Origin of the sequence: Cytobacillus oceanisediminis 2691, assembly GCF_007678455.1 — a bacterium.
Lineage (GTDB): Bacteria > Bacillota > Bacilli > Bacillales > Cytobacillaceae > Mesobacillus > Mesobacillus oceanisediminis_A.
On sequence record NZ_VEEP01000001.1, the window covers coordinates 516,524 to 631,866 of the forward strand.

Genomic DNA, 115,343 nt, shown 5'->3' on the forward strand with positions numbered 1-115,343 from the left:
GCACAAGCGGACATGAACTAAAATTCATCGACTCACTGAAGGATCGGGAAGTAGAAGAGTTATTCGGTAAGGTTAAAGGGATGCTGTCAGATCAATATCATCTCATCCGTGAAAAATCAAACGGAATCGATCCGGTATTATTGCCAATGCTGCAAAAGAACGAATCAATCCTGCTGAATCAAATTAAGTTCATGGAGGATAAAATTGTAGAGGCAATCTGCCAAAAAAATGACCATATCCTTCGAAAGTTCTCTAGAGTGGAGAATGCACTAAGACCAGGCGGGGCGCCACAAGAAAGAGTATGGAATCCTTTCTATTACCTGAATAAGTATGGTTTGGAACTAGTTCCGGAATTATTAAAGCTGCAGTTTAGGTTCGATGGAACCCATAAAATCATAAAACTATAAAATTGAGTTCCATCCTTTTCGGATGGGGCTTTTTTTTCGTTCGGGGGTGGTTTCAAAATACGGGTGAAAGTGCAATTTTTACAGGTGTTGGTGCAATTATTTAGGGTGAAGGTTCAATTGTCGAGGGTGACAGTGCAATTACTATTACTATTGATTTCAGTGCAATTAATGGTTCCTGTTGTTCATTGGCAGTCTTCGATTGTCCATCAACTGGCAATTAAAAATATAAAAAAGTAAGAAATAACAAAGGAATTTGGGTTGGTGGAGAGAATATTTAAAATAAGGTGGTGAAAAGTGGGGGAATGTGGTACATTGTATTTAGAAAGTGGGGGTAGTGGCATGTTCATGGGTGAATACCATCATAATGTGGATAGCAAAGGACGATTGATCATCCCTGCCAAGGTCCGTGAAAATCTTGGAGAAATGTTCATTCTTACCCGTGGACTTGACCAGTGTTTATTTGGTTACCCCGTTTCTGAATGGTCAGTGATCGAAGAAAAACTTAAAGGACTTCCGCTGACTAAAAAAGATGCACGTGCATTTACCCGTTTTTTCTTTTCGGGTGCTACCGAGAGTGAAATTGACAAACAGGGGAGAGTCAATATTCCTTCCCCGCTGATGCAATACGCCAAGCTTGAGAAAGAATGTGTGATTTTAGGTGTTTCCAATCGAATTGAAATTTGGAGCAAAGCCATCTGGGAAGAATATTTCGCAGAATCTGAGGAATCTTTTGCTGAAATTGCGGAAAATATGATTGGATTTGATATTTAAGGGTAACATTATTCTGATATAATATTACCTGCTCCTCGATTGGAAAGGTGGATCATGATGTTCAAACATACAACAGTTTTACTGGAAGAAACAGTAGACGGGCTCAATATCAAGCCTGACGGTACATACGTGGATTGCACTCTCGGTGGCGCAGGCCACAGTGAATTGATTTTGTCCAGGCTTTCGGAAAAAGGAAAGCTATATGCATTTGACCAGGACGATGTCGCGATTGCAAATGCGAAAGAAAAGCTTGCAGCTTACGGCGACAGGCTGACAATCATTAAAAGTAATTTTCTTTATCTGCAGGACGAGCTTGAAAAATTGGGTGTAAAAGAAGTTGATGGGATTCTATATGATTTGGGAGTTTCCTCACCGCAGCTAGATACTCCGGAACGCGGCTTCAGCTACCACCACGATGCTCCGCTCGATATGCGGATGGACCAGGATGCAGCATTGTCCGCTTACGATGTCATTAATGAATGGCCATATGAAAAATTGGTCAAAATCTTTTTCCAGTACGGAGAAGAGAAATTCTCAAAACAAATTGCCCGCAAAATCGAGGCCGCAAGGGAAAACAAGCCGATTGAGACCACTAGTGAACTGGTCGAGTTGATTAAAGATGCAATTCCTGCACCTGCAAGGAGAAAAGGCGGCCATCCCGCCAAAAGGGTTTTCCAGGCAGTCAGGATCGCGGTAAATGATGAACTTGGTGTTTTTGAAAAGTCACTGGAGCAGGCAATCGAACTTTTATCCGTAGGAGGAAGGATCAGTGTCATCACCTTCCACTCACTCGAAGACAGGATTTGTAAGGTAACCTTGAAAAAAGCGAGCGAAACACCGCCGCTTCCACCAGGTCTGCCAATCATTCCGGATGAGTTTCAGCCTAAATTGAAGCTGATTACTAGAAAACCAATCCTTCCGTCCGAGGAAGAGCTCGAGTTCAATAACCGGGCAAGATCGGCAAAACTGCGGATAGCTGAAAAAGTAAAAAACTAAAAATAAAAATATAAAATTTTCAGGAGGGAAAATGATGAGCAATCTGGCTACAAAATTGCAGCAGGAACAGCAGCATCGTACAGTTCAGGCACCAGCAAAAGCACCGGTAAAAGCACCTGCGAAAAGAAATTCGATTTTAACGCCCGGTGAAAAAATCCTGATGTTTGTCTTCGGAGCAATCGTATGCTTCGGCGCAACATTCATGGTATCAAAACAGGCAGCCATTTATGCAGTCAACAAAGAAATCCAGATTATTGAAGGCGATATTCAGGAGCAGCAAAAGGTTAATAGTGACCTTGAAGTCCAGATTAGCGAATTAAGTACCTATGAAAGAATCAAAAAGGTGACAGAAAAGCTCGGCCTAACATTGAATGAAAACAATGTTAAAGGTGTGGAAAACTGATGATCAAGAAACAGCCAAATATGAATGCAGGAGCAGCGGTATTATTCGTAATATTCAGCCTGCTCTTTTTTATCTTGATTTTCAGGTTTGTCTCCATCCAGGTCACAGGTGAAGTTCATGGACAAGCACTGGCAGCAAGAGCGCAGCAGAAATATTCCAATGAGAAAGTCATCGAGGCTGTCAGAGGCACGATTTTTGACCGCAAAGGCGAAGTAGTTGCGGAAGACACCACTTCCTATACGCTCGTCGCCATCCTTGATGAATCGGTGACAACGAATAAAAAGAAGCCGAAACATGTTAAAGACCCGGCAAAAACAGCCGCTGTACTGGCGAAGTATATCGATATGAGCGAGTCGGATATATACAAGAGACTTACAAAAGATGGCGCATGGCAGGTTGAATTTGGAAAGGCTGGCCGCGATATTACCCACCAGACCAAGCGGGAAATAGAAGAGGAAAAGCTGCCGGGAATTACTTTTTTACGAGATTCAAAGAGATTCTATCCAAATGGTGTATTTTCATCACATTTAGTAGGCTTTGTTGAGAATGAAGAAACAGAGGATCACAAAACAATTACTACTGGCAAGCTAGGTGTAGAAAAAACATTAAATGATGAATTGACTGGTGAAAATGGTTCCGTAAACTTCAAAAGTGATTTATGGGGATTCCTTCTTCCAGGTGCAGAAGAAAAAGTAACTCCCGCAAAAGATGGCGATGATATTTATCTGACGATTGATAAAAAAATCCAGACTTTTGTAGAGGATGCCGTCGATCGAGTTGATAAGGAGTATAAGCCTAAAAAAATCCTGGCTGTCGTTGCTGACCCTAAAACTGGCGAAATACTTGCAATGGCCCAGCGTCCTACCTTCCACCCTACTACAAGGGATGGGTTAGATAAAAGCTGGCATAACGAGATTGTTGAAACACCTCTTGAGCCCGGCTCAACCATGAAGGTTTTCACGCTCGCTGCAGCTGTTCAAGAGAAAAAATGGAATCCAGGTGAGCTCTATAAATCAGGATCCTATAAAGTTACTGAAAAATCAGGGAGTATTGGTGACCACAATGGGCGTCAGGGATGGGGAACGATTACCTATCTTGAAGGTATACAGCGTTCGTCTAACGTGGCAGTTGCCAAATTAGTAAATGAGAAAATCGGCACTGAAAAATTCCGGGAATACCTGACCAAGTTTGGATTTGATAACCCTACTGGCATAGAATTGCCAAATGAAGCTGTTGGAAAAATCCAGTATAAGTGGCCGATTGAAAAAATAACCACTTCTTATGGCCAAGGTTCGACAGTGACTCCAATCCAGCTGATTCAGGCTGCTACTGCCGTTGCCAATGACGGAACGATGATGAAGCCTAGAGTAATTGATAAAATAGTTGACCCGAACACTGGTAAGATAGTAAAACAAACTGAACCCGAGGCTGTTGGCAAGCCGATATCCGCTGAAACAGCCAAAGAGGTTCGCGATGTACTTGAAACAGTTATTACCTCAGAGCACGGTACGGGTAAATCATATGCAATTGATGGTTATAAGATTGCCGGGAAAACAGGCACTGCGAACCTTACTGAAAATGGTAAATATCTTAACGGGCCTAGCGACTATCTATTCTCATTCCTCGGCATGGCTCCAAAAGATGATCCTAAGCTGATTGTTTATGTTGCGGTTCAACAGCCTGAAATTGACCACTATTACAAAGGTTCGATTCCAACATCTATGATATTCAAATCAGTGATGCAGAGCAGTCTTCAGTATCTGAATATAAAGCCTGCTTCCATGGAAAAGGCTGATTCAAGTTCTGTACCAGATGTAACCGGGATGGAAACTGGTGAAGCAAAGAAGCTGCTTGAGTCCAAAGGGTTTGAGACCGTAGTCATTGGTGATGGGAATCAGGTGGAAGAACAATTGCCAAAAGCTGATATAGTATCTCTTGAAGGAGAAAAGATCATTATAAAAGCTTCAGGCACCATGACATACCCGGATCTGACAGACTGGTCGCTAAGGGATGTCATGAAGCTCACCCAACTAACTGGGGTTAAGCTAAATAAAGCCGGAAGCGGATATGTGACAAAACAGAGCCTGAAACCGGGCTTGCCGATCAATGAAGGAGAAAACCTTATTGTTCAGCTCGAAACACCGCTGCAGCAATTCGAGAACTCCTTAAAAAAAGAAGAAGATAGTGAGGAAACAGAGGAAGTTGGCGGCTGAGCCCTTCCTCTGTTTTTTTGTGTTTAGTATTTGAAGCAATCAGACAAAACCCATCCGGCAATCACAGAAATTATCCGAAGCAGTCATAGGTTCCGACAGCTTTTCGCCTGTAAGCACAAAAGTTGTCTGAAGTAGCCTCAGGTTCGGACAGCTTTTCGTCGGTAAGCACAAAAGTTGTCCGAAGCAGCCACAAGTTCGGACAGCTTTTCGCCTGAAAGCACAAAAACTGTCTGAAGTAGCCTCTAGTTCGGACAGCTTTTCAACGGTAAGCACGAAAGTTGTCCGAAGCAGCCACAAGTTCGGACAGCTTTTCGCCTGAACGCACAAACTGTCTGAAGTAGCCTCCAGTTCGGACAGCTTTTCAACGGTAAGCACGAAAGTTGTCCGAAGCAGCCCAGGGTTCAAACAAAACCTCACAGTCAATCACAGAATTTGTCCAAAGTAACCCTGGTTCAGCCAATCCCCGTCACTGACCTTAAAATCCACCCAAATCACCTCCAGATGACGTATCCATGCCAAGCTTGTCTCGACTTCTTGTTATATTCAAAATCGTACAAGCATATATTTGAACGAGTGTCATGGTTTTCAGCGGAACAATTTTAGGAGGAGGTTCGTTCATTATATGCGTGTATCAAATGTGACGGTCAGAAAAAGGCTGGCTCTCGTTCTTGTGATCGGGATTTTGGTGTTTTTTATCATAGATGTCCGGCTTGGCTATGTACAGTTCATGCTTGGGGATCTTTTGACAGGAAAGGCGAAGGACTCGTGGAGCAGGAATGTCCCGTTCGAACCTCAACGTGGAGAGATTACGGACAGGAATGGTGTAGCGCTGGCAACGAATATCAGTGCCCCGACTGTCTATGTGGTTCCTCGCCAGGTGAAGGATCCTGAGGCGGCTGCTGAATTATTGGCCAAGGCATTGGATATGCCGAAGGAAAAGGCCTTCCAGCATATCACTAAAAAAGCGATGATTGAGAGAATACCAGAGGGAAGGAAAATCTCACACGAAAAAGCGAAAGAAATCAGGGCGCTGGATATTAAAGGTGTTTATATTGGGGAAGATTCGAAACGTCATTATCCATATGGAAGCTATCTGTCCCATGTCCTCGGTTTTGCTGGGGTCGATAACCAGGGGTTGATGGGACTCGAGCTCTACTATGATAAGGAGTTAAAAGGGAAAAAGGGATCTGTGCAATTTTATGCTGACGCGAAACAGCAGCGGATGCATAATATGGCAGATGATTATGAGCCGCCGGTGGACGGGCTTGATCTGAAGCTGACGATCGACAGCCGGGTCCAGACAATTGTTGAGAGGGAATTGGATATTGCTCAGGCGAAATACAATCCGGATGGGATTATTGCGATCGCGATGAACCCTAAAAACGGGGAAATCCTGGCAATGTCCAGCAGACCGGATTTTGATCCTGCTAATTTCCGTAATGTAGCGCCTGAGGTCTATAACAGGAACTTGCCGATTTGGAGCACCTATGAACCCGGATCGACATTCAAGATTGTGACGCTCGCAGCTGCGCTTCAGGAAGGAAAGGTCGATCTGGAAAAGGATCACTTTCATGATTCAGGTTCCGTTGAGGTGGCGGGAGCGAGGATCCGCTGCTGGAAAAAGGGCGGCCATGGAAGCCAATCCTTCCTTGAAGTTGTCGAGAATTCATGCAACCCTGGATTTGTCGAGCTGGGGGATAGACTTGGAAAAGAAAAACTGTTCAAATATGTAAAGGATTTTGGATTTGGCGAAAAAACGGGAATTGACCTTCAGGGAGAGGGAAAGGGAATTCTTTTTAACCTGGATAGAGTGGGACCGATCGAACAGGCAACTACGGCATTCGGTCAGGGTGTATCAGTTACACCGATTCAGCAGGTTGCTGCGGTTTCAGCCGCGGTTAATGGCGGTATACTATATACACCGTATATTGCCAAAGAATTGAGTGATCCGATAACTGGGGAAATTGTGATGAGAAAGACACCTCAGGAGAAAAGAAGAGTCATTTCAGAAGAAACCTCGAAAGAAATCAGGCATGCGCTTGAAAGTGTCGTTGCGAAGGGCTCTGGTAAAAATGCATTTGTGGATTCGTACAGGGTTGGCGGCAAGACAGGTACCGCACAAAAAGCAAAAGATGGACGTTATCTAGAAAATAACCATATCGTTTCCTTCATAGGCTTTGCACCTGCGGACGATCCGCAAATTGTAATCTATGTTGCTGTTGACAACCCAAAGGGCACCGTCCAGTTCGGCGGAGTTGTAGCCGCTCCGATTGTCGGGGATATCATGGAAGATAGCTTGAGGGCGATGGAGGTCCCGCCGAGAAAGGATCAAATCGAGAAAGAGCTCACATGGCTGGATACTCCAATGGTCGAGGTTCCTGACCTGATTGGCCTATCCAAGGCAGAACTAAGACAGCAATTGATCAATTTAAAACTGGATATCGCAGGAGATGGGGAGAAAGTGGTCAAACAGCTTCCTTCACCGGGTGTGAAAATCAAGGAAGGATCCACGATAAGGGTATATATGAATGATTGACCCGGATACGGTGTTTTAGGAAACAGTCGATAGCAGGAGGCGGCGGCAGGATCAATATCCGCCGCTGCTTTTGCATGCTGACCCCAATTAAACTCTTATCTATAACTCTCTTTTGTCTCATAGTGTTGCTTTTCGATTCCGAGACGCTTTCAGAGATGTTGCTGAATGGGAAATGCTGAAAGATTGTAAAAAGCCATCGATAAAAAGGGCTTGTACTTTTCACCTCAACAATGGCTAATTTCAGCCTAATCATGTAAAATAAGAGTCGCCATGTTGTTTGAGAGGATTTGATATTTATGAAATTACACGAATTGATCGGTTATTTGCACCCATTCGTGGATTACAAGGGAGAAAATCCCGAGATTACTTCAATTGAAAATGATAACCGCCGAGTGAATCCAGGAAGTTTATTCATATGCATTAAAGGCTATACAGTTGATGGCCATGATTTTGCAGAGGCGGCCGTAAAAAATGGAGCGGCAGCTGTTCTTGCTGAGCGCGAGCTTCCTGTAAATGTACCGGTGATTGTTGTGAAGGACACCATGCGGGCGATGGCGGTCCTGGCCGATGTTTTTTACGGGCAGCCGAGCCAGAAGCTACATATGGTAGGGATTACAGGGACGAACGGAAAAACGACGACGAGCCATATTATTGAAAAGATTTTCAAAGATTCAGGACAAAAAACCGGTTTGATCGGGACGATGTACACAAAGATCGGTGAACAAACCTTTGAAGTGAAGAATACCACTCCGGAGAGTCTGACACTCCAGAAGACGTTCAGGAAAATGGTCGATGAACAGGTCGAGACGGCTGTGATGGAGGTCTCCTCACATGCACTCGTCTATGGACGTGTTCATGGTACAGACTATAATGTTGCAGTTTTTACGAATTTGACCCAGGACCATCTCGATTACCATAAAACCATGGAAGAATACAAGAAGGCAAAAGGCTTGTTGTTTTCGCAGCTTGGAAATGCCTTTAACCATGAGAACCCGAAATTTGCTGTATTGAATGCAGATGATCCTGCTAGCGAGGAATTCGCGATGCTGACAACTGCTCATTTATTGACCTATGGGATTGACAATCATGCCGACTTGCAGGCAACCAATATCTCCATGACTGCCAGCGGAACATCATTTGATTTAGTCAGCCCGTTTGGTGAAAGGAAGGTAAATATTCAGCTGATCGGCAAGTTCAGCATCTACAATGTTCTAGCGAGCATTGGAGCTGCCCTTGTATCCGGAATTTCTCTGGAGGCTATCATTGATTCTGTTGAAAGTGTTAAAGGGGTTTCAGGAAGGTTTGAAGTGGTTGATGCAGGACAGGATTTCTCTGTCATTGTAGACTATGCCCACACACCGGACAGTCTTGAGAACGTCCTTAAGACCGTGCAGCAATTTGGGCAAAAGAGAATTTTTTGTGTGGTTGGCTGCGGCGGGGATCGCGACCGCACAAAACGTCCGCTCATGGCGAAGATTGCATGCCAGTATTCTACGGATGCCATCTTTACCTCTGATAACCCGCGCAGTGAGGATCCAGCAGAAATCATCAAGGATATGGAAGAAGGAGTCTTGGGTGAAGTTTATACTTCGATCATCGACAGAAAAGAAGCGATCCAGCATGCCATCAAAAATGCCGATGCTGGCGATGTGATCCTGATTGCCGGAAAGGGACATGAAACGTATCAGCAAATCGGAGACAGAACGTTTGACTTTGATGACAGGATTGTAGCGCGCGAGGCGATAGAGGAGAGGTAATATGCTGACATACCAGGATGTTTCGAGACTGTTTTCGAAGGTGAGTGGAATAAAAGAAGAAAAGATCCGCTTTCACACTGTAAGCAGCCAGGCAGGAGCCAAACAGCCAAAGGGGCTGTTTGTTCCGATATCCGAAGAATCCGGAACTTTACAGGAAGCGATTTCGAACGGTGCCGTGGCAGCGCTATGGCCTGAGGGAGTGCAGGTTCCTTCATATGCTCCCAATCACTTCCCGATTTTTTATGCACAAGATAATTTGAAAGGCTTAGAGGAAATCATGAATTCATACTATAACTATTTGACACAACACGAAGAAACCAGGGAAAGAACGAAATTCATTTTCCCTGACAAAGGACTTCTTAATGAAGCGGATGAAACATATGATATAGCTGTGATGGCCGAAAAAATCAATGGATTTGGCGGCAATATAAGCAAGGCAGGTGAGGAATAATGCTGGAGCAAGTTATCTTTTTCACAATATTGATGGGTTTTCTAATAACAGTCTTGCTTTCGCCAGTATTTATTCCTTTCCTGAGAAGGCTTAAATTCGGCCAGAGCATCAGAGAGGAAGGACCTAAATCACACCAGAAAAAAACAGGGACTCCTACAATGGGCGGTGTCATGATTCTAATTTCAATCACAATCACGACACTTGTTATGACAGGAAAATTCTCGCAGCCTAGTGTGGAAACCTATCTTTTGCTATTTGTCACTCTAGGGTTCGGGCTCCTAGGTTTCATGGATGATTTTATCAAGGTAGTCATGAAGCGGAATCTTGGTTTGACGTCCAAGCAAAAATTGCTTGGGCAAATTATTATTTCCGTTATCTTTTTCTTTATTTTTAACCAAAGTGAATTTTCAACAGTAGTCAGTATCCCGTTAACCGATCTTTCTTTTGATCTCGGTTGGGGATATGCGCTGTTCATTATTTTTTGGATGGTCGGTTTTTCAAATGCAGTTAACCTGACGGACGGGCTTGACGGGCTGGTTTCCGGTACAGCAGCAATTGCATTTGGTGCCTTTGCTGTCCTGGCCTGGAATCAATCGCAATATGAGCTGTCGATTTTTTCTGTCGCAGTTGTAGGAGCTGTTCTAGGTTTTCTAGTATTCAATGCACACCCTGCGAAAGTGTTCATGGGTGACACTGGTTCACTTGCACTGGGTGGTGCCATTGCAACTGTGGCAATCCTGGCGAAGCTTGAGATTATCCTGATCATCATTGGCGGAATCTTCGTCATCGAAACATTGTCAGTGATCCTTCAGGTTATTTCATTCAAGACAACAGGAAAAAGGATTTTCCGGATGAGTCCGCTTCACCACCACTATGAATTGATTGGCTGGTCGGAATGGCGAGTTGTTGTGACATTCTGGACTGTCGGCCTGCTTTTCGCAATCCTTGGAATTTATATTGAGGTGTGGATTTAGATGAAACATATTAAAACCTATCAACATAAAAAAATTCTTGTACTTGGCCTTGCCAAGAGCGGAGTCAGCGCAGCTGCTCTGCTACATAAATTAGGCGCTTTCGTTACAGTTAATGACAGCAAGCCATTATCGGAAAATCCTGAAGCACAGGGGCTGCTTGAACAGGGAATCAAAGTGGTCTGCGGAAGCCACCCGATTGAATTGATGGATGAAGGATTCGAACTGGTCGTCAAGAACCCAGGGATTCCGTATTTCAATCCAATGATCCAAAAGGCAGAAGAAAACGGGATACCGATCATTACCGAGGTTGAGCTGGCCTACCAGATATCAGAGGCACCACTTGTGGGGATTACTGGAACAAACGGGAAAACCACGACAACAACCTTGATTTTTGAAATGCTCGAAGCCGGTAAAAAACAACCGCTGATTGCCGGGAATATCGGTACAGTTGCATCGGGTGTTGCCCAGGAAGCAACAGAGGAAAATACGATTGTCATTGAGCTTTCCTCTTTTCAATTAATGGGTATCGACACATTCAAGCCGAAGATTGCCGTGATTACCAATTTGTACGATGCGCATCTTGATTATCATGGTACAAGGAAAGATTATATTGCAGCGAAAGCGTTGATTACGAAAAACCAGACGGAAGAGGATTACTTCATCGTAAATGCTGACCAGGAAGAAGTGATGGCTATTGCCCGTACTTCAAAAGCAAAAATCGTTCCTTTTTCAACGAAAAAAGTACTGGACAGCGGGGCTTATGTGAAGGATGGCTGGGTTTGCTTCAATGGTGAGCAGATTATCGATACAAAGGATATTGTATTGCCGGGCAAGCATAATCTGGAGAACATCTTATCGGCTGTGGCTGCGACGCTGCTCTCAGGAGGAGACCAAGAAGCGATTATCAAAGTGCTAACATCTTTTGCAGGCGTAAAGCACAGGCTTCAATATGTCGGCAATATCGCCGGCCGGAAATTTTATAATGACTCAAAAGCAACGAATATACTGGCAACTGAAAATGCCCTGGTGGCTTTTGATGATCCAATCGTATTGCTTGCAGGCGGTCTGGACAGAGGGAATTCCTTTGATCAACTTATCCCCTCTTTAAAAAACGTCAAAGTATTGATTACTTTTGGGGAAACTGCTGAAAAAGTGGGACAGGCTGGGCAGGAGGCAGGAATAAAAACAATTCTTCGCGTCGATAATGTGGAAAAGGCCGTTCCCGTGGCGTTCGAACATTCAGTACCCGGAGATGTTATCCTGCTCTCACCGGCATGTGCCAGCTGGGATCAATATAAAACTTTTGAAGTCAGGGGAGACATGTTTATCGAGGCCGTGCATAAGCTTAAGTAAGGGCTTGTCTTGAACAACATGACTCAGGTTGCCTGGCCTCATGCAGGCTGGATGGGAAGCGGCATATGAGCCCTAAATCATACAGCCGAGGTGTATTGCTTTGCCAACGAAAAAATCGACTCCAGACATATTCCTGATGATTGTGACCTTTGCGCTTTTGACTGTGGGACTGATCATGGTATACAGCGCAAGTGCTGTCTGGGCAGACTATAAGTTCAATGACTCTTTCTTTTTTGCGAAACGGCAAATGCTGTTTGCGGGAGTGGGAATCATCGCGATGTTTTTTATCATGAATATTGACTACTGGACGTGGCGGACATGGTCTAAGGTGATCCTGATTGTCTGTTTTGTCCTGTTGATCCTTGTATTGATCCCTGGGGTCGGGAATGTACGGAATGGGTCGAGGAGCTGGATTGGTGTCGGCGCCTTTTCGGTCCAGCCTTCCGAATTCATGAAGCTTGCGATGATTGCTTTTCTTGCAAAGTTTTTGTCGGAGAACCAGAAGGCAATCACCTCTTTTAAAAAAGGTCTTGTGCCATCATTGGGACTTGTCTTTTTGGCATTTGGCCTGATTATGCTGCAGCCGGATCTGGGTACTGGAACAGTTATGGTCGGTACTTCAGTTGTCATCATTTTTATTGCCGGAGCAAGAATCAGTCATTTCGTGGGACTTGGTCTCCTGGGTGTTGCGGGTTTTGTCGGCCTGATTGCCTCTGCGCCTTACAGGATCAAACGGATTACATCCTTTCTTGACCCATGGCAGGACCCCCTTGGAAGCGGTTTTCAAATGATTCAATCACTCTATGCTATTGGGCCTGGAGGATTGTTCGGACTGGGGCTGGGACAAAGCCGGCAAAAGTTCTTTTATCTCCCGGAACCACAGACAGATTTTATCTTTGCGATTCTGGCTGAAGAACTCGGATTCATTGGAGGATCATTGATTCTACTCTTATTCTCTTTACTCCTCTGGCGGGGCATCAGGATTGCGCTCGGAGCACCCGATTTATTCGGTACATTTCTTGCGACCGGAATCATCGCGATGATTGCCATCCAGGTCATGATCAATATCGGGGTTGTTACGGGCCTTATGCCTGTAACGGGAATAACACTTCCTTTCCTCAGCTACGGAGGATCTTCCCTGACATTGATGCTGATGGCAGTTGGAGTGCTGTTGAATATCAGCCGCCACTCAAGGTATTGAGCTATACACACGATAAAGACCCTGATTCCAGGGTCTTTTATTTGTTATTATCTTCCTATAGGAATACCTGATTTTACGGTTAGTGTATCAAGACCGAAAAAGAATCCTGGAAATTCGGACATGAACGATGAATATGTTAGGAATATGCCTTTGTTCATGCTATATTACATTTAAATAACAATATCTTTAAAATCAGTTCTGCAGTTTAGAATATAGTAGAATAGGGTAAAACCGGGGAGTGCCTTTTTTATGGGCACTTTTGACGATTATTTCTGTCATTTCGCTCGGAACTGCTGCTGGAAGCGGTGGTAAAATGCGTGATTGACAGCAATTAAAAAAAGAGATAAGTTGCTGAGGTGTGGAAAATGAAGATTGCAGTTAGCGGCGGTGGTACAGGAGGACATATTTATCCTGCGCTTGCACTAATCAGGGAGATTCAAAAAAAGGATGAGAAGGTTGAGTTTCTATACATAGGAACAGAAAAGGGCCTCGAAAGCAAGCTCGTGCCGAGGGAGAATATCCCTTTTAAGTCAATACATATCACAGGCTTTAAACGGAAACTTTCTTTTGAAAATGTAAAAACGGTGCTGCGATTCCTGAAGGGCGTAAGAGATAGTAAAAAAATGCTTAAGGAATTCAACCCTGATGTCGTCATCGGGACAGGTGGCTATGTGTGTGGCCCGGTTGTCTATGCAGCGGCCAAAATGGGCATACCAACAATTGTCCATGAACAAAATAGCGTACCAGGTTTGACCAATAAATTCCTGAGCAGGTACGTTGATAAGGTTGCCATCTGCTTCGAGGAGGCAAGGCAGTTTTTCCCGGAACAAAAAGTCGAATTGACAGGCAATCCCCGCGCGTCTGAAGTTTTGGGACAGGATGGAATCAAGGGGAGACTGTCTGCGGGCCTTAAACTTAAGGTGCCGACTGTGCTGATCTTTGGCGGGAGCAGAGGTGCCAGGCCGATTAATGAGGCGGTCGTCAAAAGTCTGACAGAATTAAGCAGTAAACCATATCAAGTATTATATGTAACTGGTGATGTTCATTTCGAAGAAGTCCAGAAAGAAGTGGAACTGGTTGGAAATCCAGAAAACGTGATTATCAAGCCATTCATACACAATATGCCTGAAGTGCTGTCCGGTGTGGATTTGACGGTAGCAAGGGCTGGAGCGACTACACTTGCTGAACTGACATCACTCGGAATACCAAGCATACTGATTCCCAGCCCATATGTAACAGACAACCACCAGGAAAAGAATGCACGGGCTTTGAGTGAGAACGGAGCAGCACGCCTGCTGCTTGAAAAAGACCTGACCGGGCCAAAGCTGGTAGAGAGTATTGACCAGATTCTCGGGCATGAACAGAAACTGGCTGATATGAAGAAAGCAGCAAAGAAACTCGGCATACCAGATGCTGCCCAAAGGCTCTATCGTTTGATGGAGGAACTGGCGGCAAAGTAGCCTATAGGGCTGGAGCTGCATAAACTGGTTGAATAAAGGCTGTATCGTGAAAGGAAGGTAATTTATGAAGGATCTGGCTATCAAACTTAGAGAAATGAATATCGGATCGGTAAAGGAAAACGAGCCGCTCGCGAACCATACATCAATGAAAATTGGCGGTCCCGCAGACTTACTAATTGAGCCTTCGTCAATAGAAAATCTGAAAAAGGCAGTGGAAGCCATCAAGGAATCTGGAGTCAAATTGACGGTGATCGGCAGGGGGTCAAATCTCCTTGTATCGGACAAAGGGATTGAAGGCGCAGTTATCAAACTTGGCTCTGGGCTGGATGACCTGGAGATTGAAGGAACAAGAGTCACCGCTGGGGGTGGCCTTTCACTTGTTAACTTTGCGATCACCATCAGCCGTAAAGGGCTTTCCGGACTCGAATTCGCCGGCGGCATCCCTGGCTCGATCGGAGGCGCTGTATATATGAACGCAGGCGCCCACGGTTCAGACATCTCCAAAATCCTTGAGAAAGCATATGTTCTATTCGAGGATGGCTCCCTGGAGTGGCTTTCGAATGAAGAAATGAAGTTTTCTTACCGGACTTCCGTCCTCCAAAAGGAGCGTCCTGGAATCGTCGTAGCTGCAGTATTCCAGCTGAAGGCAGGAAACAAGGAGGAAATCGTAGCAGAACTTCAGAAAAATAAGGATTATCGCAAAGAGACCCAGCCATACAATTATCCAAGCTGCGGCAGTGTTTTCAGGAATCCCCTTCCTGACCATGCTGGTAATTTAATTGAAAAATCGGGCTTGAAGGGCCATCAAATCGGCGGTGCACAAATCTCCGAGCTCCATGCAAACTTCATTGTGAATAAAGGCAGCGCCAAAGCTGAGGATGTACTCGGCCTGATTCAGCATGTTAAGGATACAGTCCTGGATTTACATGGTGTGAAAATGGAGACAGAGGTAGAAATTATCGGACGGAAATAGCAGGAAATTGATTCAGGCTGTCAAATTTTATGCTATAATATGACATTAGATTAGGATGCAGAGACGGCATGGTAATACATCGTGCCGTTGGTCTTTCTACCCATAATGATGGACAAGACACCTTCCTGATGATGTACGATAAATGATGGCTTTAACCTGCAAGACCGTATTGATAGATGTTATCTTTTAAGGAATGGGTTCAGCCGATTAAAGAGGGGATTGAAAATGGATAAGGGTAAAATCGTCTCAATTGAAGACCGGATTCCTAAGCTGAAACATCAAAGGCGGAAGAAGGCCAATCGCAGGCTGATCATGCTGCTTGCTTTATTTTTCATTTTGATTGCAGGTATTATTTATTTCCAGTCGCCACTTAGTAAGGTGAAGGAGATTACCGTTTCGGGAAACCATTCGTATACCTCTGAACAAATCGTCGAAAAAAGCGGGCTGTCACTTGAATTTAATATCTGGAAGGTCAACAGGGGCGAGATTGAAAAGAAGCTTGAAAAAATCGAGGAAATCGAAAATGCGACTGTCAATGTCAAACTACCGAATACAGTGGGAATCAAGGTCGAGGAGTACGACAGGCTTGCATACATATCAAAAGGAAAGAGTTTCTACCCGGTCCTTGAAAACGGGCATATACTCGGGAAGAAGCAAATTGAAGAAATCCCTGTCAACGCACCAATCCTGATCGGTTTTAAAGAAGGAAAAGTGTTGGACGAAATGCTGGCATCCCTGGAAGAATTGCCTGAGGTGGTCATCAATTCAATCTCTGAAATTCACTCGAAGCCGGTGAAGACAGACAAATATTTAATTAAGCTCTATATGAACGATGGCTTTGAAGTGAATGCGACACTCAGGACTTTCTCAGAAAAAATGGCTCATTATCCGTCCATAGTCAGCCAGCTTGACCCTGAAAAAAAGGGTGTAATCGATCTTGAGGTTGGCTCTTATTTTAAAGCATATGAAGCAGAGGAAGCTGAGGAAGTTGAAATTGAACAAGAAAATGAACAGTAACCGAGTAGTTCTTTCAATCGTTTTCCTGGTTCTCGGCTTCATGGTCGCTTTTTCATTCCGTGTCACCCAGAATGACAGCGACAAAGGCAAGAGATTGACGGACAGGCAGTGGGAGCAGCATATCAGCCTGAGGAATCAGTTGATCGAACAAGAAGAAAAAAACCGGGAACTGCAAAAAGAGTTGAATTCCAAGCAGGAGAAGGTAAGGGAAATTGAAACCAGCCTGTCCAAGGAAGCGCAAGTATTTTTCAACATGGCTGAAGACGCTGAAAAATATCGGATGTTTCTCGGAAAGGTAAAGGTCAGCGGTAAAGGTGTGAAAGTAACTCTTGCTGATGGTGAGTACGATCCAGATGAAGAGAATATCAATAATTATCTTGTCCATGAACATCATGTTTTCAAGGTGATTAACGAACTCTACATTTCAGGAGCAGCAGCGGTCGCTGTGAATGGGCAGAGAATAGCGCATAATTCTTATATTTTGTGTACTGGCCCGGTTATCACTGTGGATGGCTACCAGCATCCTGCCCCTTTTGAAATCACTGCGATAGGTGACCCCGATGTCCTTTCCTCCGCGTTAAATATTACCGGTGGGGTAAAAGACCAGCTAGTGAATGACCAGATTGTTTTTTCATTAGAAAAAAAGTCGGAAATAGCGATGGAGCCAATCCTTGGAAATTAAAGCAGGTCCTCTCTCTTTCCGATATATTGCATGAAGAGATGATTTCGGCAAGTTAAAATGAAAAGGCCTTATAGAAAGCAAGGTGAAAAACAATGGGCCGACCTAAAAATCTCAGCTTCAGCTTGATCGCTGCTATTATTGGATTAATGGTCGCCATTCAGTTTCAAACCGTCAGGGAACCAGAAGTCCGGGATACACGTGACACATGGCAGCTTCGGGAAGATTTAATGAAAGAGAAGGAATTGCAATCCAGGCTGCTTCTCGAGATCAGGTCGAACGAAGAAAAAATCACCAAGTATGAAACTGAACGGCAGCAAAGCAAGGAAGAAGTGCTCCGTGAAACACTCGCTGAATTGAAAGATGAAGCCGGCCTGGAAGAGGTTAAGGGTCCTGGTCTCTCCCTGTCGATTGAGCCTGCGTTCAATCTGATAGTCGAAGGAGACAATCCTCCTTCGGTGTCTCCTGACCTGCTCAAGAGGCTCTTGAATGAATTGAATATGTACGGAGCAAAACATGTTTCAGTTGATGGTGAGAGGGTCATCAATACAACCGTCATCCGGGATATTAACAGGGTGACGAAAATAAACAACCATTCCCTGAACCGGTTTCCCATTGAGGTGAAGGTCATTACAGAGAATGGGGATACAGCTGAAAAATTATACAACCGGATGAAGGTTTCTACGGTTGCCGAGGACTTCTTCATTGATAATCTGGAAGTTAAGGTAAACAGGCCCGTGGGAGACCTGATCATTCCTGCTTATCAGGATACGATCAGGATCAGATACATGGAATCTGCTAAAACAGAAAAAGGGGGAGGCAACGGATAATGTGGCTTCCAATAATGGGCTTGATAATCGGTGCCATCATAGGCTTGTTGACCGATATCCGTATCCCTGAAGAATATTCAAATTATTTATCCATCGCGATCCTTGCAGCCCTCGATACATTGTTTGGCGGGATTCGTGCCCAGCTTCAAAATATCTACGATGAAAAAGTTTTTGTTTCAGGTTTCTTTTTTAATATAATATTGGCAGCAAGTTTAGCTTTTCTAGGTGTTCATCTTGGTGTAGACTTGTATTTAGCAGCAGTTTTTGCCTTTGGGGTAAGGCTGTTCCAGAATATAGCGGTCATCAGAAGAATAATATTGACAAAATGGTCAACGACAAGTGAAAAGTAGAAAAAAAAATGATATTTTAAAAGGGAAATATTTAATTGTGACGAATAAAGTAATGTAATTAAAAAAGAAACGCAATTAGATAACAGAGTGGAAATTGTTGTTCAAACATTAGGAATTGTTGAAGGAGGTGCCACAGAATGAACAGCAATGATATATATGTCAGTCTTGACATCGGTACATCCAGTGTTAAGGTTATCATTGGGGAAATGGTTAATGACACGTTGAATATAATTGGTGTTGGCAATGTGAAGTCCGAAGGCTTAAGGAAGGGCTCCATTGTTGATATAGATGAAACCGTTCATTCTATTAAAAGGGCAATTGAACAGGCTGAAAGAATGATAGGTTTGAAGATTAACCAGGTGATTGTAGGTGTCACCGGCAATCATGTTTCACTTTTGCCATGCCATGGTGTGGTTGCGGTTTCCAGCGACAATCGCGAAATTACAAATGAGGATGTAGCTAGAGTCATTGATGCTGCACAGGTGGTATCGATCCCGCCTGAGCGAGAGATAATAGACGTGATTCCAAAGCAATTTATCGTTGACGGTCTTGATGAGATCAATGATCCAAGAGGCATGATCGGTGTCAGGCTTGAAATGGAAGGTACGATCATTACTGGATCAAAGACAATCTTACATAATACTCTTCGTTGTGTTGAGCGTGCTGGACTTGAAATTGTAGATATTGGCCTTCAGCCGCTTGCTGCAGGTGCATTCGCACTTTCAAAGGATGAAAAGAATATGGGTGTCGCGATGATTGACATCGGCGGCGGTTCATCAACAGTCGCTGTTTTTGAAAACGGGCACTTAAGGGGTACATCTGTTATACCGGTTGGAGGAGACCATATTACCAAGGACTTGTCCATCGGATTGCGCACAACGACCGAAGAAGCGGATCAATTGAAATTAAAGCATGGACATGCTTTTTACGACCATGCTTCAGAGGACGAGGTATTTGAAGTATCAATTATCGGCAGTGACCAGCAGCAGCAGTTCAACCAGCTGGAAGTAGCCGATATCATTGAAGCGAGAATGGAAGAAATCTTCTCTCTTGTCCAGGATGAGTTGAAACATATGAACATCAGGGACCTGCCTGGCGGGTTTGTCCTTACAGGGGGAACAGCCAATATGCAGGGAGTCCTGGAGCTAGCGCAGGATATCTTCCAAAGCAGGGTAAGGATAGCCATTCCGGACTATATTGGCGTCAGGGAACCTCAATATACGACTGCAGTTGGTTTGATACAATTTGCTTATAGAAACGCAAAATTAAAAGGGAAGAAAATGGAAGCAGCTTTTAGCGAATTAGAACCGAAAGAAAAGAGAGTTCAAAAACAGCCGCATCCAAAATCGAAGCCTGAGAAACAGCCTGAAGAAAAAGTCACCACAAGAATGAAAAAATTTCTTGGCTACTTTTTTGAATAATCAGAGCTAACAGGAAATCGACGAATTAGGAGGATTTGTCATGTTGGAATTTGATACGAATTTAGATTCACTTGCTACTATAAAAGTTATCGGTGTTGGCGGCGGCGGAAATAATGCGGTTAACCGAATGATCGAACACGGCGTTCAAGGTGTGGAATTCATTGCGGTTAATACGGATGCACAGGCACTGAACCTTTCCAAAGCTGAAATCAGGATGCAAATCGGCGCAAAACTAACACGCGGACTTGGTGCTGGTGCCAATCCAGAGGTAGGTAAAAAAGCTGCCGAGGAAAGCAAAGAACAAATTGAAGAAGTGCTTAAAGGCGCTGACATGGTATTCGTTACTGCCGGCATGGGTGGAGGAACAGGAACAGGTGCTGCACCGGTAATTGCACAGATCGCTAAGGATCTTGGAGCTTTAACAGTAGGGGTTGTTACACGCCCATTCACTTTTGAAGGCCGCAAGCGCGCTGGACAAGCTGGCGGTGGAATAGGTGCAATGAAGGAAGCGGTAGACACACTGATCGTCATTCCAAACGACCGCTTGCTTGAGATTGTCGACAAAAGTACACCTATGCTTGAAGCGTTTCGTGAAGCGGATAATGTTCTTCGCCAGGGTGTTCAGGGTATTTCCGACTTGATTGCTACACCGGGCTTGATCAACCTCGATTTTGCTGATGTGAAGACAATCATGTCCAACAAAGGTTCTGCATTGATGGGCATTGGTGTTGCTTCAGGTGAAAACCGTGCAACTGAAGCTGCTAAGAAAGCAATTTCATCACCATTGCTTGAAACATCCCTTGATGGAGCGCAAGGTGTCCTGATGAACATTACAGGCGGCACAAACCTTAGCCTGTATGAAGTTCAGGAGGCTGCAGATATTGTAGCTTCTGCTTCAGATCAGGACGTCAACATGATCTTCGGTTCCGTAATCAATGAAAACTTAAAAGATGAAATCATCGTTACTGTCATCGCTACAGGCTTCAATGAGGAAGTTGTCCAGCCAAAACCGACAAGACCTGGTTTTGGAGGACAGCAAAAGCCTGGAATAGGCGCAATCAAGCGTGAACAGCCAAAACGCGAAGAAATCCAGCAGGAAGCGCCACGAAGCAATCCATCTTCACAAGGGGATGATGCTCTTGATATTCCAACATTCCTGCGTAACCGTAACAGAAGACGATAATTATACATTATAAGACTAAAAGGTATAGCCATAACGGCTATGCCTTTTTTATGTTTGCTGGAAATCTACTAGGGTGATTTAACATCCAAAAAAAGAATGTGAAGAAGTAGTCATACAGACTATTAAATCAGGCTTCTTTCAACCTGCAGAATAAAAATCAGAAAACTGACAAAATCCGAAGGGATAAGTGAAAATCTCTGTTGTTTTGTTGCCAGAATGTGACACACTTCATATGCCAATGACGATATACTTTTTCGTAACGGAATGATAGAGCAAGAGGCAAACTTGTATCACTTACCATGATCTTGTTCGGTGCCAATCGTATTGCCATCAGATATTTGCTGTTTATGGGGATTTAGCCAGACATTGCGCCATTGACCTTACAAACTGGAGAATATCTGACTGAAAGGGCATAAGGCGTCTGCTATTTTGTACAGGAGGATGAGAGGTGAAGGTCTATCTGGATGTGATCTGGGCATTGAATCTGCTATTTGATACGTTTCTTCTATATTTGGCTGCGATTATCCTGAAGAGGCAGGTTAAGCTTTGGCGTTTGGCGGCAGGAGGAGCTATTGGTTCAGTGCTCATTATATTATCGATAACGCCATTTCATGCGGCAGCCGGACATCCGGCTGGGAAATTACTCTTTTCAATTTTGATGGTACTGGCAGCTTTTGGCTATAAAAGAATGCGGTTTTTCTTAAAAGCACTTATGACTTTTTATGTCACGACTTTCCTGCTTGGAGGTACCTTGACAGGTGTCCACTATTTCATCCAATTTGATATGGATTTGGCCTCAGATGTCGCCATGAATCATATAAAAGGGTTCGGCGACCCTGTCAGCTGGCTGTTTGTGTTATTGGGTTTTCCGCTGGCCTGGCATTTTTCCAGAAGGAATATTGAACAATTCGAAATGACGAAGATCCAATATGATTCCCTTGCTGATGTGGAAGTGAAATTCATGGAGATGGATTTTAACATTAGAGGATTGATTGACAGCGGGAACCAGTTATATGATCCCATTTCTAAACAGCCGGTCATGATTTTATCTATCACCCACTGTTTGGATCGTATACCGACAGAAATCAAAAAGATTGCCGAAAATCCTGATTGTGTATTGTCTGGTGACGGACAATTTTCACAGCAGCTTGAAAACAGAATGAGAATTATTCCATGTAAAGTCGTCGGACAAGAGCATCAGTTAATTATTGCCTTTAATCCGGATCAAATCATGATTACTACGGAAGATGGCATATACAGAGCAGAAAAGAGCCTGATTTCTTTCACAGCACAGGAATTATCGGCAGATGGAAGTTTTCAGTGTATCATCCATCCTAAAATGCTTGCAGGGATGGCAAAGTCAGAGCAGACGGTGAAGGTAAGCTAATATTACTATACTCAGAAATACATAATTTAGAAGGAGGACAATCAATGAAAAATTTGCGGCTTCGGTTATCCTATTACTGGTATAAATTATTAATGAAACTAGGCTTGAAAACAGATGAAATATATTATATCGGCGGTAGCGAAGCGTTGCCCCCTCCTTTAACGAAAGAAGAGGAAGAAGTGCTTTTGAACAAACTTCCTAACGGGGATAAAGCTGCGAGGTCGATTCTGATCGAAAGGAACCTTAGGCTGGTCGTTTACATCGCCCGCAAATTCGAAAACACAGGGATCAACATTGAAGACTTGATCAGCATCGGAACAATCGGATTGATCAAGGCGGTCAATACTTTCAACCCGGAGAAAAAAATCAAGCTGGCTACCTATGCATCCAGGTGTATTGAAAATGAAATCCTGATGTATTTGCGGAGGAATAATAAGCTTCGTGCGGAAGTATCATTTGACGAACCGCTGAATATCGATTGGGATGGAAATGAACTTCTTCTATCCGATGTCCTCGGTACGGATGACGATATTATCACGAAGGATCTCGAATCGAATGTGGATAAAAAATTACTGGTAAAAGCGCTGCAGCAGCTTTCTGACCGCGAAAAACAGATCATGGAATTGCGTTTTGGCCTTGGCAGCGGGGAGGAAAAGACGCAAAAGGATGTAGCGGATATGCTGGGGATTTCCCAGTCGTACATTTCCCGCCTGGAAAAGCGAATCATCAAACGTTTAAGAAAAGAATTCAATAAAATGGTATAGCAGAAAAATTTTCACAAATAAATTTTAACCTTAAAATATCAATAACAAGGGGGTTTGGCCGGCTGATTCTTCCAGAAGGCGTTCCAGCCTCCCGGTAATCAGTGCATATTTTTCCTTCCTGCGGAGATACTGAATTTTGACAGCAGCTCCTGTGAGGAGGGAAAAGATTGACACGAAACAAAGTTGAAATTTGCGGTGTTGATACATCAAAGCTTCCCGTTCTGAAAAACGAGGAAATGAGAAAACTATTTAGAGAGATGCAAAGCGGTGACATCACAGCAAGAGAAAAACTGGTGAATGGGAACCTAAGGCTTGTTTTGAGTGTAATCCAGCGTTTTAACAACCGGGGCGAGTTTGTCGACGATCTGTTTCAGGTCGGGTGTATAGGCCTTATGAAGTCCATTGATAATTTTGATCTGGGACAGAATGTTAAATTTTCAACCTATGCCGTCCCGATGATTATCGGTGAAATCAGACGGTATTTAAGAGATAATAATCCAATCAGAGTCTCTCGTTCACTCAGGGATATCGCATACAAAGCATTGCAGGTACGCGAAAAGCTTATGAGTGAGGCTTCAAGGGAGCCGACTGCAGAAGAAATTGCGAAGGTGCTTGAAGTACCGCATGAAGAGATTGTCTTCGCCCTCGATGCCATACAGGATCCAGTATCTTTGTTCGAACCGATTTATAATGACGGCGGAGATCCAATCTATGTGATGGATCAGCTAAGCGATGAACGGAACAAGGATACGAACTGGATTGAGGAAATTGCCCTGAAAGAGGGGATGAGACGCCTGAATGAAAGGGAAAAGCTGATCTTAAGGAAAAGGTTCTTCCAGGGCAAGACTCAAATGGAAGTAGCTGATGAAATCGGCATTTCCCAGGCCCAGGTCTCACGGCTTGAAAAAGCAGCCATCAAACAAATGAATAAAAATATCCAAAGCTAAGCTGCCTTAACGGGCAGCTTTTTCAATTTTTGAATGCTTTTGCGCAATCATACATCTTTTCCTGATTCATATAATGCTATAAGGGGCGGAAAACGCCACAGTGAAATCCGGAGGGATCTGAATGGTAAAGGTTACCGAGTTCCAGGTGAAAGACGTCGTGAATGTGTCGGATGGAAAAAGACTTGGGAGCATTGAGGATTTTGAAATCAATTTAAATACCGGTAAAATCGAGGCTGTCGTCATTGGGAGTTCCGGCAAGGTACTAGGATTCTTCGGGAAGGAAGAAGAGGTCGTCATACCATGGAGGAACATCCTGAAAATAGGTGAAGATGTCATTTTGGTCCGCTATAAGGACAGTGGAGAATATCTGCTGCAGGAGAATCAGGACCAGTAGCATCGTAATACTGTTATATTGCGGGTAGTATGTGATAAACTAGACAAAAACGTGTGAGGTACAAATTTATGGAGCCATTCATCTTAAAAAGCCAGGAATATTTTTCAATAAAAGAGTGGATGGAGCGCTATCCCGGACTTGAGGCTGGGTTCACGACAAAAAATGGCGGAGTGAGCCAGCTGCAGACCTTTTCGGGTTTGAACTTCGGCTTCCATGTCGGAGATGAGCAGTCATCTGTTTGCGAAAATCGTCTTCTTCTGGCTGAAAAGATCGATTTTCCGCTTTCCAGCTGGGTTGGAGCGGAACAGACCCATGACATCCAGATTGCAAAAATCGACAAAGCCCATCATGGAAAAGGCTCAAGTGATTATGAATCTTCTTTTTCGGCAACGGATGGTTTTTTGACTTCAGAGCAGGGCATTTTGCTGACACTTTGCTATGCAGATTGTGTACCGCTGTATTTTATTGAGCCAGAATCCAGGTTGATTGGCGTCGCGCATGCGGGATGGAAAGGCACCGTCCATGGCATTGCAGGCGAAATGGTCAGCAAATTTAGGCAAAATGGGGCGAAAACCGAAAATATTTCTGCCATAATTGGCCCATCAATATGCAAAAAATGTTATATTGTTGATGAGAGAGTCATCAATTTAGTGAAAAATATACTAGATGGTGTCGATATATTACCATATAATCAAGTTAGTGACGGCCAATATTCTCTCGATTTAAAAGAATTGAACCGCCATATTTTGGTGAAGGCCGGAGTGAAAGACGAGAATATAGAAGTAACCGATTATTGCACAAGCTGCCATAGTGAGCACTTTTATTCCCATAGAAGGGATAAGGGGAATGCAGGCCGTATGATGGCATATATCGGCTGGAAGGAGGATAGCCGTCCATAATGAATGTCGCAGAAAATCTGGAGGTTATCCAGAGTCAAATAGCAAATGCCTGCCAAGCTGCGGGCCGGAGTCCGGACGAGGTGAAAATCATCGCCGTGACCAAATATGTTTCCCCCGAAAGGGCACAGCAAGCGATCGATGCTGGTGTGCTCCATCTCGGTGAAAACAGGGATGAGGGTCTGCTCCATAAAATCAGCCATTTGCAGGACAAGCCTGTGTGGCATTTTATTGGTACTTTACAAACAAGAAAGGTCAAAAGTATCATAGACCACGTTACATATATCCATTCACTGGACAGGCTGTCGCTTGCAAAGGAAATTAACAAACGAGCCAGCTCAAAGGTAAAATGCCTGATTCAGGTGAATGCCTCTGGGGAAGAGAGCAAACACGGATTGAATCCTGAAGATGTCACTGGATTTGTTCAAGAATTGAATCAGTACCCCAATATAGAAGTAAGCGGATTGATGACGATGGCTCCATTTACTGAAGATGAACTGGTGATCCGGAGTTGCTTCAGAACACTGAAAAATCTTCAGGCAGAGATCCAACAGCTTAGACTGGAATATGCTCCATGCCATGAATTGTCAATGGGAATGTCAAATGATTTTAAAATAGCGGTTGAAGAGGGTTCCACTATGGTGCGAATCGGTACAGCCCTGGTAGGCAATGAATCGGAGGTGCAATAATATGAGTTTAAAATCAAAAATAAAGACATTTTTTTTCCTGGAAGATGAATATGACTATAATGATGAGGAAATGCTCGAAGAAGAAACTGAACCATACAAGCCGAGCAAACATCCTGTCCAGCAAAAGCAGAATGTGGTAAGCCTTCAAAGCGTGCAAAAAGCATCCAAGGTTATCCTGATGGAACCAAGGATGTATGCCGAAGCGCAAGAAATTGCTGACCACTTGAAAAATCGCCGGGCTGTTGTCGTGAACCTGCAGCGTATTGAACAAGACCAGGCGAGAAGGATTGTGGATTTCTTAAGCGGAACCGTTTATGCCATCAGTGGTGATATCCAGCGGATCGGCATGAATATCTTTTTATGTACCCCGGATAATGTGGAAGTGACAGGGAATATTTCTGAACTGATGCAGGAGCGGGATTACCAAGAGTCGAGGTGGTAGGGTTAATGGATATAGTGATTGGATTAATAGCCCAATTAGTTGGAATTTATCAATGGGCATTGATAATTTATATTTTCATGTCATGGTTTCCTAATGCAAGGGAAACAGCAATCGGACAATTTTTGGCTCGAATTTGCGAGCCGTTTTTGGAGCCGTTCCGCAGGATCGTGCCTTCAATTGGCATGATTGACATTTCGCCAATCGTGGCGTTTCTAGTATTGAAATTCGCGGTATCAGGCTTGTATCAGTTGGCTCATTGGTTTTAAAAATATGACTATTCTTGCAGGGTCTGATTCAGGCCCTGTTTATTTTCTATTATGCTCTGTTTAAGCTGAATTTTGTTTTTAAAAACCTGTTGATTGTAGTGGAAGGCGCGTAGACTCCTCCGAAAATGCTAACGCATTTCCATCGTGCGTGGGCTGATTCGAGGAAGCTATTCAGTGTCCTGCGGGCGCAGCTGGTCAGGTGAGACCTAGGTGAAATGATTCACGTGAGGAATCATTTGCACCCCGCAGGAGCAAAGCGACGAGGAGGCTCAGCGCCAGCCAAGAAGAATTTGGTCTTTGAAAAAGCTGGCACTTGAGCTTTTTAAATTCTTCCCCCGCGGAAAGCGAAGCGCCTGGAACGAAAATCAACAACCTTGTTTAACAGAGCCTTCTATTAAGGTACCAAAGGAGTAAAGTATGAGTATTTACCAGCATTTCCGTCCTGAGGAACGGGAATTTATCGATCAGGTGATTAACTGGAAAGAATATGTTGAGCAAAATTATGCTCCAAAGCTGACTGATTTCTTGGACCCGCGGGAGCAGCAAATCTTAGGAACTGTCATCGGAAAGCATTCAGAAGTGAAATGGGAATTGTTTGGTGGGGCTGCAGGTACAGAGAGAAAACGGGCGTTTCTGTTTCCAGAGTATTTGGAAGCGAAACAAGAGGATTTTCAAGTTAAGCTTTTCGGCATTGATTATGCCAGTAAGTTCGTGAACATCGAGCATCGACAGGTACTCGGAAGCCTGATGTCACTTGGGCTGAAGCGCGGAAAGTTTGGCGACATCCTTATTGATGGGGATACGGTCCAATTTTTTGCTGCTGCTGAAATCGCCGACTACATCAGATTGCAGCTAGAATCTGTCGGAAGGGCTACAATCAGCCTGGCCGAGCTTCCCCTTGAAGATGCTGCAGCAATTGATGATGAATGGAATGAGATGAGTACCACGGTCTCATCTTTAAGGCTGGATACAGTCATGTCTGCACTGTTCAATCTTTCCAGGCAAAAATCCCAGCTTTTGATCCAGCATGGGCATGTGAAAGTCAATTGGACAGCTATCGAAAATACAGCATTTGAATGTGGTGAAGGGGATGTCATCTCTGCTCGCGGATATGGGCGTGCGAAAATCATCACAATTGAAGGGAAAACGAAAAAAGATAAATATCGAGTTATTGCCGGAAGAAAAAAATAATTATATAGTAAAGAAGAAGGATTTTTAGTCTTTTTGTCGAATCATTGCTTTAAGTACATAAAGGATTATAACGAAATGGGAGGTGGCGTAATGCCTTTAACGCCGTTAGATATACACAACAAAGAATTCAATAAGGGATTTCGCGGGTATGATGAAGATGAAGTGAATGAGTTCCTTGATCAAGTCATCAAGGACTACGAACTAATAATCCGTGAAAAAAAAGAAATGGAAGAAAAGCTGAATGAAATGAATTCCAGGCTTGGCCATTTTACAAATATAGAAGAAACCTTGAATAAATCAATCGTTATTGCCCAGGAAGCTGGGGAAGAAGTCCGCCGCAACGCGCAAAAAGAGGCAAAGCTGATCGTTAAGGAAGCGGAAAAGAACGCTGATCGAATCATCAATGAATCCTTATCCAAAGCACGAAAAATTGCCCTGGAGATTGAAGAATTGAAGAAACAGTCCAAAGTATTCAGGACAAGATTCAAGATGCTGATTGAAGCACAGCTTGATATGCTGAATACCGATGATTGGGATCACCTGCTTGAATATGAGCTTGATTCAACAGAATTAAAGGCGACTGCAAGAGAAGAAGAAGATTCACTGGCTTGACGCAGGCACGCTGTTTCGCATATAATTTCATAACAAAGTGCAATACATGACAGAAACGATGACAGGGACAGTATGGCGTTCCAGTTGCTTGCTTTTTCAGCGAAATGGGGAAGGTGGAAGCCCATTGCAAGCGGATTGCCAGAAGATCACCCGATAGTTCCGAGCTGAACATCCAATCAGGATCAGTAAGCACAGGCGTGACATTCGCGTTAAGAATGCTAAGAGGACAGGATCACGATGATCCTTGTCTATTTAGGGTGGTACCGCGGGAAATAAACCTTCTCGTCCCTTTTCAGGGATGAGGAGGTTTTTTTATTTTTCATGATTGATTTCGAACATGTATGCAACGGTAAAAATAGGAGGATCAATAAAATGGAGTACAAAGACACTTTGCTCATGCCGAAGACTGAGTTTCCAATGCGCGGAAACCTTCCAAACAGGGAACCGGAAATCCAGGCAAAATGGGAAGAAATGAATATCTATGAAAAGGTTCAAAAACACACTGAAGGGCGTCCGCTGTTCATCTTGCATGACGGACCTCCATATGCCAATGGAGACATCCATATGGGCCACGCATTGAATAAAATCCTGAAAGATTTTATCGTCCGTTATAAGTCAATGAGCGGTTTCTGCTCACCTTATGTTCCTGGTTGGGACACACATGGCCTGCCGATTGAACAGGCGTTGACGAACAAAGGCGTTAAGCGCAAGGAAATGACAGTCGCTGAGTTCAGAAAGCTTTGTGAAGAATATGCTTACCAACAGATTGACAACCAGCGTGAACAGTTCAAGCGTCTTGGTGTTCGCGGTGACTGGGAAAATCCTTATATCACATTGAAGCCAGAATATGAGGCACAGCAAATCAAGGTATTTGGTGAAATGGCAAAGAAAGGCTATATCTACAAAGGCAAAAAGCCAGTGTACTGGTCACCATCAAGTGAATCTGCGCTGGCAGAAGCAGAAATCGAATACCAGGATAAGCGTTCAGCTTCCATCTATGTTGGATTCCCGGTAAAAGACGGGAAAGGTGTTCTTGATCAGGATGTGGAAATCGTCATCTGGACAACAACTCCTTGGACAATTCCTGCCAACCTTGGGATTTCTGTTCACCCTGACCTCACTTATGTGGTAGTGGAGGCTGACAATAAGAAATATCTAGTTGCCGAAGCTCAGCTTGAAGCTGTTGCGAAGGAAATCGGCTGGGAAGAGGTTTCTGCTGTCAAGAAAGTTTCTGGTAAAGAGCTTGAAGGTGTTCTTGCAAAACATCCAATCTACGGCCGCGATTCCCTGGTGATGCTTGGAGAGCATGTTACGACTGATGCTGGTACAGGTTGCGTACACACTGCTCCGGGACACGGTGAGGATGACTTCCATGTCGGCCAGAAATACGGTCTGGATGTTTTATGTCCTGTTGATGATAAGGGTGTCATGACTGCTGAGGCAGAAGGATTTGAAGGTTTATTCTATGATCAGGCTAATAAGCCAATCACCGAAAAACTTGAGGAAGTCGGTGCGTTATTGAAGTTAAGCTTCATTACACACTCCTATCCGCATGACTGGAGAACAAAGAAGCCGGTTATCTTCCGCGCTACTGCCCAATGGTTCGCTTCAATCAAAGACTTCCGCAGCGAGTTGCTCAAGGCAGTGGAAGAAACGAAATGGGTTCCGGCATGGGGAGAAACAAGATTGTTCAACATGGTCCGCGACCGCGGTGACTGGTGTATTTCCCGCCAGCGTGCGTGGGGTGTTCCAATCCCAGTATTCTATGCTGAGAACGGGCAAGAAATCATCACAGATGAAACGATTGAACATGTTTCAAACCTGTTCCGCGAGCACGGCTCAAACATCTGGTTCGAAAAAGAAGCGAAGGAATTGCTGCCTCAAGGCTTCAGCCATCCTGGCAGCCCGAACGGCCATTTTACGAAAGAAACTGATATCATGGATGTTTGGTTCGATTCAGGATCCTCTCACCAGGCAGTGCTTGTCGAGCGTGATGAACTGCAGCGTCCAGCAGACCTTTACCTTGAAGGGTCTGACCAGTACCGCGGCTGGTTCAACTCATCTCTATCTACTGGGGTAGCTGTCACAGGTAAGGCACCATACAAAGGTGTACTAAGCCATGGTTTTGCTCTTGATGGCGAAGGCCGAAAGATGAGTAAATCGATCGGGAACGTCGTCGTTCCTGCCAAGGTCATGAACCAGCTGGGAGCAGACATCCTTCGTCTATGGGTTGCATCTGTTGACTATCAATCAGATGTACGTGTATCTGACGCAATCCTAAAACAGGTTGCTGAGGTATATCGTAAAATCCGCAACACGTTCAGGTTCTTGCTTGGAAACCTGTCAGACTTCAATCCTGAGACTGATGCGGTTCCATTCGACCAATTGCGTGAAGTTGACCAGTTCATGCTTGTGAAGCTGAACAAGTTAATCAAATATGTTCGTAATGCTTATGACAACTATGAATTTGCAGGTGTTTACCATGCGGTGAATAACTTCTGTACATTAGATTTGAGTGCCTTCTATCTTGATTTTGCGAAAGATGTTCTTTACATCGAAGCAGCAGATAATGCAGAGCGCCGCGCAATCCAGACAGTATTGCACGAAAGCTTGCTTGCATTGGTTAAGCTTACTGCTCCGATCCTTTCACACACTGCTGATGAAGTTTGGGCTTTCATCCCTTCTGCAAAGGAAGATAGCGTCCAGCTTACAGATATGCCTGAAGCCAAAGAAGTCGCAAACGCTGAAGCACTTGAGAAGAAATGGAATGCATTCATGAAGCTTCGTGACGATGTCCTTAAGGCTCTTGAAGAGGCCAGGAATGAGAAAGTAATCGGAAAGTCACTGACTGCTAAGGTATCCTTATATGTCAATGACAGCACTAAAGAACTACTCGACTCCATCTCTGAAAACTTAAGCCAGCTGTTCATCGTTTCAGGCTTTGAAGTTGCCGGAAGCTATGACCAGGCTCCTGAAAATGCAATCAAGCTTGAGAATGCAGCGATCGTCGTCACAAAAGCAGAAGGCGAAACCTGCGAAAGATGCTGGGTTGTCACTCCGGAAGTCGGCAAGGTGGAAGAACATCCAACACTTTGCGAACGCTGTGCAACTGTTGTTAAAGAAAATTACTAATCCGTTATATTGAAACTCCGGGTTTTCGAACCCGGAGTTTTTTCATGTCAAATATCTTCCTGCTCCGGGAATTCCTGCAGTACATGTTAAAACTTTAACTGAGTCAGCAAAAGGCAACGGGAAATAATAGCTGTAAACAGGAACGGGGGCAGATATATGGAAGGTAATCTTGATTACATTTACAACGAGCTCCGCGAAACAAGAACAGAATTGTTGACGTACCTGAACTATGGTCAAAGGGATGAAAGGATCTTACGCTATATTAAAGATGAACTTCGTGATATTGAAGCAGCACTGGAGAAAATGGAAAATGGCGAGTATGGAAAATGTGAAATATCCGGAGAATACCTGCCATATGAGTTTTTGCAGACCATCCCAACAGCCAGGTCTGCAGGAGAATTGGCGCAAATAGAACAATACTGCCGGAAACCGATTTACTCGTGATGGGTTCGTGGCAATCCCTATGAAATTCACGAGTTGAAAGCTGGAAATTGGAAAAAATCAGTGAAAATTTCCAAGTCGCCAATAAAAATCGGTTTTCGCCAATAAACTGTGCATTATCGCCAATAAAATAAATTTTCCGCCAATAAAACATTGAAAATCGCCAATAAAAATATTTTTTCGCCAATAAACAAACCGTAATTTAATTTCTGGGAAAATCGAGATAAAAACCTCCAGTTTCCAACTGAATATTTCAATTTGCATATGTTAAACCAGTGTAGAATGCGAGCAACAATACTAAAACTGATAAAATCTGTAGTTTTGACCGCAGATGTGCTAAAATGCAAAGGTGATATATGAATTGCTTTTGATGTGGAGGGTACCTTTGTGTTTTATTACATAATTGCGCTGTTTGTTATTTTGCTTGATCAGATTACTAAATGGTTAATTGTTAAAAACATGGAGCTTGGAGATAGCATAAAGGTCATTGAGAATTTCTTGTACATCACTTCTCACCGCAACCGTGGGGCTGCATGGGGAATCCTGCAGGGGCAAATGTGGTTCTTTTATGTCATTACCATCGCAGTGGTGATTGGCCTTGTCATTTATATTCAAAAGGCAGCGAAAGGCAAACTGCTGCTGGGAGTTTCGCTTGGTTTCATGCTTGGCGGGGCAATAGGTAATTTTATCGACAGGGTATTCCGGAAAGAAGTAGTTGATTTCGTCAACACATATATTTTTGGTTACGATTTCCCTATTTTCAATATCGCGGATTCTGCTCTTGTCATTGGAGTGGGTCTGTTGATGATTGATATGATCAGGGAAGAGAGAGAGGCGAAAAGGAAAGCTTATGGAGAAAATGGAACACATCATCAGTGAGGAACAGGCTGGTGACAGAATAGATAAAGTCGTTTCCACATTGGATTCTGAATGGTCAAGAAGCCAGGTCCAGCAATGGATCAAGGAAGGCAATGTACTTGTAAATGGAGCTCAGGTAAAAACAAACTATAAATGCAGCCTGGATGACAAACTGGAAATCGTCATTCCTGAACCAGAAATCCTTGACGTCATTCCTGAAGAGATGGATCTTGAAATTTATTATGAGGACCATGATGTCCTTGTAGTAAACAAGCCAAAAGGAATGGTGGTTCATCCTGCACCAGGCCATATGACGGGCACGCTTGTAAATGGTCTGATGGCACATTGCAAAGATTTGTCTGGAATCAATGGTGTATTGCGCCCCGGTATCGTCCACCGGATTGACAAGGATACATCAGGCCTGCTGATGGTCGCTAAAAATGACATGGCACATGAAAGCCTAGTGAACCAGCTTGTTGCCAAATCGGTAACCCGAAAATACAAAGCGCTCGTCCATGGAAATATCCCGCATGACCATGGCACAATCGACGCGCCGCTCGGACGTGATTCAAAAGACCGCCAGAGCATGACAGTTGTCGATAATGGGAAAAATGCTGTCACACACTTTAATGTGCTCGAACGGTTCCAGGACTTCACCTTGGTTGAGTGCCAGCTTGAAACAGGAAGGACTCACCAGATTCGTGTCCACATGAAATACATCGGTTATCCGCTTGCTGGAGATCCGAAATATGGTCCGAAAAAGACGCTAGAGCTTGGCGGACAGGCATTGCATGCCGGCCTCCTTGGGTTTGACCACCCGAGAACAGGCGAATATCTTGAATTTGAAGCGCCGATTCCTGACTATTTCACGGAGCTTTTAAATCAATTAAGAGAAAATCGTTGACAAAGTTCAACAAGTATCTTAAGATGACTATAGTTTAATAAGTCCTTTAAAGACAGTCCCGTGAGGCTGAGAAGGAAACGGATCTGCAACAGGCATTATTCTATGCCTCGATGCAATTTACACTACACGTTTACCCTCTTGCCCGAACTGGCAGGAGGGTTTTTTACTTAAATCCGTTTTCAAACCATAGAAAGAGAAGGAGTGAAAACAAATGTCCGAAAAAGCGGTTGTCCTGGACAACCAGGGAATTCGCCGGGCGTTGACGAGGATCGCCCATGAAATCATTGAAAGAAACAAAGGGATCGAACATTGTGTCCTGGTTGGCATCCGCACGAGAGGAATTTATATAGCCAATCGGCTGGCAGAGAGAATCCGCGAGATTGAAGGGGCGGAAATGCCGGTAGGTGAACTTGATATCACTCTGTACCGCGATGACTTGACCACGAAAACCATTGACATGGAGCCTGAAGTAAAAGGCTCGGATATTCCGGTGGACGTATCAAATAAAAAGGTGATCCTAGTTGACGATGTACTCTATACAGGCAGGACAGTCCGTGCCGCAATGGATGCGCTGATTGACATCGGTCGTCCGGCGACCATCCAGCTTGCAGTCCTGGTTGACAGAGGTCACAGGGAGCTGCCGATCAGGGCAGACTTTGTAGGAAAAAACATCCCGACCTCAAGTTCGGAAAAAATTGTGGTTGAACTGCAGGAAGTGGATGAAGAAGACCGCGTAAGCATTTTTGAAAAATAAATAGTGCCCTTTTAATAACAGTCCAGAGAGGCTGGAAAGGGGGAGCGCAACGCCGATGGCTTTGTGCGGGCTTTTTTACCCACCCTCTTTGCATCCACTCACTGGCAAAGAGGGTTTTTCTTTTTATAAAAGAAAGGGGATATTACAGATGAATACAAAACCAATCCTGGATATAAAAGACGTACCATCACCTTTTCAATGGGTGACACTAAGCCTTCAGCACTTATTCGCCATGTTTGGCGCTACAATCCTTGTACCTTATCTTGTGGGCTTAAGCCCGGCAATCGCCTTGATCTCAAGCGGACTTGGGACGATCGCCTTCCTGATCATCACAAAATTCCAGGTTCCAGCTTACCTGGGGTCCTCCTTCGCTTTTATCGCACCCGTCATCGCAGCCAAAGCAGGCGGCGGACCGGGAGCAGCCATGGTCGGGACCTTCCTTGCCGGCCTTGTATATGGAATCGTCGCTTTAATCATCAAGAAAGCAGGCTATCGCTGGATCATGAAGTTGTTGCCGCCTGTAGTTGTAGGCCCGGTTATCATCGTAATTGGACTTTCATTAGCTGGTACTGCAGTTAGCATGGCAATGAATAACCCTGGAACGAATGAGTACAGCTTGATCCACTTCTCTGCTGCACTTGTGACGCTTGCCGCAACAATCGTCTTCTCGATTTATGGAAAAGGAATGCTGAGCATGGTTCCGATCTTAGGGGGAATCGTAGTCGGATATCTATATTCCCTCTCGATTGGGATTGTAGACTTCAGCGGTGTAAAAGCAGCAAAAGTATTTGAAATGCCAGATTTCATCTTCCCGTTTGTAGATTATGATATAAGCATCAGCTTGAAACTTGTCCTTCTGATGGTACCAGTCGCAATCGTAACTCTATCTGAACACATTGGCCATCAGCTTGTGTTAAGCAAGGTTGTCGGCAAAGACTATATAAAAGAACCAGGCCTTCACCGTTCGATCATGGGTGATGGTATGGCAACGATGATTTCCGGCTTGATCGGCGGCCCACCAAAAACGACTTACGGCGAAAACATCGGTGTGCTGGCAATCACAAGAGTATATAGTGTCTATGTCCTGCTTGGAGCGGCAATCATCGCGACAGTATTCGGCTTCATCGGTAAAATCACAGCGCTGATCAGCTCGATTCCAACACCAGTTATGGGCGGAGTATCCATCCTGTTGTTCGGGATCATTGCATCATCAGGATTAAGAATGCTGGTTGACAGCAAAATCGATTTTGGCAACACACGTAACCTTGTCGTCTCATCAGTCATCCTTGTAATCGGGATTGGCGGAGCATTCATCAAGGTAAATGAAAACTTCGAAATTCATGGCATGGCTTTAGCGGCTTTGGTAGGTGTCATCCTGAACCTTGTCCTGCCTGGACGTCCAGAGATCCAGGAAGATATGTTCGAACTTGAATCTGAAAAAAAAACTGAGTTAAAGAACGATGTAGCATAGTTCCACCTTTTAAAAAGGTCCAGAGAGGCTTAAAAGGGTGTTATGAGCGAACCGGCTTATTTCAGCGTATACTTAAACACGCATTCATGCGGTTTTATGCCGGAAAGTTCATGTAAAAGCACCCTGTTGAATTCAACAGGGTGCTTTTTTTGCAAATAGAGGGGAGGATCAAGCATGAAATGGGATCTGCTGACAACATCAAAGCTGAGAATAGATGAAATAGAGGGAATTCTAAAGAGCGCAACGGGCTTTGCCAGGGGGGAAATCTGGCAGCCAAAAGGAAGGGTTTTTATCAGTAATTTGTTTTTTGAACCGAGCACCAGGACAAAATCAAGTTTTGAAATGGCCGAACGCAAATTGGGTCTCGAGGTTATTCCATTTGAGGTGCAGACATCCAGCGTTTTAAAAGGCGAGACATTGTATGACACAGTCAGGACACTCGAGGCGATTGGAACGGATGCCGTCGTGATCAGGCATAGTGCTGATAATTATTTTGCAGAACTGGAAAAGGGCATATCCATCCCGGTCATTAATGCCGGCGATGGCAAAGGTCATCATCCAACACAATCATTGCTTGACCTGATGACCATTCAGCAGGAATTCGGAAGCTTCTCAGGGTTGAAAGTAGCAATCATCGGGGATATCCTTCACAGCCGGGTGGCACGGTCCAATGCTGATGCGCTTGTGAGGCTCGGAGCCAGGATTATTTTTTCAGGGCCTGAAAGCTGGGTGGACATTCATGAACTTCCGCAAGCCTGCGAGTATATGGAAGTGGATGATGCAGTACGTGTGGCTGATGTTGTGATGCTGCTCCGCGTCCAGCATGAACGCCATGACGGAAAGCTCCTTTTTGAGAAAAATGACTACCATAATCGCTTCGGCTTAACGCTGGAACGAGAAAAGCAGATGAAAAGAGAAAGTATCATTCTCCATCCAGCACCGGTCAATCGCGGTGTAGAAATTGCAGACGGATTAGTGGAGTGTTCTAAATCGAGGATCTTCAAGCAGATGGAAAATGGTGTCTACATAAGAATGGCAGTGTTGAAAAGGGCACTTGAAAAAAGAAATGGGGGAATGGAAGATGTCAATGCTAATCAAAAATGGCAAACTGCTTACTGAGAACGGGTTTGAAAATGTTGAGATTCTAATAGAAAACGGAAAAATCTTAAAGGTTGAACCTCAAATCTCAATAGAAGCAGAAGAAATCATTGATGCAGACGGAAAGCTGCTGGCACCAGGACTGGTGGACCTCCATATACACCTTCGCGAGCCAGGCGGTGAAAAGAAAGAAACGATTGCAACCGGGACACTTGCAGCAGCGAAAGGCGGATTTACCACCGTTGCCGCCATGCCGAACACAAGACCCGTACCGGACAGTAAAGCCCAGATGGAATGGCTGCAGGAAAGGATACAGGAAACTGCTTCAGTTAGGGTGTTGCCATATGCTTCGATCACTGTCCGAGAACTGGGCCAGGAGCTCACCCATTTCGCTGAACTGAAAGAAGCAGGTGCCTTCGCACTGACTGATGACGGAGTAGGAGTCCAATCAGCAGGAATGATGCTTGAAGCGATGAAAAGGGCTGCAAAGCTTGATATGGCTGTCGTCGCTCATTGTGAGGACAATACACTGATCAACAAAGGCTCGCTTCATGAGGGAAAAAAAGCTGCAGAGCTTGGCATCAACGGAATCCCATCAGTATGCGAGTCAGTTCATATCGCCAGGGATATCCTTCTTGCTGAAGAAGCGGGCTGCCATTACCATGTCTGCCATATCAGCACGAAGGAATCTGTCAGGGCAGTGCGCGATGCAAAACGGTACGGCATCAAGGTTACTGCAGAAGTAACTCCACACCATTTGATTTTGAGTGAAGAGGATATACCAGGGAATGATGCCAATTTTAAAATGAACCCTCCGCTAAGGAGCAAAGCCGACCAGGAAGCACTGATTGAAGGATTGCTGGATGGCACGATCGATTTTATCGCTACAGACCACGCGCCGCATACCAGCGGGGAAAAAGCAGAAGGAATTGAACTTGCGCCATTCGGGATTGTCGGCCTGGAGACAGCATTCCCGCTCTTATACACACATCTTGTTGAAAAAAAGGTCCTTACACTAAAGGAACTGATTGACTTTTTGACCATCAAGCCTGCAAAAGCATTCGGGCTGCCATATGGGGAGTTGAAGCCTGGTGCACCTGCAGATATCGTTCTGATTGATCTCGATCAGGAAAAAGAGATCAATCCAGATGAATTTTTATCAAAAGGAAAGAACACACCATTCGGCGGCTGGAACTGCAAGGGCTGGCCAGTACTGACAATTGCTGAAGGAAAAATAGTCTGGGAAAAGGGAGTTGTTAAGGCATGAAGAAGCAGCTGATATTGGAAGATGGAACGGTTTTTGTGGGAGAAGGCTTTGGAAGTGAAACTCAGACGACAGGAGAGGTTGTTTTCAATACTGGTATGACCGGCTATCAGGAAATCCTGTCTGACCCATCCTACTGCGGCCAAATCGTGACATTGACCTATCCCTTGATTGGAAATTACGGAATCAATAGGGATGATTTTGAGTCGATCAATCCTGCAGTCCAGGGATTAATCGTTAAAGAGAATGCCGAATTCCCTTCTAACTGGCGTGCTGAACTGTCATTGCACGATTACCTTAAAATGAAAAACATTCCGGGAATTGCCGGGATCGATACAAGGAAACTGACAAAAATCATTCGCCAGCACGGAACGTTGAAAGGCATGATTTGCGGTATTGAAGAGAATGCCGAAGAGATTGTTGCAAAATTGAAAATGAAAAACCTGCCAAATGACCAGGTGAAGCAGGTATCAACAAAAACACCTTATCCAAGCCCAGGCCGCGGACATAGAGTTGTCCTGGTTGATTTCGGGCTGAAGCACGGGATTTTGAGAGAATTGAATAAAAGAAACTGTGATGTGATTGTCGTTCCATACAATACGACTGCCGAAGAAATTCTCAGCCTTAGTCCTGATGGCATCATGCTTTCAAACGGACCTGGGGACCCAAAGGACGTCCCGGAAGCAATCGAAATGATCCAGGGTTTGCTCGGCAAGGTGCCGCTGTTTGGAATCTGCCTTGGCCATCAGCTGTTCGCGCTTGCTTGCGGAGCCAATACCGAGAAAATGAAATTCGGCCATCGAGGTTCGAACCATCCGGTGAAAGATTTACGGACAGGGAGGGTCGCGCTGACATCCCAAAACCATGGATATACGGTAAAAGAAGATTCAGTAACAGGAACAGAACTGGAGATCACCCATATCGCCCTTAATGATGGCACAATCGAAGGCCTTTCCCACAAAAATGTGGCGGCATTCACTGTACAGTATCACCCGGAGGCATCGCCAGGACCGGAGGATGCAAATGGATTGTTCAACCAATTCATGGAGATGGTAGAAGCAGAAAAAAAGGAGGTTGTCGCACATGCCAAAGCGTAAAGATGTACAGACAATTTTAGTTATAGGTTCAGGGCCAATCATCATCGGCCAGGCGGCGGAATTCGATTATGCAGGCACACAGGCATGCATCGCATTAAGGGAAGAAGGCTACAAGGTCATCCTTGTCAACTCCAATCCGGCGACAATCATGACGGACACGGAAATTGCCGATGTTGTATACATAGAACCCCTTACACAGGAGTTTGTATCAAGGATCATCCGCAAGGAGCGCCCGGATGCAATCCTTCCGACCCTTGGCGGGCAGACCGGCTTGAACCTGGCTGTCGAACTGGCCAATTCAGGAGTATTGGATGAATGCGGCGTACAAATCCTCGGAACCAAACTTGAAGCAATCAACCAGGCTGAGGACAGGGAGCTGTTCAGGAATCTGATGAACGAGCTTGGGCAGCCGGTTCCGGACAGCGAAATCATCCATAGCCTTGAAGAGGCATATGCATTCGTAGAAAGTATCGGCTACCCCGTGATCGTCCGTCCCGCTTTCACAATGGGAGGAACTGGCGGCGGAATCTGCAGCAATGAAAAAGAATTGATTGAAATCGTGACAAGCGGAATTAAAAACAGCCCGGTAGGACAATGCCTGCTCGAGAAAAGCATTGCCGGATTCAAGGAAATTGAGTATGAAGTGATGCGCGACAGCAATGATAATGCCATTGTAGTCTGCAATATGGAGAATTTCGATCCGGTTGGCGTCCACACAGGGGATTCAATCGTTGTCGCACCTAGCCAGACATTGAGTGACCGTGAATACCAGCTGCTCAGGAACGCAAGCCTGAAAATCATCAGGGCACTTAAAATCGAGGGCGGCTGCAATGTACAGCTGGCGCTTGACCCAGACAGCTTCAATTACTATGTAATCGAGGTGAACCCACGTGTCAGCCGGTCGTCCGCACTGGCTTCCAAGGCGACAGGATACCCGATTGCCAAGCTGGCTGCAAAGATCGCGATAGGGTTGACACTCGATGAAATGCTGAATCCGGTCACAGGCAAAACATATGCCTGCTTTGAACCGGCACTGGATTATGTCGTGACCAAAATCCCGCGCTGGCCATTCGATAAGTTCGAATCCGCAAACCGTACACTCGGAACGCAAATGAAAGCTACCGGAGAAGTCATGGCAATCGGCAGGAATTTTGAAGAATCCTTGCTAAAGGCGATTCGTTCGCTTGAAGCGGATGTCACTCACCTTTCGTTGAACAATAAAGATGAAATCGATGATGCCTTGCTTGAAAAAAGGATCCGCAAGGCCGGGGATGAGCGTCTATTTTATCTTGCGGAAGCGATCAGGAGAGGAATCACAATCGAAACCCTGCATAGCTGGAGCAAAATCGACTTATTCTTCCTATATAAATTAGAGAGATTAATAGCTTTCGAAAAGGAGCTGTCGGCACAGCCATTCGAGCTCGAAACAGCCAGGACCGCGAAACAAAAAGGCTTTGCCGATAAGGTCATCGCCAAACTGTGGAAGGTGACAGAAAAAGAAGTATACCAGTGGCGCTTAGCTAATAAGCTGATTCCAGTCTTCAAAATGGTCGACACTTGTGCAGCTGAATTCGAATCTGGCACTCCATACTTCTATGGCACATATGAAGAAGAGAATGAATCGATTGTGACGGAAAAGCCAAGCGTCATCGTACTGGGTTCCGGTCCAATCAGGATCGGCCAGGGAATCGAATTCGACTATGCAACCGTCCACTCTGTGAAAGCAATAAAAGAGGCAGGTTATGAGGCGATCATAGTCAATAACAACCCGGAAACGGTGTCTACCGATTTCAGCATCTCTGATAAATTGTACTTTGAACCACTTACAATTGAAGACGTCATGAACATCGTGAACCTGGAAAAGCCGATTGGCGCGGTTGTCCAATTCGGGGGACAGACAGCTATCAATCTAGCATCGAAGCTGGTGGACAGAGGCGTGAAAATCCTTGGCACAAGCCTTGAGGACCTCGACCGTGCCGAGGACAGAGACAAGTTTGAACATGCACTTTCAGACCTGGACATTCCACTGCCAAAAGGAAGCACGGCAAAATCAGTCGAAGAAGCAGCCGCAATCGCTGCAGAAATCGGTTATCCAGTTCTCGTCCGCCCATCCTATGTACTCGGCGGCAGAGCGATGGAAATAGTCTATAAGGAAGAAGAGCTCCTTCATTATATGAAAAATGCTGTCAAAGTGAACCCGGAGTATCCGGTTCTGATCGACCGCTACTTGACTGGTAAAGAAGTTGAAGTTGACGCGATTTCCGATGGCAATAATGTATTGATTCCCGGGATCATGGAGCACATCGAAAGAGCCGGCGTCCACTCAGGCGATTCAATCGGCGTCTATCCGCCGCAAAGTCTGAGTGAAGAAGTGAAGCAAAAGCTGGTATCCTACACGATCGACCTTGCAAGGGGACTTAACATCGTCGGCTTGCTGAACATCCAGTATGTAATCGCGAATGAAGAGGTTTTTGTCCTGGAAGTCAATCCGCGTTCAAGCAGGACGGTTCCATTCCTGAGCAAGATCACGAATGTGCCGATGGCCAAAATCGCGATGAAAGTGATCCTGGGACAGAGCATTGAAGACCAGGGCTACCAGACAGGACTAGTACCAGAGCAAGAGGGAGTGTTTGTCAAAGTACCGGTGTTCTCCTTTGAGAAACTTCGCCGAGTCGACATTACGCTTGGACCAGAAATGAAATCGACAGGGGAAGTGATGGGCAAGGATACAACACTTGAAAAAGCTCTCTATAAAGGTATGATCGCTGCCGGAATGAAATTCAAGGAGTTCGGAACTGTGCTGCTGACAGTGGCGGATAAAGATAAAGAAGAGGCACTGGTTTTAGCCAGAAGGTTCTCGAGTATCGGCTATCAGCTGATGGCTACCGAGGGCACGGCAAAATACCTTCAAGATAACGGAATCAAAGTCAAAACAGTCGGCAAGATTGGCTCTCCAGGCCAGAACCTGATTGATGTCATCCGTAAAGGCGAAGCCCAGATGGTCATCAATACGCTGACAAAAGGAAAACAGCCTGAACGCGATGGCTTCAGGATCCGCCGTGAATCAGTTGAAAATGGCGTGCCTTGCCTGACTTCATTGGATACAGCAAAAGCAATTTTAAGAGTCATTGAATCTATGACATTCTCAGCGGATGCCTTAAAGCCAATGGAGCAAGCCAAAGAAGGTGTCCTTTCATGATCAGGCAGGAAATCTGCAAAGTTGTCAGCAACAGGCAGATTGCCGACAATATCTTTGAACTTGTACTAAGCGGTGACCTTTCTGCCGAAATGGACCAGCCTGGACAGTTTGTTCATGTAAAAACTGGTGAAGGATTCGATCCGCTCTTGCGCCGGCCGATCAGCATTGCTTCAATCAATGATGGAACCTTCACAATCATATACAGGAGGCAGGGAAGAGGCACTTCCCTGCTTGCCGAAAGAACCCCCGGGATGTCAGTCGATGTCCTCGGCCCGCTGGGAAATGGATTCCCGGTAACGGAGGCAAAGCCTGGGCAAACCGCAATCCTGGTTGGGGGCGGAGTGGGGGTCCCGCCGATGTACGAGCTGGCCAAACAGCTAGCCCAAAAAGGGGTAACAGTCATCAACATTATCGGATTCCAAACAGCACATGCTGTTTTTTATGAAAAAGAACTGGGCGAATTTGGCGAAGTGTATGTCGCGACGGTTGACGGATCTCACGGCCGAGAAGGATTTGTAACAGATATTCTTCAGGGCCTGGAAGCGGATATCATTTACGCTTGCGGTCCGACACCTATGCTAAGAGCCATCGAGAATGGAAACTATGTGGCGAAAACCTACCTGTCGCTCGAGGAACGGATGGGCTGCGGCATAGGCGCGTGCTTTGCCTGTGTTTGCCATACGAAGGACGATCCAAAAGGATTCTCCTACAAAAAGGTTTGCAGCGATGGACCAGTATTTAAAGCAGGGGAGGTTGTCATATGAGTTCACTATCAATCGAGCTGCCTGGGCTTCTTCTGAAAAATCCAGTCATGCCTGCATCCGGCTGCTTCGGGTTTGGCAGGGAGTTCAGCCAATTGTACGACCTGAGTCTGCTCGGAGCAATAATGATCAAAGCAACGACTCCAGAACCGCGCTTCGGAAATCCTACACCAAGGGTCGCGGAAACACCAGGCGGGATGCTGAATGCCATCGGTCTGCAAAACCCCGGCTTGGAAAAGGTGTTCAATGAGGAACTGCCCTGGCTCAGTGAATTCGATGTACCAATTATTGCAAACATAGCTGGTTCTACGGAGGATGATTACGTCGCTGTCGCTGAACAGCTGTCAAAGGCACCAAATGTTAAAGCGCTTGAATTGAATATCTCATGTCCGAATGTCAAAACTGGCGGAATCGCTTTTGGTACGGATCCTGAAATGGCAAAGGCACTGACAAAAAAGGTAAAAGAAGTGTCAGAAGTGCCTGTATATGTGAAGCTCTCCCCTAATGTTACTGACATCGTCAGCATCGCGAAGGCGGTTGAGAATGGCGGCGCTGACGGGCTTACGATGATCAATACATTGCTTGGAATGAGAATTGACCTTTCAACTGGTCAGCCAATACTTGCGAATAAAACGGGGGGGTTATCCGGTCCTTCTGTAAAACCAGTAGCCATCAGGATGATCTATGAGGTCAGCCAGCGCGTTTCCATCCCGATCATCGGCATGGGAGGCATCCAATCAGCAGAGGATGTGGTCGAATTTTTCCTTGCCGGAGCAAGCGCAGCGGCGGTTGGAACCCAGAATTTCGTTGATCCGTTTGTATGCCCGAAAATCATAGAAGAATTGCCCGAAATCCTGGAAAATCTAGGGGCAGAGCATATCTCAGAATTAACCGGAAGGAGCTGGAAGAAGAATGAAAGACTCGCTTATTATCGCCCTTGATTTCCCAAACAAGGGGCAGGTGCTGGATTTCCTTGAACCATTCAGAAATGAGCAGCTTTTTGTCAAGGTTGGAATGGAGCTCTTTTATTCTGAAGGACCGTCCATCATTGAGGAGTTAAAAAAGCAGAATCACAAAATTTTCCTCGATTTAAAGCTTCATGACATCCCAAATACAATAAAAAGTGCAATGAAGGTTCTTGCGGGTTTAGGCTGTGACCTTGTCAATGTCCACGCTGCTGGGGGTTCGGAAATGATGACAGCGGCGCTCGAAGGTCTGGATGCAGGTACACCATCAGGTCTAAAGCGTCCTGATTGCATTGCGGTTACACAGCTGACCAGCACATCTGAAGACCAGGTCAAGACAGAACAGCAAATCGGTGTTTCCTTACAGGAATCCGTGTTGAATTACGCAGAATTAGCCAAAAAATCAGGTTTGGATGGTGTTGTCTGTTCACCTCATGAAGCCGGCATGATTCATCACCGATTGGGATGGGAATTTCATACCGTGACACCGGGAATCCGTCCAGTGGAAAGCGGGAAGCAGGACCAGAAACGGACCGCCACCCCGGAGTTCGCCAGAGAACAAGGAATCTCGGCAATCGTTGTCGGCAGGCCGATCACCCGTGCTGCCAATCCGCTTGAGAGCTACCTTAAAATTAAAAGTGACTGGAAGGGTGTTAGAATATGAGAAAAGAAATTGCAGAATCCTTGCTTGAAATCGAAGCGGTAAGCTTACAGCCAGACAATCCATTCACATGGTCGTCAGGACTGAAATCCCCCATATACTGTGACAACAGATTAACACTCTCTTATCCTGCTGTCCGCAGAAAAGTGGCTAAAGGATTAAAGGATCTCATCGAGCAGCATTTCCCAGAGACTGAGATGGTTGCTGGAACAGCTACTGCCGGAATCCCTCACGCCGCCTGGGTAAGTGAACTGCTGGATCTTCCTATGTGTTATGTACGTTCTAAAGCAAAGGGACATGGAAAAGGCAATCAGATTGAAGGCAAGGTGACGGAAGGACAGAAAGTAGTGGTTGTAGAGGATCTGATCTCAACTGGCGGCAGTGTAATCGAAGCCGTCCAGGCTTTGCGGAACGCAGGCTGTCAGGTGCTTGGAGTGGTCTCTATTTTTACATACGAACTGGCAAAAGGAGAACAGCAGCTGAAATCGTCTAATATCGAAGCATACTCATTGACAGATTTCAGTACACTGGCAAAAATCGCAGAACAAAAGGGATTGATAACGAAGGAGAACCTTAGCAGCCTGGAAGAATGGAAACAGGATCCGGCTGAATGGGGAACAGCTAAAAACTCTTGACCCTCGCTAAAAAAAGAAGAGAACCTGCAGAGCTTGCCGGCAGGTTCTTTTGGGTCTACATTAAATTATAATAGTATTTTTGTGTGGATAACTACATATGGGTGTCTTAATCCAGCTCCAGCGCCTAGCCCCTCGAGACGTTTCAGTCCTGCCAATGAAGTCAAAGAACGACTTCACTGTCAGGCCCTCCAACGCTTGTCGGGGCTGAACAAGGCGCTTGCGCTTTTTGTTCTTCATTGCTTCAATTTCAGGATCACATCTTCATCTGGTGTGATATAAACGGTCTGCTGCTGTTCGTAAATGACGAATCCTGGTTTGGCACCGGCCGGCTTCTTTACATGGCGAACCCGGGTGAAATCGACTGGAACGGAGCTTGAATTCCTTGCTTTACTGAAATATGCGGCAATCTGGGCGGCCTCAAGGATGACATCTTCCGAAGGCTCTTTACTTCGGATCACCACATGTGATCCAGGAATATCTTTTGTGTGCAGCCAGATTTCATCACGGGCTGCAACTTTGTTCGTTAAATAATCATTTTGCTTATTGTTTTTCCCGACGAGGATTTCTGTTCCGTCAGTTGAATGATATTTTTCCAGGACAGGTTTCAGGTTCTGCTTATTCTTATTGCCCTTTTTCTGTCTCGCTCGGATATATCCGCCTTCAATCAATTCCTCCCTGATTTCTTCAATATCCTTTGGTGAAGCTGCTTCAACCTGCTGCAGCAGGGACTCGAAATAGGCCACCTCTTCCTGTGCCAGTTGAATTTGCTCCTTTACAATATTGACGGAGTTCTTGGCCTTCTGATACTTTGTGAAATATTTTTGCGCATTTTCAGATGGAGTCTTCCTCGGATCCAATGGTATGTTGATGGAAGCGCCGTTTTCATCATAATAATTCACGACCGAGATTTCTTGCATTCCCTTTTGGGCCATAAAAATATTCGCGGTCAGCAATTCTCCGTAGAGCTGGAACTGCTCTGCCTTTTTTGCATCCTCCAGGGTACCTTCGAGCTTCTTGATTTTCTTCTCGTTCTTTTCTTTTTCATTCGCCAGCAGACGTTCCAGGTCATTTCCCTGCTGCTTGACCCTGTCGCGCTCAGCTTTTCCAAAATAAAAGCGATCAAGAAGCTGGCTCAGCGTTTCGAAAGATTTGGTCTCTCCCTGTAAATGTTCAAAAGGGAGCAGGTAAAAGGCTTCCTTATTGCTTCCATACGTTACAGCCGGCTTGTAATGATGATTTTTAATCTCTTCCATCATGGCGGCGAAAGCCTTAGGGAGAGTTGTCCGGTTGACGAGCCCTGCCTTAAAGGTAATCTCTTTTGCCAGTACAGGCGAAACCCCGGCAAAATTTGCAACCAACTGCTTATCGATTTTTCCAGCGTTGAAATCAACCACCCTGAGGACATCTTCTTCCCCAGCCTCAAGCGGGTTCAGTTTTTCCTGTTGAGGAGGCATGATATATTCCTGGCCAGGCATGATCGCCCGGTGTGAATTCACGGCGAAAGAAATATGCTTGATGCTGTCAAGAATGACGTTCCGGTTCTTATCCACGATGATTATATTGCTGTGGCGCCCCATGATCTCAACAATCAGCTGTTTGTATGAAATATCGCCGATTTCATTCCGTCCTTTCACTTCAAAAATAATCATTCGGTCAAGTCCTGCCTGCTTGATATCTTCGATGATGAATCCCTCCAGATGCTTGCGCAACAGCATACAGAACATTGGCGGCTCATTTGGATTATCATATTGCTCATTGGTGATCTGGACCCTTGCATAGCTCGGATGAGCCGAGAGCAGCAGCTTATGGTTGACACCATTCGCCCTTACCGCAAGAATGATTTCGTTTTTATATGGCTGGTGTATTTTATTGATTCTTCCTCCTTTAAGCAGGGAGGAAAGTTCATGTGTGATCGCTCTTGTAAACAATCCGTCAAATGACATTTGAATTACATCCTTTTCTATTATCTGGCATGATGGGGTAAAAGCGGGTATTCTGTCTAGCTTGTGCAAAGCTATTGGCGCCAAAAACGGCTGATTTTCGAAAAAGAAGTCACTAATACCGTTTGGAATAAGTGAGTTAACTTCATGTTTCTTATTGTCCAGCTACGGCTCCTAGCCCCTCGAGACGTTTCGGTCCGCCCAATGAAGTCAAAGAGCGACTTCACTGGTCGGTCCTCCAACGCTTGTCGGGTCTGACCAAGGCGCTTCCGCTTTTCTTTATCCAGCTCCAGCGCCTAGCCCCTCGAGACGTTTCGGTCCGCCCAATGAAGTCAAAGAGCGACTTCACTTGTCGGCCCTCCAACGCTTGTGGGGGCTGACCAAGGCGCCTCCGCTTTTATATCTACAAACATCTTATCATTTTTTTGGACAGGGCTGAATAAGCTTTCTTTAGAGTAGGACAAACAAGGAGGAAGTGTGATGGCCCCATGAAGTTCCATGAAATGAATGAACAAGAAATTGCTAGTGCCTTAAGAACAGATTTTACAGAAGGATTGGATGAAAAGGAAGTAAAACGCAGACGTGATCAGCATGGGTATAATGCTCTGGCGGAAGGCGAAAAGCAATCCGCCCTGTTATTATTCTTCAGCCAGTTCAAGGATTTTATGGTACTAGTCCTTTTAGCGGCAACGTTAATATCAGGCCTTCTTGGTGAGATGGTTGATGCAATAGCGATCATTGCCATCATACTGGTTAATGGCATCCTGGGATTTTTCCAGGAAAGGAAGGCGGAGAAGTCACTCGATGCCTTAAAGGAACTTTCTGCACCTCAGGTACATGTATTAAGGGAAAGGGAATGGGTGAAGATTCCTTCAAAGGATGTCGTGCCAGGAGATGTCCTGAAATTCTCAAGCGGGGACAGGATTGGCGCGGATATTCGGCTGATTGAATCCTGGAGTCTTGAGATTGAAGAGTCAGCACTTACTGGTGAATCAGTTCCGGTTCAGAAAAGCACCACACCATTAAGGATTCCGAATCCGGGACTTGGCGATATGGAAAATATGGCGTTCATGGGCACGATGGTCACAAGAGGAAGCGGTACCGGGGTGGTCGTTGCTACGGGAATGAAAACGGCAATGGGGCAAATTGCTGATTTGCTGCAAACCGCTGAAGCACAGGAAACACCTCTGCAGCGCAGACTTGAACAGTTAGGGAAAATCCTGATAACAGCAGCGCTCTTCCTGACATTGCTCGTTGTTGGGATTGGTGTTCTTCAAGGCCATGATCTGTATACCATGTTCCTTGCAGGAGTCAGCCTGGCCGTGGCAGCGATTCCAGAGGGTCTTCCGGCCATCGTAACCGTTGCATTGTCACTGGGTGTCCAGAGGATGATCAGAAAGAATGCAATCGTGCGGAAATTACCTGCAGTGGAGACGCTTGGCTGTGCATCTGTCATTTGCTCGGATAAGACGGGAACGATGACGCAAAACAAAATGACGGTGACCCATTTATGGAGCGGCAGCAAAACCTGGCGAGTTGATGGGGTTGGTTATTCCCCGACAGGATTGTTTTTCCATAAAGACAAAAGCATTGATCCACAGAGAGAAAAATCACTTCAGCAGCTGCTGACCTTCGGAATGCTTTGCAATCATGCCGAGATGATTGAGAAAGAAGGGGAGTATACCATCGATGGTGATCCAACCGAGGGGGCACTGCTGGTTGCCGCGATGAAAGCAGGGTTTAGGAAAAACCTCCTGCTCGAGCAATTTGAAATTGTCAATGAGTTTCCCTTCGATTCCAAACGGAAAATGATGAGCATGATTGTTAAAGATAAAACAGGCAGAAAGTTTGCTGTTGTAAAGGGAGCACCGGATGTCCTGATTGGACTAAGTGAATCCATTCTCTGGGATGAAAGGCAGCAAAGGTTAACGAAGGAATTGAGTGCAAAAGTCCAGGGAGCGATTGATGAATTGGCAGGTAACGCATTAAGGACTATTGCAATCGCGTTCAAGCCAATTCCTCAGGGGACGGTGATCCTCCATGAAAACGAAGCTGAAAAAGACTTGACCTTCATCGGGCTGCAGGGAATGATCGATCCGCCTCGCCCCGAAGTGAAAACGGCTGTAAAAGAATGCCGGGATGCAGGAATCAAAACCGTCATGATTACTGGTGACCATGTCATCACAGCAAAGGCAATCGCTAAACAGCTGGGGATTTTATCAAAAGACAGCAAAGTGATAGAAGGCAAAGCGTTATCCGAGATGTCAGTTTCAGAGCTCGAGGATATCGTAGACGATGTTTCGGTCTTTGCCCGAGTATCACCGGAGCATAAATTAAAAATCGTAAAGGCACTGCAAAACAGAGGGCATATCGTCGCGATGACTGGGGATGGAGTTAATGATGCACCGGCCATCAAAGCGGCGGATATCGGTGTGGCGATGGGAATCACGGGTACCGATGTAGCGAAAGAAGCTTCATCTCTGGTACTCCTGGACGATAACTTTGCCACCATCAAAGCAGCTATCAAAGAAGGCCGGAATATCTATGAGAATATCAGGAAGTTCATCCGCTATCTTCTTGCCTCGAATGTTGGCGAGATTTTGGTCATGCTATTCGCAATGATCATGGGATTGCCGCTGCCGCTCGTTCCGATTCAAATCCTCTGGGTGAATCTGGTTACAGATGGCCTGCCTGCAATGGCTCTAGGTCTTGACCAGCCCGAGGACGATGTGATGAAGAGGAATCCTCGTCATCCTAAGGAAGGTGTCTTTTCGCGCGGGTTAGGGTGGAAGGTCGTTTCCCGTGGTTTCTTGATTGGACTGATGACATTGATCGCATTCATCGTCGTATATAAAAGGAACCCGGATGAACTCATCTACGCCCAGACGATTGCCTTCACAACACTTGTCATGGCGCAGCTGATCCATGTGTTTGACTGCAGAAGCGAAAAATCGATCTTTGCCCGTAATCCATTTGGAAACAAATATTTGGTTTGGGCAGTAATCTCTTCGCTGGTTATGGTCCTTGGAGTCATCTATTCACCAGTCTTGCAGCCAATCTTCCATACTGTCCCGATCCTGCTGACTGACTGGCTGTTGATTATAGGCTTATCTGCCGTTCCAACATTTTTGCTTGCCGGAACATTTTTTGCAAGAAAAACAAAGAGAAATATGATATAATCCGTTAGGTAATAGAGAAGACTCTATTGCCTTTCTTTTTTTTTACATATATTACCCGTTCCATGGGTCAACAGGAAACTCGACTTTTTGGAGAGATTGGATGTGTCTGGAATGGTCGTCAGTATGACTGGGTTTGGCAGGGGCAAGGCAGAATCTGAACGTTGCAGTGTCACGGTTGAGGTGAAAACGGTCAATCACCGTTTTTGTGAATTTCATATTCGAATGCCGCGGCAGCTCCTGAAAACAGAAGAAAAAATCAAGAAGAAACTTGGCGAACATATTAAAAGAGGGCGAGTCGAAGTATTTGTCACTTTGGAAGGCGAAGGGATCGTCAGCCGAAGGGTACATATTGACTGGGAGGCCCTTGACGAATTTGTCGATAACATATCCGAAATTAAAAACAGGTACAGTTTAGCTGGAGACTTAGAAATCCGTGATATTGTCAGCAGGGAGGACATCATCCATATTGAAGAAAGGGAAGCAGAGAATGAGGAGCTGGATCTGCTTGTTCTATCTGCAGTCGAAGAGGCCGGCCTTAAGCTTGTAGAAATGCGCAGGCTTGAAGGTGCAGCCCTTCACAAGGATGTCTTGCAATATATAAGTCTGATGTCAAATCATATTTTGCGTGTTAAGCAATTTGCTCCCGATGTTGTGGACCAGTACCGTGAGAGGCTAAGAAAGAAGATGGCTGATTTCATGGAAGGCAATGCAGGGGATGACAGGATCATGACAGAAGCAGCCTTTTTTGCAGATAAAGCAGATATAAGCGAAGAAATTGCCAGGCTGGAAAGTCATGTTTGCCAATTCACCGAAATCCTGAAGGTGGATGAGCCGCTGGGAAGGAAGCTGGATTTCCTGCTTCAGGAAATGAACCGAGAGGTCAACACGATTGGATCCAAAGCGAATGATTCAAAGATTGCCAGGGAAGTTGTCGAGATGAAAAGCCTCCTTGAAAAGGTTAAGGAACAAGTACAAAATATAGAGTAGCGTTTAGAAAGGGCCTTGCAGGGCCAAAATAATTAACTGATGATTGGGGGACCATCATGGCAATTAAGCTTATCAATATAGGCTTCGGCAATATTGTTTCAGCAAACAGAATCATTTCAATCGTAAGTCCTGAATCAGCTCCGATTAAACGGATCATCCAGGATGCACGTGATCGTGGATCTTTAATAGATGCTACATATGGAAGAAGGACCAGGGCTGTCATCGTCATGGACAGCGACCATGTCATTCTCTCTGCGGTACAGCCGGAAACAGTGGCACACCGCTTGAATGACAGAGATGATATTATTGATGAAGGGTAGGACGTGTTCATGCAGGAAAAAGGATTGTTGATTGTGCTTTCAGGACCTTCCGGGGTTGGTAAAGGAACGGTCCGGAAAGAGTTGTTTTCCCAGCCGGATACCGCTTTTGAATACTCTGTGTCCGCGACAACGCGGCTTCCGCGGGAAGGAGAACGGAATGGAGTAGATTATTTCTTCAAAACAAGGGAAGAATTTGAAGAGATGATCAGGGAGGACCAATTGCTTGAGTTTGCAGAATTTGTAGGCAATTACTATGGCACTCCTGTTGAGTACGTCCGTGAAACTCTTGATGCAGGGAAAGATGTTTTCCTTGAAATAGAAGTTCAGGGAGCGAGCCAGGTAAGGAGGAAATTCCCCGAAGGCCTGTTCATTTTCCTTGCGCCGCCCAGCCTTTCAGAACTGGAGAACCGGATCGTGACTAGGGGCACTGAGACGGAGGATATCATCAAAGGCAGGATGAAAGCTGCAAGAGATGAGCTTGAAATGATGGAATTATATGATTATGTTGTTGAAAACGACCAGGTCGAGAGAGCAGCCGCACGTGTCAAATCGATTGTCGTAGCTGAGCACTGCCGCAGGGAACGAGTTCAACATCGTTATAAAAAAATGCTGGAGGTAGATTAAATGCTTTATCCTTCTATTGATTCTTTAATGACAAAAATTGATTCGAAATATTCTTTGGTATCTGTTGCAGCCAAGCGTGCACGCAGCATGCAGGTTCATATGGACCCGAAAATCGACAAGTATGTTTCCAACAAATTCGTTGGAAAAGCACTTGAAGAAATCAACGCTGAAAAGCTTCACTTCAAAACAGCCGGAAGCCACGAAGAGCTCAATATCAACGAATAACACCGCGATAACAACCTATTTATTGGGTTGTTATTTTTTTTGTTTTTCAAAAGTTTGAAGTGGATTAATCTTGCCTATTTCATGCTTATTAAGTGAAAAAATGTTATAGTTCTATCATAATGATAGATTGTTATAAAATGGGGGTTCTCTGACATGCTGAACGGTAAAAAGATTCTATTGTGCGTAACCGGCGGGATTGCTGTATATAAAGGCGCTGCGCTGACAAGCAAGCTGACCCAGGCTGGCGCAGAGGTAAAAGTAATCCTGAGTGAATCAGCAGCGAAATTTGTCACTCCGCTCACGTTCCAGGCGTTGTCCAGAAGTGAGGTTTATACCGATACATTCGACGAAAAAAATCCTGAAAATATCGCGCATATCCATTTAGCGGATTGGGCAGATCTGATTATCGTTGCCCCGGCTACTGCCAACATCATCGGCAAGCTGGCAAACGGAATTGCCGATAATATGATTTCGACAACATTGCTGGCGGCGACTGCTCCGGTATGGATAGCTCCGGCCATGAATGTGCATATGTACCAGCATCCGGCCGTGACAAAGAATATGGAAACGCTCAGGAGCTTTGGATATGAATTCATTGAACCAGGTGAAGGCTATCTGGCATGTGGATACACAGGGAAAGGCCGCCTGGAGGAACCGGAGACGATTGTAGAGCGCGCCAGTCAGTTTTTCAAAACAGAAAGCGGGGAACTTTCCGGTAAGACTGTTTTGATTACTGCGGGGCCAACGAGGGAAAAAATCGATCCAGTCCGGTTCCTGACCAATCATTCAACCGGAAAAATGGGTTATGCGATTGCCGGTGAAGCGGTAAAGATGGGGGCTAAAGTCATCCTTGTTTCCGGCCCGGTTTCCCTTATTCCGCCAAAAGGAGCAGAGCTGATTAAAGTTGAAAGTGCCGAAGAGATGTACAACGCCGCACTTGAAAATTTCGCGGAAACGGATGTCCTGATCGGAACTGCTGCCGTAGCAGATTACCGGCCTAAATATACTTTTGAAGAAAAAATGAAGAAAAAAGAAGGCGACCAGGCACTCGAGCTAGAACGGACGCAGGATATTCTTTTTGAACTAGGGCAAAGAAAAGCAGCTCAGGTCATTGTTGGATTTGCAGCGGAAACCAATGATATCGAAAAGCATGCTATGGGCAAGCTTACCCGGAAAAATGCTGACATGATTGTGGCAAACGACGTAAAACAGGCAGGTGCCGGGTTCGGTGCCGATACGAATATTGTCACCATGTACAAGAAAGACGGCAGTAAGAACGAATTGCCTCTCATGGCCAAAACTGAGGTTGCCCGCCGGATCCTCTCAGAAGTCGTCTTCCTTTTAAAAAAGGATGAAAGCCAATGAATATAGCCAGTGTTATTGTCGATGTACCTGCAAAGCAGACGGACAAAACATTTGACTATAAAATTCCCGATAAGTTCCTGGAGGTCATTAAGCCCGGAACAAGGGTCATCGTGCCTTTTGGCCCGCGGAAAATTCAAGGTTTTGTTATGGAGCTCAAAGACCAGTCGAGTTTTTCAAAGCTGCGTTCCATCGTTGAACCGCTGGATTTGACGCCGGTGTTGAATGAGGAGCTTCTGAAGCTGGGGGAATGGCTGACAGAACATACATTAAGCTATAAAATTTCCTCTTACCAGGCAATGCTGCCAGCTGCATTAAAAGCAAAATACGAGAAAAAGATTGTACTGGCAAAAGGGACCGAATTAAACAGCTTGCCAAAAAATCTTGCCGAACTCTTTCTAAATAATAGTGAGCTAAAATGGGAAGATGCCGTCGCACAGGGGCTTGTCCAGCAGCTGCAGAAGGAAGCGGCTGCCGGCAGGGTTGAGGTTGTCTACCAAGTGAAGGACCGGGTGCGCAAAAAACTGCTTAAGCATATTTATCCTGCGATTGGTTCGGAACAGCTGGAAGAAGCAAGAGCCAAGCTTTCATCACAAGCGTCAGGACAGCAGGCTGTGATTGATTTCTTCCTTAAGCATCCTGAGCCTGTGGAACAGAGGCTGCTTCTCACCACTCTTGGAATTTCCCAGGCATCGGTTCAATCACTCGTCAAGAAGGGAATCCTGAAAGCCGAAGAGATGGAGGTATACAGAGACCCCTACGCAGAAAGGGAATTTGAAAGGAAGGTTGCCCTGGAATTGACTGCTGAGCAAGAAAAAGCAATCAGCCCAATTCTATCTTCGATTGAAAAGGAGCATCATGAAGTCTTCCTTTTATATGGAGTCACAGGCAGCGGCAAGACGGAAATCTATTTGCAGTCGATCCAGGAAGTGTTGCGCAAAGGAAAGGAAGCAATCGTGCTTGTACCAGAAATCTCTTTGACTCCCCAAATGGTCACTCGTTTCAAGGAGCGGTTCGGAGACCTTGTTGCTGTCATGCACAGCGGCCTTTCTGCAGGTGAGAAATATGATGAATGGCGGAAAATCCAACGCAAGGAAGTCAAAGTAGTCGTAGGGGCACGATCGGCGATTTTTGCTCCATTCGAAAACATTGGCATCATCATCATTGATGAAGAGCATGAAACAAGCTACAAGCAGGAAGAAAATCCACGCTACCATGCCAGGGATGTTGCGATTCAGCGTGCTAAAACCTATGCATGTCCGGTCGTTCTTGGCAGCGCCACACCATCACTCGAATCGTTTGCAAGGGCGCAAAAAGGGCGATACACTTTGCTGACACTTCCGAAACGGATGAACAACCAGGCACTGCCCGAGGTTGAAATCGTTGATATGCGGGAAGAGCTCCGAACTGGCAATCGCTCGATGTTTTCAGTAAAGCTTTTTGAAAAAATTAAAGACCGGCTTGAGAGAAAAGAACAGACGGTCCTATTCCTTAATAAGCGCGGACATTCGTCTTTTGTCATGTGCCGTGATTGCGGATACGTGATGAATTGTCCTCATTGCGATATCACGCTGACCTACCACCGGTACAATGAACAGATGAAATGCCATTACTGCGGATATGAAGACAGAGTGCCGACTATTTGCCCGGAATGCAATAGTGAACATATCCGTTATTTCGGGACAGGCACCCAAAAAGTGGAAGAAGAGCTGCTCAAGCTCATTCCTGAAGCGAGAGTCATCAGGATGGATGTCGATACGACTGGTCGAAAGGGGTCCCATGAGAAGCTGCTGACTGCTTTCCAGGAAGGACAGGCAGATATATTATTGGGGACTCAAATGATTGCCAAGGGGCTTGATTTCCCCAATATCACGCTTGTAGGCGTGCTTTCGGCAGACACGATGCTGAACCTCCCGGATTTCCGTTCTTCAGAAAAAACTTTCCAGCTTCTGACCCAGGTCAGCGGGCGTGCTGGAAGGCACAAGCTTCCAGGTGAGGTGGTTATCCAGACTTATACACCTGAGCACTATAGTGTTGAGCTGGCAGGAAGCCAGGATTACGACCGGTTTTACCAGCAGGAGATGCTGATGCGGAAGGTGCATCAATATCCGCCGTTTTATTATTTGTCCCTTGTTACGGTCAGTCATGAAGAATTGATGAAGGTCGTATCGGTCACCGAGAAAATCGCCAAATTCATCACTTCCAGATTGTCGAAGGATTCAGTGGTCCTCGGGCCGGTTGCGTCACCGATCCCTCGCATCAATGATAGATATCGTTATCAATGTTTGATAAAATACAAAAAGGAACCAGAGCTTAGCACTACGCTAAAAACCATACTGGACCATTACCAGCAGGAAATGGGATCAGGCGGGCTGCAGATTTCTGTCGACCTGAACCCTTACATCCTGATGTAATGATTCATTTTATGGAAGGCTGTTTTCGTAATGGTTGTTGTTAAAATCTTAAAGCCGATTTTAACGTGATAATAGCTGTTTTGTAGGTCGGTACTAAGTTTGCAAGCTCTTTTCTCATAATAGTTGATATTTATGTGAATAATTTTAGGTAATTCAATTCTATTTTTTAGGCATTAGCAACAAAGTTTGAGAAAAGTGCCTTATGGAAACATGAAAGTTTACAGTAAAAGCTGATTGAACAAGCTAATACTATATTCAAATGGAGTTATTGGAGGATTTATTTTGGCAGTAAGAAAAATAGTAACCTACCCGGCAGAAATATTGGAGCAGGAATGTGAAAAAGTCACCGTTTTTGATAAAAAGCTGGCCAAACTGCTGGATGATATGTACGATACAATGATCGAGTTTGATGGAGTCGGCCTCGCCGCCCCTCAGATAGATATAAAGAAACAGATTGCGATTGTCGACATCGATGATGAGCATGGAACAATCGAGATGATCAACCCGGTAGTTCTTGAAACCAGTGGCGAGCAGACCGGGCCTGAAGGGTGCTTGAGCTTCCCGGGATTATACGGAGAGGTAACCAGACCGAATTATGTGAAGGTGAAGGCTCAAAACCGGAAAGGAAAGACCTTTGAAGTCGAGGCAAAGGAGTTTTTAGCAAGGGCGATCCTCCATGAAATCGACCATTTGCACGGTGTGTTATTTACCACGAAAGTGTCCAAATATATGGAAGAAGCTGATTTAGAGGAGTTGAACCAGGAATGACAAGAATCGTATTTATGGGAACTCCAGACTTTTCAGTACCGGTTTTGCGAAGACTGGTAGAGGAAGGTTACGAGGTGGTCGGTGTCGTCACGCAGCCTGATCGCCCTGTTGGCAGAAAACGAGTCCTGACTCCGCCTCCTGTAAAAGCGGAAGCGCTGAAACATGGCATCCCTGTTTACCAGCCGGAAAAAATCCGCCAAAAGGAAGAACTGGATAAAATCCTCGCGCTTGAACCAGATTTAATCGTCACTGCGGCCTTTGGACAGATTTTGCCAAATCAGCTGCTTGAGGCACCAAAGTTTGGCTGTATCAATGTCCATGCTTCCTTGTTGCCCGAACTGCGCGGCGGTGCACCAATCCATTACGCAATCATCGAAGGAAAAAAGAAAACGGGAATCACGATTATGTACATGGTTGAAAAGCTGGACGCAGGGGACATATTGACACAAGTCGAAGTACCGATCACGGAAACAGATACAGTGGGTTCATTGCACGATAAAATGAGCCCTGCTGGAGCAGATCTTTTATCTGAGACGATTCCAAAGCTATTGAACGGGGAGATCACTCCTGTCCCGCAAAATGATGACGAGGCTACTTTTGCCTGGAATATCAAGCGTGAACAGGAAAAAATCGACTGGACAAAAACAGGACACGAAATCTATAACCATATCCGCGGCATGAATCCCTGGCCGGTTGCCTATACGACAATGGAAGGTGCAGTGGTGAAGATATGGAATTCTGTGAAGATGGATTATAAAGGAAGCGAACAAGCCGGGACCATCGTCAAGATTGAAGCTGACGGTTTTATAGTGGCAACCGGAGATGGAACAGCTATTAAGATTACAGAGCTCCAGCCAGCTGGCAAGAAAAAGATGGACGCTAAGCAATTCCTTCTTGGGGCAGGGTCGAACTTAGAGACCGGCGTCAGGTTAGGAGACTTAAATGAGTAAAAAGAAGAATGTCAGGGATGCGGCAGTGCAGCTCCTGGAAACGATTGAAAAGAACCAGGCTTACAGCAATTTGCTCCTGAACAATGCGATTGAAAAAAATGAAATCAGTCCGATTGATGTCGGCTTGCTGACTGAATTGGTATATGGTACTTTACAGCGTAAGATGACTCTTGATTTCTACCTTAAGCCATTTATCGAGAAAAATAAGAAATTGCAAACCTGGGTGGTCAATCTGCTTCGCATGACCGTTTACCAGATGGTGTATTTAGATAAAATACCAGACAGGGCAGCGATTTTTGAGGCAGTCGAAATTTCCAAGCGGCGGGGACATAAAGGCATTGCCAGCCTGGTGAACGGTGTCCTCCGCAGCATTCAGCGAAATGGACTTCCTTCTCTGGATTCGATAACCGACCCTGCGGAAAGAATATCAGTAGAGACCAGCCACCCATTATGGTTAGTCAGAAGGTGGGTCGGCCAGTTCGGGATTGAAAAGACGAGGGAAATGTGTGAAGTGAATCTGACTGCACCGCTGCAGACAGGAAGGGTCAATTTGACACGGATTTCCCGTGATGAATGCCTGGAATTGCTGGAAGAAGAAGGTTTCGAAGTAGAACCGAGCCCTATCTTGCCTGAAGCCATCAAATGCCTCCGAGGCAATCTCGCATCTTCAAAGGCATTTAAATATGGCTTGTTGACAATTCAGGATGAGAGTTCTATGCTAGTTGCCCACGCACTTGGCATAGAGGAAGAAGAGGTAATCCTTGATGCATGTGCGGCCCCTGGGGGGAAATCCTCTCATATTGCAGAGAAACTCGGCAACAGCGGAAAAGTGATTTCACTGGATCTTCACGAGCATAAGGTCAAGCTGATTGCCCAGAATGCCGAGCGTCTTGGGCTTGAAAATATTGAAGCTCAAAAAATGGACAGTCGAGAGGCGGCACATCATTTCAAGCATGAATCGATTGACCGAGTTTTGCTCGATGCTCCTTGCTCAGGACTTGGCGTAATGAGACGGAAGCCTGACATGAAATATACGAAAAAAGAACAGGATCTCAGTCAGCTGAAATCAATCCAGCTCAGCCTTCTAGAATCTGTCGCGCCATTGCTTAAAGATGGCGGAACGCTTGTCTATAGCACTTGCACAGTAGACAGGGAAGAAAACCAGGAAGTAATAGAAATATTTTTACGCGAGCATCCTGAATTCTCGGGAGATCCAACTCTTGCAGAAAGAATGCCAGAAGCAATCAGGCCATTGATCAATGGCTTCGATGTTCAGATTCTTCCACAGGATTTTGGTTCTGATGGGTTTTATATTGCTTGTTTGAGAAAGAAGGTGGAATAACATGGAACAGGAAAAATCAACTAGAACACCAGCAACACAAGAATCAGTCAAGAAATCCATTTATTCACTTCAGCTGCACGAACTGAAAGACTGGCTGAAGGAACAAGGAGAAAAGCCATTCAGGGCAGAACAAATTTATGACTGGCTCTACAAAAAGAGAGCAGCATCATTTGAGGATATGTCCAATCTGTCAAAGCCTTTAAGGGACAAGCTGGATCAGCATTTTGTGCTGACAACACTCAGCACGATCATCCAGCAGACATCATCTGACGGAACCATCAAATTCCTGTTTGAACTGCATGATGGAGTATCGATCGAGACGGTGCTTATGAGGCATGAATATGGAAATTCAGTTTGTGTCACCACACAGGTGGGCTGCCGTATTGGATGTACATTCTGCGCTTCCACACTCGGCGGTTTAAAAAGGAATCTGGAAGCAGGAGAAATCGTTGCCCAGGTCGTAAAAGTACAACAGGCACTTGATGAGACAGATGAGAGAGTAAGCTCGATTGTCATCATGGGGATCGGCGAACCGTTTGATAACTATGACAACATGCTTTCATTCCTGAAAATCATGAACCATGACAAAGGCATGAATATTGGAGCGCGCCATATTACCGTGTCTACAAGCGGAATCATTCCTAAGATTTATCAATTTGCGGATGAAAATATGCAAATCAACTTTGCGATTTCACTTCATGCTCCGAATACCGAGCTTCGAAGCAGATTGATGCCGATCAACCGAGCATACAAGCTTCCTGATCTAATGGATGCGGTCCGTTATTATGTTAATAAAACCGGCCGCAGAATCAGCTTTGAATATGGTCTTTTTGGAGGAGTGAATGATCAGGTTGAGCACGCAGAAGAGCTTGCCCAGCTGGTAAAAGGATTGAAATGCCATATCAATTTGATTCCGGTCAACTATGTACCTGAACGTGATTACGTAAGAACACCTAAGAGCCAGATCTTCAAATTTGAACGCACTCTTCGCGACCGCGGAGTGAATGTAACGATTAGAAGAGAACAAGGGCATGACATTGAAGCAGCTTGCGGACAACTTCGGGCAAAAGAAAGAAAAGAAGAGACGAGGTGACAAGATGAAGGCTGTTTTCATGACAGACAGGGGAAAGGTCCGCCTGCATAATGAAGACAATGGCGGCATCTTTATGAACCCTCACGGACAGCGCCTTGCCATCGTAGCAGATGGCATGGGCGGCCACCGTGCAGGAGATGTAGCCAGTGAAATGACAATCCAGCATCTAAAAGTTCTCTGGGAAACGTCAGCATTGATACATACAGCAGAAGAAGCGGAACAATGGCTGCAGGAATCTGTTGTACAGGTGAATCAGGAGATCTTTCAGCATTCATTGAATAATACGGAATGTGAAGGCATGGGCACAACAATTGTTGCCTCCATTTGCACGAATCTGTTCGCAACAGTGGTGAACATAGGAGACAGCCGCTGTTATTTACTGAATGAAACGGGATTCAAACAGCTGACAGAGGATCATTCTCTCGTCAATGAACTTGTACGTTCCGGACAAATTTCCAAAGAAGATGCAGAGCATCATCCTCGTAAAAATGTTCTATTAAGAGCCCTTGGAACAGAAGAATCAGTGGAGATGGACATTAAGACCATCATCTATGAAGAGGGAGATGTGCTGTTGCTTTGTTCGGATGGCCTTTCCAATAAAGTGAGCCAGGAAGAAATGGAAAGCATCCTGACAGACAATAATATGTCACTGGAAGATAAAGCGGCAGAATTTATTAAAAGGGCCAATCAGTATGGCGGCGAAGATAATATAACTCTTGCAATCGTCGAATACAAGGAATTCAACGAGGGCAGGTGAAAAATATGATCATCGGAAAAAGAATCAGCGGTCGTTATAAAATCAAGGATATGATTGGCGGCGGAGGTATGGCGAATGTCTATCTTGCCCATGATATGATCCTTGACAGGGATGTTGCGGTCAAAATGCTCCGTCTTGATTTTGCCAATGATGATGAATTCATCCGCAGGTTCCATAGAGAGGCACAATCTGCAACGAGTCTGGCCCATCAGAACATCGTCAGTATATATGATGTCGGTGAAGAGGATGGTCTATACTATATTGTGATGGAATATGTCGATGGCCAAACACTGAAGCAATACATACAGCAGCATGCACCCGTTCCTGTTGAAGAAGCCCTGGACATCATGAAGCAGCTGACATCTGCTATCTCTCATGCCCATCACAATCATATTGTCCACCGTGATATCAAGCCGCATAATATTTTGGTAGACAGCAGCGGTACAGTGAAGATCACAGACTTTGGCATTGCGATGGCATTGAGTGCAACGAGCATCACCCAGACAAATTCTGTGCTTGGATCTGTGCATTACCTGTCACCAGAACAGGCCAGAGGCGGCATGGCAAATAAAAAATCGGATATTTATTCAATCGGGATCGTCATGTTCGAATTATTGACAGGCAGACTCCCTTTTTCAGGTGAATCAGCCGTTTCGATCGCATTGAAGCATCTTCAATCAGAAACACCTTCATTAAAAAGGTGGAATCCGCAAATTCCACAGAGCGTAGAGAATATCGTGCTTAAGGCCACTGCGAAAGATCCTTTCCATCGATATGACAATGTCGATGAAATGGAAGATGATCTAAGGACAGCACTTGACAGCAAGCGTCTGAATGAAAGCAAGTTTATGATTCCTGAGGACGATGAAGCAACCAAAGCAATCCCTATCATAACGAATGACCGGCCTTATCATAATCTTGATGAAACCATTATCCGCAAAGATGCTTTAGATTCCATGGATCAGCCATCAAAGGATAAACCTGTGAAGAAGAGGAAAAAGAAATGGCCAGTGATTTTAACTGTTTTGTTTTTGCTCATACTGACTGCGGGTATTGTCATGGTGACAATGGGGCCAGATCTTTTTGGGCCAAAGGATAAGGAAGTGCCGGATGTAAGTGGCATGGAAGTAGAAGAAGCAGTCGCTGAACTCATGTCTGCAGGTTTTATTATTGGGGACAAAAAAGAGATTAGCGATGAAGAGATCGAAGAAGGAAATGTCATCAGAACAAATCCGAAAGCCGGTAAGATGATAAAAGAGGGAAACAAAATTGATCTTTATATCAGTACTGGCAAAGAAGAAATAGAGTTATCGGATTATACCGACAGGGCCTACGATGATGTCGTCAAACTGCTTGAAGGTAAAGGCTTCAAAGATATCAAAAAAACCGAAGAGCATGATGATAGCGAGCCTGGGACAATTCTGGAACAATATCCTCCTGGTGGGGAGTCTGTCGTCCCCGAGGACACAACTTTGGAATTCAAGGTCAGCATGGGTCCTGAATTGGTAACTCTGGGTGATTTAAAAGAATACAACCAGAGAAATCTCGATCTTTATGCTGACACCACTGGGCTTGTTGTTGAAAGTACGGAGGGTTTTCATGATACCATACCGGCCGGATTGGTTATATCCCAAAAACCTGAAGCGGGAACTCAACTGCCGCCAGGAAGTAAGGTAAGTGTCGTCATTTCAAAAGGACCGGAACCTGTTCCGAAAGAAAAGACGATTGAAATTAACGTACCATACCAGCCTAAAGAAGAAGGCGTTCCACAGGAACTCAAAATCTATATGAATGATGTAAACCATACAGATGAAGCTCCAGTAGATACGATTGAAATCACAGAGGACACAATGATTAGCCTTGATTTCCTAATTGCGCCTGGCAAAAAGGGTGAGTATCGAATTCTGCGGGATGGAGAAATCTTTGACAGTGGCAGCGTTGATTATCCAGAAGACTAACAGACAGGGAGTGTTGCTATGCCTGAGGGCAAAATTATCAAGGCGCTGAGCGGTTTTTATTATGTTGCCAATGAGGACGGTATAGTGCAATGCCGCGGCAGGGGGGTTTTCCGCAAGAATAAGGTTACACCCCTTGTTGGTGACGAGGTGGTTTATCAGGCTGAAAATGACACGGAAGGTTATATCCTGGAAGTCAAGGACCGGAAAAATGAGCTGGTCCGTCCGCCGATTGCGAATGTAGACCAGGCCATCCTTGTTTTTTCTGCTGTTGAACCTGGATTCAGCACAGCCTTGCTCGACCGGTTTTTGGTTCTTGTTGAGTATAACCACATTGAGCCCCTCATCTGCATTACGAAAATGGATTTGACCAATGAAGAGGAAAAATCACGTCTCGAGGAATATGCAGAAGATTATCGGAAGGCAGGCTATGAGGTTATTTTTACATCCTCTGAAACTTCAGAAGGTCTGGAAAAGCTGAGGCCGCATATTGAAGGTAAGATTTCTGTCTTTGCCGGTCAGTCAGGAGTCGGGAAGTCATCCCTGCTCAATGCGATCAGGCCGGATCTCGAGTTGAAAACCGATGATATATCCTCCCATCTGGGAAGGGGCAAGCATACAACAAGGCACGTAGAGCTGATTACGATTAACAATGGGCTAGTTGCTGACACCCCAGGATTCAGTTCTCTGGAATTCACAGAGATTGAAGCGGAAGAGCTGAATTCATGCTTCCCTGATATTGCTGAGTTCAGTGAGGATTGCAAGTTCCGCGGCTGTCTTCACATGGCAGAACCTAAATGTGCGGTCAAGGCAGCAGTTGAGTCAGGAAATCTGCCTGAATACAGGTATGAGCACTATAAAGACTTTTTGTTAGAAATCAAAGATAGAAAGCCGAGGTATTAAATCATGGTTAAGATCGCACCTTCAATCTTATCGGCTGACTTTGCCCGACTTGGCGAAGAAATAAAGGATGTCGAGCGCGGTGGGGCCGATTATATACATGTGGATGTAATGGATGGGCATTTCGTGCCGAATATTACGATCGGGCCTCTGATTGTCGAGGCAATCAGACCGGTGACAAAGCTTCCGCTTGACGTTCACCTGATGATCGAGAACCCGGACCAATATGTCGAAGCATTTGCCAAGGCAGGTGCTGATTATATCACCGTCCATGTGGAAGCATGCAGGCATCTGCACAGGACCATACAATTGATTAAATCGACAGGGGTCAAGGCAGGCGTCGTCTTGAACCCTGCTACACCAGTTGATAGCCTGAAGCACATCATCGAGGATGTTGATATGGTACTGCTTATGTCTGTTAATCCTGGATTTGGCGGTCAGAAGTTCATCTCTTCGGTCCTTCCAAAAATCAGGCAGGTTAAAGAACTTGCTGATTCACTAAATCCAGACCTGGAAATAGAGGTTGACGGCGGAGTGAATGAGGAAACAGCCAAGCTTGTAATTGAAGCAGGGGCCAATGTTCTGGTGGCGGGTTCAGCAGTCTTCAATAAAGAAGACAGGGAAGCCGCTATCGCCAGCTTGAGACCATAAAGAAAAGCCAGCCTTGCAGAGGCTGGCTTTTCTTCAATAAGTGGAATCCAGAAACAAAGGAGATCTTTTAATGAAAATTAATTTGGTTGCCGGTGGACCGCGGTACATGATACCAGATTTCCATCTCTATGAAGAGGAAAACGTGGTTTGGATCGGGATCGATAGGGGTGTATTCTATTTATTAGAAGCAGGATTAAATCCTGCAGCAGCATTTGGCGATTTTGATTCAGTTTCCGAAGGAGAAATGGAAAACATTGAAAAGACGGTTGCTGACCTGAAGAAATTCAAGCCGGAAAAAGATGAGACAGATATGGAGCTGGCTCTAAATTGGGCCCTTGATCAGCACCCGGAGTCGATTAACATTTTCGGTGCGACAGGGGGGCGCCTTGACCATTTGATGGCCAATATTCAGCTGCTGGTCAGGCCTCTTGAGGAAGATGCTTTTGTACACATCCAGATCATTGATACCCAGAATATCTTATATGTAAAAAAACCAGGATGCTATACAGTTAGCCCAAATGATGATTTTAAGTACATTTCCTTCCTGCCAGTCACGCCGTCTGTATCCGGACTGTCGCTTGAAAATTTTAAATACCCGTTAATTGATTGTCATATTCCAATGGGCTCGACACTATGTATTAGTAATGAACTTATTAGAGGTCATGGTACTTTTTCTTTTTCCGAAGGCATATTATTAGTAGTAAGGAGCAAGGATTGAGATGTCTTCATTTAGCTCAGGGTTCTTTTCAGCAATATGATTTCTTCCCCTGAAAAGAGAAAATTTTGTATACCCGGGAATATACTATAGGGATACAGAAAGAAGACTGGTTTGCGAGAGATGGTGAGGAGGGACGGTATGAGATTCTATACAATCAAACTGCCTAGATTTTTGGGTGGCCTCGTACGGGCGATGTTAGGTGCATTTAAAAAGGATTAAAAACCATTTAGCGTGGAGTAATCAAAGATTGAAAACCGATATGCAAGCATTTGGCACCCTGGTTACGGGGTGCTATTATTTTTACATGAATTGGGCAGAATGAACAGAAGGACGGTGCATGTTCAGGCAATAAAAAAAGGCACCCTTTATGGATGCCGTGCAGCTTACTTCCGGCTGCTGGAGCCAGGCAGCAAGTCTGCGGTTTTTAATTATACGCGTTCAACTTTACCTGATCTTAGAGCTCTTGCAGATACCCAAACACGCTTTGGCTTACCGTCTACAAGAATACGTACTTTTTGAAGGTTAGCACCCCATGTACGCTTGTTAGCGTTCATTGCGTGGGAGCGTGCGTTACCAGAACGAGTTGATTTACCAGTTACTACACATTTACGTGGCATATGATTTCCCTCCTAACTGACAGAGCTGTTACTATTTTTTGCTGCAATTATTTGCATATCGTCAGAATTGCGAATGAAACAGGATAACCTTTTCTCTGACATACTTTAATAATTTATCATAGAAATTTCCCATTTGCAATACTTCCGGCAAAAGCTATAAAGAAAAAAACCTTGACATATAGTTCAGATTCTTGCTGAATAATAAAGGGAAGTGCAGAATAACTTTAAAAATTGATTGGCTTATAGTAAAATAACTGTAGCATAATGCTATTTTTCCAAAGGGGGAACGAATCATGTCCATCGAGCTAAAAACGAAGTACGGACAAATTGATATATCAAATGATGTCATTGCAACAATTGCAGGCGGTGCAGCAGTTGATTGTTATGGTATTGTCGGGATGGCTTCTAAGAATCAGATCAAGGACGGATTAACAGATATCCTGCGCAGGGAGAATTTTACCCGCGGAGTCATCGTTCGCCAGGAAAATGACGAAGTACATATCGATATGTATATTATTGTGAGCTATGGGACGAAAATTTCCGAGGTTGCCCACAATGTCCAATCAAAGGTTAAGTACACCCTTGATAAAACAGTCGGGCTGGCTGTTGACTCGGTCAATATTTACGTTCAGGGAGTTCGTGTAACGAACCCGTAAGAGGAGGAAAGATTTGTGTCTATTAATGTTCTAGACGGAAAACGTTTTGCGGAGATGGTGATTCAGGGTGCCAACCATTTGGCGGCCAATGCCAAGTATGTCGACGCGTTGAACGTCTTCCCTGTTCCTGATGGTGATACGGGAACAAATATGAATTTATCCATGACTTCCGGAGCTAAGGAAGTAAAGAACCATGCACAGGAACATATCGGGAAGGTGGGTTCCGCGCTTGCCAAAGGTTTGCTTATGGGAGCGAGGGGCAACTCAGGAGTCATCCTGTCCCAATTATTCCGCGGATTTGCAAAAGCAATTGAAACAAAGCCGACTGTAACATCTGTTGAATTTGCAGCTGCATTAAACGCGGGTGTGGAGACTGCTTATAAAGCCGTTATGAAGCCGGTTGAGGGAACGATCTTAACAGTGGCCAAAGATGCGGCAAGGCATGCAGTTGCAGTCGCGCCAAACCACGACAGCATTGACGGACTTATGGAAGAGGTTCTTAAAGAAGCAAAGGCTTCATTGAATCGTACGCCAGATTTGCTGCCGGTCCTAAAGGAAGTAGGAGTAGTAGACAGCGGCGGACAAGGCCTTGTTTTCGTTTATGAAGGTTTTCTTGCAGAATTGAAGGGCGAAAAGCTTCCTGACTCCCCATCTGCGATGCCGAATATGACTGAGCTTGTAAGCGCCGAGCACCATAAGAGCGTCCAGAGCCACATGAATACTGAGGATATTGAATTCGGCTATTGTACCGAATTCATGGTTAAACTTGAGGGGAAAGAGACATTCTCTGAGGAGAATTTCCGTCAGGACTTGAGCAAATATGGAGATTCTCTTCTCGTCATTTCCGACGAAGAGGTCGTAAAAGTACATATCCACTCAGAACAGCCTGGCGATGTATTGTCATATGGACAAAAATACGGAAGCCTCATCAATATGAAAATTGAAAATATGCGTCAGCAGCATACAGATATTGTCGGTGAACCGACAACACCTTTGCGCACACAGGCTAATGAACCAAAGAAAGAAAAGCAGGAATATGGAATCGTCGCTGTCTCGATGGGTTCCGGAATTGCTGAACTTTTCCGCAGCATTGGTGCCAACGCCGTGATCGAAGGCGGCCAGACGATGAATCCGAGCACCGAGGACATCATCAAGGCTGTCAAAGAGGTGAACGCACGCAAGGTCATCATCCTGCCGAACAATAAAAATATCATCATGGCTGCAGAACAGGCTGCCGAGGTAGCGGAGGAAGAAGTGGTAGTCATCCCTTCGAAAACTGTGCCTCAGGGAATGACAGCATTGCTTTCATTCAATCCATCAGCCGATCCTGCCGCAAATAAAGATGCCATGTCAGAAGCGATGCAGCATGTGAAAACGGGCCAGCTGACTTATGCAGTTCGTGACACCAGCATCGACGGACTTGAAATCTCAACCGGAGATTTCATGGGCTTGGCGGATGGGAAAATTGTCTTGAAAGATCGTGATAAAGTTAAAGCAGCAAAGGACCTGCTGGACCAGATGCTCGATGAAGACACTGAAATCCTGACCATCCTTAAAGGGGAAGATGCTTCAGATGATGATGTTGATTCCATCGTTGAGTTTGTTGAGGGCAAGTATGGAGATGTTGAGATAGAAGTCCATAATGGAGAACAGCCATTATACGCCTTCATCTTCGCGATTGAATAATTAATCCGATGTCGGAGAATCTCCGGCTGGACAAATAAAATTGTAATATGATACTAAGAAATAGAAGGGGAATCCCCTTCTATTTCGTTTTGTATATAAAAGGATTGTTTCCGCATTCATATGTGAAAAGGTAAACGTAAGAACAGCTGTAGATTCGGATACGCAGTGGGTGGACAACAGGGGGAAAAGCAGACTATTTTGCATGGTCATGTCTGATTCCACGTAAAACAAATAACATCAATACTCCAGAAACAGCGTAAGGAGGGGGAGCGGCAGCACCGATTGGCCGGGAGCTGGAGGCCAAGAGTTTCGGCACACCGCTTGAATAATGTGAATGAACAACTAAAGCAACCAGTAACAGCAATAAAAGGAATCGGCAATGAAATGGCGGAGACTCTGGCGGATATGCACATCAGGACTGTCGGTGATCTGCTCGAATACTTCCCATATCGTTACGAAGATTATCGGCTTAAGGATCTGGCAGAAGTTAAGCATGACGAAAGAGTCACGGTGGAGGGCAAGGTGCACAGTGAGCCTGCACTTGTCTATTACGGCCGCAAAAAGAATCGGCTTACCGTCAGGCTGCTCGTGGGCCGTTACTTAATCATTGCAACTTTCTTTAACCAGCCTTATTTAAAACAAAAAATAACCGTCGGAGAGACGATTACAGTCACGGGGAAATGGGATCAGCATAGACAGACGATCACAGCCAGTCAAATGTCATTGGGAGAGCATGCTCAAAGCCAGGATTTTGAACCGGTTTACGCAGTGAAAGGAAAAATGACCGTAAAAACGATCAGAAGGCTGATCAAGCAGGCTTTTTCTCAGTTCGGGCATGAAATAGACGAAATATTGCCGGCAGAGCTTTTGCAAAAATATAAGCTGCTGAACCGCAGGGATGCCTTAAGAATCATGCACCTGCCTTCAGGTTCTGACGAAATGAAACAGGCGAGAAGAAGATTTGTTTACGAGGAGTTTCTTTTATTCCAGCTTAAAATGCAGTCATTACGGAAACTGGAACGGGAACAGAGTCCCGGAATTTCGTTCTCCTATGAATTGGACAAGCTGAAACAATTTATCGGCGGACTGCCTTTCCCGTTAACGGGCGCACAAAAGCGAGTAGTCAATGAGATCCTCGGTGACATGAAATCTCCATACCGTATGAATCGCCTCCTTCAAGGTGATGTTGGTTCAGGTAAAACGGTGGTCGCGGCGATTGCCCTTTATGCTGCTAAGACAGCTGGCTACCAAGGAGCATTGATGGTCCCAACAGAAATACTGGCTGAACAACACTCTCAGTCCCTGACACAGCTGCTTGAGCCATTCGGTGTTAAAGCGGCTCTGCTGACAAGCTCGGTAAAAGGCAAACGGCGAAGAGAGATGCTCGAGCAGCTGAAGCAGGGTGATATTGATGTATTGATTGGCACGCACGCCTTGATCCAGGATGAAGTGGACTTCCAACGCCTCGGTCTTGTCATCACAGATGAACAACATCGATTTGGGGTTGAACAAAGGCGGGTTCTCAGGGAGAAAGGTGAAAATCCCGATGTCTTGTTCATGACCGCAACACCAATCCCGAGGACATTGGCAATCACGGTCTTCGGTGAAATGGATGTCTCGGTGATCGATGAAATGCCGGCTGGACGCAAGACGATCGAAACGTATTGGGCCAAGCACGAGATGCTTGAGCGGGTGCTCGCCTTCATGGAAAAGGAACTGGCAAAAGGAAGGCAGGCATATGTGATATGCCCATTGATCGAGGAGTCAGATAAGCTTGATGTCCAGAATGCGATCGATGTCCACAGCACCCTGAGTTTCTATTTTAAGGACCGTTTTCAGGTTGGCCTGATGCATGGACGACTCCATTCCGACGAAAAAGACCAGGTGATGAAGTCCTTCAGTGAAAATGAAGTGCAAGTGCTCGTCTCCACTACCGTCGTTGAAGTAGGGGTGAATGTCCCGAACGCGACAGTGATGCTCATATATGATGCCGAAAGATTTGGTCTGTCACAGCTTCATCAGCTTAGAGGAAGGGTTGGCCGTGGAAGTGACCAATCATATTGCATTTTGCTCGCCGATCCGAAAAGCGAAGTCGGGAAAGAACGCATGAAAATCATGTCTGAAACGAATGATGGCTTTGTTCTTAGTGAGAAGGATCTGGAGCTGCGCGGCCCTGGAGATTTCTTCGGAAAAAAACAAAGCGGACTGCCAGAATTCAAAGTGGCGGACATGGTCCATGACTACCGTGCACTGGAAACAGCGAGGAATGATGCGTCCTTGCTGGTGCAGTCAGGAGCTTTCTGGCAAAGCGAAAAATATCGTTCATTGAGAGAATATTTGGCGGAGTCAGGTGCACTGGCAAATGAAAAACTGGATTGATTCAAACCCAATCTATTAATTTTTAGAAGAATGATAGAGCGGAAGCAGTCATCTGCTTCCTTTTTTGATGGCTCTGTTAAAGCTGAAGTTGATTTTTAAACCCTGTTGATTGTAGTGGAATACGCGTAGACACCCGCGGGCTTAGCGCCATCCCCGCGGAAAGCGAAGCGCCTGGAACGGAAATCCACAGTCTTGTATAACAGGGTCTTTTTACTAAAAATATTTCTTCTTGCAATCTTTTTTTATAATATATATACTACTATTAGTACCTAGTCTTAATAGCTCGGGCGGTGTTTTTAGATGAAACGCAATAAAAAAGATCGGCAGTCACTGCTGACTGATACGATAAAAGATAACCCATTCATAACAGATGAAGAGCTGGCCGAAAAATTTGCTGTCAGCATCCAGACGATCAGACTGGACAGACTCGAATTGTCTATACCTGAACTCAGGGAGAGAATCAAGAACGTTGCTGAAAAACGTTTTGAAGACGAAGTCCGTTCATTGCCGCTGGAAGAAGTAATTGGAGAAATCATCGATATTGAACTTGATCAAAGTGCAATTTCCATACTTGATATAAAAAGAGAACATGTTTTTAAACGAAATAAAATTGCCAGAGGACACCATTTGTTTGCCCAGGCGAATTCATTGGCGGTTGCTGTGATCAATGATGAGCTGGCGCTGACTGCAAAATCGAGTATCCAGTTTACCAGATCGGTAAAAGAAGGTGAACGGGTCATCGCTAAAGCGAGGGTCACAAAAATCGATAGTGATAATGGGCGGACGAATGTGGAAGTGATGAGTTACGTAAATAATGAACTTGTCTTCAAAGGCGAATTTGAAATGTACAGATCAAATAATGAGAAGTAAGGGATGAAAAGCGATGAGGCTTGCAATAGATGCGATGGGCGGAGACAATGCACCAAAAGAAATCGTCCTCGGAGCAATGAAGGCAGTAGAGAACTTCAAAGACATACATATCCTCCTTGTAGGTGACGAGAAAAAAATCAGGGAGCATTTGACGACCGAAGATAGGATTGAAATTCTCCATACTGAAGAGGTCATCCTGGGAACAGATGAACCTGTAAGGGCTGTTCGCCGTAAAAAGACTGCGTCCATGGTTTTGGCGGCGCAGCAGGTAGCAGACGGAAAAGCTGACGCTTGCATTTCAGCCGGAAACACTGGAGCTCTGATGGCTGCAGGATTGTTTGTGGTCGGACGGATCAATGGCATAGAACGGCCCGCACTTGCTCCTACACTTCCGACGATCGGGGGAGAAGGCTTCCTGCTTCTGGATGTTGGCGCAAATGCTGACGCCAAGCCGGAGCACCTTGTCCAATATGCGATCATGGGCTCGATCTACAGTGAGAAAGCAAGAGGGATTGAACGCCCGCGAGTTGGATTGCTGAATATCGGCACAGAAGAGAAGAAGGGAAATGAATTAGTAAGGAGCACCTTCGAATTACTTAAGGACACAGATATCAATTTCATCGGCAATGTTGAAGCGAGAGACTTGCTGGATGGTGTAGCAGATGTGGTTGTGGCGGACGGATTCACCGGCAATATGGTGCTGAAGACAATCGAAGGAACGGCAATGTCAGTATTTAAAATGCTGAAATCGGCCCTGACATCAAGCTTCAAAAGTAAGATGGCTGCCGCAGTCCTGAAGCCGGACCTCGCTCAGTTGAAAAATAAGATGGATTACACAGAATACGGTGGCGCCGGATTATTCGGATTGAAAGCCCCGGTCATTAAGGCACATGGATCATCGGATGCGAATGCCGTTTTCAACTCAATCCGGCAGGCCAGAGAAATGGTTGAAAAAGATGTTTCAGGCACGATCAGGACAGCTGTTGAAAAAAGAGAAGGCGTCATTCAGTAGGAGCGACTGGATAAAATAAACGATAAAGGGGAATCTTTCATGGGGAAAATCGCGTTTTTATTTCCGGGCCAGGGGTCACAGACTGTTGGCATGGGGCAGGCACTTGCGGAGTCCGAGCAAGCAGTTTCCGAAACATTTAATAAAGCGGATGAAGTCCTTGGGGAGTCTTTGAGCAAATTGATTTTTGAAGGCCCTCAGGAAAAGCTGACTCTAACAACAAATGCTCAGCCTGCACTCCTGACAACAAGCATTGCCATCCTGAAATATTTCAGCCAATTTGGAATCAAGCCGGACTATACCGCTGGGCATAGCCTAGGGGAATATTCTGCACTTGTAGCATCGGAGGCGTTATCCTTTGAGGATGCTGTTTACGCAGTCCGCCAGCGTGGTGAGTTCATGGAAGAAGCGGTGCCAAATGGAGAGGGCACGATGGCAGCCGTCCTTGGAATGGATCGCGATAAACTTATGGATGTGACCGAGACAGTATCGGCGGGTGGTAATCCTGTTCAGCTGGCCAATTTAAATTGCCCGGGGCAAATTGTCATTTCAGGTTCCAAATCTGGAGTGGAAGAAGCGTCTGTCAAAGCAAAGGAAGCAGGAGCAAAACGGGTCATTCCACTCGATGTGAGCGGGCCATTCCATTCTTCGCTAATGAAGCCTGCAGCCGAACGATTTGAAGCAGTACTGGATAATATTTCACTAAAGGATGCCTCAACCCCGGTGATTGGCAATGTGACTGCTGAACCGATGACAGAAGCATCTGAAATTAAAAAGAGATTGGTAGAGCAGCTTTACTCTCCTGTGCTGTGGGAGGATTCCGTGTCAAAGATGCTTGAGCTCGGAGTTGATACTTTTGTAGAAATTGGACCTGGCAAGGTGTTGTCCGGGCTAGTGAAAAAAGTGGACCGCTCTGCTAGGACATTCGCAATTTATGATGCGGAAACTTGTGCCGCGGCCGTGGCTGCATTGAAGGAGGAGAAGGAATGAGACTTGAAGGTAAAGTAGCGCTTGTAACTGGCGCATCACGTGGAATTGGCCGGGAAATCGCCTTTGAACTTGCCCGGGAAGGAGCCTCAGTTGCTGTCAATTATGCCGGCAGCGAAGCGAAAGCACTAGAAGTGGTCGATGGAATCAAAGCGATGGGCCGAGATGCTTTCGCGATCCAGGCAGATGTTTCCAGTTCCGACTCAGTCACTGAGATGGTAAAAGAAACAATCGAACATTTCGGGAAACTCGACATACTTGTCAACAATGCGGGTATTACAAAAGATAACCTGTTGATGAGAATGAAAGAATCCGAGTGGGATGATGTCATCAACATTAACCTTAAAGGTGTCTTCCTTTGCACGAAAGCCGTCACAAGGCAAATGATGAAGCAGAGAGGCGGCAGGATCATCAATATTTCATCGATTGTCGGTGTCAGCGGTAATCCTGGGCAGGCGAATTACGTTGCGGCAAAATCGGGAGTGATCGGACTGACGAAAACAACTGCGAAGGAATTATCGTCAAGAGGAATCACTGTCAATGCCATTGCCCCAGGCTTTATCACGACTGACATGACAGATAAACTGAATGAAGACGTCAAGTCAGAAATGTTGAAGCAAATCCCATTGGCGCGTTTCGGAGAGCCAAAGGATATCGCCCGGACTGTTATCTTCCTTGCCTCAGAAGACGGTGCCTATATGACAGGCCAAACCCTCCACGTCGATGGCGGCATGGTAATGTAGAATCCTGCACACCTGAAAAAGAGCCGGAACAAAATAAAAAGTGATTGCAGCCATTTATTAATTATATAAAATCATCTATAATGGCTTGAGGGGAGGTGAACGAGCATGGCAGACGTTTTAGAACGCGTAACAAAAATTATTGTTGACCGTTTGGGAGTAGATGAATCTCAAGTAACTTTAGAAGCATCTTTTAAAGATGATCTAGGTGCTGATTCCCTTGATGTTGTTGAATTGGTTATGGAATTGGAAGACGAATTCAACATGGAAATTTCCGATGATGACGCTGAGAAAATCGGTACAGTTGGTGACGCTGTGAACTACATAAATAGCCAAGTGTAATTGTTCGATTTACTGAGAAGCTCCGTTTTTAAAAAACGGGGCTTTCTTCTGTAAATAAAGCTCTTGGCTTTCTTCAACAAGGAATCTGCTGGAATCAAACCAAGTTTTTTTGCTTTATGGACATCATTTTTTGTAAACTGTTAGTAGTCTGTATAGAATTGTGTAATCCGCAATTCATAGAAGATCAGCTTTAATTTAGGCTCTTTTCTCAATCTTTGTTGCTATTGCCTAAATAATAGGGTTGAATTACCTTAGATTATTCATACAATTAACGCTTATGCTGAGAAAAGAGCTTGCAAACTTAGTACCGACATACAAAATGGCTATTATCACGTTAAAATCGGCTTTAGGATTTTAACAACAATCTTTACGAAAACAGCTTTAATTTATGAGCAAGGTGGAATTAATCATGCGCAATAATGGCAGAGAAAGAGAAAAGAAGAATATCCGCGCAAAGGACCTGAAATTCAAAGAATTCCAGGATAGGATCGGAATTCATTTTGAAAGTGACAAGCTATTGAAACAGGCTTTTACCCATTCATCCTATGTGAATGAGCATCGCAGGAAACCCCATGAGGATAATGAGAGATTGGAATTTCTCGGGGACGCTGTGTTGGAGCTGACTGTATCCCAATTTTTGTTTAAAAAATACCCGATGATGAGCGAAGGTGAATTGACAAAGCTTCGGGCGGCTGTCGTTTGTGAACCATCACTAGTGGCCTTTGCAAATGAGCTGGCCTTTGGCGACCTCGTTTTACTGGGCAAAGGTGAAGAGATGACAGGCGGCAGGACAAGGCCTGCGCTCCTGGCTGATGTTTTCGAAGCCTTCATCGGCGCTTTGTACCTTGATAAAGGAATTGATACAGTCACAACATTTCTGGAAGAAATAGTTTTTCCAAAAATCAATGCCGGTGCTTTTTCTCATGTGATGGATTTTAAGAGCCAGCTTCAGGAACTCGTCCAGCGCGATGCCGCAGGCTCGCTGGAATACAAGATCATGAAGGAGATTGGTCCAGCTCACAGCAGGGAGTTCGAATCCCATGTCTACCTTAATGGCCAAGAATTGGGTGCTGGTACTGGCCGCTCCAAGAAGGAAGCGGAGCAGCATGCTGCCCAGATGGCTCTTGAAAAGCTGAAGGCCCACATAGAGGCTGCCCCGGAACAGGACGAAAAATAGGACACAACAAGGTTCATTATAGATTCATAAATGATTTCCACTATGAAAAAAGCCAGTTCCAGCGCTTAGCCGTTACATCCCTGGATTGGCTTTTCTCGATGAACTTGCGAAAAGCTTTTTGGAGCTGCTCGAGTCGCATGTGTCTAATGACACCTTAGAAAAAGTTAAACAGGAAAGGGAGAGCCATATTGTTTTTAAAACGATTAGATGTGGTCGGCTTTAAATCGTTTGCCGAGAGAATATCTGTAGAATTCGTTCCCGGCGTGACGGCTGTCGTAGGACCGAATGGAAGCGGAAAGAGCAATATCACCGACTCCATTCGCTGGGTCCTTGGGGAACAATCAGCCCGGTCGCTGCGGGGCGCAAAGATGGAAGATATCATTTTTGCCGGAAGTGATTCACGAAAACCGCTGAATTTTGCAGAAGTCACATTAACCCTTGATAACGAAGATCAATCATTACCGCTTGATTACAACGAAGTGAGTGTAACAAGGCGTGTTTACCGTTCAGGTGACAGTGAATATTTAATCAATAAACAGAATTGCAGACTTAAGGATATTGTCGATTTATTCATGGATTCCGGACTTGGCCGAGAAGCCTTCTCCATCATCAGCCAGGGAAGGGTTGAAGAAATCCTCAACAGCAAGCCTGAGGAACGGAGGACGATTTTTGAAGAAGCGGCTGGGGTCCTAAAATATAAATCGCGGAAGAAAAAAGCAGAAAGCAAGCTTTTCGAAACCCAAGAGAACTTAAACCGTGTAACTGACATTATCCATGAGCTTGAAGGCCAGGTTGAGCCGTTAAAGATCCAGGCATCGATTGCAAAGGACTATCTTCAGCAAAAAGAAGAACTGGAACAGATTGAAGTAGCGCTGACAGCGTATGAAATAGAGGATCTGCATGCCCGCTGGGAACAGCTCTCAAGGCAGCTGGAACAGCATAAAGAAGATGAAATCAAGCAGTCTGCCATTCTCCAGAAAAAAGAGGCAGAAATTGAAAAAATGAGGGATCAGTTAGCTGCACTGGATGAATCGGTCAGCGACCTTCAGAATGTCCTCCTGCATGCAAGCGAGGAGCTTGAAAAGCTGGAAGGCAGGAGGGAAGTCCTCAAGGAACGTAAAAAGAATGCTTCACAAAATAAAGGCCAGCTTGAAAAGAATATTGAGGAACTGACATTCTCCATTGCCAGATTGGAAGAACAGAAGGCTGAATATGAGAAATCTGTATCTGAGCTTGCAGCTGAGGCGGCTGCGCTGCAAAAAGAGCTTCAGGAGAAACAGGAGCAATTGACGCTCTATAGCGAAGATGTCGAGCTCAAGATCGATTCAATTAAGAGTGATTATATCGAGGTGCTGAATGAACAGGCCGGCGCCAAAAATGAAAAAATCTATATTGAGCAGCAGCTGCAGCAGCATTCAGCCAAGGGATCCAGACTGGATCATGACAATGATCGGTTTGTATCGATCCGTGATGAAATCAAGGAGAAAAAAGCAGAAATCGAAAAGAGGGCTGCTTCCTCACAGCTGGAATTGGAAGAGCAGGGAAAGCTCTATTTTGAAGAACAGAGGAAGCTGGAATCTTTAAGAAGCAATTATGAGAAGCAGGAGAAAACACTTTATCAAGCCTATCAATTCCTGCAGCAGGCGAAATCGAAAAAAGAAATGCTGGAGGAAATGGAAGAAGACTATTCAGGCTTCTTCCAGGGGGTCAAAGAAGTGTTGAAAGCCAGGGATACCCGTCTTCAGGGGGTAGAGGGCGCCATAGCCGAACTGATTCATGTGCCAAAGCAATATGAAACGGCAATTGAAACGGCCCTTGGCGGTGCAATGCAGCATATTGTCGTCCAGACGGAAGAAAATGCACGGACTGCGATCCAGTACCTAAAGCAAAAGTCATTTGGCAGGGCAACCTTCCTGCCTCTCAGCATCATCAAGGGCAAGTATCTGGCAGGCTCGCAGCTATCGCTTCTTTCAGGCCATGGCGCCTATATCGGCACGGCCGCTGATTTGATTCAATATGATCAGAAGTATGCAGAAGTCGTGAAGAACCTGCTCGGGAATGTCGTGATTGCCAGAGACCTGAAGGGTGCCAATGAAATAGCGAAAATGCTGCAATACCGCAGCAGAATCGTGACCCTTGAAGGCGATGTAGTCAACCCGGGTGGTTCGATGACGGGCGGTGCAGTGAAGCAAAAGTCATCGTCTCTTTTAAGCCGTAAAGGTGAACTGGAAGATTTGACCAACAAGCTCGCTGACATGGAAGAGAAAACCAGAACGCTGGAATCGCGGGTAAAGGCATTGAAGGCTGACACCCAATCAAGTGAAGCGAGGCTTGAAAAACTCAGGAAAACTGGGGAAGAGCTTCGATTCAAGCAGCAGGCCCTGAAAGGCGACCTCCGGGAAGTCGAGCTGGAACAGAAAAATATCAATGAACGCTTGTCGGTCTATGATTCTGAAAAGACCCAGCTTGATTCAGACAAGGAAAAGCTTGAATCAAGGTTGGCCGAACTGGATGATCTGCTGGCAAAGTATCAGCAGACACTCGTTCAATTTGATAAAGAAATTGAAAGGCTGACAGAGCTTAAAAACTCGAATTCTACCTCCAAGGATACACTTGTTTCCGAAATCAGTGATTTGAAGATCAGCCTGGCTGCTAAGAAAGAGCAGCTTTCGCATGCAAAGGAGAAACTGGATTCAGCAAGCTTGCAGGCAGATGAACAATCAGGGAAATTGTCAGTGTTGAAAGAAGATCTGTCTCTTCTTTCGTCAGAGATGACGGATAGTTCCTCTGGAGAAACTCAGCTGGAGGAAGCAGCAAAGCGCAAGCTTCAGGATAAAAATGAAACACTGAAGCTGATTGCATCCAGAAGACATGAAAGACTCGAGCTTCAGAACAGACTTGAGGACCAGGAATTGGAGTCTAAGGAACTAAGAAGGCTGCAAAAAGGTATTAATGAAGTGCTCAGGGATGAGGAAGTGAAACTGAACAGGCTGGATGTGGAACTGGACAATAAACTGGCCCATCTTCGCGAAGAGTACCTGCTTTCCTATGAGGCGGCTAAAGAGCAGTATCCGCTGACAATCCCGGCTGATGAAGCAAGACGGAAAGTGAAGCTTATCAAGCTGGCGATTGAAGAACTGGGAAGCGTCAATCTCGGGGCAATAGAGGAATATGAGCGAGTATCTGAGCGTTATGAATTCCTGCTGGAACAAAAGAATGACCTCCAGGAAGCAAAGGACACTCTTTTCCTTGTCATCGAGGAAATGGATCAGGAAATGAAGAAACGTTTTGAGCAGACTTTCACCGGCATCCGCTCCCACTTCGAACCCGTGTTCCAGGCGTTGTTCGGCGGCGGAAGAGCAGACTTGCGGCTGACCCAGCCTGATGACCTGTTAAACACCGGGGTCGAAATTGTTGCACAGCCACCCGGGAAAAAGCTTCAGAATCTTGGGCTCCTGTCTGGCGGTGAACGTGCATTGACGGCGATCGCACTATTATTCTCCATCCTGAAGGTACGTCCAGTCCCATTCTGTATTCTTGATGAAGTGGAAGCGGCGTTGGATGAAGCCAATGTATACCGTTTCGCCCAATACTTGAAAAAATACCGTGAAGAAACGCAATTTATTGTCATCACCCACCGAAAAGGTACAATGGAGGAAGCGGATGTCCTATATGGTGTAACGATGCAGGAATCGGGCGTATCCAAGCTTGTGTCCGTCCGGCTGGAGGACTCAAAAGAACTTGTGAAAATGTAATGAGAGAGGCGATGGACCGTGAGTTTTTTCAAGAAATTAAAAGAAAAATTTACGACACAGACTGAGGGTGTCACAGAGAAATTCAGAGATGGCTTGACGAAAACGAGAGATAATTTTTCCAATAAAGTGAATGACCTGGTATCCCGTTATCGTAAAGTCGATGAGGATTTTTTTGAGGAACTTGAAGAAATCCTCATCCAGGCGGATGTTGGATTCGAAACGGTGATGGAATTAGTCGAGGAACTGAAGAAAGAAGTGAAGCGACGCAACATCCAGGACACGAAAGAAGTCCAGGCTGTCATTTCCGAGAAACTTGTTGAAATTTATGAAAACGGATCTGAAGACGAATCGTTCGACCTGAACATCCAGGAGGATGGATTGACTGTCATCTTGTTCGTAGGAGTCAATGGAGTCGGCAAAACCACGACCATCGGCAAGCTGGCCCATAAATTCAAGAATGAAGGAAAGAATGTCCTGCTTGCTGCAGGGGATACATTCCGTGCAGGAGCAATCGAGCAGCTTGAGGTCTGGGGAGAGCGTGTCGGGGTGGATGTCATCAAGCAGGCAGAAGGTTCCGACCCTGCGGCTGTCATGTATGATGCTGTACAGTCTGCGAAATCCCGTAAAGCAGATATCCTGATTTGTGATACTGCAGGGCGTCTTCAAAACAAGGTCAATCTCATGAAAGAGCTTGAAAAGGTGAAGCGTGTCATCGAACGAGAAGTGCCGGGCGCTCCTCATGAGGTATTGCTTGTGCTGGATGCCACTACCGGGCAGAATGCCCTGATCCAGGCCAAGACGTTCAAGGAAGCGACAGATGTCAGCGGTATCGTTCTTACCAAGCTTGACGGTACTGCCAAGGGTGGTATCGTCCTGGCTATTCGCAATGAACTGAATATCCCGGTGAAATTTGTCGGTCTTGGAGAAAAGATGGATGACCTTCAGGAATTCGATCCTGAAAGATATGTATATGGTCTGTTTGCTGACCTCGTCGAAGAAGAGGAAATAGCGGATGAATCTTGATTTACAGGCAAATTGCTGTAAAGAACTTATCTTGACAGGAAAGATGAACGTGTGTAAACTCTTTATGTAAAGGTATTTCACTTAACATGGGGGAATTGAAATGCTTGAGAAAACGAACCGAATGAATTATTTGTATGATTTTTATCAGGCATTGCTGACTCCAAAACAAAGCAGTTATATGGCTCTATATTATCTTGATGATTACTCTCTTGGGGAAATTGCTGAAGAGTATGATGTTAGCCGGCAGGCAGTATACGACAACATCAAACGTACTGAAGCGATGCTCGAGGAGTACGAAGAGAAGTTATTGTTGTTCGAAAAATTCCAGAAGCGAAATGAGCTGATTTCAAAAATGAAACAGCTAATGGGGGATGGCGAGAACAGCGGTGATCTAGCTGAAATGATAGCCGAGCTTGAGAAATTAGACTAGGGAGGCACATGATATGGCATTTGAAGGATTGGCCGACCGACTGCAAAATACAATGCAAAAGATCCGCGGAAAAGGCAAGGTTTCAGAAGCGGATGTAAAAGAAATGATGCGAGAGGTCCGTCTGGCGCTTCTTGAAGCCGACGTTAACTTTAAAGTTGTAAAAGACTTCGTTAAGAAGGTCACTGAAAGGGCCATTGGCCAGGAGGTTGTAAAAAGCCTGACACCAGGCCAGCAGGTCATTAAGGTTGTTAAAGAAGAACTAACCGAGTTGATGGGCGGGGAACAAAGCAAGATTGCTGCATCCAATCGCCCGCCGACCGTCATCATGATGGTCGGGCTTCAAGGTGCAGGTAAAACGACTACAACCGGAAAGCTGGCAAATCTCCTTCGCAAGAAATATAACCGCAAGCCTTTGCTTGTAGCGGCGGATATCTACCGCCCGGCTGCCATCAAGCAGCTTGAGACACTCGGCAAACAATTGAGTATGCCGGTATTCTCACTGGGAGACCAGGTCAGTCCGGTTGAAATTGCAAAACAGGCAATTGCCAAGGCGAAGGAAGACCACAATGATTATGTCCTCATCGATACTGCGGGCCGTCTTCATGTGGATGAAAACCTGATGGATGAGCTTAAGCAGATCAAGGAGCTGTCCAAGCCGGACGAAATTTTCCTTGTTGTCGATGCGATGACAGGGCAGGATGCCGTCAATGTTGCCCAGAGTTTCAATGAGCAGCTTGGCTTGACTGGTGTCGTCCTGACGAAGCTTGACGGCGATACTCGTGGTGGTGCAGCACTTTCAATCCGTGCCGTGACCAATACGCCAATCAAATTTGTTGGTCTTGGTGAAAAACTTGATGCACTGGAAGCATTCCACCCGGAAAGGATGGCATCCAGAATCCTTGGCATGGGTGATGTCCTTACTCTGATCGAGAAGGCCCAGGCTAACGTCGATGAAGAAAAAGCGAAAGAGCTCGAGAAAAAAATGCGTACAGCATCATTTACCCTTGATGACTTCCTGGATCAGCTTGGCCAGGTAAGGAAGATGGGGCCGCTGGATGAAATCCTGAAAATGATGCCTGGTGCAAATAAAATCAAGGGCATGAACAATCTTCAAATCGACGAGAAACAAATCTCGCATGTTGAGGCAATCATCCAATCGATGACGGCTAATGAAAAAACTCATCCTGAAATCATCAATGCCAACAGGCGCAAAAGGATCGCGAAAGGAAGCGGGACCTCCATCCAGGAAGTCAACCGCCTGCTCAAGCAATTCGAAGACATGAAAAAGATGATGAAACAGATGACGAACATGCAGCAAAAAGGCAAGAAAAAAGGCGGATTCAAGCTTCCGTTCAACCCTTTTTAACTTGTAAAATCAGGTATTTTCAGTCTGTAAAGAAAAAACCCTTTACAAGCTGTTTTCTATTTGGTATTATTCTATCTTGTGTGAAACTATTCGGAGGTGCTTATTTAAAATGGCAGTAAAAATTCGTTTAAAACGTATGGGAGCTAAAAAATCTCCTTTCTATCGTATTGTAGTAGCTGATTCCCGTTCACCACGTGACGGCCGTTTCATCGAGTCTGTAGGAACTTACAACCCAGTTGCTCAACCAGCAGTGGTTGAACTTAACGAAGAGTTGGTTCTTAAGTGGTTGAACGACGGAGCTAAACCATCTGATACAGTGCGTAACTTGTTCTCTAAGCAAGGTATCATGGAAAAATTCCACAACGCAAAGCTTAGCAAGTAATTGTGGACACGCCCATGAAAGAATTAATTGAGACGATCGTGAAACCCCTTGTTGATTTTCCGGAAGATGTTCATGTGAATGAACATGAAGAGGATCAGCGCGTAACCTATAAGCTTTCCGTCAACAAAAGTGATATGGGCAAAGTAATTGGAAAGCAGGGCCGCGTTGCAAAGGCGATTCGAACAGTAGTCTATGCAGCAGGATCATCACAGCAAAAGAAGATTTTCTTGGAAATCGTCGAATAACAATCAGCTGCGCAAGCAGAAGGTAGATAACTCTATATGATTGTTCTAAAAGGGAGGGGGAACCCTCCTTTTTTTTGTAGATTAAAAATGTGTAAAATTAACTTCGAGAATTGTCCAGCTCCAGCGCCTAGCCCCTCGAGACGTTTCGGTCCGCCCATTGAAGTCAAAGAACGACTTCAACGGTCGGCCCTCCAACGCTTGTCGCGGCTGACCAAGGCGCTTACGCTTTTCTAAATTTGTAAAAATTACGGTATAATAAATACTTGATATAATAGTGACCACAAGGATTAAGGTGATCTGTGACCAGTAGTTGGAGAAATGCTGTTAACAGGTGGGCTTTAAGGAGGGAATGCTTTGAAGGTACTGCAAACGATCATTGTCAAACAGGTACTTACGGAAGAAAGCAAGGGAAAAATCCACCAAAAATACCACTCCAGAAAGCTTCAGCTGCAGAAAGAATGCGATCAACTGAGATTTGAACTGAAGAAGCTAGAAAAGTCTAAAAAGTTTTCACCTGAAACATTGAAAAAGCATTTTGAACAAGAAATAAAAGTCCATAAAGAAAAAATCAAGCTCCTGGATTTTCAAATAGAACAACTACATATTCTTCCGCTTGGGAGTGAAATTAAAGAAACAGAGCTTCAAGGGATTGTTGATGTGAATATAGGCGACCAGTGGGATGAGTTTCTTTCAGGTAAGACGATAATTGTAAAAGATGGCATCGTGACCGAAATACGCGAGAGGTGATCGAATAATGGAGAAATTTTTTAATGTCGGAAAGATTGTCAACACTCATGGAATCCGGGGCGAGGTAAGGGTGATCTCGAGGACTGACTTTCCAGAAGAGCGTTATAAAATAGGCAACACACTATTTTTATTCATGCCTGGTTCAAAGGATCCCGAGGAATTGGTCGTAAAAAGCCACAGGACTCATAAGAATTTCAATCTGCTGACATTTGAAGGTTTCGATAATGTCAATCAGGTTGAAAGGATGAGGGGCGGTATCCTCAAGGTTCCTGAGACACAGCGCGGCGAATTGGAGGAAGGCGAGTTCTATTTCCAGGATATTATCGGCTGCACAATGATGACCGTCGATGGTGAAGAACTTGGCAAGGTAATTGAAATCCTTACACCAGGTGCCAATGATGTATGGGTGGTAAAGGGAGAGAAAGGCAAGGAAATCCTGATTCCGTATATTGAGGACATTGTGAAAAAAGTTGACGTCAAGGAAAAGATGATTGTGATTGAGCCTATGGAAGGGCTTCTCTCATGATGAATATCGATGTCCTTTCTATTTTTCCAGAAATGTTCGAGGGCGTATTTGGCCATTCGATCTTGAAAAAGGCTTCTGAAAAAGGAGCTGCACAGTACAATGTCGTCAATTTCCGGGACTTTGCTGATAACAAACATCAGACAGTCGATGATTATCCATATGGCGGCGGTGCTGGCATGGTGTTAAAGCCACAGCCAATTTTCGATGCGGTATCTGATTTGAAAGAACAGGCAAAAAGCACTTCGCCAAGAGTGATCCTGATGTGTCCCCAGGGGGAAAGGTACACACAGAAGAAAGCTGAAGAACTGGCGAAGGAAGAACATTTAATATTCATCTGCGGACATTATGAAGGTTATGACGAACGCATCCGTGAGCATGTCATCACCGATGAAATTTCGATCGGCGATTATGTCCTCACAGGCGGCGAGCTCGGGGCAATGGTCGTGATCGACAGCGTTGTACGCCTGCTTCCGGGTGTACTGGGCAGTGAAGAGTCCCATATCCAGGATTCTTTCAGCACAGGCCTGCTCGAGCACCCACACTATACCAGACCGGCCGACTTCCGTGGGATGAAGGTTCCGGATGTCCTTGTTTCAGGCAATCATAAGCTGATTGAAGAGTGGAGGATGAAGGAAAGCCTGAGAAGGACGCTGAGCCGGAGACCTGATCTTCTTGAAGAAGCAGACTTGACACATCAGCAAAAAAAATGGCTGGATGAACTGATAAAACTTAATGAATAATATTGCAGTCAGTCCCTGTTTATGTTAAGATACTTCTTGTGGCTAAAAGCAATCGTGCTTTTTGCTGCTTATAACAATGTTCCGCTGCAAAGAAAGTGTGCAAGAGCATTCGTGGGAGGAGATGAAAACGATGCAACAATTAATCGAAGAAATCACAAAAGCACAACTTCGCACTGATCTTCCATCTTTCCGTCCTGGTGACACAGTACGTGTACACGTTAAGGTTGTCGAAGGAACTCGTGAACGTATCCAGTTGTTTGAAGGTGTAGTGATTAAGCGTCGTGGTGGTGGAATCAGCGAAACTTTTACAGTTCGTAAGATTTCTTACGGAGTAGGCGTTGAGCGTACTTTCCCTGTTAACACACCAAAAATTGCGAAGCTTGAAGTTATCCGCCGCGGTAAAGTCCGCCGTGCGAAACTTTACTACCTGCGTAACCTGCGTGGTAAAAAAGCTCGTATCAAAGAAATTCGATAAGAATGAATGTCAAAAAGGAGCTTGCCTAGCCAAGCTCCTTTTTCATTACAAAATGCCAGTTTGAAAATTTATTTTAAAAAATCACCGCCCATCGTGTTTATCTTGACTGACTTATGTAAAATAAAGTTATGTACCTAAACTACATTTATTTTGGAATGGTGGGAAAAGAATGGCCGAAAAAAAGAAGAATGAACTATGGGAATGGACGAAGGCACTGCTGATTGCTGTCGTGCTCGCAGCTGTGATCCGATACTTTTTATTTGCCCCAATCGTAGTGGACGGATTATCGATGATGCCGACTCTCCATGACCAGGACAGGATGATCGTAAATAAGCTGAGCTATAAAGTAGGCGAGCCTGAAAGATTCGATATCATTGTCTTTCATGCCCCAGAGAATAAAGATTACATAAAAAGGGTCATCGGCCTTCCAGGCGATAAAATAGAATACAAAAATGACACGCTGTATGTGAATGGCAAAGCATACGAAGAACCATACTTGGAAGAATATAAAAAACAGGTTATTGATGGGCCGCTGACAGACCCATTTACGCTGGAAGAGAAGATTGGCAGTGAAACAGTCCCTGAAGGCCATCTTTTCGTCATGGGCGATAACCGCCGTTTCAGCAAGGACAGCCGTCACATAGGTACTGTTCCATTCGAAAAGGTACTGGGAAAAACAAACGTCATTTACTGGCCGGTTGAGGATATCCGCACAATAGACTAGTCCATGAACTGCCGCCGTATTGAAAGATGTAAACAGATAGGAGGTGGCTGCTTTGACGATCCAATGGTTTCCTGGCCATATGGCCAAGGCTCGCAGAGAGGTCACGGAAAAACTAAAGCTTGTCGATGTCATATTTGAACTGGTGGATGCCAGGATTCCATACTCATCCAGAAATCCGATGATTGATGAAATTATCCAGCATAAGCCAAGAATAGTTTTATTGAACAAAGCAGATATGGCCGACAAAGCTGTCACCGATGAGTGGCTGCGCTATTATCGCGAAAAAGGGATTACTGCACTTGCAATCAACTCGCAGGCCGGGACAGGCTTAAAGCAAATTGTCCAGGAATCAAAGGTCCTGCTTAAGGATAAACTTGACCGCTTAAAGTCTAAAGGAGTCAAGCCAAGAGCGATTCGGGCGATGATTGTCGGGATTCCGAACGCGGGGAAGTCGACATTGATCAACCGTCTTGCCGGGAAAAATATAGCCCAGACCGGGAACAGGCCGGGTGTGACGAAAGCACAGCAGTGGATCAAGGTAGGAAAGGAACTTGAACTCCTTGATACTCCGGGTATCCTCTGGCCAAAGTTTGAGGATCAGGAGGTAGGGACCAAGCTCGCTATAACAGGGGCTATCAAGGATACCATCCTCAATCTTCAGGATTTAACCGTATATGCTTTAAGGTTTTTAGAAAAGTATTACCCTGAGCGGCTGCAGGAGAGGTACAAGCTTTCCTCGCTCCCTGTGGATATCGTTGAGCTTTTCGACGAGATTGGCGATTTCCGGGGCTGCAGAATGCCTGGCGGTTATGTAGACTATGATAAAGTCGCTGAATTGGTAATTCGGGAAATACGCACAGAAAAATTAGGTCCTCTCTCCTTTGAAAGGCCTCAAGACCTGTTGAGGGATGAAGATGCAGATAAACAAGAAGAAAATTGAAGGTCCTGATTCCAGGACCTTTATTTTTCTTTCTTCTTGCCGATACATAATAAAGAACATAACTAGGGGAAATAGGATATGGAAAAATGGACAATTGGCGAAATTGATCAGCTGCTATTCAGTAAAGATAAAGTGGACATGGAGTACATTGAGGAATTAAAAAAAGACAACCGCAAAGGTGTTCAAAAACTCATCATGAAGTGGGAAAAGCAAGAAGCGCAAAAAGAGCTGGCCCACAGTCAGTTTGTTGAGATGACTTCCTTTGAAAGGAAGTATCGGTCCCAGGGTTTCAGATTCATTGCCGGTATTGACGAAGCTGGCCGAGGACCGCTTGCTGGGCCAGTTGTAGCAGGGGCAGTCATCTTGTCAGAGGATTTTTACCTTCCGGGTCTCAATGATTCTAAGAAACTGACAGAAGCGAAAAGGGAAGAATATTTTGAAATCATTAATGACCAAGCCCTTGCTGTCGGAATCGGAATCATCGAAGCTGCCGAAATAGATGAAATCAATATTCTTCAGGCCAGTAAAAAAGCGATGCTCCATGCGGCAGCACAATTGGAAATCAATCCTGATTTTCTTTTGATTGATGCAGTCAAGCTGGAGACACCTTATCCCTTTGAAGCATTAATCAAGGGGGATGCCAGAAGCGTTTCCATAGCCGCGGCTTCGGTCATTGCAAAAGTAACACGGGACAGGCTGATGAAGGATCTGGGTCTCAGATTCCCGCAATATGGCTTTCAGGCAAATATGGGTTATGGAACTGCTGAGCATTTGAATGCCCTGAGAGAACACGGTGTTACAGAACATCACCGCAAGACCTTCGCTCCAGTAAGAGAGTGTATTCAGTAGAACTTGGCAAAGCGGGTGAACCATGGAAACAGGAGCGCTTAAAAGTTTATTTAACCAAAAGACAACACAGCAGACAAAAATAACCGAATTTCGTCCAGGACAAATCATCAATGGCAAAATCATTAAGCTATTCCCTGATCAAGTAGCAGAAGTCCAAATCGGGAACCAAAAAATGGTCGCCCAATTAGAAGTGCCGTTATCGGCAAATGAACGCTACTGGTTTCAGGTTCAGCCTGGAGAAGGAAAAGTCCACTTAAAGCTGATCAGTTCAAGTGGTGAGGAGAAGGGCCAGCCGGGAAACCTGACCAGGATCCTGTCTGAATTCGGATTGCAGCCGACAAAGGAAAACCTGGATCTTGTCCGTTTTTTCATCAAAGAACAGCTCCCTGTCAATGGTGAGCTTCTTAAACTCGCCTCAGAATGGTTGAAAACGGTTGGATCCCGGACTGCCGGGGAGGATGCCATAAAGATGCTGCTGACAAGGGGGATGCCTGTCACCAAGGCTGCATTTGAGGCCCTTTATACAGCCACGAAGGAACAATCTCTGGTTATGCTTTTGGAACAGCTCGGAAAGTCCCTGGAGGCAGCAGATGAGTCAGATACAGTTGTAAGCCTGAGAAAGCTATTGAATGAAATGCTTCCAGCAAATAAGACAATATCTTCTGCAGCCGCTTTAAACCATCTTGCTTCAGCATGGCTCGGCAGCAATGGCAAGCAAAGCGAAGCCGCTCTGGACCTTCTTCAACAGTACGGAGCGATTCCCGCGAAAAGCAGTGAAAAGAATGTTTTACAGCAGCTGTTATCGAGTCTTCAACATCTGGATGGTGCGGAAGAGAATCTGCCAGAAGGATTGAAGTTTCTAAAAACAGTCCTAACGCTTATCGAGAAGGGAGACAGTTTTTCCGCTCGGCAGATCATGGCAAGCTTCATTAATGATAAATCATTCCCTGTCAACGATCTCGCAGACTCACTTCATTTCATTTTTGACAGGGCAAATGGCAAAGACACAAATACACAAACCGGGCTTCTGGCCTTTAAACAGTTATTATCACATTCTAATGCCAGCAGTGCGCTGTCCCTCTTACTTGCAGGTAAGGCAGACTGGGAACAAGCAGGATTAAAACTGCTGGAGGCTGCAGGAAGACAGCAGCAAGCCGGTACAGTGGGGATGCATGCCCAGCTGTTATCGGAAGCGGCTGGCAAAGCGGAGCCGGCACCTGCACTTCAGGAAAACGGACTCTCACTTCTGTCGGATGTAAAGATTAAAAGATTCCTTTCTGCTCTGGGTCTATCTTACGAACATCATCTTAGTGAAATCATGAAGGATGGTGAGGTGGGAAAAACGCAAGTCCCTGATACCCTTAAATCACTGACACTTCGATTGTTGAATGAAAATCCTCCCCAGATTGTCAAAGACGCTGCAGAGCCGCTGGTAAACAAACTTACAGGCTTCCAGCTGCTATCGCAGGAAGCAGGCCCCATCCAGCAGCTCGTGGTCCAGGTCCCAATTTTTTTGGGAGGGAAGACAAGCGAACTCTCGATGCAGTGGAGTGGGAAAAGGACTGAAGATGGCAAAATAGACGCTGATTTCTGCCGTGTCCTCTTCTATCTGAAACTGCAGTACCTCGACGATACCATAATCGATATGCAGGTTCAGAATCGAGTCATGAGCATACAGATTTTTAATGATCAACCCGATCTTAAAAAAATGGCCGAACAGATGACGCCGATATTGAAAACGAAGTTATCTGAACTGGAATATAAATTATCATCTGTTCACTTCCATGTCCCTGGAGAATCCAATGGCAGAAGTAATCAGCGCAGTCTGTCAGAATTATACGGGCAAAAAGAATATTATGGAGTGGATATTAAAATATGAAAACTCCTAAGCATACAAGAAAGACAGCTGTTGCCTTGGGTTATAACGCGGGAAGCATGGATGCCCCGAAAGTGATGGCGAAGGGAAAGGGCCTGGTGGCTCAGCAAATCATAGACAAAGCAAAGGATCATGATATTCCCATCCAGGAAGACCCATCCCTGGTTGAAGTATTGTCACAGCTGGAATTGAATGAAAGAATACCAGAAGAGCTGTACCAGGCAGTCGCCGAGGTTTTTTCCTATATCTATCATCTTGATCAGCAAGCAGGGAAACGAAATTAATATTTTCAATTAACAAAAATAGTTTTTCTGTCCATGAATATCAATGCTAAAAGCCGGGAAAGGTTATCATCCCGGCTTTTTATAGTGGCATACAATCACCATGATACTTTTTTACAATATTTAAAAAGGGGAAATATTTAAATCATAAAGGTAGACAATCAATATTTCATTATATAAAATGAAAGCGCAGTCTATTTTTTAAAAATTTAAATGAATTATATTTTCTACTTAGGAAAACCTTTTCAGGCCGTTATCTGGCCATGAAACGATCGAGTTTTCCTAATAGATAGGAGGATGGGAAATGAATGTCCATGAGTATCAAGGAAAAGAAATCCTCAGAAAATATGGGGTAAAAGTACCTAATGGGAAAGTTGCTTTTACAGTCGATGAAGCTGTTGAAGCTGCTAAAGAGCTTGGCTCGTCAGTAGTAGTCGTGAAAGCTCAGATCCATGCCGGCGGAAGGGGTAAAGCTGGCGGTGTCAAGGTTGCGAAAAACCTTGATGAAGTGCGTACATATGCATCTGAAATCCTTGGGAAGACCCTGGTTACTCACCAGACTGGTCCAGAAGGCAAGGAAGTAAAACGTCTGCTGATTGAAGAAGGCTGTGACATCAAGAAGGAGTACTACGTAGGTCTGGTACTTGACCGCGCGACTTCACGTGTTGTCCTGATGGCTTCAGAAGAGGGCGGAACTGAAATCGAAGAGGTTGCAGAAGCGACTCCTGAAAAAATCTTCAAAGAGGAAATCGATCCTGTACTAGGCTTGATGCCATACCAGGCTCGCCGAATCGCTTTCAATATCAACATCCCTAAAGAGCTTGTCAATCAGGCTGTTAAGTTCATGATGGGCTTATATACTGCATATATCGAAAAAGATTGCTCAATTGCTGAAATCAACCCGCTTGTTGTTACAGGTGACGGACAGGTAATGGCTCTTGATGCTAAATTAAACTTCGATGCGAATGCTCTATATCGCCAGAAGGACATCCTTGAGTACCGCGACCTGGAAGAAGAGGATCCAAAAGAAATCGAAGCATCCAAGTATGATTTGAGCTATATTTCTTTGGATGGCAACATCGGCTGCATGGTTAACGGTGCAGGACTTGCGATGGCAACAATGGATATCGTCAAGCATTACGGCGGAGACCCTGCCAACTTCCTTGATGTTGGGGGCGGTGCTACTGCAGAGAAAGTTACGGAAGCATTCAAAATCATCCTTTCAGATCCAAATGTTAAGGGTATCTTTGTTAATATCTTCGGCGGCATCATGAAGTGTGATGTCATCGCTACAGGTGTCGTGGAAGCAGCCAAGCAGGTTGGCCTTGAAGTACCGCTTGTAGTCCGCCTGGAAGGTACTAATGTTGATCTTGGAAAACAGATTCTGAACGAATCTGGATTGAATATCATTGCTGCTGAATCAATGGCAGACGGCGCTGAAAAAATCGTTTCATTAGTTAAGTAGGATCGAAAGGAGAGAATTTGACGTGAGCGTATTCATTAATAAAGATACAAAAGTCATTGTTCAAGGGATTACGGGTTCTACAGCCCTTTTCCATACAAAACAAATGCTTGAATATGGTACAAAAATTGTTGGGGGAACATCTCCGGGCAAGGGCGGTACAGAAGTAGAAGGCGTTCCAGTATTCAACACAGTAAAAGAGGCTGTTGAAACCACGGGTGCTAACGCGTCTGTTATCTATGTACCTGCTCCATTCGCAGCAGATGCGATCATTGAAGCAGTGGATGCAGAGCTTGATCTGGCAATCTGTATCACAGAACATATTCCAGTATTGGATATGGTAAAGGTAAAACGTTATATGGAAGGCAAGAAGACTCGTCTTGTAGGCCCTAACTGCCCTGGTGTCATTACTCCAGAAGAGTGCAAGATCGGCATCATGCCAGGTTATATCCATACTAAAGGGCATGTCGGTGTTGTATCACGTTCCGGAACATTGACATACGAAGCTGTACACCAGTTGACACAGGCTGGAATTGGCCAGTCAACAGCTGTAGGTATCGGCGGAGACCCGGTAAACGGCACAAACTTCATCGATGTTTTAAAAGCATTCAATGAAGATCCTGAAACATACGCTGTCATCATGATTGGTGAAATCGGCGGTACGGCTGAAGAAGAAGCGGCTGAGTGGGTCAAGGCAAACATGACTAAACCTGTTGTCGGCTTCATCGGCGGAAGAACGGCGCCTCCAGGAAAGCGCATGGGCCACGCTGGTGCGATCATTTCAGGCGGAAAGGGTACAGCAGACGAAAAGATCCGTGTCATGAACGAATGCGGAATCAAGGTTGCTGATACTCCATCTGTAATGGGTGAAACGCTGATCGGCGTATTGAAGGAACAAGGTTTATACGATAAGTGCAAAACACACTAATATAATCAATCAGGCAGTCCCTCCGAACAGAGGGACTGTTTATTAATCCCAGGGGGAAGAAAATGGACGAATTTAAAAGGAAACTGATCCAGCTTGTCCACAGCAGGCATGCGAGCTGGAAAACCATCTACTCAATCTTGAAATACGATGCATCCACTAATACTAATGAAGAAACCCATTTTGCCTTCAAAAATCAACCTCAAACACAAAAACTCCACCAAGACCTTAAGCTTATTTCCGTTGATCGACTTCTCTATCATTACTCCTCACAAAATATCCATCTGATCACCATTTTTGATGAAGAATACCCTGAAAGACTCAAAAACATCTATCAGCCTCCATGGGTCCTATTCGCAAAAGGTAATCTTTCCCTGCTGAATATAGATAATGCCCTGGCTGTCGTTGGCTCAAGGAATGCGACAGACTATGGGTTTAAGTCAATTGATTTCTTGTTTCCCTCATTAATAGAAAAGAATATTCTGATTGTAAGTGGCCTTGCAAAAGGGATTGATGCGCATGCCCATAAGACAGCGATAAAACTGGGCGGGAAAACTATCGGTGTCATTGCTGGAGGTTTTCAACATCTATACCCCAGGGAAAATAGCAAGCTGGCAGAATATATGATGGAGAAGCAGCTCGTGATATCGGAATATCCTCCGGCAACTCACCCGGCAAAATGGCATTTTCCGATGCGAAACAGGATTATAAGCGGCCTTTCAGAGGGTACACTGGTTATTGAGGCAAGGAAGAAGAGCGGTTCATTGATCACCGCAGATTTTGCTTTGAATGATGGACGGAATGTATTTGCTGTTCCTGGAAGTATTCTGACTCCAGATTCCGATGGAGTCCACTATTTGATTCAACAGGGCGCTAAACTGATAAAAGGTCCGGAGGATATTCTGGAGGAACTCGGAAACTAATGTGGAATGATAACAAGAGAATTGTATATAATGCTTAAAAAGCAGCAAGAATTGACTTTTAGGGGTATGTTTCAACTGTTAAGCTTGTTTGAAATTGCCCCATTTTGGAAGAAAATTAAGAATTTATATTAGAAATTGCAACAAAAAGGTTGAAATAATTTTCAATCTGTTATACATTTTGCATCAGGTATTTTAAAATCCCCAAATCAGATGAAACCGTTTACTTTTAGGGTAAATTTGACAATTTTAAGATATGTATATAATAATTAATGATAATTTTATACCTCTAAGGAGGACAAATGGATGTCAGATTTTTTAGTAATCGTCGAATCGCCGGCCAAGGCTAAGACGATCGAGCGTTATCTTGGAAAAAAATATAAAGTGAAAGCTTCTATGGGCCATTTGATAGATTTGCCCAAGAGCCAGATGGGAATCGATACGGAAAATAACTATAATCCCAAATACATTACAATCAGGGGCAAGGGTCCCGTACTGAAAGAATTGAAATCTGCCGCTAAAAAGGCAAAGAAAGTCTATCTCGCGGCTGACCCCGACAGAGAAGGGGAAGCAATTGCCTGGCATTTAGCACAAAGCCTTGATGTTGATGTCCATTCCGATTGCCGGGTGGTATTCAATGAGATTACAAAGGATGCCATCAAGGAATCTTTCAAACACCCAAGGGCGATTAATATGGACCTGGTAGATGCCCAGCAGGCACGCCGTGCATTAGACAGGCTGGTAGGATACAATATCAGTCCGCTCCTTTGGAAGAAAGTAAAGAAAGGGCTGAGCGCTGGCCGCGTTCAATCAGTCGCTCTAAGGATGATCATCGATCGCGAAAAAGAAATTGCGGCCTTTGAGCCAGAAGAATATTGGACAATCGGCGCTGAATTCCTAAAAGGCAAAAATGCTTTTGAAGCTTCCTTCTATGGCATTGGCAAGGAAAAAACCGAATTGAAATCTGAGGAAGATGTAAAGAACATCCTCAAGCAACTGAAGGGGAACAAATTCTCAGTCGATACAGTGACGAAGAAGGAAAGGAAGAGAAATCCTGCACCGCCATTCATCACATCTTCCTTACAGCAGGAAGCAGCAAGGAAACTTAACTTCCGTGCCAAGAAGACCATGATGCTTGCCCAGCAGCTTTATGAAGGTATCGATCTTGGAAAAGAAGGAACAGTCGGTTTGATTACGTATATGAGAACGGACTCTACAAGGATCTCCGAGCTTGCCCAGGGAGAAGCAAGAGAGTATATCACTGGGGAATATGGTGAAAAATTCGTCCAAACCGAGCCGAGAAAAGAGAAGAAACAGTCAAACGCTCAAGATGCCCACGAAGCGATCAGGCCAACGAGCACCATGAAAGTTCCAGAGAAGATAAAGGAATTTCTTTCAAGGGACCAGTACAGGCTTTATAAATTGATCTGGGAACGCTTTGTGGCCAGCCAGATGGCTTCTGCAATCATGGATACAATGAGCGTGGATTTAAGGAATGGGGATATAACTTTCCGTGCAACAGGATCAAAGGTTAAATTCCCAGGTTTCATGAAGGTGTATGTAGAAGGAACGGATGACCAGGTTGAGGAAAAAGATAAATTCCTTCCCGACCTTAAGGAAGGCGACGAGGTTACCAAGAAAGATATGGAACCGAAACAGCACTTTACCCAGCCGCCTCCAAGATATACAGAAGCCAGGCTCGTCAGAACACTTGAAGAAATGGGAATAGGCCGGCCATCAACATATGCGCCAACTCTTGATACAATCCAGAAAAGAGGGTATGTATCCCTTGATAATAAGCGGTTTGTTCCGACAGAACTTGGCGAGGTTATCCATGAATTGATGCTTGAGTTCTTCCCTGAGATATTGGATCTCGAGTTCACAGCCAAAATGGAAGAGAATCTTGACCATGTCGAGGAAGGAAAGATCAATTGGGTCAAGGTCATTGATGATTTCTATCGCGATTTTGAAAAGAGTCTAGAGGTAGCGGAGAAAGAAATGCAGGAAATCGAAATCAAGGATGAACCTGCGGGCGAGGATTGTGAACAATGCGGCTCGCCTATGGTCTTTAAGATGGGCCGTTACGGAAAGTTCATGGCCTGCAGCAATTTCCCTGAATGCCGGAACACAAAGGCAATTGTGAAGGATATAGGAGTCAAGTGCCCGAAATGTGAAGAGGGGAATATCATCGAACGGAAGAGCAAGAAACGCCGCATTTTCTACGGCTGTGACCGCTATCCTGAATGTGACTTCCTATCATGGGACAAACCACTTGCAAGGAAATGCCCGAAATGCGAAAATATGCTTGTCGAGAAGAAGCTTAAAAAGGGTGTCCAGGTTCAGTGTACAGAGTGTGATTACAAAGAAGAACCACAAAGCTAGAGTGAGCCAGGGGCTCACTCTTTATGTTTGTAAAGAAGTTGTCATGGCGCCTCCGCTTTTCATTGTCCAGCTCCAGCGCTCAGCCCTTCGAGTCACTTGTCTATTTTCGCCTCCTAGAAACTTCGAAACTTCAACTCCGCCGGCAGAAGCAAAAAGCGCTTCTTTGTCTGAGTCTCCAGTTTCTACGTTTCTGGTCAGTGGCTACACATTTCGTTTTCGGTGTCCTGTCAATGAAGTCAAAGAGTGACTTCATTGACAGGCCCTCCAGTGCTTGTCAGGGCTGATCAAGGGGCTTCCGCTTTTCTAAAAATGAAACTTTTTTCTTTCTTTTTCGTAAATAAAGGTGCAAAATGATACAGGTGTCAGGGAAAAGTAAGTAAGATGGAGTATATAATAGAAGCTTTATGTTAAGGCAGATGGTATAATAAGCTTTTTGATAATGCTGTTCATGCGACTTAGCCTGACTTTGAAGCATTACATACTGTTTAAACATGATATTACACTTATTGATGACTTTTAATAGCAATGGAGGAAATAGATATGACAGAAGCAACAGTAAATGTCATTGGTGCCGGTCTTGCCGGAAGTGAAGCTGCCTGGCAGCTTGCTGAAAGAGGCATCAAGGTCAACCTATATGAAATGAGGCCGGTGAAGCAGACACCAGCCCACCATACCGACAAATTTGCGGAGCTGGTATGCAGTAATTCTTTACGTGCGAATACATTGACAAATGCGGTAGGAGTATTAAAGGAAGAAATGAGAATGCTAAACTCTGTCATCATCGGAGCTGCAGATGCTTGTGCTGTACCAGCTGGCGGTGCTCTGGCGGTTGACCGGCACGAATTTGCAGCACACGTAACGAATTCTGTAAAAGAGCATCCGAATGTAACGGTCATTAATGAAGAAATCACTCAAATTCCGGATGGGCCTACAGTCATTGCCACCGGTCCATTGACAAGCCCGGCTTTATCCGAGCAATTGAAGCAGCTTACGGGAGAAGAGTATCTATACTTTTATGATGCTGCTGCACCGATCCTTGAGAAGGAAAGCATCGACATGGATAAAGTTTACCTGAAATCCAGGTATGATAAAGGTGAAGCTGCCTACCTTAACTGTCCAATGACAGAAGAAGAATTCGACAGATTTTACGAAGCGTTGATTACCGCTGAAACGGTACCGTTGAAGGAATTTGAAAAAGAAGTTTTTTTCGAAGGGTGCATGCCGATTGAGGTGATGGCGCAAAGAGGAAGAAAGACGATGCTGTTTGGCCCTATGAAGCCTGTGGGTCTAGAGGATCCAAGAACAGGGAAAAGGCCATATGCTGTCGTCCAGCTGCGCCAGGATGATGCTGCTGGGACATTGTACAATATAGTTGGCTTCCAGACACACTTGAAATGGGGCCCGCAAAAAGAAGTGCTAAGATTAATCCCGGGTCTTGAAAATGCTGAGATCGTCCGTTATGGTGTGATGCACCGCAACACATTCATTAACTCTCCAAAAGTGTTAAAAGCGACGTACCAATTCAGGAATAGAGAGGATTTATTCTTTGCAGGACAAATGACCGGTGTTGAGGGTTATGTTGAATCTGCTGCCAGCGGCTTGATCGCCGGAATCAATGCGGCACGTCTTGTCAAAGGGGAAGAGCCGCTTGAATTCCCGCATGAAACAGCGATGGGGAGCATGGCAAGATATATTACAACAACTAATGCAAAGAACTTCCAGCCGATGAACGCCAATTTTGGTCTTTTCCCTGATCTTCCGGAGAAAATCAAAGCCAAGCAGGAACGTAATGAAAAGCATGCTTCCAGAGCATTGGAAACAATTCAGAAATTTGTGAAAAATTTGTAATTTCTATTGCGAGGTCTATACAAATATGATACTATTTAGTAGCCCTTGTGAGGTGATAAGATGGAAGCAAATGTGAACAATTCTTTAAAGTTATTTATTGAATATTTACAAATTGAGAAAAACTACTCACAATATACAATTGAACATTATCAACATGATATTAGGGAATTTTTTTTGTTCATGTCTGAACAAGGGCTGACAAGTCTGGATGATGTAGAGTATGCGGACACAAGGATTTACCTGACAAAATTGTTTGACCAGCAGCTCTCCAGAAAATCAGTCGCACGGAAAATTTCCTGCATGCGCAGCTTTTATAAGTTTTTGCTACGTGAGAAAATGGTCGGTGACAATCCATTTTCGCTTGTATCCATTCCAAAACTGGAAAAGCGGCTGCCGGATTTTTTTTACGAAGAGGAACTATCACAGTTGTTCAAAGTATGTGAAACCGAGACAGCACTTGGAAAAAGGAACAAAGCACTCCTGGAGCTGCTTTATGCGACTGGAATCCGTGTAGGTGAGTGCTGTAAAATCCAGGTGAAGGAAGTGGATTTATCGCTTTCGACTGTTTTGGTTCATGGGAAAAGGAAGAAGGATCGATATGTGCCATTCGGAAGTTTTGCTCAGGATGCGATTGAAGACTACATAAAGAATGGTAGGCCTGACTTGCTGAATGGCAAGGATGACCATGGCCATTTATTCTTGAATTTCCGTGGCGGGGCTCTTACAGACAGAGGTATCAGGGAAATCCTTAATAAACTGATCGAAAAGTCTGCCCTTACCGGGAAAATCCATCCGCATAAATTGCGCCATTCCTTTGCGACACATATGATGAGCAATGGAGCTGATATGAGGACTGTCCAGGAGCTTCTGGGCCATGCCTTCCTGTCTTCCACGCAAGTATATACCCATGTTACAAAGGAGCACTTACGCAGTATTTATTTGTCACACCACCCGAGGGCATAAGCCAAAAGGAGGACGAAAAAGATGGCGGAATTCCATGCCACAACGATATTTGCTGTTCAACATAAAGGGCAATGCGCCATGTCAGGCGATGGTCAGGTTACCATGGGCAATGCTGTAGTGATGAAACACACAGCAAAGAAAGTCCGGAAGTTGTTTAATGGTAAAGTAATTGCAGGATTTGCCGGTTCGGTAGCTGATGCGTTCACCTTGTTTGAAAAGTTCGAAGGCAAGCTGGAGGAATACAACGGCAATCTTCAAAGGGCTGCTGTGGAACTTGCCAAACAGTGGAGGAGTGACAAAGTCCTCCGGCAGCTTGAAGCCATGCTGATTGTTATGAATGAAAGCAGTATGCTTCTAATTTCCGGAACTGGTGAAGTCATCGAACCTGATGACGGCATTCTTGCCATCGGATCTGGCGGGAATTATGCTTTGTCTGCAGGCCGTGCGCTAAAGCAATATGCTGGAGATCATCTGACAGCTAAAGAAATCGCGAAGTCTTCATTGGAAATTGCAGCTGATATTTGTGTCTACACAAACCACAATATCATTGTGGAAGAACTGTAATGATAAAAGGAGTGAAGAGTGTGAAACAGACAACAAATTTAACTCCAAGGCAGATCGTTGAAAAGCTGGACCAGTATATAATCGGACAAAAAGATGCAAAAAAAGCGGTGGCAGTTGCTCTTAGGAACAGGTATCGACGTGGATTGCTCGCTGAAAATATCAGGGATGAAATCATTCCCAAGAACATCCTGATGATTGGACCAACAGGCGTAGGTAAAACGGAAATAGCCAGAAGGATGGCTAAATTGGTTGGGGCTCCTTTCGTAAAGGTTGAAGCCACCAAATTTACCGAAGTCGGCTATGTGGGCCGTGATGTCGAGTCAATGGTCAGGGATCTTGTCGAAACTTCAATCAGACTTGTAAAAGAAGAAAAGATGGAGAAAGTCAAGGAACCAGCAGAAGAGAATGCAAATCGCCGTCTGGTCGAGCTCCTTGTCCCATCAGCGAAAAAATCGGTGAATTATAAAAATCCTTTGGAGATGCTCTTTGGCGGCAGCCAGCAGCAGCCCGAGCAAGAAACAAGCCAGTCAGAGGATATGGGATTATTCGAAAAACGGAAAAACATCAAGCAAAAACTCGAACAAGGTGAACTTGAAGATGAGCTGGTAACCGTTGAAGTCGAAGAGCAGGCACCTTCCATGTTTGATATGCTCCAGGGCTCAGGAATGGAACAAATGGGGATGAACATGCAGGATGCATTAAGCGGTTTGATGCCAAAGAAAAGGAAGAAAAGAAAACTTCCTGTTCGTGAGGCAAGGAAATTGCTGATCAATGAGGAAGCACAAAAGCTGATCGATATGGATGAGGTTACTCAGGAAGCTACATACCGTGCTGAGCAGGCGGGTATCATTTTCATTGATGAAATTGATAAGATCGCCAGCAAGAATTCTGGCGGTTCCAGTGCCGACGTCTCACGAGAGGGTGTTCAAAGGGACATCCTGCCTGTAGTGGAAGGGTCGACGGTCAATACGAAATATGGGCCTGTCAAAACAGATCACATCTTATTCGTCGCTGCCGGTGCTTTCCATATGGCGAAGCCTTCTGATCTGATACCAGAACTGCAAGGTCGTTTCCCGATCCGTGTCGAGCTCACCAAGTTAACTGTAGAAGATTTCTATCGAATTCTGGTTGAGCCAGACAACGCACTGACAAAGCAATATGAAGCTTTATTGGAAACTGAAGGTATACAAATTGAATTTTCTGACGATGCTATACGTAAGATAGCAGAAGTTGCATACGAAGTGAACCAGAATACTGATAATATAGGAGCAAGAAGGCTGCAGACAATCCTTGAGAAGCTCCTTGAAGATCTAAGCTTCGAAGCACCAGACATCAATCTTGAGAAGGTAGCGATCACTCCGCAATATGTTGAAGAAAAACTGGGCGCCATTTCAAGAAATAAGGATTTAAGCCAGTTCATATTATAATGTTTTACCGTTTTAATGCATACTCAATAGGGTAGACAAATAAAGGCTGCCTATTGTGCTAAAGCATTGAAACTGGCCAGTATTTAAATAAATGTTATTTTGTTTGAAGCAAATAGGAGGAAGAAACAATGGACTTACTATCAAAAACTAGAAAAATTAATGCCCTGCTCCAAAAAGCTGCCGGTAAACCGGTGAATTTCAAAGAGATGTCAGAGACACTAAGTGAAGTAATCGAAGCGAATATCTTTGTTGTCAGCCGCAGAGGTAAGCTGCTAGGCTTCGCCATCAACCAGCAAATCGAGAATGAGCGCATGGTTAAAATGCTTGAAGACCGTCAATTCCCAGAAGAGTATACAAAGAATCTATTCAACATCCAGGAGACATCTCCGAATTTGGATGTTGACAGTGAGTATACAGCATTCCCGGTTGAAAACAGAGAGTTATTCAAGAGCGGCTTAACAACAATCGTGCCAATCATCGGTGGCGGCGAGCGACTTGGAACATTAATCCTTGCCCGTCTGGAAGAACAGTTCCATGATGATGATCTTATCCTTGGCGAATATGGCGCAACGGTTGTAGGGATGGAAATCCTGCGTGAAAAGGCTGAAGAAATCGAGGATGAGGCACGCAGCAAAGCTGTCGTCCAGATGGCGATCAGCTCACTATCATACAGTGAACTTGAAGCAATCGAGCACATCTTTGAAGAACTTAATGGAAAGGAAGGCTTGCTTGTTGCATCAAAAATCGCAGACAGAGTCGGCATCACTCGTTCTGTCATCGTAAACGCATTGCGTAAGCTTGAAAGCGCAGGCGTCATTGAATCACGTTCTTTAGGAATGAAGGGAACATACATTAAAGTATTGAACGATAAGTTCTTGTTTGAACTAGAAAAACTTAAAAATAGCTAAAAGAAAATCCGCTGATCTCAGCGGATTTTACTTTGTTGACTAAAGGGGTTCGGATGGTCTCATTCCGAATCCCTTTTTGTCATTTGCTTAATTTAATCAAAGGGTAAACTACTTCGAAAAAAGCCTGGCCAGCTGTGTAGAAGCTTTATCAAAGTGCTGCAGGAACATCTTGGACAAGTGAGAGACCCAGGAGACGCTAAAGACTGTTAGGAGGCTCTCCGCAGTCTCGCGGAAAGCGAGTGTCTGGAACCTAAATCAACAGTCAAGTATGTCTTCATAAAAACTTCGCTGATGATCAGCGAAGTTTTTTGCATATAATAGAAATTTATGCTTGGATTAAATCGTTAAATGTTACAAAAAGATTGCTATTTTTTTACACAGGTAGATGCAGAAGCGATTAACTTTATTAAAAAAATAAAGAAAATAATGGAAAATACATAAATTGTTATGAGTATTTTATCCTAATTAAGTAACTTTAAAGGTGGTTTTTTTAATTCCTTTGGCCCTATTTATCTAATAAAACTTGACAATAAAATGGGTGGTATTTTAAAAAATATAAAAAAAAGTAAGTGCATAGGTCTTTTGTACTGTTTTGTAAAATGAGCATTATGCATGATAAAAATTAACTGAAAGTACATAGACAGATTATTTCAGATTCTTTACAATTAGTGATAGATTGACGAAATTCACCAAGGAATTACAAAATTCAGCAAAATCATCCTGTTTTGTAAATGAGAGGTGTAAAAATGAAGTTGTTTTCAAATACGGTATCGACGCTGGAACATGCGCTGAACTACTCTTCTGCAAAGCAGAAAGTTATTTCGCAAAATATTGCCAATGTTGATACGCCGAACTATAAAGCGAAGGATGTGTCTTTCAAAGCGGTATTCCAGGATGTCATGGGACAATCCTTTCAAGCTCATAAATCGGACTCACGACATTATGATTTCAGCAGCAAGCCAAGCCGCATGCCTGGAATCATCAGTAAACCAAACGTCAATTATAACGAGAATGGGAATAGCGTTGATTTGGATAAAGAAATGGCCGATATGGCAACGAATCAAATTTACTACAATGCGCTGACTGAAAGAATCAATGGTAAATTCAATTCGCTCCAATCTGTCATAAGAGGAGGCAAGTAAGGATGACAATCTTTCATAGCATGAACACTACAGCTTCTGCGTTAACTGCGCAGCGTTTGAGAATGGACGTCATTTCCTCCAATATGGCGAATGTGGATTCCACAAGAGGGGTGAATGGAGAGCCTTACCGCAGGAAGATGGTCGTCATGCAGCCAAAGGAAGGAAACTTTTCTTCATTTCTCAATAAAGCAATGGGAAAAACAGACAGCTCGGGAGCTGGAAATGGAGTTAAAGTAACAAGAATCATAGAAGACAGAGAAAACCCGCTCAAAATGATATATGATCCAGAGCATCCCGATGCAGATGCAGATGGCTATGTTGCATATCCCAATGTGGACCCCTTGAGAGAAATGGTGGATTTGATAAGCGCTACTCGCTCCTATGAAGCAAACGTCACAGTTTTCAACGCCTCTAAAGGCATGATGATGAAAGCACTTGAAATTGGAAAGTAAGGAGATAACTAAATGAACACAGCTGGGATCAATTCAGTAACCCAAATGGTCAAGCCGTTTGAAACAAAAGGGTCTACTCCCACACCTACACCATACGAAGCGCAGAAAAGTTTTTCGTCCGTACTTAAGCAATCAATTGAAAATTTAAATCAAACCCAGCTTCAATCCGATATACTGACAGAAAAATTGGCGCGTGGAGAAAATGTTGACCTCCACCAGGTGATGATCGCAAGCCAAAAGGCAAGCATAACACTGCAGGCAACCATGGAAGTCAGAAATAAAGTAATCGAAGCGTATCAGGAAATGATGAGAATGCAAGTTTAATATTATAGGCTAAAAACTAAGATTAGATCGGTTATTAGCTGTATAAAAAGAAGAGACATAATAACCGGGGGATTGAAATGAAAGAAACCGTTCAAAAGTATCTACATACAATGAAGGATTTCTGGCAAGGGCGCACCAGAAAACAAAAAATAAGTATTGGGGCTTCTATTTTCTTTGTTTTGACCGTTGCCGTCCTTACCGCCTTTTTTGTAACAAGGACTTCCCTAGTTCCGCTTTATAGCAATTTATCGCCCGCAGAGACTGGAACGATCAAAGAAAGTCTGGATGCCAGGGGCATTACATCTGAAATAACGGATGGCGGAAAAACCATCATGGTTCCCGAAGAGGCGGTCGATAGCTTGAAAGTAGAGCTGGCGGCTGAAGGGATTCCGAAATCTGGCAGTATCGATTATTCCTTCTTTAGCCAGAACGCAGGTATGGGCATGACAGATAATGAGTTCAATGTATTGAAGCTTGAAGCCATGCAGACGGAATTGGCCAACTTGATGAAAGGAATCGACGGAGTAAATGATGCTAATGTAATGATTAACCTTCCTGAAAAGGGGATATTCGTCAGTGATAATGCTGGGCCGGCTTCAGCATCCATCGTGCTAAATACAAGTCCGGGTTATCAATTCAAAGATGAACAGATCACTGCTCTTTACCATCTGGTAGCAAAAAGTGTTCCGAATCTTCCTACAGATAATATCGTCATCATGAATCAGTTTTTTGAGTATTTTGATTTAAAAAATGAAAAAAATTCCAGTGGTGCTACATTTGCCTCACAGCATGAAATAAAACAACAGATTGAAAGAGACGTCCAGAGACAAGTCCAAAACATGCTCGGAACGCTTATGGGTCATGATAAAGTCGTTGTTTCAGTAACTGCCGATATTGACTTTACCCAGGAAAACAGGGAAGAAAACATTGTTGAGCCTGTTGATAAAGAAAATATGGAAGGCATCGCAATCAGTGCCCAGCGGATCACAGAGACATTCACCGGCAATGCAGATCAGGCTGGAGGAATTCCTGAAGGAGGAAATCCTGGTGAAACGACTGGTTCCCAATACCTTGAAGGAGCGACCGGGAACGGTGATTATGAGCGAGTGGAAGAGACCATTAATAATGAAGTAAGCAGGATCCGAAAAGAGATAACAGAAAGCCCGTACAAGGTGAGGGATTTGGGAATCCAGGTAATGGTTGAACCTCCGACTCCTGATGACCCTAATTCATTGCCTCAGGAAAGAAGAGAAGATATAACAAAAATCCTGGGTACGATTATAAGGACAACAATTGACAAAGATGCTCTTGGATCAGAGTTGACTGATGAATTGATCGAGGACAAAGTCGTCGTTTCTGTCCAGCCATTCAACGGCAAGGTTACATTTGATAATCAGGTTGTTGAAAAACTGCCTTGGTGGATATACCTCATTGGCGGGTTGCTGCTGGCGGCAATCGTGATTCTGTTGCTGTTATTCATGAGATCAAGAAAGAACAAATTGGAAGAAGAAGAGTATGTCATGGAAGAAAAGTATGAACCAATTCGTGTTCCTGATGTGAACAAGGAATTTGAGACAGAGGGCACAATGAAGAAAAAACAGCTGGAAAAAATGGCGAAAGAAAAGCCAGAGGATTTCGCGAAGCTATTGCGGACATGGATTTCTGAGGATTAGGAGGAGGACCAACAGTGAGGAAAGACCAAAAAGAATTAACCGGAAAACAGAAGGCAGCCATCCTCCTGATCTCGCTTGGACCAGATGTTTCTGCTTCGGTATACAAGCATTTAAGTGAAGAAGAAATCGAGAAGCTTACACTTGAAATCTCAGGTGTGAAAAAAGTGGATTCCATCGCAAAGGAAGAAATTCTTGAAGAGTTTCATAACATTGCCCTGGCGCAGGATTACATCACCCAGGGTGGAATCGGATATGCGAAAACGGTCTTAGAAAAAGCATTAGGAAACGATCAGGCAGCGGTGATCATCAATAGATTGACCTCATCACTGCAAGTAAGGCCGTTTGATTTTGCGCGTAAAGCCGATGCTGGCCAGATTCTCAATTTCATACAAAATGAACATCCGCAAACGATCGCACTGATCCTTTCTTATTTGGACTCCGCCCAGGCCGGCCAGATTTTATCTGAACTGCCGCAGGAAGTACAGGCGGATATTGCCCGTCGTATTGCAGTGATGGACAGTACATCGCCGGAAATCATTAATGAGGTTGAACAAATCCTTGAAAGAAAGCTGTCAGCTACGGTCACGCAGGATTATACTCAAACAGGCGGAATCGAGGCTGTTGTTGATGTGTTGAACGGTGTAGACCGTGCAACCGAGCGCACAATTCTCGATGCCCTGGAAATCCAGGACCCTGAGCTTGCTGAGGAAATCAAAAAGCGGATGTTCGTATTTGAAGATATTGTCACACTTGATAACCGCGCGATCCAGCGTGTTATCCGCGATTGTGAAAATGAAGATCTTATGCTTGCTCTTAAGGTTTCAAGTGATGAGGTCAAGGAGATTGTCTTTAAAAACATGTCTAAACGCATGGTTGAAACCTTCCAGGATGAAATGGAATTCATGGGCCCTGTAAGGCTTCGCGATGTGGAAGAGGCCCAATCAAGGATTGTCGCCATCATTCGCCGCCTGGAGGAAGCCGGTGAAATCGTCATTGCCCGTGGCGGAGGGGATGATATCATTGTCTAGGCTAATCAAATCACAGTTCACCAGTACTTTGCCAACAGAGAAGAAAGTCATTTCCATCAAGATGCTGGAAACTTCCTTAGAGGCAGAAACGGCTTCACCTGTATTCACCCATACAGAGGACGAGAGGAAGAGAATCCTAGATAACGCGTTAATGGAAGCGAATCATATCTTTTCAAAGGCGATGGAGGAAGCCGATCTTATCAGGAAGCAAGTTGAATTGGAAAAGCAGGATTGGGAGAGGCAAAAAAATCTTCTGGCGGAAGAATCCAGACAATCGGGTTTTGAACAGGGATTCCAAGATGGCAGACATCAAGGCTACGAAGAATACCGTCAGGCAATAATGTTTGCGCAAGAAACGGTGGAAGCGGCAAAACAGGATTATCAGAACCATATCGATTCATCGGAAAAAGTGATTCTCGACCTTGGGGTAAAAATCGCTGGGAAGATCATTGGAGAAAAACTGGCCGCTGAAGAAGGATTCCTTCCGCTTGTTAAAAGAGCGTTGAAAAACGCAAGGGATTATAAGGATATTCAGCTCCATGTCCATCCGAATCATTATCAGGAATTGCTTGCACACAAAGAAGAATTGATCGCTATCTTCCCAAAAGAGATTGTGTTCTATATCTATCCAGATGATGAACTGGAAGAATCGGCCTGCGTGATCGAGTCTGAAAATGGCAGGACTGATGCGAGTGTGGACAGCCAGTTAGAGGAAATCAAGAATAAACTTTTCGAGATTTTGGAGAGTGAACTATAGTGAAGGCTGAGGATTTATTGCAGCATGTCGACTCGTTGGATAGCTTCAAGCGCTATGGCAGGGTCAAGCGGGTAGTCGGCTTGATGATCGAGTCTCAAGGTCCTGAAAGTTCAATCGGAGATGTTTGTTTTATCCATGTAGGCACAAAGAAGAAACGGAAAATCCAGGCAGAGGTCGTTGGTTTTAAAGATGAAAATGTCATTCTGATGCCTTATACATCTCTTCATGATATCTCGCCTGGAAGTCTAGTGGAAACTACAATGAAACCACTTGAAATAAAAGCTGGACCGGGCTTGATCGGGAAAGTCGTTGATTCTCTGGGAGTCCCATTGGATCAATCCAGTCTTCCGAAAGGACTTGCCTCGGTTCCTACGGAGCAAGATCCACCCAACCCTTTGAGCAGGCCGCCAATCTCAGAACCTATCGAAGTGGGAGTCAGGATGATTGACAGTCTGCTGACAGTTGGCAATGGCCAGCGTGTTGGGATATTCGCGGGTAGTGGCGTTGGGAAAAGTACATTGCTGGGGATGATTGCGAGAAACACCACCGCAGACCTGAATGTCATCGGGCTGATCGGAGAACGTGGAAGGGAAGTAAGGGAGTTCATTGAACGCGACTTAGGGCCTGAAGGTTTAAAGCGTTCGATTGTCGTTGTTGCAACATCAGATCAGCCGGCATTGATGCGGATCAAAGGGGCTTATACGGCAACCGCGATCGCAGAATATTTTCGCGATAAGGGCCTGAATGTCATGCTCATGATGGATTCAGTAACACGAGTCGCGATGGCTCAGCGTGAAGTTGGTCTTGCTGTTGGCGAACCCCCAACCACCAAAGGCTACACTCCGTCGGTGTTCGCGATCCTTTCAAGGCTTCTCGAAAGAACAGGTACCAATGAATATGGGTCAATCACTGGCTTCTATACTGTCCTTGTCGATGGAGATGATATGAATGAGCCGATTGCGGATACGGTCCGGGGAATCCTGGATGGCCATTTTGTACTGGACAGGGACTTAGCCAATAAAGGCCAGTACCCTGCAGTGAATGTCCTGAAAAGTATCAGCAGGATCATGAACAATATTGTCAGCGATGATCATGTCAAGGCTGCTGAGAGATTGAGGGAATTATTAAGCACCTATATAAACTCTGAGGATTTGATCAATATAGGGGCATATAAGAAAGGCACGTCTGCAGAAATCGATGAAGCCATTACGAGATATCCTCAAATACTGAATTTTTTGAAGCAGAGTACGAATGAAAAGGTCTCGATCAATGAGAGTGTGGAGGCTTTATTGCAGCTAGTAAGGAAAGGTTGATTGTTCAATGCGTTATCAATACAAATTTGATAAAATCCTATCTCTCAAATCAAGAGAAATGGACGAGGCACAAGTCGTATACCAAGATTCAGTCAAAAGGTTCGAAGATGCAGCTGAAAGACTTTATGAACTTTTAAAGAAAAAAGAGGATCTTGAGAGCTTCCAGTCAGACAGGCTTTTAGGAGGTTTGCCGGTACAGGAAATACGCCACCATCAGCAATTTATCGGCAATCTGGAAAAATCGATTGCGCATTATCAAAAAGTTGTGATGAACGCGAGAAATATAATGAACTTTCAGCAAATGCAACTGATGGAAAAGAACAAGGAAGTCAAAAAGTACGAAAAAATCAAAGAGAAAGACCATCTCCAGTTTCTTGCGAATGAAAAATATGTCGAGAGCAGGATGATGGACGAAGTCTCGATTCAGCAATACATGAACCGGGAAATAAGGTGATTAAATGGCAGAGAGCATGGAGGAAAAAGAAAACCAGCGTGAGAGTAAGTTCCAGGGTTTTTTGCTCGTAGTAGCAATACCGATTTTATTTGCGATTGTTGTGGCTTTGGTTGCCCTTTCCTTTCTCGGAATCAATATTTTTGAAACAGCAAAGGATATCGGCGGCAGGGTCCCATTCCTATCAGAAATCGTGAATGAGGATAAGCAGCCTTCAGTTGAGGAGTTCCAAAAAAATATTGTCAGTCTGGAAGCAGAGATAAAGGATCGTGAAGCTAAAGTGGAACAGCTTCAGTCCAAAATCGAAAGCAAAGATACACAGCTGAAAAGGATCGAGCTCGAGAAAACCCAGCTCCAGGCGCAGATAGAGGAATTGACTGCAATCAAGGAAGAAAACAAACGAGCCTTTCGGGAAATTGTCAAAACGTATGAAACGATGTCAGCCAAAAATGCCGCAGCAATTGTTTCTAAAATGGACTCAGATGAAGCGGTAAAGATCCTGACAAATATCAAACCCGAATCACTTGCTGCAATCATGGAAAAGCTTCCGGCAGATGTAGCAGCAAAGTATACGGAATTTTTGACTAACGAAACCGAAAGCAATTAGAGAGTTGTATTTTGAAAGGGGGTGAAAACATGGAAGTTGGAGGTCTTGGGTTCTTTAATAGTGTCGCAGCCGTAAAACAGCCTGCAGCCGGCAAGAGTGAATTGGAAGGCGGTTTTGCTGGCATGATGGCAATGGTCCTTTCAGGGGCAAATGGCTCAAAGATTGCTGAAATACCAGGACAAGATACAAAAGCATTGGAGAGTCTGGCAGACTTGGCTGGCTTTTTGAACACTGAGGACCTGTTGGATTTGGAAGATGGACTGAAGCTGATGGAATCACTTATGGCAGATTCAGAAAATCTTTTAGGCAAGGCTCTTTCCCATCTGGGAATCAGCATGGACCAAGTTCAGCAGCTGCTTCAGAAATGGCCTGGGAACAATGAGGAAAAGACAGACAATGTTCCGGAAGATGAATTGCTGGCGTCTCTTGCCGCTATCCTGGCTGGAATCGCAAATTTGCCAAAAAAAGAACTCGCCGCCAGGCTTGATACCAATGATGTTGAAACCATCAAGGTTCTAAAGCTGTATGAGCTGATGTCAAAGTATGCTGATGGCTATGAATCTAAGAAAACAGCATTACTGAAGGAGTCAATGCAAAACCTCGAGGAAGGTTTGACTAGTCTTTTAAAGCCTGATAACCGAAGTGGCCAAGAATATATCCAAAATCGATTTACCCAGTTAGCGAGAGAGTTAAACCTGTTAGATGCGAAAAAAACAAATTTTTTAGAGGTTAATAGTTTAGCAGAAACTGGATCGTCGATTAAGGCCGATGGGCAAACAGGGGCTGTCACATTTCTTCCGCAAATGGCAAGAGCTGAGCAGCTTACATTGATGATGAATAGTCCTGAAAGGCCGGTTTCCGCAGAGCAATTAATGAAACAATTCGAATCGATTCTCTCAAGGTCTCAATTCATGAGTAGCGGCGGAACACAAAAACTATTCATAAAATTGTTTCCAGATCACCTGGGCAGCATTCGGGTAGAGTTATTCCAAAAAGACCAGACAATGATGGCCAGAATCATTACTACTTCAGGCAGTGCAAAAGAAACATTGGAATCCCATATTAACGGTCTCAAACAGGCTTTTGCTGCCCAAAACCTTTCAGTCGACAGAATCGAAGTTACCCAGCAGCAGGCACAACAAGAACGTTTCCTGAATAGAGATTCCCAGCAGCAGGAAAGACAGCCTGACACCAGGGAACCGGAAAAGAAAGAAGAACAAGGGGATTTTAACCTTACTTTCGAGGAAGCACTGCTGAATACAGAAGCATAGGAGAAATACCATGGTGAACTCAATTAATTCTTCTTATCTGCTATCGAATCTTCAAAAGGAAAGGAAAGCAGGTTCGGATATTCTTGGGAAAGATGATTTTTTGAAGATCCTGATGACCCAGCTTCAGAACCAGGATCCTTTGAATCCGATGCAGGATAAAGATTTTATAGCACAAATGGCAACATTTTCGACACTTGAGCAAATAACGAATATGGGAAAATCCATCGACCGATTTGTACAGGCTGAACAGCAAAACAAAATGATTTCCTACAGCCAGTTTGTAGGCAAGGAGATTACTTGGCACAAGATTGATTCTGCTGACGGCCAGGAAACGATTAAACAAGGAAATGGAAAAGTTGCCTCTGTCCAGTTCAAGGAAGATACAGTTTCTTTTATTCTTGAAGATGGCACTGTTCTGGAACCCGCGAATATTTCGCAAATCAATGAGCTTTCAAGTGAAAACCATATGCTGCAGGCGAGCATGCTGATTGGCAAATCTGTTACCTATGTAGATGAAAATAAACAAGAGAAATCAGCTAATGTCCTGTCTGTCTCATTTAAAAATGGAAAGACATCCTATTTGCTGGATGATGAGAATAAAACAAGCATCATTTCTTCACAAATCACCAAAATTCAATGACCTAAGGAAGTGAGGTAATGGATAAAACAAATTTTCGTCCAATTCATTCACTGCCTGTTAACAGGACAAACCAAAAACCTGTGAAAGCCAACAACTTTACGCAAACACCTTTTTCCTTGCAATTGCAAAATGCCATCCAATCGAAGAATGGACTGACCATTAGCAAGCATGCAACTGAACGGCTGGAGCAGCGGGGAATAAGTATTTCCCAGGAGCGCTGGAACAGGATAGAGGAGAAAGTCAGTCAGGCGAAGGCCAAGGGCGTGAGTGATTCGCTTGTCCTGCTGAAAGACGCAGCGCTGATTGTCAGTGCGAAAAACAACACCGTCATCACTGCGATGGGAAGGCAGGAAGCGGCAGAACAAATTTTCACCAATATAAATGGAACGATTGTGATGGATAATTAAAAAATACTAAATGGCTGGACCTTCACGGAGGCCTGGGCTGTGGACCGATTGAAGCAGCCCCTAAATCGAAAGGAGTTTTACAAGTTATGCTTCGTTCAATGTACTCAGGAATCAGCGGAATGAAAAATTTCCAGACTAAACTTGATGTCATCGGCAACAACATCGCCAATGTAAATACATACGGCTTCAAAAAAGGCCGTGTCACTTTTAAAGATACAATGAATCAAACCATCTCTGGTGCTAGTGCTGCGACACAGAATAAAGGCGGAAAGAACCCGATGCAGGTAGGCCTTGGGTCTACAATTGCAAGCATCGATTTGATCGATACTCAATCAAGCTTGCAAACAACAGGTCGCGCTCTTGACCTTGCCATTTCAGGTGATGGATATTTCGTCGTAAAGCAAGGACAATCACAGATGTATACACGTGCCGGAAACTTCTATCTGGATGATAATGGTACGCTAGTTACTGGTGATGGATTGAAGGTTCAGTCTTTGAATAATGGAATCCTAGAAGATATTACAGTTAACGTTAATGCGCTCTTGCCAGCTAAGCAAACGACTGAACTGGTGATGAAAGGCAATCTTCCAGAGGATGCTAAAGGGGCATCTGAACTGCTTCAGCAGTTAAAAGTCGTTGATGGAAATGGAATTGAGCATGTTATTGACATGACTATAAAGCCAGATGGTGCAAATGGTGCTGCAACAGGTAATTGGACGGTCTCTTTTGTTGATAAATCGATTCCGGTCGCTGATCCTACTCAGCCGAACCCCAATATCACGACAGTAAACATCCAGATACCGACAAATACCGCTCAAAATATTACTTTAAATCTTAACAACGGGTCAGGTACAGCTGTACCATTTACCGTTGCATTGCCGCTTGGTGGCTTAACTGTCGACGGCGGCAGCATGGATGCAAACGCCTACCCTGACGGCAACACCCAGGGTGCTTTGGAAAGCTTCAACATCGGCTCAACTGGTGAAATCAATGGAGTATTCTCAAATGGATTAGTCCTCACACTTGGACAACTTGCGCTTGCGAAATTCAGCAACCCGTCAGGTCTTTCCAAGGTAGGGAATAATACTTTCCAGGAATCAGTCAACTCTGGAACGGCGAATATCAATGTTCCTGGAGAAGGCAGGGGGTCCATCGCGGCAGGTGCACTTGAAATGTCCAATGTAGACCTTTCAGAAGAGTTCACCGAAATGATCACGGCTCAGCGTGGTTTCCAGGCAAATACAAGAATCATTACTACATCTGATGAAATCCTCCAGGAGCTCGTGAACTTAAAACGATAGATTAAGAGAGGAGCAGGGCTGAAAGGGTGATCCTTTTAGCCCCTGTGGATAATAGTGATAAAAGTAACGAAATTAAATGGTAAATCGTTCAGGCTTAATTCATTATTTATTGAGACAATTGAGGCTTTTCCGGATACGACGATTACCCTAGCCAATGGCCGGAAGTATGTTGTCAGGGAAAGCGAAAATGAAGTAACGATTTTAATCAAGGAATATTACCAGAGTATCGGCCTATTGGGAGGCCGGTTGTTGGAGGAACTGGAACATGAAGAATAATAAACTGGTCATGATTATGACAGTCATGCTGGTAGCCATCCTGCTTGTAGGGACAGTCGCAGTGGTAGCAGTGATGAAGCTTAAAGCTGGTGATGGTGAGAAAGAACCAAGTATTGAAGAGGTGCTGGAGGCTTCGGTAGATATTCCTGAGGTAACCACGAACCTTGCTTCAAATGACTTCATCAAGATTTCATTCAAAATTGAAACAGATGGAACAAAAGCAAAAGAGGAACTCGAGAAGAGAGATTTCCAGGTTAAGAACCTGATTATCTATGAACTATCCGAGAAAAAGGCAGAAGAACTGCAAGGCAAGGAAGGCAAGATGAACCTTGAAGAAACTCTCAAAGTGAAGTTGAATGACCTGATGCAGGATGGAAAAATCAAAAAGGTCTATATAACAGGTTCTCTACTCCAGTAACAGAATGAATCCTATTACCGTAAACGTATGGAGGTGAAGAGAATGTCGGGAGAGGTATTATCACAGAGTGAAATTGATGCTTTGCTGTCCGCCCTGTCAACAGGGGAAATGGATGCGGATGAATTAAAAAAGGAACAAGTAGAAAAAAGGGTGAAAGTATATGATTTCAGGAGAGCGTTGCGCTTTTCAAAGGATCAAATCCGAAGCCTGACCAGGATTCATGAAAACTTTGCAAGGCTGCTGACTACCTTTTTCTCCGCGCAATTAAGGACATATGTCAATATCAGCGTTGCATCGGCAGACCAGATTCCTTATGAGGAATTTATCCGTTCGATCCCTAAGATGACGATATTGAATGTATTCGATGTAGAACCGCTTGAAGGCAGGATTCTCATGGAAGTCAATCCGAACATTGCTTATGCCATGATGGACCGTCTGCTAGGCGGCAGGGGGACAAACCACAACAAAGTTGACAGTTTGACAGAAATTGAGACAAAAATCATGTCAAATATGTTTGAGAAAGCTTTTGAGAATTTCAGGGAGGCTTGGAGTTCGATTTCGGATATCGATCCGCAGCTTTCGGAATTTGAGATCAACCCGCAATTCTTGCAGATGGTTTCGCCAAATGAAACTGTCGTAGTCATCTCTTTGAATACGACGATCGGGGAAGCGAGCGGAATGATCAATATATGTATACCGCATGTTGTCCTGGAACCGATCATTCCTAAATTGTCAGTGAAATATTGGATGCAATCGGATAAGAAACAAAGCTTGCCAATTGAAAATGCAGTACTGCAGAGTGAGATCCAGAAGGCTGATGTTTCAATTACAGCAGAAATAGGGTCGTCAGAAATATCGATCCAGGATTTCCTGATGCTTGAAATCGGCGATGTAATTGAATTGAATCAGCAGATTGACCAGCCGTTACTGATAAAAGTCGGAGATATCCCTAAATTTGTAGGACAGCCAGGGAAATTGAACAAGAAGTTAGCCATTCAAGTGTTTGATACATTTAAGGGGGGAGACGATGATGGTGAGTGATGACATGTTATCTCAAGATGAAATTGATGCGCT

At 44.8% G+C, this 115,343-nt stretch carries 112 protein-coding genes and 1 other annotated feature (2 of these 113 running past the window's edge); of the genes, 110 read left to right on the forward strand and 2 right to left on the reverse strand.

From position 1 onward, the window contains the following. The 43 genes from bshC to pyrE form a co-directional block, all read left to right on the forward strand. Positions 1 to 407, forward strand: the final stretch of a protein-coding gene (gene bshC, locus FS736_RS02595) for a bacillithiol biosynthesis cysteine-adding enzyme BshC (protein WP_144474786.1). Its footprint begins 1,228 nt before the window's first position; 407 of the gene's 1,635 nt are visible here — the last part of the coding sequence; its start codon lies off the left edge, out of view; its stop codon occupies positions 405 to 407. Between the two features lie 339 nt (positions 408 to 746). Continuing rightward, positions 747 to 1,178 (forward strand): division/cell wall cluster transcriptional repressor MraZ, encoded by a 432-nt coding sequence (mraZ, locus tag FS736_RS02600; protein ID WP_102262102.1) that lies wholly within the window; start codon positions 747 to 749, stop codon positions 1,176 to 1,178. 57 nt (positions 1,179 to 1,235) lie between these two features. After that, positions 1,236 to 2,174, forward strand: coding sequence for a 16S rRNA (cytosine(1402)-N(4))-methyltransferase RsmH (gene rsmH / locus FS736_RS02605; protein ID WP_144474997.1), 939 nt, complete (start codon positions 1,236 to 1,238; stop codon positions 2,172 to 2,174). Between the two features lie 31 nt (positions 2,175 to 2,205). Next, complete coding sequence (gene ftsL, locus FS736_RS02610) at positions 2,206 to 2,577, forward strand: cell division protein FtsL (protein WP_313959698.1); 372 nt, start codon at positions 2,206 to 2,208, stop codon at positions 2,575 to 2,577. Beyond that, complete coding sequence (locus tag FS736_RS02615) at positions 2,577 to 4,790, forward strand: penicillin-binding protein (RefSeq protein ID WP_144474787.1); 2,214 nt, start codon at positions 2,577 to 2,579, stop codon at positions 4,788 to 4,790. Before ftsL ends, FS736_RS02615 begins: the two co-directional genes overlap by 1 nt. A 622-nt stretch (positions 4,791 to 5,412) precedes the next feature. Then, entirely contained in the window at positions 5,413 to 7,326 is a 1,914-nt protein-coding gene (locus FS736_RS02620; RefSeq protein WP_144474788.1) for a stage V sporulation protein D, read from the forward strand. A gap of 296 nt (positions 7,327 to 7,622) precedes the next feature. Continuing rightward, positions 7,623 to 9,083, forward strand: coding sequence for a UDP-N-acetylmuramoyl-L-alanyl-D-glutamate--2,6-diaminopimelate ligase (locus FS736_RS02625; protein WP_144474789.1), 1,461 nt, complete (start codon positions 7,623 to 7,625; stop codon positions 9,081 to 9,083). A 1-nt stretch (position 9,084) separates the two neighbouring features. Then, entirely contained in the window at positions 9,085 to 9,534 is a 450-nt protein-coding gene (locus tag FS736_RS02630; protein ID WP_144474790.1) for a hypothetical protein, read from the forward strand. After that, positions 9,534 to 10,508 (forward strand): phospho-N-acetylmuramoyl-pentapeptide-transferase, encoded by a 975-nt coding sequence (mraY, locus tag FS736_RS02635; protein ID WP_144474791.1) that lies wholly within the window; start codon positions 9,534 to 9,536, stop codon positions 10,506 to 10,508. Before FS736_RS02630 ends, mraY begins: the two co-directional genes overlap by 1 nt. Continuing rightward, complete coding sequence (gene murD, locus FS736_RS02640) at positions 10,509 to 11,861, forward strand: UDP-N-acetylmuramoyl-L-alanine--D-glutamate ligase (RefSeq protein WP_144474792.1); 1,353 nt, start codon at positions 10,509 to 10,511, stop codon at positions 11,859 to 11,861. A 100-nt stretch (positions 11,862 to 11,961) separates the two neighbouring features. After that, positions 11,962 to 13,062: a stage V sporulation protein E gene (spoVE, locus tag FS736_RS02645; RefSeq protein ID WP_144474793.1), complete on the forward strand. Its 1,101-nt coding sequence runs from the start codon at positions 11,962 to 11,964 to the stop codon at positions 13,060 to 13,062. Between the two features lie 365 nt (positions 13,063 to 13,427). Further along, positions 13,428 to 14,522: an undecaprenyldiphospho-muramoylpentapeptide beta-N-acetylglucosaminyltransferase gene (gene murG, locus FS736_RS02650; RefSeq protein ID WP_144474794.1), complete on the forward strand. Its 1,095-nt coding sequence runs from the start codon at positions 13,428 to 13,430 to the stop codon at positions 14,520 to 14,522. A 64-nt stretch (positions 14,523 to 14,586) separates the two neighbouring features. Next, positions 14,587 to 15,495: a UDP-N-acetylmuramate dehydrogenase gene (murB, locus tag FS736_RS02655; protein ID WP_144474795.1), complete on the forward strand. Its 909-nt coding sequence runs from the start codon at positions 14,587 to 14,589 to the stop codon at positions 15,493 to 15,495. Positions 15,496 to 15,720: 225 nt separating this feature from the next. Next, complete coding sequence (locus FS736_RS02660) at positions 15,721 to 16,512, forward strand: cell division protein FtsQ/DivIB (protein WP_144474796.1); 792 nt, start codon at positions 15,721 to 15,723, stop codon at positions 16,510 to 16,512. Next, the gene (locus FS736_RS02665) at positions 16,460 to 17,194 is read left to right on the forward strand and encodes a DUF881 domain-containing protein (protein WP_144474999.1); all 735 of its coding nucleotides are present in this window, start codon (positions 16,460 to 16,462) and stop codon (positions 17,192 to 17,194) included. Before FS736_RS02660 ends, FS736_RS02665 begins: the two co-directional genes overlap by 53 nt. A 92-nt stretch (positions 17,195 to 17,286) precedes the next feature. Then, the gene (locus FS736_RS02670) at positions 17,287 to 18,021 is read left to right on the forward strand and encodes a DUF881 domain-containing protein (RefSeq protein WP_144474797.1); all 735 of its coding nucleotides are present in this window, start codon (positions 17,287 to 17,289) and stop codon (positions 18,019 to 18,021) included. Beyond that, positions 18,021 to 18,371 carry a small basic family protein gene (locus FS736_RS02675; protein ID WP_144474798.1) on the forward strand — a complete coding sequence of 117 codons (351 nt, stop codon included), beginning with the start codon at positions 18,021 to 18,023 and terminating at the stop codon, positions 18,369 to 18,371. The genes FS736_RS02670 and FS736_RS02675 overlap by 1 nt, the downstream gene beginning before the upstream one ends. Before the next feature lie 137 nt (positions 18,372 to 18,508). Further along, on the forward strand, positions 18,509 to 19,792 hold the full coding sequence (gene ftsA / locus FS736_RS02680) for a cell division protein FtsA (protein WP_144474799.1): 1,284 nt from the start codon (positions 18,509 to 18,511) through the stop codon (positions 19,790 to 19,792). A gap of 40 nt (positions 19,793 to 19,832) precedes the next feature. Continuing rightward, positions 19,833 to 20,975: a cell division protein FtsZ gene (ftsZ, locus tag FS736_RS02685; protein ID WP_144474800.1), complete on the forward strand. Its 1,143-nt coding sequence runs from the start codon at positions 19,833 to 19,835 to the stop codon at positions 20,973 to 20,975. 448 nt (positions 20,976 to 21,423) lie between these two features. Beyond that, the gene (gene spoIIGA / locus FS736_RS02690) at positions 21,424 to 22,362 is read left to right on the forward strand and encodes a sigma-E processing peptidase SpoIIGA (RefSeq protein WP_144474801.1); all 939 of its coding nucleotides are present in this window, start codon (positions 21,424 to 21,426) and stop codon (positions 22,360 to 22,362) included. 44 nt (positions 22,363 to 22,406) lie between these two features. Beyond that, positions 22,407 to 23,126: an RNA polymerase sporulation sigma factor SigE gene (sigE, locus tag FS736_RS02695; RefSeq protein WP_144474802.1), complete on the forward strand. Its 720-nt coding sequence runs from the start codon at positions 22,407 to 22,409 to the stop codon at positions 23,124 to 23,126. A gap of 167 nt (positions 23,127 to 23,293) precedes the next feature. After that, positions 23,294 to 24,073, forward strand: coding sequence for an RNA polymerase sporulation sigma factor SigG (sigG, locus tag FS736_RS02700; protein ID WP_144474803.1), 780 nt, complete (start codon positions 23,294 to 23,296; stop codon positions 24,071 to 24,073). 121 nt (positions 24,074 to 24,194) lie between these two features. Beyond that, on the forward strand, positions 24,195 to 24,467 hold the full coding sequence (locus FS736_RS02705) for a YlmC/YmxH family sporulation protein (protein WP_144474804.1): 273 nt from the start codon (positions 24,195 to 24,197) through the stop codon (positions 24,465 to 24,467). A gap of 68 nt (positions 24,468 to 24,535) precedes the next feature. Beyond that, complete coding sequence (gene pgeF / locus FS736_RS02710) at positions 24,536 to 25,366, forward strand: peptidoglycan editing factor PgeF (RefSeq protein ID WP_144474805.1); 831 nt, start codon at positions 24,536 to 24,538, stop codon at positions 25,364 to 25,366. Beyond that, on the forward strand, positions 25,366 to 26,052 hold the full coding sequence (locus tag FS736_RS02715) for a YggS family pyridoxal phosphate-dependent enzyme (protein WP_144474806.1): 687 nt from the start codon (positions 25,366 to 25,368) through the stop codon (positions 26,050 to 26,052). Before pgeF ends, FS736_RS02715 begins: the two co-directional genes overlap by 1 nt. A 1-nt stretch (position 26,053) precedes the next feature. Further along, the gene (locus tag FS736_RS02720) at positions 26,054 to 26,494 is read left to right on the forward strand and encodes a cell division protein SepF (protein ID WP_144474807.1); all 441 of its coding nucleotides are present in this window, start codon (positions 26,054 to 26,056) and stop codon (positions 26,492 to 26,494) included. A 5-nt stretch (positions 26,495 to 26,499) separates the two neighbouring features. After that, complete coding sequence (locus tag FS736_RS02725) at positions 26,500 to 26,760, forward strand: YggT family protein (protein WP_144474808.1); 261 nt, start codon at positions 26,500 to 26,502, stop codon at positions 26,758 to 26,760. Between the two features lie 417 nt (positions 26,761 to 27,177). Continuing rightward, positions 27,178 to 27,951 carry a YlmH family RNA-binding protein gene (locus FS736_RS02730; protein WP_144474809.1) on the forward strand — a complete coding sequence of 258 codons (774 nt, stop codon included), beginning with the start codon at positions 27,178 to 27,180 and terminating at the stop codon, positions 27,949 to 27,951. 90 nt (positions 27,952 to 28,041) lie between these two features. After that, positions 28,042 to 28,563: a DivIVA domain-containing protein gene (locus FS736_RS02735; RefSeq protein ID WP_144474810.1), complete on the forward strand. Its 522-nt coding sequence runs from the start codon at positions 28,042 to 28,044 to the stop codon at positions 28,561 to 28,563. A gap of 49 nt (positions 28,564 to 28,612) precedes the next feature. Beyond that, positions 28,613 to 28,856: a binding site (T-box leader), on the forward strand. Between the two features lie 79 nt (positions 28,857 to 28,935). Next, positions 28,936 to 31,695 (forward strand): isoleucine--tRNA ligase, encoded by a 2,760-nt coding sequence (ileS, locus tag FS736_RS02740; protein WP_144474811.1) that lies wholly within the window; start codon positions 28,936 to 28,938, stop codon positions 31,693 to 31,695. Between the two features lie 156 nt (positions 31,696 to 31,851). After that, on the forward strand, positions 31,852 to 32,139 hold the full coding sequence (locus FS736_RS02745) for a TraR/DksA C4-type zinc finger protein (RefSeq protein ID WP_144474812.1): 288 nt from the start codon (positions 31,852 to 31,854) through the stop codon (positions 32,137 to 32,139). Between the two features lie 384 nt (positions 32,140 to 32,523). Beyond that, positions 32,524 to 33,015: a signal peptidase II gene (gene lspA / locus FS736_RS02750; protein ID WP_144474813.1), complete on the forward strand. Its 492-nt coding sequence runs from the start codon at positions 32,524 to 32,526 to the stop codon at positions 33,013 to 33,015. Continuing rightward, the gene (locus tag FS736_RS02755; RefSeq protein WP_144474814.1) at positions 32,987 to 33,898 is read left to right on the forward strand and encodes an RluA family pseudouridine synthase; all 912 of its coding nucleotides are present in this window, start codon (positions 32,987 to 32,989) and stop codon (positions 33,896 to 33,898) included. The genes lspA and FS736_RS02755 overlap by 29 nt, the downstream gene beginning before the upstream one ends. Before the next feature lie 211 nt (positions 33,899 to 34,109). Next, positions 34,110 to 34,652, forward strand: a complete 543-nt coding sequence (gene pyrR / locus FS736_RS02760; protein WP_144474815.1) for a bifunctional pyr operon transcriptional regulator/uracil phosphoribosyltransferase PyrR — start codon at positions 34,110 to 34,112, stop codon at positions 34,650 to 34,652. Positions 34,653 to 34,800: 148 nt separating this feature from the next. Continuing rightward, positions 34,801 to 36,123 carry a solute carrier family 23 protein gene (locus FS736_RS02765; protein WP_144474816.1) on the forward strand — a complete coding sequence of 441 codons (1,323 nt, stop codon included), beginning with the start codon at positions 34,801 to 34,803 and terminating at the stop codon, positions 36,121 to 36,123. A 174-nt stretch (positions 36,124 to 36,297) separates the two neighbouring features. After that, positions 36,298 to 37,242: an aspartate carbamoyltransferase catalytic subunit gene (locus FS736_RS02770; protein ID WP_144474817.1), complete on the forward strand. Its 945-nt coding sequence runs from the start codon at positions 36,298 to 36,300 to the stop codon at positions 37,240 to 37,242. After that, a complete protein-coding gene (locus tag FS736_RS02775; protein ID WP_144474818.1) occupies positions 37,205 to 38,488 on the forward strand; it encodes a dihydroorotase in 1,284 nt (427 codons plus the stop codon). The genes FS736_RS02770 and FS736_RS02775 overlap by 38 nt, the downstream gene beginning before the upstream one ends. Next, complete coding sequence (locus tag FS736_RS02780) at positions 38,485 to 39,582, forward strand: carbamoyl phosphate synthase small subunit (protein ID WP_144474819.1); 1,098 nt, start codon at positions 38,485 to 38,487, stop codon at positions 39,580 to 39,582. Before FS736_RS02775 ends, FS736_RS02780 begins: the two co-directional genes overlap by 4 nt. Further along, positions 39,569 to 42,781, forward strand: a complete 3,213-nt coding sequence (gene carB, locus FS736_RS02785) for a carbamoyl-phosphate synthase large subunit (RefSeq protein WP_144474820.1) — start codon at positions 39,569 to 39,571, stop codon at positions 42,779 to 42,781. Before FS736_RS02780 ends, carB begins: the two co-directional genes overlap by 14 nt. Continuing rightward, positions 42,778 to 43,545, forward strand: coding sequence for a dihydroorotate dehydrogenase electron transfer subunit (locus FS736_RS02790; RefSeq protein WP_144474821.1), 768 nt, complete (start codon positions 42,778 to 42,780; stop codon positions 43,543 to 43,545). Before carB ends, FS736_RS02790 begins: the two co-directional genes overlap by 4 nt. Continuing rightward, positions 43,542 to 44,483, forward strand: coding sequence for a dihydroorotate dehydrogenase (locus FS736_RS02795; protein WP_144474822.1), 942 nt, complete (start codon positions 43,542 to 43,544; stop codon positions 44,481 to 44,483). The genes FS736_RS02790 and FS736_RS02795 overlap by 4 nt, the downstream gene beginning before the upstream one ends. After that, positions 44,455 to 45,171, forward strand: a complete 717-nt coding sequence (pyrF, locus tag FS736_RS02800) for an orotidine-5'-phosphate decarboxylase (RefSeq protein ID WP_144474823.1) — start codon at positions 44,455 to 44,457, stop codon at positions 45,169 to 45,171. The genes FS736_RS02795 and pyrF overlap by 29 nt, the downstream gene beginning before the upstream one ends. Beyond that, positions 45,168 to 45,803 (forward strand): orotate phosphoribosyltransferase, encoded by a 636-nt coding sequence (gene pyrE, locus FS736_RS02805; protein WP_144474824.1) that lies wholly within the window; start codon positions 45,168 to 45,170, stop codon positions 45,801 to 45,803. Before pyrF ends, pyrE begins: the two co-directional genes overlap by 4 nt. Positions 45,804 to 46,036: 233 nt before the next feature. On the opposite strand, the gene FS736_RS02810 is transcribed toward pyrE, so the two are convergent. Continuing rightward, entirely contained in the window at positions 46,037 to 47,746 is a 1,710-nt protein-coding gene (locus FS736_RS02810; protein ID WP_144474825.1) for an Rqc2 family fibronectin-binding protein, read from the reverse strand. 485 nt (positions 47,747 to 48,231) lie between these two features. Here FS736_RS02810 and FS736_RS02815 point away from each other — a divergent pair, with 485 nt between their 5' ends. The 17 genes from FS736_RS02815 to spoVM all read left to right on the forward strand — a co-directional run bounded on the left by FS736_RS02815 (position 48,232) and on the right by spoVM (position 66,207). After that, complete coding sequence (locus tag FS736_RS02815) at positions 48,232 to 50,922, forward strand: calcium-translocating P-type ATPase, SERCA-type (protein ID WP_144474826.1); 2,691 nt, start codon at positions 48,232 to 48,234, stop codon at positions 50,920 to 50,922. Positions 50,923 to 51,033: 111 nt separating this feature from the next. Beyond that, a complete protein-coding gene (locus FS736_RS02820; protein ID WP_144475000.1) occupies positions 51,034 to 51,909 on the forward strand; it encodes a YicC/YloC family endoribonuclease in 876 nt (291 codons plus the stop codon). Between the two features lie 56 nt (positions 51,910 to 51,965). Further along, positions 51,966 to 52,229 carry an extracellular matrix/biofilm regulator RemA gene (remA, locus tag FS736_RS02825; RefSeq protein ID WP_023614949.1) on the forward strand — a complete coding sequence of 88 codons (264 nt, stop codon included), beginning with the start codon at positions 51,966 to 51,968 and terminating at the stop codon, positions 52,227 to 52,229. 9 nt (positions 52,230 to 52,238) lie between these two features. Further along, on the forward strand, positions 52,239 to 52,853 hold the full coding sequence (gene gmk / locus FS736_RS02830; RefSeq protein WP_144474827.1) for a guanylate kinase: 615 nt from the start codon (positions 52,239 to 52,241) through the stop codon (positions 52,851 to 52,853). Then, positions 52,854 to 53,078 (forward strand): DNA-directed RNA polymerase subunit omega, encoded by a 225-nt coding sequence (gene rpoZ, locus FS736_RS02835; RefSeq protein WP_079508381.1) that lies wholly within the window; start codon positions 52,854 to 52,856, stop codon positions 53,076 to 53,078. Positions 53,079 to 53,231: 153 nt separating this feature from the next. After that, positions 53,232 to 54,443, forward strand: coding sequence for a bifunctional phosphopantothenoylcysteine decarboxylase/phosphopantothenate--cysteine ligase CoaBC (coaBC, locus tag FS736_RS02840; protein ID WP_144474828.1), 1,212 nt, complete (start codon positions 53,232 to 53,234; stop codon positions 54,441 to 54,443). Next, on the forward strand, positions 54,440 to 56,854 hold the full coding sequence (priA, locus tag FS736_RS02845) for a primosomal protein N' (protein ID WP_144474829.1): 2,415 nt from the start codon (positions 54,440 to 54,442) through the stop codon (positions 56,852 to 56,854). The genes coaBC and priA overlap by 4 nt, the downstream gene beginning before the upstream one ends. A gap of 282 nt (positions 56,855 to 57,136) precedes the next feature. Continuing rightward, positions 57,137 to 57,622 (forward strand): peptide deformylase, encoded by a 486-nt coding sequence (def, locus tag FS736_RS02850; RefSeq protein WP_144474830.1) that lies wholly within the window; start codon positions 57,137 to 57,139, stop codon positions 57,620 to 57,622. Further along, complete coding sequence (gene fmt, locus FS736_RS02855; RefSeq protein ID WP_144474831.1) at positions 57,619 to 58,572, forward strand: methionyl-tRNA formyltransferase; 954 nt, start codon at positions 57,619 to 57,621, stop codon at positions 58,570 to 58,572. Before def ends, fmt begins: the two co-directional genes overlap by 4 nt. Then, positions 58,565 to 59,914, forward strand: coding sequence for a 16S rRNA (cytosine(967)-C(5))-methyltransferase RsmB (rsmB, locus tag FS736_RS02860; RefSeq protein ID WP_144474832.1), 1,350 nt, complete (start codon positions 58,565 to 58,567; stop codon positions 59,912 to 59,914). The genes fmt and rsmB overlap by 8 nt, the downstream gene beginning before the upstream one ends. 1 nt (position 59,915) lies before the next feature. Beyond that, positions 59,916 to 61,007 carry a dual-specificity RNA methyltransferase RlmN gene (gene rlmN, locus FS736_RS02865; protein ID WP_144474833.1) on the forward strand — a complete coding sequence of 364 codons (1,092 nt, stop codon included), beginning with the start codon at positions 59,916 to 59,918 and terminating at the stop codon, positions 61,005 to 61,007. Between the two features lie 4 nt (positions 61,008 to 61,011). Then, the gene (locus FS736_RS02870; RefSeq protein ID WP_144475001.1) at positions 61,012 to 61,764 is read left to right on the forward strand and encodes a Stp1/IreP family PP2C-type Ser/Thr phosphatase; all 753 of its coding nucleotides are present in this window, start codon (positions 61,012 to 61,014) and stop codon (positions 61,762 to 61,764) included. Between the two features lie 5 nt (positions 61,765 to 61,769). Then, complete coding sequence (pknB, locus tag FS736_RS02875) at positions 61,770 to 63,722, forward strand: Stk1 family PASTA domain-containing Ser/Thr kinase (protein ID WP_144474834.1); 1,953 nt, start codon at positions 61,770 to 61,772, stop codon at positions 63,720 to 63,722. 18 nt (positions 63,723 to 63,740) lie between these two features. Next, positions 63,741 to 64,622, forward strand: a complete 882-nt coding sequence (gene rsgA / locus FS736_RS02880) for a ribosome small subunit-dependent GTPase A (protein WP_144474835.1) — start codon at positions 63,741 to 63,743, stop codon at positions 64,620 to 64,622. A gap of 3 nt (positions 64,623 to 64,625) precedes the next feature. After that, positions 64,626 to 65,270, forward strand: coding sequence for a ribulose-phosphate 3-epimerase (rpe, locus tag FS736_RS02885; RefSeq protein WP_144474836.1), 645 nt, complete (start codon positions 64,626 to 64,628; stop codon positions 65,268 to 65,270). A gap of 70 nt (positions 65,271 to 65,340) precedes the next feature. Further along, positions 65,341 to 65,988, forward strand: coding sequence for a thiamine diphosphokinase (locus tag FS736_RS02890; protein WP_144474837.1), 648 nt, complete (start codon positions 65,341 to 65,343; stop codon positions 65,986 to 65,988). A gap of 138 nt (positions 65,989 to 66,126) precedes the next feature. Continuing rightward, positions 66,127 to 66,207, forward strand: coding sequence for a stage V sporulation protein SpoVM (spoVM, locus tag FS736_RS02895; protein WP_144475002.1), 81 nt, complete (start codon positions 66,127 to 66,129; stop codon positions 66,205 to 66,207). A gap of 209 nt (positions 66,208 to 66,416) precedes the next feature. Here spoVM and rpmB read toward each other — a convergent pair whose 3' ends face one another. Next, positions 66,417 to 66,605 (reverse strand): 50S ribosomal protein L28, encoded by a 189-nt coding sequence (rpmB, locus tag FS736_RS02900; RefSeq protein WP_023614934.1) that lies wholly within the window; start codon positions 66,603 to 66,605, stop codon positions 66,417 to 66,419. A gap of 293 nt (positions 66,606 to 66,898) precedes the next feature. Between rpmB and FS736_RS02905 the strand changes: the two genes are divergently transcribed. From FS736_RS02905 to fliY, 50 genes are all read left to right on the forward strand, one after another. Then, on the forward strand, positions 66,899 to 67,261 hold the full coding sequence (locus FS736_RS02905) for an Asp23/Gls24 family envelope stress response protein (protein WP_144474838.1): 363 nt from the start codon (positions 66,899 to 66,901) through the stop codon (positions 67,259 to 67,261). Positions 67,262 to 67,276: 15 nt separating this feature from the next. Next, the gene (locus FS736_RS02910) at positions 67,277 to 68,947 is read left to right on the forward strand and encodes a DAK2 domain-containing protein (RefSeq protein WP_144474839.1); all 1,671 of its coding nucleotides are present in this window, start codon (positions 67,277 to 67,279) and stop codon (positions 68,945 to 68,947) included. Between the two features lie 282 nt (positions 68,948 to 69,229). Beyond that, positions 69,230 to 71,326: an ATP-dependent DNA helicase RecG gene (gene recG, locus FS736_RS02915; protein ID WP_144474840.1), complete on the forward strand. Its 2,097-nt coding sequence runs from the start codon at positions 69,230 to 69,232 to the stop codon at positions 71,324 to 71,326. A gap of 300 nt (positions 71,327 to 71,626) precedes the next feature. After that, complete coding sequence (gene fapR / locus FS736_RS02920; RefSeq protein WP_144474841.1) at positions 71,627 to 72,196, forward strand: transcription factor FapR; 570 nt, start codon at positions 71,627 to 71,629, stop codon at positions 72,194 to 72,196. A gap of 13 nt (positions 72,197 to 72,209) precedes the next feature. Then, on the forward strand, positions 72,210 to 73,208 hold the full coding sequence (gene plsX / locus FS736_RS02925) for a phosphate acyltransferase PlsX (protein WP_144474842.1): 999 nt from the start codon (positions 72,210 to 72,212) through the stop codon (positions 73,206 to 73,208). Between the two features lie 39 nt (positions 73,209 to 73,247). Further along, positions 73,248 to 74,195, forward strand: coding sequence for an ACP S-malonyltransferase (gene fabD / locus FS736_RS02930; RefSeq protein ID WP_144474843.1), 948 nt, complete (start codon positions 73,248 to 73,250; stop codon positions 74,193 to 74,195). Then, positions 74,192 to 74,935 carry a 3-oxoacyl-[acyl-carrier-protein] reductase gene (gene fabG, locus FS736_RS02935; protein WP_144474844.1) on the forward strand — a complete coding sequence of 248 codons (744 nt, stop codon included), beginning with the start codon at positions 74,192 to 74,194 and terminating at the stop codon, positions 74,933 to 74,935. Before fabD ends, fabG begins: the two co-directional genes overlap by 4 nt. 105 nt (positions 74,936 to 75,040) lie before the next feature. Next, a complete protein-coding gene (locus FS736_RS02940) occupies positions 75,041 to 75,274 on the forward strand; it encodes an acyl carrier protein (protein WP_044394334.1) in 234 nt (77 codons plus the stop codon). Positions 75,275 to 75,683: 409 nt separating this feature from the next. Further along, the gene (rnc, locus tag FS736_RS02945) at positions 75,684 to 76,451 is read left to right on the forward strand and encodes a ribonuclease III (RefSeq protein WP_144474845.1); all 768 of its coding nucleotides are present in this window, start codon (positions 75,684 to 75,686) and stop codon (positions 76,449 to 76,451) included. A gap of 188 nt (positions 76,452 to 76,639) precedes the next feature. Then, positions 76,640 to 80,206 (forward strand): chromosome segregation protein SMC, encoded by a 3,567-nt coding sequence (gene smc, locus FS736_RS02950; protein WP_144474846.1) that lies wholly within the window; start codon positions 76,640 to 76,642, stop codon positions 80,204 to 80,206. Positions 80,207 to 80,224: 18 nt separating this feature from the next. After that, positions 80,225 to 81,229: a signal recognition particle-docking protein FtsY gene (ftsY, locus tag FS736_RS02955; RefSeq protein ID WP_144474847.1), complete on the forward strand. Its 1,005-nt coding sequence runs from the start codon at positions 80,225 to 80,227 to the stop codon at positions 81,227 to 81,229. Positions 81,230 to 81,329: 100 nt separating this feature from the next. After that, positions 81,330 to 81,659, forward strand: coding sequence for a putative DNA-binding protein (locus FS736_RS02960; RefSeq protein WP_144474848.1), 330 nt, complete (start codon positions 81,330 to 81,332; stop codon positions 81,657 to 81,659). A 13-nt stretch (positions 81,660 to 81,672) separates the two neighbouring features. Further along, entirely contained in the window at positions 81,673 to 83,025 is a 1,353-nt protein-coding gene (gene ffh / locus FS736_RS02965) for a signal recognition particle protein (RefSeq protein ID WP_144474849.1), read from the forward strand. Between the two features lie 109 nt (positions 83,026 to 83,134). Next, positions 83,135 to 83,407 (forward strand): 30S ribosomal protein S16, encoded by a 273-nt coding sequence (rpsP, locus tag FS736_RS02970; protein ID WP_144474850.1) that lies wholly within the window; start codon positions 83,135 to 83,137, stop codon positions 83,405 to 83,407. A gap of 14 nt (positions 83,408 to 83,421) precedes the next feature. Next, positions 83,422 to 83,652 (forward strand): KH domain-containing protein, encoded by a 231-nt coding sequence (locus FS736_RS02975; RefSeq protein ID WP_023614919.1) that lies wholly within the window; start codon positions 83,422 to 83,424, stop codon positions 83,650 to 83,652. Positions 83,653 to 84,006: 354 nt separating this feature from the next. Beyond that, the gene (locus FS736_RS02980) at positions 84,007 to 84,399 is read left to right on the forward strand and encodes a YlqD family protein (protein WP_144474851.1); all 393 of its coding nucleotides are present in this window, start codon (positions 84,007 to 84,009) and stop codon (positions 84,397 to 84,399) included. 7 nt (positions 84,400 to 84,406) lie between these two features. Then, positions 84,407 to 84,925 carry a ribosome maturation factor RimM gene (gene rimM, locus FS736_RS02985; RefSeq protein WP_144474852.1) on the forward strand — a complete coding sequence of 173 codons (519 nt, stop codon included), beginning with the start codon at positions 84,407 to 84,409 and terminating at the stop codon, positions 84,923 to 84,925. Beyond that, positions 84,925 to 85,665, forward strand: coding sequence for a tRNA (guanosine(37)-N1)-methyltransferase TrmD (gene trmD, locus FS736_RS02990; protein WP_144475003.1), 741 nt, complete (start codon positions 84,925 to 84,927; stop codon positions 85,663 to 85,665). Before rimM ends, trmD begins: the two co-directional genes overlap by 1 nt. 130 nt (positions 85,666 to 85,795) lie before the next feature. Beyond that, a complete protein-coding gene (gene rplS, locus FS736_RS02995) occupies positions 85,796 to 86,140 on the forward strand; it encodes a 50S ribosomal protein L19 (protein ID WP_041964491.1) in 345 nt (114 codons plus the stop codon). A 169-nt stretch (positions 86,141 to 86,309) separates the two neighbouring features. Beyond that, entirely contained in the window at positions 86,310 to 86,864 is a 555-nt protein-coding gene (gene lepB / locus FS736_RS03000; protein WP_144474853.1) for a signal peptidase I, read from the forward strand. Between the two features lie 52 nt (positions 86,865 to 86,916). Beyond that, complete coding sequence (gene ylqF / locus FS736_RS03005; protein WP_144474854.1) at positions 86,917 to 87,804, forward strand: ribosome biogenesis GTPase YlqF; 888 nt, start codon at positions 86,917 to 86,919, stop codon at positions 87,802 to 87,804. A 78-nt stretch (positions 87,805 to 87,882) separates the two neighbouring features. Further along, complete coding sequence (locus tag FS736_RS03010) at positions 87,883 to 88,653, forward strand: ribonuclease HII (protein ID WP_144474855.1); 771 nt, start codon at positions 87,883 to 87,885, stop codon at positions 88,651 to 88,653. Positions 88,654 to 88,675: 22 nt separating this feature from the next. After that, positions 88,676 to 90,532 (forward strand): hypothetical protein, encoded by a 1,857-nt coding sequence (locus tag FS736_RS03015; RefSeq protein ID WP_144474856.1) that lies wholly within the window; start codon positions 88,676 to 88,678, stop codon positions 90,530 to 90,532. Continuing rightward, the gene (locus FS736_RS03020) at positions 90,529 to 90,813 is read left to right on the forward strand and encodes an EscU/YscU/HrcU family type III secretion system export apparatus switch protein (protein WP_144474857.1); all 285 of its coding nucleotides are present in this window, start codon (positions 90,529 to 90,531) and stop codon (positions 90,811 to 90,813) included. The genes FS736_RS03015 and FS736_RS03020 overlap by 4 nt, the downstream gene beginning before the upstream one ends. A 301-nt stretch (positions 90,814 to 91,114) precedes the next feature. After that, the gene (sucC, locus tag FS736_RS03025; protein ID WP_144474858.1) at positions 91,115 to 92,275 is read left to right on the forward strand and encodes an ADP-forming succinate--CoA ligase subunit beta; all 1,161 of its coding nucleotides are present in this window, start codon (positions 91,115 to 91,117) and stop codon (positions 92,273 to 92,275) included. Between the two features lie 22 nt (positions 92,276 to 92,297). Next, positions 92,298 to 93,200 carry a succinate--CoA ligase subunit alpha gene (gene sucD / locus FS736_RS03030; protein WP_144474859.1) on the forward strand — a complete coding sequence of 301 codons (903 nt, stop codon included), beginning with the start codon at positions 92,298 to 92,300 and terminating at the stop codon, positions 93,198 to 93,200. Between the two features lie 62 nt (positions 93,201 to 93,262). After that, positions 93,263 to 94,120 carry a DNA-processing protein DprA gene (gene dprA, locus FS736_RS03035; RefSeq protein ID WP_144474860.1) on the forward strand — a complete coding sequence of 286 codons (858 nt, stop codon included), beginning with the start codon at positions 93,263 to 93,265 and terminating at the stop codon, positions 94,118 to 94,120. A 303-nt stretch (positions 94,121 to 94,423) separates the two neighbouring features. After that, the gene (gene topA / locus FS736_RS03040; RefSeq protein WP_144474861.1) at positions 94,424 to 96,499 is read left to right on the forward strand and encodes a type I DNA topoisomerase; all 2,076 of its coding nucleotides are present in this window, start codon (positions 94,424 to 94,426) and stop codon (positions 96,497 to 96,499) included. A gap of 540 nt (positions 96,500 to 97,039) precedes the next feature. Beyond that, positions 97,040 to 98,347 (forward strand): FADH(2)-oxidizing methylenetetrahydrofolate--tRNA-(uracil(54)-C(5))-methyltransferase TrmFO, encoded by a 1,308-nt coding sequence (gene trmFO / locus FS736_RS03045; RefSeq protein ID WP_144474862.1) that lies wholly within the window; start codon positions 97,040 to 97,042, stop codon positions 98,345 to 98,347. 60 nt (positions 98,348 to 98,407) lie between these two features. Beyond that, positions 98,408 to 99,310: a tyrosine recombinase XerC gene (gene xerC / locus FS736_RS03050; RefSeq protein ID WP_144474863.1), complete on the forward strand. Its 903-nt coding sequence runs from the start codon at positions 98,408 to 98,410 to the stop codon at positions 99,308 to 99,310. 21 nt (positions 99,311 to 99,331) lie between these two features. Beyond that, positions 99,332 to 99,874 carry an ATP-dependent protease subunit HslV gene (gene hslV / locus FS736_RS03055; RefSeq protein ID WP_144474864.1) on the forward strand — a complete coding sequence of 181 codons (543 nt, stop codon included), beginning with the start codon at positions 99,332 to 99,334 and terminating at the stop codon, positions 99,872 to 99,874. Beyond that, positions 99,874 to 101,301 carry an HslU--HslV peptidase ATPase subunit gene (gene hslU / locus FS736_RS03060; RefSeq protein WP_186326640.1) on the forward strand — a complete coding sequence of 476 codons (1,428 nt, stop codon included), beginning with the start codon at positions 99,874 to 99,876 and terminating at the stop codon, positions 101,299 to 101,301. The genes hslV and hslU overlap by 1 nt, the downstream gene beginning before the upstream one ends. Positions 101,302 to 101,429: 128 nt before the next feature. Beyond that, positions 101,430 to 102,209, forward strand: coding sequence for a GTP-sensing pleiotropic transcriptional regulator CodY (gene codY, locus FS736_RS03065; RefSeq protein ID WP_144474866.1), 780 nt, complete (start codon positions 101,430 to 101,432; stop codon positions 102,207 to 102,209). A gap of 746 nt (positions 102,210 to 102,955) precedes the next feature. After that, the gene (flgB, locus tag FS736_RS03070) at positions 102,956 to 103,351 is read left to right on the forward strand and encodes a flagellar basal body rod protein FlgB (RefSeq protein WP_144474867.1); all 396 of its coding nucleotides are present in this window, start codon (positions 102,956 to 102,958) and stop codon (positions 103,349 to 103,351) included. 2 nt (positions 103,352 to 103,353) lie between these two features. Continuing rightward, a complete protein-coding gene (gene flgC, locus FS736_RS03075; protein WP_144474868.1) occupies positions 103,354 to 103,803 on the forward strand; it encodes a flagellar basal body rod protein FlgC in 450 nt (149 codons plus the stop codon). 45 nt (positions 103,804 to 103,848) lie between these two features. After that, positions 103,849 to 104,127, forward strand: coding sequence for a flagellar hook-basal body complex protein FliE (fliE, locus tag FS736_RS03080; protein ID WP_251542365.1), 279 nt, complete (start codon positions 103,849 to 103,851; stop codon positions 104,125 to 104,127). 77 nt (positions 104,128 to 104,204) lie between these two features. After that, positions 104,205 to 105,800, forward strand: coding sequence for a flagellar basal-body MS-ring/collar protein FliF (fliF, locus tag FS736_RS03085; protein WP_144474869.1), 1,596 nt, complete (start codon positions 104,205 to 104,207; stop codon positions 105,798 to 105,800). A 14-nt stretch (positions 105,801 to 105,814) separates the two neighbouring features. Next, positions 105,815 to 106,828, forward strand: a complete 1,014-nt coding sequence (gene fliG / locus FS736_RS03090; RefSeq protein ID WP_144474870.1) for a flagellar motor switch protein FliG — start codon at positions 105,815 to 105,817, stop codon at positions 106,826 to 106,828. Next, entirely contained in the window at positions 106,821 to 107,585 is a 765-nt protein-coding gene (gene fliH, locus FS736_RS03095; protein ID WP_186326642.1) for a flagellar assembly protein FliH, read from the forward strand. The genes fliG and fliH overlap by 8 nt, the downstream gene beginning before the upstream one ends. Continuing rightward, entirely contained in the window at positions 107,585 to 108,898 is a 1,314-nt protein-coding gene (gene fliI / locus FS736_RS03100) for a flagellar protein export ATPase FliI (RefSeq protein WP_144474872.1), read from the forward strand. The genes fliH and fliI overlap by 1 nt, the downstream gene beginning before the upstream one ends. Positions 108,899 to 108,905: 7 nt before the next feature. Then, a complete protein-coding gene (gene fliJ, locus FS736_RS03105; RefSeq protein WP_144474873.1) occupies positions 108,906 to 109,352 on the forward strand; it encodes a flagellar export protein FliJ in 447 nt (148 codons plus the stop codon). A gap of 4 nt (positions 109,353 to 109,356) precedes the next feature. Then, positions 109,357 to 109,956, forward strand: coding sequence for a MotE family protein (locus FS736_RS03110; RefSeq protein WP_144474874.1), 600 nt, complete (start codon positions 109,357 to 109,359; stop codon positions 109,954 to 109,956). Between the two features lie 29 nt (positions 109,957 to 109,985). Next, a complete protein-coding gene (locus FS736_RS03115; RefSeq protein ID WP_144474875.1) occupies positions 109,986 to 111,227 on the forward strand; it encodes a flagellar hook-length control protein FliK in 1,242 nt (413 codons plus the stop codon). A gap of 10 nt (positions 111,228 to 111,237) precedes the next feature. Further along, a complete protein-coding gene (flgD, locus tag FS736_RS03120; RefSeq protein WP_144474876.1) occupies positions 111,238 to 111,867 on the forward strand; it encodes a flagellar hook assembly protein FlgD in 630 nt (209 codons plus the stop codon). Between the two features lie 17 nt (positions 111,868 to 111,884). After that, complete coding sequence (locus FS736_RS03125) at positions 111,885 to 112,274, forward strand: TIGR02530 family flagellar biosynthesis protein (RefSeq protein ID WP_144474877.1); 390 nt, start codon at positions 111,885 to 111,887, stop codon at positions 112,272 to 112,274. 86 nt (positions 112,275 to 112,360) lie between these two features. Continuing rightward, on the forward strand, positions 112,361 to 113,575 hold the full coding sequence (locus FS736_RS03130) for a flagellar hook protein FlgE (RefSeq protein ID WP_144474878.1): 1,215 nt from the start codon (positions 112,361 to 112,363) through the stop codon (positions 113,573 to 113,575). A 54-nt stretch (positions 113,576 to 113,629) separates the two neighbouring features. Then, positions 113,630 to 113,851 carry a flagellar FlbD family protein gene (locus FS736_RS03135; RefSeq protein ID WP_144474879.1) on the forward strand — a complete coding sequence of 74 codons (222 nt, stop codon included), beginning with the start codon at positions 113,630 to 113,632 and terminating at the stop codon, positions 113,849 to 113,851. Then, positions 113,841 to 114,269 (forward strand): flagellar basal body-associated protein FliL, encoded by a 429-nt coding sequence (gene fliL / locus FS736_RS03140; protein WP_144474880.1) that lies wholly within the window; start codon positions 113,841 to 113,843, stop codon positions 114,267 to 114,269. The genes FS736_RS03135 and fliL overlap by 11 nt, the downstream gene beginning before the upstream one ends. A gap of 42 nt (positions 114,270 to 114,311) precedes the next feature. Beyond that, positions 114,312 to 115,310 carry a flagellar motor switch protein FliM gene (gene fliM / locus FS736_RS03145; protein ID WP_144474881.1) on the forward strand — a complete coding sequence of 333 codons (999 nt, stop codon included), beginning with the start codon at positions 114,312 to 114,314 and terminating at the stop codon, positions 115,308 to 115,310. Further along, positions 115,300 to 115,343, forward strand: partial view of a flagellar motor switch phosphatase FliY gene (gene fliY, locus FS736_RS03150; protein WP_144475005.1) — the 5' portion only. Its footprint extends 1,234 nt past the window's final position; only the first 44 of its 1,278 coding nucleotides appear in the window; its start codon is at positions 115,300 to 115,302; its stop codon lies beyond the right edge, outside the window. Before fliM ends, fliY begins: the two co-directional genes overlap by 11 nt.

Bases quoted from the DNA above. Each gene is read 5' to 3' on its own strand.
- mraZ (WP_102262102.1), top strand. From the start codon at position 747: ATGTTCATGGGTGAATACCATCATAATGTGGATAGCAAAGGACGATTG.
- rsmH (WP_144474997.1), top strand. From the start codon at position 1,236: ATGTTCAAACATACAACAGTTTTACTGGAAGAAACAGTAGACGGGCTC.
- ftsL (WP_313959698.1), top strand. From the start codon at position 2,206: ATGATGAGCAATCTGGCTACAAAATTGCAGCAGGAACAGCAGCATCGT.
- FS736_RS02615 (WP_144474787.1), top strand. From the start codon at position 2,577: ATGATCAAGAAACAGCCAAATATGAATGCAGGAGCAGCGGTATTATTC.
- FS736_RS02620 (WP_144474788.1), top strand. From the start codon at position 5,413: ATGCGTGTATCAAATGTGACGGTCAGAAAAAGGCTGGCTCTCGTTCTT.
- FS736_RS02625 (WP_144474789.1), top strand. From the start codon at position 7,623: ATGAAATTACACGAATTGATCGGTTATTTGCACCCATTCGTGGATTAC.
- FS736_RS02630 (WP_144474790.1), top strand. From the start codon at position 9,085: ATGCTGACATACCAGGATGTTTCGAGACTGTTTTCGAAGGTGAGTGGA.
- mraY (WP_144474791.1), top strand. From the start codon at position 9,534: ATGCTGGAGCAAGTTATCTTTTTCACAATATTGATGGGTTTTCTAATA.
- murD (WP_144474792.1), top strand. From the start codon at position 10,509: ATGAAACATATTAAAACCTATCAACATAAAAAAATTCTTGTACTTGGC.
- murG (WP_144474794.1), top strand. From the start codon at position 13,428: ATGAAGATTGCAGTTAGCGGCGGTGGTACAGGAGGACATATTTATCCT.
- murB (WP_144474795.1), top strand. From the start codon at position 14,587: ATGAAGGATCTGGCTATCAAACTTAGAGAAATGAATATCGGATCGGTA.
- FS736_RS02660 (WP_144474796.1), top strand. From the start codon at position 15,721: ATGGATAAGGGTAAAATCGTCTCAATTGAAGACCGGATTCCTAAGCTG.
- FS736_RS02665 (WP_144474999.1), top strand. From the start codon at position 16,460: ATGAAGCAGAGGAAGCTGAGGAAGTTGAAATTGAACAAGAAAATGAAC.
- FS736_RS02670 (WP_144474797.1), top strand. From the start codon at position 17,287: ATGGGCCGACCTAAAAATCTCAGCTTCAGCTTGATCGCTGCTATTATT.
- FS736_RS02675 (WP_144474798.1), top strand. From the start codon at position 18,021: ATGTGGCTTCCAATAATGGGCTTGATAATCGGTGCCATCATAGGCTTG.
- ftsA (WP_144474799.1), top strand. From the start codon at position 18,509: ATGAACAGCAATGATATATATGTCAGTCTTGACATCGGTACATCCAGT.
- ftsZ (WP_144474800.1), top strand. From the start codon at position 19,833: ATGTTGGAATTTGATACGAATTTAGATTCACTTGCTACTATAAAAGTT.
- sigE (WP_144474802.1), top strand. From the start codon at position 22,407: ATGAAAAATTTGCGGCTTCGGTTATCCTATTACTGGTATAAATTATTA.
- FS736_RS02705 (WP_144474804.1), top strand. From the start codon at position 24,195: ATGGTAAAGGTTACCGAGTTCCAGGTGAAAGACGTCGTGAATGTGTCG.
- pgeF (WP_144474805.1), top strand. From the start codon at position 24,536: ATGGAGCCATTCATCTTAAAAAGCCAGGAATATTTTTCAATAAAAGAG.
- FS736_RS02715 (WP_144474806.1), top strand. From the start codon at position 25,366: ATGAATGTCGCAGAAAATCTGGAGGTTATCCAGAGTCAAATAGCAAAT.
- FS736_RS02720 (WP_144474807.1), top strand. From the start codon at position 26,054: ATGAGTTTAAAATCAAAAATAAAGACATTTTTTTTCCTGGAAGATGAA.
- FS736_RS02725 (WP_144474808.1), top strand. From the start codon at position 26,500: ATGGATATAGTGATTGGATTAATAGCCCAATTAGTTGGAATTTATCAA.
- FS736_RS02730 (WP_144474809.1), top strand. From the start codon at position 27,178: ATGAGTATTTACCAGCATTTCCGTCCTGAGGAACGGGAATTTATCGAT.
- FS736_RS02735 (WP_144474810.1), top strand. From the start codon at position 28,042: ATGCCTTTAACGCCGTTAGATATACACAACAAAGAATTCAATAAGGGA.
- ileS (WP_144474811.1), top strand. From the start codon at position 28,936: ATGGAGTACAAAGACACTTTGCTCATGCCGAAGACTGAGTTTCCAATG.
- FS736_RS02745 (WP_144474812.1), top strand. From the start codon at position 31,852: ATGGAAGGTAATCTTGATTACATTTACAACGAGCTCCGCGAAACAAGA.
- FS736_RS02755 (WP_144474814.1), top strand. From the start codon at position 32,987: ATGGAGAAAATGGAACACATCATCAGTGAGGAACAGGCTGGTGACAGA.
- pyrR (WP_144474815.1), top strand. From the start codon at position 34,110: ATGTCCGAAAAAGCGGTTGTCCTGGACAACCAGGGAATTCGCCGGGCG.
- FS736_RS02765 (WP_144474816.1), top strand. From the start codon at position 34,801: ATGAATACAAAACCAATCCTGGATATAAAAGACGTACCATCACCTTTT.
- FS736_RS02770 (WP_144474817.1), top strand. From the start codon at position 36,298: ATGAAATGGGATCTGCTGACAACATCAAAGCTGAGAATAGATGAAATA.
- FS736_RS02775 (WP_144474818.1), top strand. From the start codon at position 37,205: ATGTCAATGCTAATCAAAAATGGCAAACTGCTTACTGAGAACGGGTTT.
- FS736_RS02780 (WP_144474819.1), top strand. From the start codon at position 38,485: ATGAAGAAGCAGCTGATATTGGAAGATGGAACGGTTTTTGTGGGAGAA.
- carB (WP_144474820.1), top strand. From the start codon at position 39,569: ATGCCAAAGCGTAAAGATGTACAGACAATTTTAGTTATAGGTTCAGGG.
- FS736_RS02790 (WP_144474821.1), top strand. From the start codon at position 42,778: ATGATCAGGCAGGAAATCTGCAAAGTTGTCAGCAACAGGCAGATTGCC.
- FS736_RS02795 (WP_144474822.1), top strand. From the start codon at position 43,542: ATGAGTTCACTATCAATCGAGCTGCCTGGGCTTCTTCTGAAAAATCCA.
- pyrF (WP_144474823.1), top strand. From the start codon at position 44,455: ATGAAAGACTCGCTTATTATCGCCCTTGATTTCCCAAACAAGGGGCAG.
- pyrE (WP_144474824.1), top strand. From the start codon at position 45,168: ATGAGAAAAGAAATTGCAGAATCCTTGCTTGAAATCGAAGCGGTAAGC.
- FS736_RS02810 (WP_144474825.1), bottom strand. From the start codon at position 47,746: ATGTCATTTGACGGATTGTTTACAAGAGCGATCACACATGAACTTTCC.
- FS736_RS02815 (WP_144474826.1), top strand. From the start codon at position 48,232: ATGAAGTTCCATGAAATGAATGAACAAGAAATTGCTAGTGCCTTAAGA.
- FS736_RS02820 (WP_144475000.1), top strand. From the start codon at position 51,034: ATGGTCGTCAGTATGACTGGGTTTGGCAGGGGCAAGGCAGAATCTGAA.
- remA (WP_023614949.1), top strand. From the start codon at position 51,966: ATGGCAATTAAGCTTATCAATATAGGCTTCGGCAATATTGTTTCAGCA.
- gmk (WP_144474827.1), top strand. From the start codon at position 52,239: ATGCAGGAAAAAGGATTGTTGATTGTGCTTTCAGGACCTTCCGGGGTT.
- rpoZ (WP_079508381.1), top strand. From the start codon at position 52,854: ATGCTTTATCCTTCTATTGATTCTTTAATGACAAAAATTGATTCGAAA.
- coaBC (WP_144474828.1), top strand. From the start codon at position 53,232: ATGCTGAACGGTAAAAAGATTCTATTGTGCGTAACCGGCGGGATTGCT.
- priA (WP_144474829.1), top strand. From the start codon at position 54,440: ATGAATATAGCCAGTGTTATTGTCGATGTACCTGCAAAGCAGACGGAC.
- fmt (WP_144474831.1), top strand. From the start codon at position 57,619: ATGACAAGAATCGTATTTATGGGAACTCCAGACTTTTCAGTACCGGTT.
- rsmB (WP_144474832.1), top strand. From the start codon at position 58,565: ATGAGTAAAAAGAAGAATGTCAGGGATGCGGCAGTGCAGCTCCTGGAA.
- rlmN (WP_144474833.1), top strand. From the start codon at position 59,916: ATGGAACAGGAAAAATCAACTAGAACACCAGCAACACAAGAATCAGTC.
- FS736_RS02870 (WP_144475001.1), top strand. From the start codon at position 61,012: ATGAAGGCTGTTTTCATGACAGACAGGGGAAAGGTCCGCCTGCATAAT.
- pknB (WP_144474834.1), top strand. From the start codon at position 61,770: ATGATCATCGGAAAAAGAATCAGCGGTCGTTATAAAATCAAGGATATG.
- rsgA (WP_144474835.1), top strand. From the start codon at position 63,741: ATGCCTGAGGGCAAAATTATCAAGGCGCTGAGCGGTTTTTATTATGTT.
- rpe (WP_144474836.1), top strand. From the start codon at position 64,626: ATGGTTAAGATCGCACCTTCAATCTTATCGGCTGACTTTGCCCGACTT.
- FS736_RS02890 (WP_144474837.1), top strand. From the start codon at position 65,341: ATGAAAATTAATTTGGTTGCCGGTGGACCGCGGTACATGATACCAGAT.
- spoVM (WP_144475002.1), top strand. From the start codon at position 66,127: ATGAGATTCTATACAATCAAACTGCCTAGATTTTTGGGTGGCCTCGTA.
- rpmB (WP_023614934.1), bottom strand. From the start codon at position 66,605: ATGCCACGTAAATGTGTAGTAACTGGTAAATCAACTCGTTCTGGTAAC.
- FS736_RS02905 (WP_144474838.1), top strand. From the start codon at position 66,899: ATGTCCATCGAGCTAAAAACGAAGTACGGACAAATTGATATATCAAAT.
- fapR (WP_144474841.1), top strand. From the start codon at position 71,627: ATGAAACGCAATAAAAAAGATCGGCAGTCACTGCTGACTGATACGATA.
- plsX (WP_144474842.1), top strand. From the start codon at position 72,210: ATGAGGCTTGCAATAGATGCGATGGGCGGAGACAATGCACCAAAAGAA.
- fabD (WP_144474843.1), top strand. From the start codon at position 73,248: ATGGGGAAAATCGCGTTTTTATTTCCGGGCCAGGGGTCACAGACTGTT.
- fabG (WP_144474844.1), top strand. From the start codon at position 74,192: ATGAGACTTGAAGGTAAAGTAGCGCTTGTAACTGGCGCATCACGTGGA.
- FS736_RS02940 (WP_044394334.1), top strand. From the start codon at position 75,041: ATGGCAGACGTTTTAGAACGCGTAACAAAAATTATTGTTGACCGTTTG.
- rnc (WP_144474845.1), top strand. From the start codon at position 75,684: ATGCGCAATAATGGCAGAGAAAGAGAAAAGAAGAATATCCGCGCAAAG.
- FS736_RS02960 (WP_144474848.1), top strand. From the start codon at position 81,330: ATGCTTGAGAAAACGAACCGAATGAATTATTTGTATGATTTTTATCAG.
- ffh (WP_144474849.1), top strand. From the start codon at position 81,673: ATGGCATTTGAAGGATTGGCCGACCGACTGCAAAATACAATGCAAAAG.
- rpsP (WP_144474850.1), top strand. From the start codon at position 83,135: ATGGCAGTAAAAATTCGTTTAAAACGTATGGGAGCTAAAAAATCTCCT.
- FS736_RS02975 (WP_023614919.1), top strand. From the start codon at position 83,422: ATGAAAGAATTAATTGAGACGATCGTGAAACCCCTTGTTGATTTTCCG.
- rimM (WP_144474852.1), top strand. From the start codon at position 84,407: ATGGAGAAATTTTTTAATGTCGGAAAGATTGTCAACACTCATGGAATC.
- trmD (WP_144475003.1), top strand. From the start codon at position 84,925: ATGAATATCGATGTCCTTTCTATTTTTCCAGAAATGTTCGAGGGCGTA.
- rplS (WP_041964491.1), top strand. From the start codon at position 85,796: ATGCAACAATTAATCGAAGAAATCACAAAAGCACAACTTCGCACTGAT.
- lepB (WP_144474853.1), top strand. From the start codon at position 86,310: ATGGCCGAAAAAAAGAAGAATGAACTATGGGAATGGACGAAGGCACTG.
- FS736_RS03010 (WP_144474855.1), top strand. From the start codon at position 87,883: ATGGAAAAATGGACAATTGGCGAAATTGATCAGCTGCTATTCAGTAAA.
- FS736_RS03015 (WP_144474856.1), top strand. From the start codon at position 88,676: ATGGAAACAGGAGCGCTTAAAAGTTTATTTAACCAAAAGACAACACAG.
- FS736_RS03020 (WP_144474857.1), top strand. From the start codon at position 90,529: ATGAAAACTCCTAAGCATACAAGAAAGACAGCTGTTGCCTTGGGTTAT.
- sucC (WP_144474858.1), top strand. From the start codon at position 91,115: ATGAATGTCCATGAGTATCAAGGAAAAGAAATCCTCAGAAAATATGGG.
- dprA (WP_144474860.1), top strand. From the start codon at position 93,263: ATGGACGAATTTAAAAGGAAACTGATCCAGCTTGTCCACAGCAGGCAT.
- topA (WP_144474861.1), top strand. From the start codon at position 94,424: ATGTCAGATTTTTTAGTAATCGTCGAATCGCCGGCCAAGGCTAAGACG.
- trmFO (WP_144474862.1), top strand. From the start codon at position 97,040: ATGACAGAAGCAACAGTAAATGTCATTGGTGCCGGTCTTGCCGGAAGT.
- xerC (WP_144474863.1), top strand. From the start codon at position 98,408: ATGGAAGCAAATGTGAACAATTCTTTAAAGTTATTTATTGAATATTTA.
- hslV (WP_144474864.1), top strand. From the start codon at position 99,332: ATGGCGGAATTCCATGCCACAACGATATTTGCTGTTCAACATAAAGGG.
- hslU (WP_186326640.1), top strand. From the start codon at position 99,874: ATGATAAAAGGAGTGAAGAGTGTGAAACAGACAACAAATTTAACTCCA.
- codY (WP_144474866.1), top strand. From the start codon at position 101,430: ATGGACTTACTATCAAAAACTAGAAAAATTAATGCCCTGCTCCAAAAA.
- flgB (WP_144474867.1), top strand. From the start codon at position 102,956: ATGAAGTTGTTTTCAAATACGGTATCGACGCTGGAACATGCGCTGAAC.
- flgC (WP_144474868.1), top strand. From the start codon at position 103,354: ATGACAATCTTTCATAGCATGAACACTACAGCTTCTGCGTTAACTGCG.
- fliE (WP_251542365.1), top strand. From the start codon at position 103,849: ATGGTCAAGCCGTTTGAAACAAAAGGGTCTACTCCCACACCTACACCA.
- fliF (WP_144474869.1), top strand. From the start codon at position 104,205: ATGAAAGAAACCGTTCAAAAGTATCTACATACAATGAAGGATTTCTGG.
- fliJ (WP_144474873.1), top strand. From the start codon at position 108,906: ATGCGTTATCAATACAAATTTGATAAAATCCTATCTCTCAAATCAAGA.
- FS736_RS03110 (WP_144474874.1), top strand. From the start codon at position 109,357: ATGGCAGAGAGCATGGAGGAAAAAGAAAACCAGCGTGAGAGTAAGTTC.
- FS736_RS03115 (WP_144474875.1), top strand. From the start codon at position 109,986: ATGGAAGTTGGAGGTCTTGGGTTCTTTAATAGTGTCGCAGCCGTAAAA.
- flgD (WP_144474876.1), top strand. From the start codon at position 111,238: ATGGTGAACTCAATTAATTCTTCTTATCTGCTATCGAATCTTCAAAAG.
- FS736_RS03125 (WP_144474877.1), top strand. From the start codon at position 111,885: ATGGATAAAACAAATTTTCGTCCAATTCATTCACTGCCTGTTAACAGG.
- FS736_RS03130 (WP_144474878.1), top strand. From the start codon at position 112,361: ATGCTTCGTTCAATGTACTCAGGAATCAGCGGAATGAAAAATTTCCAG.
- fliL (WP_144474880.1), top strand. From the start codon at position 113,841: ATGAAGAATAATAAACTGGTCATGATTATGACAGTCATGCTGGTAGCC.
- fliM (WP_144474881.1), top strand. From the start codon at position 114,312: ATGTCGGGAGAGGTATTATCACAGAGTGAAATTGATGCTTTGCTGTCC.